A 115,343-nucleotide genomic window follows, 5' to 3' on the forward strand; every position below is an offset into this window, starting at 1 on the left:
AGGAATTAGAAAATCTTTTATTTCCGGATCTGAATTCGGGGAGAGTTGTTCTTTTATCTGAAGAGAATAGATCCTAGTAGCGTAGAACTGGCCTAATTTTGCCAACTCGTATGGCTTTTCTCCAGTCCCTTCTAAGGATTGGGGAGCTTGTCCTTCCCAATTTCCAGGAAGAAACACAACTGTCGTCGCTATTGCGTCGCTAGTCGCCAGAGTTAGCAGAACAAAAAGATAATTTCGGAAATTTTTTGACAATTGTGCGCTGCGAATAAATATTTTTTTACCAAAAAGTTGGCTGCTTTTAATTTTAAACGTATTCATTAAAAAATGGCTTGCGGAATCCGTTTAATGGATATATTCCTCAATTCCATCTGATCAAGGAGAAAATGATGATCAAGAAAGTAATCGTTATTGCGCTATCTGCTGCATTACTTACCTATTGCGGAGCGAATACCGCTCAAAAAGATGCTACTTCCGTCGGCGACGGAGGATGGTCTTTCGAAGGCTGGGGTGGACCACCTGAGCAAAGAAACGACGGTAAAACTCCAAGAGATACCAATCCGAAAGACTATTATTACATGAAGTTCGCTTCTCGCGCATCTGCTAAAGCTGTTGCGAAAAAAAGTCTCGCTATGATGCAGTCTACTTGCCGCGAAGCTTCTCGCTTACAAGGCGCTTCTGACGTAGTTAAAAAAATGGTCGGTGAGACTGTTGAATCTGCATCCGGAGTTTCCGACGGTGAAGCAACTGCTTCCGTTATCGTTGGTACTTCTGCAGGTATCGTTAAAGGAGTAGGAGTTTACGAGTGTAAAGCTACTGGTCCAGGATCTGATCCTAAAGACATCTCTAAAGACAACTGGGAAGAATGCCAGTGTGTTATTTACGCTAAATTCCCTGGTGGACGCGACGCTCTAGTTGCTAAAGCTCAAGAAGTTGGTAAATAATATTAAGTCAGTTTGAGTTTCTACTCTAACTGAAATGGAAACCCCGCCTTGTAAAAGGTGGGGTTTTTTATTTCTGAATAATGGAATGCATTGAAATTGAGTCGATTACTACAATTAAGTAAACAAATTTCAATAAAATGATGATCAAGAAAGTAATCGTTACTGCGGTGTCTGTTGTATTGCTTACATATTGCGGAGCAAATACCGCTATAAAAAAGACTACTTCTGTTACTAGTGGGCCTTGGTCTTTCGAAGGATGGGGTGGACCGCCTGAGCAAAGAAACGATGGTAAAACCCCTAAAGACACGAATCCGAAAGAATATTATTATACAAAAATTTCTTCGCATGCATCGATTAAATCAATAGCTAAGAAAAATCCGGTAATGATTCAATCAACCTGCAGAGAATCCGCCCGCCTAGAAGGCACTTCTGACTTAATTAAGAAAATGTACGACGGATTTCAACCTACTGGATGGTTCTCCTCTAACAAATCCCAGCAAGAGTTAACTACCGATTGTAATCCCACCTTATCTGCATCACTTGTTCAAAATATAAAAATTTACGAATGTAAAGCTACTGGTCCGGGTTCGGATCCCAATGATATCTCTCAAGACAACTGGGAAGAATGTTTGTGTATTATTTATGTAAAATTTCCTGGCGGACGTGATGCTCTAATCGAGAAAGTGAAATAGATTAGAAATAATAACTCAGTTCGAGTTTTTAATTTAACCGAAACCCCGCCTTGTTAAAGGTGGGGTTTTTTATTTTTAAATCTACTCTGTCGGCTGTTCGGAAAGAGTTAAGCCAAATTCAGTTGCAAGAGCGTTTGCTGATTCCAGATAAATATCCCCTTTTTCAGAAACAGTCTTTAAAGCAGTGATTGCAGCCTTCTTCAATTCTTCCTGTTTTGCTGGATCAGAAGTTTTATTCAGTTCTATCAATTTTAAGCTAGCTGCTTTTAGATTTCGAACACTATCACCCAAAAGAGGATCCCTAGAAATATTAGAAGAAATAGGTTGGATCCAAATATCATGCAGGTTATTTAGCTTTCCACCTTTTAGGATAGAGCCATTACAACGCACTTTGGAGAATTCTCCACTTGCTTCCGACTCAAAACAAGACATTCCTTTCTCTAATTTTCCTTTAGAAGGGGATGTAAGAGAATTTTTAGCGAATGCAGTGTCTCCATCGCCTACGATAAAAAGGACCGCATCATAAAAGTTTTTGAGAAGTGCAAAACCCTCTTTCCCATCCACTGTTTTAAGTTTGAGATAATCGGTTACTGTTTTGTTTCCCTTTGCATCCGTAACTTCGAAAGGAACAATTTCTAATCCATTAACTTCTTCGTTTTCATAAACTAGAGTAACTTGTTCTGATTTTTCTTTGGTCCCAGGTTTTTTATAAACATATTGGTCCCCACCGGAATATTTAGTTCCTACGATCTGGGCAACCGGGGTATTTTCTTTCTTTTTATCACATGCGAGTAATACAAGTATGGTAAATATGAGTGCGATGGCTCTCATCAAATTCCTCCTAGAAAGGAATTATCAGCTTACTTTAGAAATTCTTTGTCAATCTCAATCCTGAAGGATCAAGAAACGAGGCTCAAACTGTTTTGAGCTTCTTGAAGTATTTGGATCAATTTTTCAGGATCTTCCATTTTGAGAAGTTCCAGTCGTTTCGGTTCTACTTCTTTTCTGGATTGTATATAACGCACCAAGTGTTTTCGGAGAAGGATCAAACCATACTTATCTCCGAAAGTTTCTCTCATCAATTGCAAATGACTTAAGGTAGTGGATACAATTTCTTCGAAACTAAGATCTTCTTTTTTAATATTAGAGAATATCCATGGATTTCCGATGGAATTCCTACCTACGAGGACCCCATCTACTTTGGATTCTTCTTTTCTGCGGACAGCTTCTTCGTAACTGCTTACGTCTCCGTTTCCGAAAATAGGGACTTTTCTTTCGGATTTGATATCTGCGATAGCATCCCAATCTGCTTTGCCAGAGTATCCCATTTCGCGGGTCCTTCCGTGAACAGAGATTGCCATCACTCCGGATTCTTCTAAAATTTTGGATACTTCCATATAATTTCTGGAAGTATCATCCCAACCCAAGCGAATCTTAGCGGTCACCGGTATATCCAGTGCCTTTCTCATTTCTTCTATTATCTTTCCTGCATATATAGGTTTGCGGAGAAGTCCTACTCCAGATCCTCTCATAGAAACATTTCGAGCAGGGCAGCCCATATTCAGATCAATAATATCAGGATTTAATTCGCGAATTCTTTTTGCAGCATCTACTATGATCTCCAGTTTATTGCCGAAAATCTGGAAAGTAATAGGTCTTTCTTCTTCACGAAAACGTAATAGAGATAATGCTTTTTTAGATCCGACTGCGAGGCTGTCGGTGGAAACAAATTCAGTATAGGAGAATGCAGATCCGTATCTGCGAGCCATGGTTCTAGTCGGGCTATCACTGATCCCGGCCATCGGCGACATAGCCAACCAACCGGGAATTTCGACAGAACCGATGCGGATCATTTTTCTTTGCTTTCACGAATCACAGTACAATCTTGGACTCTATCATTGTCCTTAACGTCTACGACTCTGACTCCTACTGCAGTTCTTCCCATTTTAGAGATTTGGTTTGCTTCAGTTCGAATAACCATTCCTTGCTGGCTTACTAAGATGATCTCATCTTCTTCTGCCACGGAACTTACTGCAACTGCTGCACCGTTTTTCTCTCCAACTTTTAAGAAGGCCATTCCTTTGCCCCCTCTTCCTTTGGTTCCAAACTCTTCGAAGCCCAAACGTTTTCCGTAACCGTTTTCTGAGATTACAAAGATATCGTCACCTTCTACCACTTTAGAAAGTCCTACTATTGCGTCCTCTTTGGAAAGTCTCATCCCGGTCACACCTTGAGCAGTTCTTCCTTGAGCGCGGATTGTATCCATTTCAACTCTAAGTGCAAGTCCGTTTGCAGAGAAGATCATCACATTATCACCTTTGATCACAGAGATTACTTCAATAAGTTGGTCTCCATCTCTTAGGCCGATCGCGATAATACCTGATTTCTTAACATTACCGAACTCAGATAATTCTACTCGTTTGATAAATCCGTTTTTGGTTACGAGTAATAGATCTTTTCCTTTATCCTCTTCTTTGAATGTGAAAATCGCGGAAACTGTTTCGTTCTCGCCAAGTCCTATGATTGCTTTTAATGATTTCCCTCTGGCTTCTTTGGAAGCTTGAGGAAGTTCATAAGCCTTCATCATATAGACTTTTCCAATATTAGAGAAGAACATCACATTATCGTGAGTCATAGCGGTTTTCATGATCTTAATCACATCTTCTCGTTTTTGAGAAAGTCCCTGGATCCCTTTTCCGCCACGTCTTTGCCTTTTGAAAGTATCCAGAGGAAGTCTTTTTATGAATTGATCATAAGTAATTTGTAATACAACTTCTTCGTCAGCGATCAGATCTTCTGCATTGAAAGTAGAAGATTCTACACTTTCTAAACTAATATCTGTCTTTCTTTTGTTCCCGAATTTTTCAGAAACTTCAGCCAGTTCAGTACAAACTATATCAGATACTCTTTCAGGTTTTGCGAGAATATCTTTCAAATCCATGATCAAAGCACGAACTTCTGCCAACTCATCAATTACCTTTTGGACTTCCAAAGAAGTTAATCTTTGTAGTCTCATCTCCAGGATCGCGTCTGCTTGGACATCTGAAAGAACAAATCGAGCCATCAATTGTTCTTTTGCTTCGGCCGCATTTTTAGATGCACGGATTACTTTGATTACTTCTTCGATATTCTCAAGAGCGATCTTCAATCCTTCTAAGATATGAGCACGTTTTTCAGCCTTATCTAGATCGAACTGTGTTCTACGAACAATTACTTCTTTTCTGTGAAGAGAATAAGCAACCAGGATCTCTTTAATATTAAAGATCTTAGGTTTATTATCCAAAATCGCAAGCATTGTGATCCCATAACTTACTTGTAGTTGAGTAAGTTTCAGAAGTTGGTTCAGGATTACTTGTGCATTTGCATCTTTCTTAATATGAATTTCTACTCTGATCCCTTTTCTATCAGATAGATCTAAAATTTCGGAAATTCCTTCGACTTGTTTTTCGTTAACAAGCTCACCAATTCTTTCTAGAAGAGTCTTTTTATTTACTTGGTAAGGAATTTCAGTAACAACAATTACTTCTCTTCCTTTTTTGTTCTCTTCTATTTCTACTTTGGAACGGATCCGAATCGAACCTTTACCGGAATGATATGCAGATAATAAACCTTCTCCGCCAATAATCGTTCCGCCTGTAGGGAAATCCGGACCTGGCATTATTTTAAGAAGTTCTGATATACTTACATCAGGATTTTTGATTACTGTGATAACCGCTTCGATCGTTTCTCTCAAGTTATGAGGAGGAATGTTTGTAGCCATTCCCACCGCAATTCCAGAAGAACCATTTACTAATAAGTTAGGAAAATTAGCAGGAAGCACATCCGGCTGTTGTTTGGTATCATCGAAGTTAGGAGAGAAGTTTACAGTTTCCTTTTCGATATCTCTTAAAAGTTCTTCTGCAACTTTTGCAAGTCTTGCTTCTGTGTATCGATATGCTGCAGGATTATCTCCGTCGATAGATCCGTAGTTTCCTTGCCCGTCGATAAGAGGTACCCTAAGAGAAAACTCTTGGACCATACGAACTAAAGCATCGTATACGGAGCTATCTCCGTGTGGGTGATAATTACCTAATACTTCTCCGACGATTTTAGCACATTTAACATAAGGGCGGTCACTTCTCCAGGCCCTTTCATTCATTGCGTGTAGAATACGTCTGTGAACCGGTTTTAAACCGTCTCTGACGTCAGGCAAAGCTCTTCCTACAATTACGCTCATTGCGTAACCAAGGTAAGCTTCCTTCATTTGATCTTCGATTTCGACAGGAATTACCCTGACGCCATTCTTCAGTGCTTCACCAATATCAGGACGGGAAGAAAGGCTGAATCCTAAAGTTTTTGTCTCGTTCTCTAGCTCTTCGCTCATTTGTTTTTAGAATTTCCTATTACCAATATATTAAAGATCGAGGTTCGCAACTTTTGCAGCGTTGACCTCGATAAAGCGACGTCTTGGGTTTACCTCGTCGCCCATAAGTATATTAAATGTATCTTCTGCTTCTACATAGTCATCGAGTTTTACTTTTAGAACGACTCGTTTTTCAGGATCCATAGTTGTTTCCCAAAGTTGCTCAGGATTCATCTCACCCAAACCTTTATATCGCTGGATGACTGCTTTTTCTGTTCCTAAAGATTTTAAATACTCATCCTTTTCTTTATCAGAAAATAGATAGGTGGATGTTTTACCGTGTTTAATTAAATACAAAGGAGGTTGCGCAACATATAAAAACCCTTTTTCAATGATGGGTTTCATATAACGAAAGAAGAATGTAAGAAGAAGTGTGCGAATATGAGAACCGTCAATATCCGCATCCGTCATAATAAAAATTTTATGATAACGAGCTTTATCTACGTTAAACTCATCTTCTCCGATCCCGGTTCCTAATGCAGAAACCAAAGTACGAATTTCTTCATTACCTAGAATTTTATCTAAACGAGCTTTTTCCACATTTAGGATTTTTCCTTTTAGAGGAAGAATCGCTTGGTAATGTCTATCTCGTCCCTGCTTAGCGGAACCACCTGCAGAGTCTCCCTCAACAATATAAAGTTCAGAAGCAGCCGGATCTTTTTCAGAACAGTCCGCCAATTTTCCAGGAAGACCACCGCCTTCTAATACTGATTTACGACGAGTTAAATCACGAGCTTTACGTGCAGCCTCTCGAGCCTTAGCAGATAATATACATTTTTCTAATATCTTTTTAGTAATCGCTGGATTCTCTTCAAAGAAAAGGGAAAGACCTTCTCCAGTTAGAGTTTGCATGATACCTTTAATTTCTGCGTTTACTAATTTTTCTTTTGTCTGAGAGTTAAACTGAGGTTGCGGGATTTTTACTGAGATCACTGCAGTGATCCCTTCTTTTAAATCCTCTCCAGATAATGCAGTAGGTTGTTTTTTTACGAGCTGCTGATCTTTCTTTAAGAAATCATTAAGAGTTCTAGTTAATGCAGCACGAAAACCTTCTAAGTGAGTTCCACCTAGGTTATTGTTTATATTATTAGTGAAACAAAAAATATTTTCAGAATATGTATCAGAGTATTGGATCGCGATTTCTGCGATCACATCATCTTTATTTCTTTCGAAATGAATTGTTTTGTGAAGAGGATGTTTGTTCTCATTCAAATATTCAACAAAGGAAACAATCCCTCCATCGAATATGAACTCATGTTTTTCAGAGTCGGGTTTTCTTTTGTCCTGAACAATTAGTTTTAGACCCTTATTCAAAAATGCCAATTCTCTAAAACGAGAAGTAAGCACGTCATAATGGAATTCAGTTGTAGTAAAAATGGTCGCATCTGGCTTAAACCGAACCACTGTCCCTCTTTCGGTAGTGTCTCCAATTACGTTTACAGGACCCAGAGGCACGCCTCTGGAATACTTTTGCTGATGGATCTTTCCATTTTGGTAAACTTCCACTTCCAACGATTCGGAAAGTGCATTAACTACAGATACCCCAACACCATGGAGTCCACCGGAAACCTTATAAGCGTCGTTCTCAAACTTACCACCAGCATGTAGGATGGTCATAACAACTTCGATAGTGGAGATATTTTTTTCTGGGTGGATTGCTACTGGAATTCCACGCCCATTATCTTTTACTTCTATTATGTTATCAGGAAGAATGGAGATAGTGATCTCGGTACAATGGCCTGCCATTGCCTCGTCCACTGAGTTATCAACTACCTCGTAGACCATTTTATGAAGACCGGTCTCATCTTGGGTCCCGATATACATTCCGGGACGCTTACGTACAGCCTCTAATCCTTCTAGGATTTTGATCTGACCTGCGCTATAACTGCCTTCTGTTTGGCTCATTGGTCCTCCGGAATCTAGGAATAGTTTTCCTGAATTCGCTAAGGAGGCAAGGAAATTCGGTTTATTCTTTAGAAAGAATGTCCTTCTCAGAGGAATTCAATCAGCTCTAAAAGTCTTTTTTTCGCAATAGGATCTGTTTCTTTTTCAGCTAAAGAAACTAGGTTTTGTTTGCCCTCCAATCCGGTTTTATCTGCGGTATATGAGGGTGATTTTTGTCTTTTAGGAGTGAGATTTCCTATCCTAATTTCAATTTTTTTTACTACATCTCTTCCTAGATAACGAGCAGAATAACTTAAGATCCTTTTTCTCATAAAAAGGATCTCTTGTTTGTATGCAGAGTGAACTGTTATGATAACCAACACATCACCGTTTAACGCAAATGGTTCGGAATGATTTGCATATACTGGGCCTATTATGTCGACCCAACGTTTAGCTAAAGTTTGGACTGCAATTTTATCCGCTAAACTCTCTTCCGTTAATCCCAAATCTTGAAGAATGTTTTTGAACTCTTGAGGATCAATTTTTTGTATCTTAGATTCTTCTTTCATTGGTAAGGATTGACTAGTCCATTCTTGACTACAAAGATCTGTTTTTCATCTTCAAGTCTTCCCACATAGTCGGAGATACCTTCGAGGTCAGTGGTAGTAAAAAAAGCCTGTCCAGAATTCAAAACAAGATCCACAAAATATTCTCTTCTTTTTACATCCAATTCTCGGATTACGTCATCAATTAGAAGAATAGGGGTTCTACCCAATTTTCTGCGATAATACTCAAAAGCGGCTGCTTTAAGCGAAATCACAGTACTTCTTTTTTGACCCTGAGAAGCGAAATCCATAATATCTCGATTATCTTCACCGATATACAAATCGTCCCTATGAATTCCTACGGAAGTATAACCTAGTTTTCGATCTCTATTAATATTTCTTTGTAAGGTTTCTTTAAAATTTTCCAGATCGAAAAAACTGGGTTTGTATTCAAGTGTTAGATTGTCTCTTCCACCGCTTAACTTTTTTAGATTTTCTCTATAGATGGGATCAAATTCTAAAATGAATTCTTTTCTTTTATTAAAAATGCTGATGCCTTTTTCTATAAGTCTTTGATTCCAAATTTCGTAAAGACCAGGATCAGAAGAGCCACTTTTCAAAAGTGCATTTCTCTGTTTTAAGATACGATTATATTCTATTAGATCATTTAAGTAAGAAGGATCTAAAGAAGAAAGTAGACTGTCCAAAAACCTTCTTCTTTCAGAAGGTCCACCTTCCACTATCACTAGATCCAAAGGAGTCATTAGAACACTTAGGAACTTTCCAACTAAGTCGGATCTTTTTTTAACTTCTTCTTGATTGAATTTAAGTTTGCGGCGACTAACCGGTTTTTTAGAAAAACCTAATTCATAAATTTCTCTTTTATGATCTCTATCAACTTCGCCTTTAATATAATATCCGTCTGAGTTCCAACGGATCAGATTTCCTTCTTCTGATTCTCTAAAACTTTTTAGCCAAGAGATCATAGAGATTGCTTCGAGTAAGTTTGTTTTTCCCTCTCCGTTTTCTCCCACAAAGAAAATAAGCCTGGAATGAAACTCCAGGCTTATCTGTTCGTGATTTCTGAAATTGAGAAGCCTTAGGCTTCGTAAAAACACTGATCTTCTCTTTTAAATTTTCATCGGCATGATTACCGATATAAAATCAGGATCAGAAGGATCTTTGAACACAACAGGTGAACTTGAATCACTGAATTCTATTCTGAACTCATTATCATCAATAGATTTGAATACATCAGATAGATATTCACCTTTGAATGCAACAGTAACCTCATCTCCAGAATAATCGATTGGCATATTAATACTAACCTCATTCACTCCTTGTGTTTGAGCGTAGAAGTTAATATTATTTTTTGTGAATGTTAAACGTATCTGGCGTGTAGGTTCTTCAGCGGCAATCAGTGCTTGTCTAAGATAGATCTGGAATCCTTCTTTAGGAATTACTGCACTGAATTTAGAAGACTTAGGAATTACTTGCTCATAATTCGGGAAATTACCCTCGATCAATTTACAAAGTAATTCAATCTGATTTGCATTTACATAGATCTGATTGTCTATAATTCCAATCTTTCCTGTTTCTGCAGTCGCAATCATTTTAGAGATCTCTCTAATTGCTTTAGAGGGAATGATCACTGAATCTTTGAATTTCAAAGTAGTAGAAAGAGGTCTTTCAATTTTACATAACCTTCTACCATCAGTAACTGCAAATACAAGCTTATCTCCTTTAGGAACCATGAATAATCCGTTGAAGATATATCTTTGGTCTTCATGAGCGATAGCATAAGAAGTTTTACGGATCATCTCTGCAAACATCGCAGTTGGAAAATCAGAAATATTAGAAGAATCCACTTTAGGAATAGTCTTAATTTCTTCTGCATCCATTCCATTCAGTTTGTTTTTATAATCATTCTTCTTAGTAGCATCAGTGATATAAGTAATACTTGAATCAGCATCGCCGTCTTCAGTTGAGAGTAACGCCTCTTCAAAGTGAATGGTTTTAAAAATACTGGATAATTGTTTTGCAGGTAATGAAATATCTCCCGACTTCTCTACTTGAGCATTTAATGATGTTTTAATAGATATCTCTAAGTCAGTTGCAGAAATAGATACGGAAGAAGTTTCAGCTTCTAATTTTAAGTTGGAGAGAACAGAACGTATCTCTCTAGCAGAGATTACTCCCTCTACAGCGTGAATCGCTTTTAGGAACTCGGATGTGTTCACTTTGATCTTCAATTTGCATTCTCCATTTATATAGGTGATCTATATATAGATTCTTATATATGTACTGTTGTAGTACTTGTACCTGTGCATATGTAGATAAGAGTCATAACTCTTTAGATAAGGGAAATATGTCGCATATATATTGAAAAGTACAATTTCCAGGACCCGGAAAAAACTCCTGTGTATCTGCTATAATAATCTTCAAAACCAAAGTCTATAAGGGACAATAATTTTGTGTTATGTCTTATTTACTTGTTATGAATAAACTATTAACTAGTTATTTACAAGTTATCCATAGGTCTATGTCGCTTTCAGATAAGAGTTGAAACTAAGTTTTTTATTGGAAACGGAATCGATTTAGAACTTCTTCCACTTTAATGGAAAATTCTTTATCATCTTTTATCTTATTTTCGATGTTACGAACTGCATGGATTACAGTTGTGTGCTCTGCAGAAAACATTCTTCCAACCTGACTTTTATTCAGTCGGAAACCTTTGTGTAATACATACATACATAGATGTCGAGGGATTACATACTCAGGCTTTCTGCTCTTACCCATCACTTCATTCGGATCCAAGTTATAAAGAGAAGAGATATGTTCGATAACCTTATCTTGGCTAAGTTGGAAATTCTTTTTACGGAAGATACGGTTCTTAAGTATCTCTTCTATCATCGTTGTTGTGAAGAATAGATGAGAGAATGCTCTCTTATGAAGAGCAAGATCATTTAAAGCACCAAGAAGTGCACGAGTATCATCTTCGATCAGATCAGCAATGAATTGTATATGCTCATGAGAAAGACCCAAATTCAAAATTTGACAGTTCTTTTCTAAGATTCCGATACGAATATCTCTATCAGGTGGTTGGATATCTGCCTGAACACCTGTCACAAATCTAGATTTTAATCTTTCATGAAGAGGAAGTTCCGAACTAGGACGATCAGAGGCGATCACTATCTGTCTTTTTCTTTCGAAAAGAAAGTTAAAGATAGAGAAGAACTCTTCTTGTGTCTTCTCTGCTCCTGTGTTCAGAAGTTGAATATCATCGATCAATAAACAATTATAAGATTGGTATTTAATTTTGAAAGATTCGATAGAATCTCTAGACTGAAGAGCAAATAAAAACTCGCTCATGAAGGACTTTATATCTACGTAATGTACTGTTTTCCAAGGTTCTTTTTTGAGAATTTCGGAACCTATGGAATGTAGAAGATGGGTTTTACCTACCCCTACTTTTCCGAATAAGTATAATGGATTGATCTCTGCAGGATTTTTTACACATTCCATTGCCGCGCTAAAAGCGAGACGGTTCGTATTTCCTACGATAAAATTATCAAAAGAATAATCCGGATTAAAAGAATAAGACTTATCTTTGAATTTTTCCTGAAGAACTTCATTTAGATTAGAAACACTTTCAAGAACGATCTCAACTGGGACCCTGTTTCCACTAGCTCTGAAGATAGCTTCTTCTATATGGTTTTGGTATTTTTTCTCAACATGTGTCTTAATATTAGAAGATGGAGCTATGAGGATACAACGATCGTCTGTTAAACTCTCTAATTGTAAGGTATATATGAACTTATCAAAGTACGTAGGAGGAATTTCTTTGGAGACTTCCTCTAATACACGCTTCCAACTAGGGTCCAAAAAATGCTCCAAAGAAAAAAATCAATAACACACCGAAAACTTTCATGAATACGAAACTCGTATTTGTCTCGGAAAAGAAAAAACTGAATTAAGAAACGGTCCGAAGGACCATCCGACGAGATTACACTATTTTTCTTCTATCAGTCGCATACAAATGAAAATTCGGAAATCGAAAAGGAAACCTTAGGAAAAACACAGTGGATTAGTGATAGATAAATCATTATGTCACCTAGTGTAATTACTAGTATTTTGTTATATTTAACCGTTGTTATGCGAAGTGGAAGGTGAAGAATTTAAAGAAAATATAAAGGAATTTTTATTTTTGTTCTAATAGAGAGAGTTCATGTATAAGTAAGGACAACGCAATATTCTCTTGTCCATGTATTCTTTCGTGTAATTTTTCCTTAAAACGAAAGATTGCTTCCATACTAGGTAGATTAGAATCGAAATCTGATTTGGAAAATTCTTGTAATAATAATAATCCTATCAGATCTAAGAAGTCCTTGAAGGAAAAATCTTCTTTCCAATCAGAATGTTCTTCTTTGAATTCCAGTATCCATTCTTCTAATCTAAGATAATCTAATGGTTGTCTTAGATTTCCATTGATCCTTTGAGAAATTTGTTCGAGTACTGCAGGTGGACAATCAAAAGATACCATACTTCCCCCCTTTGCTGGAAAATATGGTATTGAATTTTTATTATGTAGTTCTTTGATCACTTGTTGAGGCAGATAACCGAAAGGAATACAAACCGCTCTACTCACGATCGTTTCTTTCAATTGTTCCAAGTCGTTTACTATAAATATAAAACGAGTGAAGAACGGAGCTTCTTCCAATGACTTTAAAAGTGCAGTTTCAGCCTCGTTACCTATCAAAGATGCGTCGGGTATGATGATAAATCTTGTTTTGGAAAGGTGAGGTCTATAATATAGTCTTGTACGGATCAACCATCGGATAGTGAACTCTTCTGGATTGTCTTCTTTACCAATTGCGATTTGTTTATTCTTCTCTAAAGGAAACCAAACAATATCAGGATGAGAATGGTGCATGAAGGCTCTGCAAGAAACGCAGTGTCCGCAGGATGTTCCTTCTAAACAAAGAACATGTCTGATAAATCTTTCAACTGCTGATTCTTTTCCGGTGCCTTCCGGTCCATGAAAGATAAGTAAAGGAGGAAGAAGGTCAGGCTGAGATGAGTATTTTTTTAAGAATACTAAAGCTCTTTCCTGACCTTGGATTTCCTCGATGCCGAATGCAGAAGACATGTTCCTTTTATTAAAGATTAATAAACGGGAGTCAACCAGTGTTTGTAGTTTTGGTTTTTTCCAACTACTAGATCAAAGAATGTGGATTGAAGTTTTTTAGTGATTGGTCCCATCTCTCCGGTTCCGATTTTTCTTTTATCAACTTCACTTACCCAAGCGATTTGCACTCCAGTTCCGGAGAAAAAAATCTCATCAGCGATGTAAAGTTCACTTCTTGTGATATCTCTTTCGATTACTTCGTAACCAGAGTCTTTCGCAAGTTGCAGAACAGAACGTCTTGTGATTCCTTCTAACAAAGAAGAAGAGATAGATGGAGTGATGATCTTTCCATCTCTCACTAAGAAGATATTCTCTGCAGAACCTTCGCTTACAAAACCTCTACTGTCTAAGAAGATCGCTTCGTCATATCCGTTTTGAACTGCCTCTGATTTTGCAAGAGCTGAGTTAACATATCCGCCGGAAACTTTGGAGAGAGTAGGGATGACTGTGTCATCAAACCTTCTCCAACTAGAAACCATAGTAGTAAGTCCACGCTTTGTATCTAAGTAATCATCCAACTCTAAAACATAAATTGCAAGTTCAGTCGGAACATCATGGAACCTAGGAGAAAGTTGCAGAGCAGAAGTGTAGATGAAAGGTCTAAGATATACATTCCTTCTGTAGCCAGATTGTTTAAGTAGATCTAAGGTTATGTCACGGAGTTCTTCTGGAGTTTTTGTGAATTGCAACTGCATGATCTTAGTAGAATTCACAAGACGTTTATAATGATCTAAGATCCTGAAAACGTATAAGTTATCAGAACTAGAATCATAATATCCTCGGATACCTCCGAAGACAGTGGTTCCATATTGTAAGGCGTGAGTTTTGATGTTTATATTTGCTTCTGACTCCGGGACTATTTTTCCTTCGAAGTAAGAGAGTTTCTTGATGGATTCGGGCATGTACAGGGAACCTGAAAGTGATACTATTGATTACATGATTCTAAGCATAGGCTCTACTGTCGACTAATGATCGATCTTGTGAAGTGCTAATGCAGGAGTGCTAGGTCTTAATGAATTCTTCTTTTTTTCCCAATCGATTTGATTGTGTTGTGGTCGGCGCAGGTCACGCAGGTTCCGAGGCTGCCTATGTCTCATCTCTTGGTGGTGCTAGAACTTTACTCATCACAATGAATTTAGATACAATCGGACAAATGTCTTGTAACCCAGCTATCGGTGGGATTGCAAAAGGACATATGGTTCGAGAAGTAGATGCACTTGGTGGCTTAATGGGAAAGGTCATCGATGCTACTGGTATTCAATTCAAGATGTTGAATACATCAAAAGGTCCTAGCGTCTGGGCACCGCGTGCTCAAGCGGAGAAGAAAGAATACCAACTCAAAGTAAAACATACACTTGAATCTATTCAGAACTTATCCATCAGACAAGATACAGTAGAAGATCTTTTGATAGAAGAAGATCGTATTATTGGAGTTCGAACAGGGAGAGGTTTCGAAATTTTTACCAATCATTTGATCTTAACTACCGGAACATTCTTATCTTCTATCGTTCATATAGGAACTTACCAAAAAGAGAACGGAAGATTCGGAGAACCTACAGTCAAAGGTCTTTCTCATTCACTCGCTAAGTATAATTTGAAATTAGGAAGATTGAAGACTGGAACTCCACCTAGAATTCATAAAAATTCGGTGAATCTTTCTGTGATGAGCTTGCAAGAAGGTGACCCGGATCCTTCTCCCTTTTCTTTCTCTACAACTAAGATCACTCGCAGACAGATCCCTTGTTATATCACATACACGAATGAAAAAACTCATCAGTTGATCAATGAGAACATTCATCTTTCTCCAATGTATTCAGGTCAGATCAAATCAACTGGGCCTAGATATTGTCCTTCGATTGAAGATAAGATTGTTCGTTTTGCTGATAGAGAAAGACACCAAATCTTTTTGGAACCAGAAGGATATGATACACAAGAGATCTATTTAAACGGAGTCTCCACTAGTCTTCCAGAAGAAGTGCAATGGAAACTTGTGCGTTCAATTGCTGGTCTAGAAGAAGCAGAAATCTTAAGACCTGGATATGCAATTGAGTATGATTATGTTGATCCTACTGAATTAAAACCAACATTAGAAACTAAAAAGATCAAAGGTCTTTATCATGCAGGACAAATAAACGGTACTACTGGTTATGAAGAAGCTGCAGCCCAAGGTTTAGTTGCTGCTTATAGTGTACTTTCTTCTTTAAGAGGGGAGGAGCCGATCTTATTTTCAAGAGGAGAATCTTATATCGGAGTTCTTGTAGATGATCTAGTTCATAAAGGTGTAGAAGACCCATATAGAATGTTTACATCTCGTGCGGAACATAGACTTCTTCTAAGACAAGACAATGCAGATCAAAGACTCATGAAGTACGGATACAAGATGGGCCTTGTGTCTGAAGAAACTTTCAACGAGATGACTAGTCGATATAAAAGGATCTCCGAAGTTAAGGAGAAGATACAATCTACTCCTCTCAAACCTTTACCTGAATTCGAAGCTTTATTAGAAAGAAAAGGAATCCAAAGTTTAAAATACGGTGCGAAGTTGGATTCGTTTTTAAAAAGACCAGAGATTGCTTTTGAAGATGTTAAGTTCCTTGTGCCTGAGTCGGAAGAGTTAAGTGCTCAAGACAGAAAGGTAATCGAGATGGAGATCAAGTACGAAGGTTATATTAAAAGAGAACAAGATACTATCGACTGGAAGAATAGATATCTTACTACTCCGATACCAGAGGCGATCGATTACTCTTTGGTTCCTGGTATTAAGAAAGAAGCAATCCAGAAACTTACTAAACATCGTCCTTTAAATTTGGAAAAAGCTGCTCAGATCTCTGGTGTGGATCCTAGTGATATTGATATGCTTCTTTTCTATATCAAAGGAAGAAAGCCTAGTCCTGTTTAAACTTCTTTAAAGACTACTGATGAAACGAAAACCCCGGGTTACCCTCGGGGTTTTTTATTCTCTTTTACAAATTGTTATATTTGGTATTTTCATCTGAAAGCGCGTGTTGGAACTCCAACGTTTCACGTGAAACGTTTTCCTTCATAAAGACTTTCCATCTTATATCCCGAAAGAGAAGGGGAGAGTTTTAGATCTTAGTGCTAGCGTTGGAAGAGATGCTTTTGTTTTCTCTGAAATGGGACACGCAGTCGTCGCAGTGGAACCACTTGAGTGAAGAACAAAGAAGATGTTACTTGGACTAGATTGGTCTTTCAAAAAAAGTAAGATTACTTCTTCCGGAGGATATAAAAAAGGGAGAACAGATTGCCCTCCCTTCTCTTCGTTTCACGTGAAACGCGAGGGTTATTTTCCGTAAACAAGCTCGTGAGTTTTTTCCACGGCCCATTTATCTCCCTGCTTGATTAAGAAAGTGAATTGTTGTAAACGATTCTCTTTATCCCAGATCAATCTATTCATTCTCTCAATCGTTCCTTGAACATTCATACGGCTCAAAAGTTTTCCGTTCGAATCGAAAGTCAGAACAGTAGATGCGGCTTGTTGTTTTTCTTCGTTGTAGATATTCTGTTGGAATAGTCCTGGCTTGTTTGGATCCTTAACGATAGCAAATCTTTCGGTGGTCTTTACGTCCGCCCATTCAGTTTGGGCTTCCTTTATTAAACCATTTTCACCCCAAGAGATGATTGTGCATGTAAGTATATTCTTTCCGTCTTTATCAACAAGTTCGATAGAAGAAAGAACTCCTGCCTTATTATATCCGAAGTTTTTAGCTTCGAGATTCACTCCGTCTTTATTATAGAGTTCTTCCTTTAAGATTTTTCCGTCTTTATATATGAACTTAGTGAAACCATCTGGCTTTCCGTCTTGTCCGATATAGTTTTCTTTAACTAATTTTCCGGAAGGATCATATTCATACTTCGCGGTATAGATTAAATTACCTTTGGAGTCTCTTACTAGCTCTTGGCTAGGGCCGCCCTTTTCAAAGCCTAAAATGATCCTATCAGTATGAGACCACTTTCCAGGTGTGAAAGAATAGATCGGGCTGATGCAGAAAATGAAAACGAAAGAGAAGAATACTCTTTTTAACATGGAGATTACCTCCTTCTAGACATCGACTATTTGCGTAAAATGTTAAGAGTCTTTTTAGGAAATTTGAATGGGTTTCTTCCGTAATGATACCGGATCAAGATCAGATATTCGGGTCTTTTCTTTTTGTAGTATCTGTAAGACTCTTGGAATCTCATTTTATTTTAGTAGGAGGTCCTACATAAAATTATAACATTCCATTCACGGAATCAAAGGAAAACTCCTTGCAGAGGTGCAATGACGTAATAATTTTTTACGGGCTTCTACATCTAAAACATTAGAAGCTAATAAAGAAAGATTAGTGGAGTGGAAATATGTCCCTCAAAAAAATCGGAATCACGATCCTTGCTCTTATCGCGATCTTTTTAGTTTATACGATCGCATTCACTGAAAAAGGGATCAAACCTATCCAGCCGGAAGCAACTGTTCCGAATTTAGACTACTCTGCTCTAAGTGAAGAGGCGGCAAAAGATCTACAGACTTATATAAGGATCGCAACTATCAGAGGTAGAGAGAAAGAAGGAGCGCTCTTTTTAAAATCTGTCTTAGACAAGAGAGGGATTCCTTCTCGCATCATTGAATATCCAGGTAAGCCGGATAGAGCATCCCTTCTTGCTGAGTTAAAAGGTAAAGATACAACTAAAGAAGGTTTAATACTTACAAGTCATATCGATGTTGTAGAAGCAGATGCGAAAGACTGGGATGTTCCACCATTCTCCGGAGTAAGAAAAGGAGATAGAATTCATGGAAGAGGAGCAGTGGATGTTAAGGGTCTTGGCATCATGCAACTATATGCATTCTTACTTATTCATGAGAAGAAGATACCACTAGAAAGAAACTTAATGTTCCTTGCGATCGCTGATGAAGAAAGTCGCTCAGAACATGGAGCTAGATTCTTAGTAGATAAACATAAAGAAATATTTAACGGATACGAATACGTTTGGAACGAAGGTGGAACCGGATCCAAAGACATAGCGATCAAAGGTTCTAAAGTGTTTAATATTCAACTCGCAGAAAAAGGCGCAGTGTGGTTGGACTTAAAAGCTAAATCAATTCCAGGACATGGAAGTACTCCTCCTGTATCTTATGCTGCAAAGTCCATGGTAGATTTTTTACAAGAAGTGCAGAACATCGGAAACAAAACGATGATCAAGGATGAGACTGCTGCATTCTTTTATTCACTTGGAGGAATCAGTAATTTTCCTGACTCGTTTGTGTTAAAAAGATCTAGGAACCCAGTACTTTTTATTATCTTAAAAGGTGTGATCAATTCCAACAGACATCTTAGAGCAATGACTAGGAACACTGTGAGCTTAACTGGTATAGATAGTCATCCAATCGGAATGAATGTGATCACTTCAGAGACAACTGGTTCTTTAGACATTCGTATTCTTCCAGGACAAGATGAGAAAAAGATCTTTGAAGAAGTAAAAGCACTAGGAGAGAAGTACGGAGTTGAAGTAAGTGCTCGTCACTTGGAGTCTGGAAGTATTTCTCCAATGGATGGATTATTATTTAGAGTTCTTGCTGGTACTGTGACTGCAGTTGAACCGGGATCAATCGCTACTCCATTCTTATCACCAGGAACAACTGACAGTTCTTATCTCAGACAAATTGGATTAAAATGTTACGGACTTATTCCCGCATTACTTTCCTCGGAAGAGATAGATGGTATTCATGGTAAGAATGAGAGCATGAGTGTTCCTCAGCTCAAGATGGGAATTGAAATTTTATTCAAGTCCATCATAGAATATAATCACCAAGTCGCAAAGTAGAATGACAGAAACAGAGACAAGCCATCCGGAATTCAATCATGATCCGGATGGGATCCAAGCCGCGGTAAAATATAGATTCCCAAAAGACGCAGAGCAGATTCTTCCCTTATTTGATTGGGAACTTGTCTCTTTATTCTTATCCTTCCTGAAAGAAAAGAACCAAGCAGGTGGCTTTTTTTCTAAAAGAGATACAAACGAGATCTTAGATCGTCATGTTCTTGAATCAATCTTTCATATTTATAAGATCCAAATTACGCTCGGATCGTTTAACAAGATGAAGGTGGGGGATGCGGGAACGGGTCCAGGCATACCAGGTTTCTTCTTTCGTTGTTTAGTAGAGAAGGAAAGGCCTAAGATAGTTCTATTAGATTCACAAAGAAGAAAACTCTCACACACCGAAACGTTTGTGAAAGAAAACAAGATTGCTGGTGTTGATTTCCTTTTTGCAAGAGCGGAGGACTGGAAAACTGACTGGAATTTGGGTGTTTCTAGGGGATTTGTGCCCTATCCTTGGAGTGCAGAAGTCTTAAGTAGATGTATTATAAAAGGAGGATATTATGTCCCCTTTATAGGGAAAGACGAGTTCGATGCAAAGAATGAAAAGAAGATCTTAACTGATAGTGGCTTTGAAGTTCAGAAGACTGTACTTTTACCAGAACTTGAATTTTTAGGCATGCGACATATTAAAGTCTTGAAAAAGGTCGGATCGGCAAGGCAAGGTATTCCTAGAGCTTGGAAGCTCCTCGAGAAGGAGAGCAAAGAATTCTATGGGAAAGATCGTATCCATCAGTAATCAAAAAGGCGGCGTAGGCAAGACTACTACCTCCATCAATCTTGCAGCAAATCTAGCTGAGATTGGTAAAAAAGTTTTAATCGTAGATTTTGATCCACAAGGTAACTCAGGATCCGGTTTAGGGTTCGAGATTAACACTCTCCAAAATACTTCTTATGAACTTTTGATCGGAGAATCTTCCGCAGCAGAATGTATCAAAAGAACTGATATTGAAAATCTTCATATCATTCCTTCCAATATTAATTTGTCAGGTGCAGAAGCTGATTTATTGGGAGAAGAAAATCGTGAGTATCGTTTAAAAGATGCGATTGGACATTTGAGAACTGAGTATGATTATATACTCATCGATTGTCCTCCTTCTCTCGGTGTTCTAACTCTTAATGCATTATCTGCGGCTGATAGCGTGATGATCACTCTCCAAACTGAATATTTCGCTTTGGAAGGATTAACTCAGTTAATGAAGATCATTTCTTTGGTTCAGGAAAAATTAAACCCTTCTCTCGAACTCGAGGGTGTGCTTCTGACAATGTTCGATAAGAGAACTAATCTCGCACAACAAGTGGCAGAAGACGTTAAGTCTTATTTTAAAGAAAAAGTATATACTACTGTTATTCCTAGAAACATTAAACTTTCCGAAGCTCCGTCTTTCGGTAAGTCCATTCTTTCTTATGATCCTGATGGGATCGGGGCACAAAGTTACAGAAGTCTAGCATTAGAAGTAGCTGGTAAAAATTAATGAGTGCTAGCGCAAAACCGAAAGCATTAGGAAGGGGACTCGGGAATTTAATTCCTGTGTCGGAGGAAAGATCTTTTAAGGAAGCAGGTGGAGAAGGTTCACTCAAAGAAGTAAAACTTTCTGAGATCCGTCCGAATCCTGATCAACCAAGAAGAACTTTTAATGAAGAATCTTTGCGCGAACTTGCTGAGACGATTAAGGCTCACGGAGTTATCCAACCGATCGTAGTTAAGGATACTGGTTCTGGATACGAGATCATCTCTGGTGAAAGAAGATACCGTGCATGTAAAATTGCAGGCTTCGTAAAAATCCCAGTAGTAGTTAAAAAAGCAAATGTCCAACAAACTTTGGAAATGGCTCTTATTGAAAATATCCAAAGAGAAAATCTAAATCCTATCGAAGAGGCTTTGGCTTACAAAACTCTTTCTGAAAAATCTGGATTAAAGATTACTGATATTGCATCTCGAGTTGGTAAGAACAGAGCGACTGTTTCTAATTTAATTCGTCTTTTACAATTGCCTGATTCGGTCATGGATTTGGTTAAGAATGGTAGAATATCTGAAGGTCATGCAAGGCCACTTCTATCGATTGCCGATCGTAAAAAATCAGAACAACTTGCGTACCAAATTGCAGAGAAAGGCCTAACAGTTCGTCAGGTCGAAGATATCGTTGCAAATCTAACCGAAGAAGCTCCAGTTAGAGAGAAGAAAAAATCCAAACGTAAAGAAGTAGATATTGTAGAACTTGAGAACAAGTTCCGTAAAAAATATTCTATGAAAGTGGATATCACTCATAATTCTTCTTCTGGAAAAGGAAAACTCAGTGTTGCTTATCCAAGTTTGGATGCTTTACAAAAAGTTTTAGATGCCCTAGGCTTATAAAGCCGTCGAAGAATATTGGTTATCAAAAATAGCCTATGAGCACAAACGATCAGGACTTCTATTATACTCTAAGAGTTCGTTATTCCGAGATAGATGCACAAGCAGTAGTATTCAACGCTCATTATCTTACGTACTTTGATACTGCTCTGAATGAGTACATGAGATTTCTAAAATATGATTATAAGGGCGAATTAGAGAAGAATGGACTAGACTTCGTAGTCACTCGCTCACTGATAGAATACAAATCACCTGCAAGATTCGACGAAGAACTAAAAGTTTATGTGAAAGCAAGAGAGATTAGACCTGTAAGTATCCTTTGGAATATTCAGATCAGAAAAGTATCTGACGATACATTAGTTTGTACTGGAGAATTGACTTGGGCGTTTTTGTTGCTGGAATCTAGAAAACCCGCAAAACTTCCCGATGTGTTTAAGAACTTAGGTTCTAAGGCACTATCTTAATTCATCAGGTCTACTAATAGACCTCGAATATCTTCCATTCTTTTCATCAGATCAAAAGTAGAATTTTCAGGATGAATGATAAAGTCTGCTAGAGTTTGGATCTTATCATCTACAACTTGAATTACTTGGTAAACTTTCTCAGAGCCGCCGCGGACTCTGGTGCGCAAAGTTTCTAAACTTGTATTTCTATCTAGGACTTCTTTCAAGATCCCTTGAACTATTCTTTTATAAACTTCTAGATTGGCATAAGTAGGAGATTTTAAAAAATTTCTCTCTGCGTCCGGAAGATCTCTCAGTAATGAATTTAGATCTCTTGTTCTTTCTTGGTTATAAGGAAGTAGATGTTCTACTAAATCAAAAAATTCACTTTTAGAATCAGGTATCTGAGAATCGGATACCGAACTAGGAACAGGTTGGTATATAGAAGCATTTAGAGAAAGACCGAAGTCTCTTTTTTTACGTGATTCTGTGCGAGGGTCTTTTTGCTGAGATTGGATCTTCAATGAGTGGTCGGGTTAATCTTACAATTTCCCTCGAATTGTACTCCCTCTTCCATAACTACCTTTGGAGTGATGATATCACCTTTCATACGGCAGCTTGCGAGCAGAGTCACTCGTTCCGACGCGAATATATTCCCATTAATTTCACCGCCGGCAACGACAATACGAGCTTTAATATCCGTATCGACGATTCCGGTCTTTCCGATTAGGACTTTTCCGTCGGTTTTTATGGTTCCCCTAAAAATACCGTCAATACGTAGAAGTCCGGAAAGTTTGAAGTCTCCGCTGAATTCGGCGCCTTCGCCGATGATACTATTTACTGCTAATTGCTCTTCTGTATGGGCCATCAGTCTTGGATCTGGTTCAAGAATGCAAAAGGATCGATCGCTCTGGTGCCCACATGAATTTCATAATGAAGACTATACTGAGGACTGTTTTCCGATTTTCCTACGAAGCCTAATACTTCGTTCTTGGAAATTTGCTGATTCGCTTTCACTTTTACACGATCAAGATTTGAGTAAATCGTTTTCCAACCGAATTTGTGAGCTACTTTTACAAAGTATCCAGTATTACGGGTGTATCCAATCTCGTAGACAGTTCCAGGAGCAGTTGCAACTACTTCTGAACCAGCGAAAGCACCAATATCTAAACCATTATTAAAGTCTCTACGAGCAGTAATTGGATTCAGATATTCTCCGTAAGGATAAAGAACATATCCTTTTACCGGCCAAATGGACGGGGTTTGACGGATTAGATTTTTACGTTTTTTTAATATACTTATGATTTCTTGAGTAAGTTCATTCGCTACTTTAAGATTGTGAACATCTTCTTTCAGTCTGAAAACTTCTGCACCTGGTGCTAAATTTTTATCGGAACCAAGAGCAAGTTTTTCTGCTCCGCCAATTCCTTTTGCAACCTTGGAATTATCTCCAGTTAATCTTCCGTAAAGTGCGCCCACGTGGTTGTGATAGTATTCAACGTGTTCATGAAGACTGTTGATCTCTTCCTTCATTTTTGCGGACTGACGAATGAAGTCTTGGTTAGATAAGTTTAACTCGGTAAGTTGGTGAATAGATCCTGAATGACTAAGAACGTTGATAGAGCTGATAAGAAGAAGAACCAAAATTGTTCCGATGAAGATAGTGATCGCTCTGTAAGAGATATGAAAATTGATCGTTTTTTGTTCGGAGTGAGGGATCACCATGACGGTGAGACGTTCTTTACCTTTCTTATTCCAATTTGCTATTTTGATATCTAGCTTAAGCTTCAGATCTTGGTATTTATATCTGAGCCTATAATAAAGTAGTGCAAGATAGGATTTTAGATTCAAGCTATTATGTCCCAAACCAACGAGTTTTCCCGTTCCGTAGTTATGCTGTAAGGATTCTAAAAAATTCTCTTTTCAGTCAATACAAATCATGAAAACTGCCTTTTAAAAGCCGTTTTCATATGTACACCATCATCGACACTCACTGCCACTTAGATATAATACAAGAGCAAGGGCAGGATATTGCAGAATCTCTAAAAAAAGCAAAAGAATCCGGTATAAAAAAGATCGTCCAGATCGGTATCGACCTTGAGAGTTCAATTAGAGCGAAAGGTTTATCTGAAAAATTTTCAGATGAAGAGATAGAGATATTTTATTCAATCGGTTGCCATCCAACTGAAACTCATGAATTTCCAAAAAAAGAAGAAATTTTGACACTAGTCAAAGAAAACGTGACGGATAAAAAGTTATCTGCTATTGGAGAGATCGGATTAGATTATTATCACGATGCTTCAACTAAGGCGTATCAGGCGGACGTGCTTCATTCTTTCTTAGAAGCTTCTGGTCAGTATTCCCTTCCTGTAGTAATCCATTCAAGAGATGCGGCAGAAGATACAGTATCTATTTTAAAAGAGCATAGAGACAAGGCATTTGGAGTGATCCATTGTTTTACTTATGATTATCCAACAGCAAAGAAGTTAGTAGATCTAGGATATTATATTTCCTTTTCGGGAATTGTTGCATTTAAGAATGCAAGAGATATCCAGGAAGCAGCCGAAAAACTTCCACTAGAAAGTATGTTGATAGAAACAGATGCACCGTTTCTTGCACCCCCACCTTTTCGTGGAAAAAGAAACGAACCATCTTATACTAAATTTGTTTTAGAAAAAATGTTTTCTCTTAGAAAAGAATCAAACTCAGAAGTAGAAAAAACTTTGTATAATAATTCCTTAAAATTCACGCAAAGGAAGGCGTATCATCATGATTGATCTGAAATATATTACCGATAACACAGAAGAATTAAAATCCAATCTGGAACTGAGAGGTTTTAAAGATCTCGCGGTTTTGGACCAACTTGCAGATATCATCCAAAAGAAAAAAGTTCTCCAAAAGGAAGCAGATGTATTCCGTGAAGAAAGGAATAAAGCAAGTAAAGAGATCGGAAAAGTAAAACAAGCAGGCGGAGATATTGCAGCTGCTTCTGCCGCAGTAAAAGAGATCGGAGATAAGATCAAAAAGATAGAAGATGATCTTGAATCTCTCGAATCTAAACTACTGGAAATCAATTTAGGTCTTCCTAATATTCTAGATAAAGACGTTCCTGTAGGAAAAAACGAACACGATAATAAAGTTTTGTACGAAGTAGGAGAAGTTCGAGACTATAAATTTACTCCTAAACCTCATTTCGAATTGGGAGAGGCATTAGGCTGGTTCAATTTTGAGAAGGGAACAAAACTCGCGGGTGCAAGAGCTTACACATATTTTGGCCTTGGTGCTAAATTAGAAAGAGCGCTTGCAAATCTTATGCTCGAAACTCATACCACCGAGCATGGTTATACAGAAGTTTGGGTGCCAGTCATGGTAAACGACGAATGTATGACTACTACAGGACAATATCCTAAATTTAAGGATGAGTATTATAGATTAGAAAGAGATGAGCTCAATCTAATTCCTACTGCAGAAGTTCCTTTAACGAATTTATATAGGGATGAAATCATTCCGGAAGCTTCTCTGCCTATTTCTATCACTGCTCATACTTCTTGTTTCAGAAGAGAAGCAGGTTCTTATGGAAAAGATACAAGAGGTCTGGTTCGAGTTCACCAATTCCAAAAAGTAGAACTTGTGAAATTTGCTCGTCCTGAAGACTCGGAAGAAGAGCATAAAAAGATGCTTTCTCATGCGGAGAATATCCTGAAAAAATTAGGGATCCGATACAGAGTGATGTTATTATGCAGCGGGGATATTTCGGCCGCTTCTTCTAAAACTTATGATTTAGAAGTTTGGATGCCTGGTTTGAATCGTTGGATGGAAATTTCTTCTGTTTCTAACTTCAAAGATTTTCAAGCAAGACGTGGTAAGATCCGCTACAAATCCAAAGAAGGCAAAAACCAATTGGTCCATACATTGAACGGTTCCGGTTTGGCGATAGGCAGGACCTTGGCTGCTGTTATAGAAACTTATCAAAAAGAAGATGGAACTATCGAGTTCCCAGAAGCTTTGAAAAAATATCTCTGATTTTTTCTCCGAAAAAGTATCAGGTTTTTCACTAAAAGACAGATAGTTAGAGTATGGCTTCAAAAACCCATACTCAATTTTCTCGTTCTTTCAAAATCGTTTCTGTATTACTTTGTTATTTTATATTTGCAGGATTTTCTGTATCGGGTGCAGAAGATTCTGCAGCAAAGGGTAAAGTCGCTCCTTTAAAAGGAGAGATTAACACTTCTTTAAACGAATTCGGTATTAGTCTTTCGGAAGATGGTAATACCCTTTATTATTATTCAAAGCGTAAGAATTCAAATTACTCTGATCTTTTCAAATCTGTAAAAACTAAAGATGGTTGGAGTAGCGGTGTAGAAGTTTCCCAACTAAATTCCCAATATGATGATCAAAGTCCTTTCATTATAGAAAATGAGAAGGCAATTATCTTCTCCTCAAATCGAGATGGAAGTATAGAATTTAAATTGAGTAGTGGAAAGATCGGAGTTTCCAGAGATCTGTACTTCTCAACTTTTAAAGATGGAAGCTGGGATAAAGCAACCAGGCTTCCCCAAGAAGTAAATACTCCTGCAATCGAAGAGAATCCATTTTTAGCGGGAAGTTATTTATTCTTCACACGTTATCCATTTGGGAAAGTTGCTGAATCTGATATTTATATTTCTGAATACAAAGATGGTTCTTGGGGAAAAGCAATCCGTATGGAAAGTCCTATCAATACGGAGCATGCAGAGATTGCAGCTACTCTTAGTAGAGACAGTAAGTATTTATATTTTTCTTCGAATCGTCCGGGCGGTTATGGTGGATTAGATATTTATAAAGTAGAGATCAAGGAAGATGGGACCTTCTCCCCTGCAGTTAACCTTGGGCCGGTCATCAATTCGCCTGGCGATGAAGCATTCTATATCGAAACTCCTGATGGCAAAAATGCGTACTTTTGTAGGCTCATAAAAGAAGGTGGGAACTACGACATTTACGAATTTTCTGTAAATGAATGGGAAGAACTGAAGAAGAATAAAAAAATCTCTTTAGAATCCATTCATTTCAGAACTGGTTCATTCGAGATCGAAGAAGAGTCTTTTGAAATTTTGGACAGATTGGTAGTTTTCTTAAATGAAAATCTTTCCATAAAACTGAAAATCACGGGACACACTGATTTACATGGGGATCCGAACGATAATTTGGAATTAAGTCGAAATCGGGCCGGAGCAGTGAAAGATTACTTAGTCAAAAAAGGAATTTCTACGGGTAGATTTTCCACGGACGGAAAGGGAAGTAAGGAGCCGATTTATCCTGAAAAAAACCCAGAAACGGACCGTAAAAATCGAAGGACCGAATTTCAAATTCTAGAATAGACTAAAAACTCCTTTAACAACCGGAAGATGCCGATAACCTAGGTATCATGAAAATGCGGAAGCAGTTTCAGTCGGCATTCCTTTCGGTTTTTGCCCTTTTAATCTCACTAGACTTATATTCCCAAACTAAAGTTATGCCTTCCAGATTGGACTTAGTCCTTTCTAAAAAGGAATTGGTAGTTGGGGTCAATCGTGTATACGAACCATTTTATGTCCAAGATCCGAAAGATGGTTTTCCAGGTTTCGATATGGAACTTGCGAAATTATACGCGGACTATTTGGGAGTAGCTCTCAAAGTAAAACCTCTCAAAACATTTCGTCAATTTTCGGATGAGATCGCAGCTGGCACGATTGATATAGCGATGGCGGGAATGTCCACGGATCTAAGCCGAGGAAAAACTATTACTTTTTCTGATCCTTATCTTCTTACAACTCCTGCTGGTCTTGTTAATAAACGTTCTCTTCCTCCTGAACCGGAAGGAAGTATAGTAACTACTAGAACTTTTAAATCTTTAGAGGACTTAGCTGTTTTAAATGCTCTTTCCTTTTCTGTTAGATCCAATACCACAAATCATAATTATCTTTTGAGAAGGTTTGGTAAAAACCAAATTTACAGCTATCTTTCAGATTCTATTGCGATAGATGCATTAACAAAAGGGAATGTGATTTGTTATGTTGCAGATAGTTTGTATATTCTATCTTTGCTTCAAAAACAACCAAGCCTAAAAGCAAACTATGTGGCTCTTATAAATCCTGTCATGGATGAATATATCAGCGCAGCGTTACCATTAAATGATCTAGTCTTTGCGGATAATTTTAATTTTTTTATCAAAGAATTAAAAAGAACGGGAGTGATAGAAGGTCTTCGTTCTAAATATTTTTTAGGAAGTGGTTGGGTAAAATAATTCGTGTTGGACTCTCCGATTAAAAAAATCCAAACTCTTGCTCTAGTAATATTTATCTTTGCTGGAGTTTCCATATCTGCTCAGGAAGTGGAAGAAAAGACAAAGATAGATTTTCAAGGGAACTATAGGGTCCGTGGTTTTAATTTAGGAAGGGATATTTATACTTCCAGACAAACGCCTGTAACTCCTTATAATCGTGCAGATTTTATACAACAATACAATCAGGACACTCTTACCAAATACCAAAACGAATTAACTGCAAGAGAGAAAGGAAATCCAAGCACTCTCAGTCCTCAGAAAGAAGATACAACTTATTATGATACAAGGATGACCCTGAACATGAACTTCCAAACTTCGAAATATTTCGAAGCGTTGGTGGGTGTTCAGATAGGTGACGTCATTTTCGGAGGAAGAGGAGTTAATCAGAGTTCTAATGTAGGACCCGGACAAGGTGGAGAAGCGACCTTCAGTTCAGCTGTGAATATGCAGACGAACTTTCTTTATCTAAACTTTAAATTACCTGAGAAAAGTTTTACTGCAAGAGTTGGGCTTCAACTTTTTACTTCTGCGCAAGGTAGAGTTGTGTTTGTCCCAGGAACAGGAGTGAATTTAACCAAGGATATCAGAGATTGGAATACTACAATAGAAGGTGGTTGGTTTGTAGCTAAACAAAATAATCTCACTGACTTGGATAAGAACACATTCGCTGATAAAAATTACCAAGGTTCTAACGTTTACTTTTATAAGATCAAGACTAGCTTCTTCAATAATGCTAAGCATGAATTGTATAGCTTTTACCTGGATGATAACCTAAGAGATATTCAGGATGTAAATGGTGTTTATGGTTTGGTTTCAAGGACAAGTGATACAAATCAATTGTTCTGGCACGGGCTATTCAACGAATTTAACTTTTCTGATTTTACATTAACAGTTCATGGAATTTATAACCATGGAACCGTAAAAGCATTGAATCCGTATAGAGATGCGGATGGCAACGAGATCCAACAAAAGTATGATCGTTACAAGATCAAGGGTGGATTCTTTGATATGCAGTTATCTTACAGATACGATGAATCTATAAGAATTACTGCGATGGGTTCAGGGTCTACAGGAAGACCTGGATATGAAAAAGACGGGACCAGATCCAATTTACATGGAAATGGTTATCGAACTTTGTTCCCAGGATATTCACTTTCTAACATCGCGAACGACTTTACGGGAGGTTACGCATTATTCTCCGGTAGAGATATGAGTGGTTTGTATGAGTATGGAATTTTTACAGATATAGTTCTATCTGGTCCTTTAGTTTTAACTCTAGGCTACTATCGATTGTATGGAACTAAGTCTCCTCTTATGGATAATAATAGATTTTATAATGAGGAAAACTTCTACCATACATCCGCATACTTTGGTCAGGAATATAACCTGAACTTAAGATGGAGTGCATTCAGAGATATGCAGATACTTTTACGTTCCGGTTATTTTATAGCAGGCAATGGTTTGAAAGCTTATTTGGATACAACACAAGGAACAATCTTAAGAGAATTGTTCGTAACTGCAGAACATAGATTCTAAAGTTTGAGTCTGGAGCGGATCGCTCTTCCTAAGGTGTATTGATCAGCAAGTTCAATAGAGCCACCCACCGTAATACCATAAGCTATCCTCGTAACAGTCACATTAAAATTCTTTAATTGATGGTTTAGATAATCCGCTGTTGCATCCCCTTCTAATGTAGGGTTTGTAGCGACTAAAACTTCTTTTAGATCTTCAGGTTCTATTCTGCTTAAAAGTTCTCTGATGCGTAGATCTTGAGGTCCTACACCTTCTAAAGGAGAGATCACTCCGTTGAGGACATGGTATCTTCCTTTAAATTCTCCAGTGTTCTCTATAAAAAATACATCTTCCGGTTGTTCAACAACGCAAACTGTATGACTGTCTCTTTTTTCAGAAAGGCAAAGATTGCAGATCTCTTCCTCTGAATAAGAACCACATCGAGAGCAGAAACGGATCCTTCCTTTTACTTCTGATAAACTTTGGATGAACCCATTAAAAACTGCAGGGTCCTGTCTTAATAAATGAAAACTGATACGGTACGCGCTTTTTCTTCCGATCCCAGGAAGAGAAGAAAGTGCATTTACCATTCCTTCGATTAAATGTTCAGCCAAGGTTGCCGCCGAATAATTTAGAAATTTCAGAAAGATCTAATCCGCCAGTGATCGATTTCAATTCGTATTCTGCGGCTTGTTTTGCTTTTTGGATGGCATCGTTTGTTGCTGCCATTACTAGATCTTCTAACATTTTATTATCTTCTGAATCAAATAATGCACGATTGATCTTTACGTCTACGATCGCTCCGTCTCCGGTAGATGTGACTTGTACCATTCCAGCGCCGGCGTCACCCATGACTCTTAAGTTGGAGATCCTTTTTTTGATCTCTTCCATTTTACCGCGCATTTCTCCCATCTTGGAAAAAATTTCAGATGCGTTCTTTAGATTTTCAAACATGGCTTATACCTAGGATCCCAGTTTGGGTACTTTGGACGGATCTATATCCGTTCCTAAAAATTCGTTTTTGAAAGATTTCTCCCATTCTGCATCTTCAGAAGAAACACCTTTGGCCAAATCTTCTAGAGAAGAAAGTGGTCCTGATTTTTGTTCCTGAGGAATTTCTTTCTTCTCATTAGACACAACCGGAGTCGGGGTTGGAACTGGAGTTTGTACTTCTTTGGCCGGAGAAGGAACTTGCTTTTTAGGAGTTTCGAATGCTATAGATGCTGTAACAGAATCCTGATCTTGGATCATCAATATGAGATGATTGATCCTGTCCACAAGCCCTGCAAGACTAGGTTTTGCTAGATCTTCCGAAAGTTTTTTGATTTGGATCTCTATAAAAATTTTAATCTCAAAAGAGTTTCTCAAACGAAGAGTTTTAACTTTTTCGAATAATTCAAAAAGACGGAAAGAAAGTTTGTTCAATGCGATCGGATCTACAGATTCGAAATCCTTTCTCATTTTGATTAGATCTTCTCTAGGATAATTTACCGATTCGGAATCAGCAGCAGAATCTTTCACTAAACATAAAGTGTGAGTGAATTCTATGGAATCCCAAAGGAATTTATATATATCCTGGCCTTCTTGGTATAAGTTCTCGATGATCTGTAATGACTTAGAAGAATTTTCAGAATCTACTAGACTTTTTATAAAATCGGATAAGAAATCGATCCCATGATAACCGATCATCTTTCGGATCTCAGAACCTAAGAGTCGATTGTCAGTAAATACGAGTGCTTGCTCCATAAAGGAAAGCATATCTCTCACAGAGCCATCACCCTTCTTCGCTACCCAAAACAATCCTTCTGAATCATACTTTGTGTTTTCTTCCTTACACAAATTTTCTGCATAGTCTTGAAGAACAGATAAAGGAACTTTTTTAAAGATAAAGTCCTGGCAACGGGATAGAATGGTCTCTGGAATTTTATGATACTCAGTGGTAGCTAAAACGAAAACCACATGAGAAGGAGGTTCTTCCAAAGTTTTTAAAAGTGCGTTGAAGGATTGATCGGTAAGCATGTGCACCTCATCTATGATGTACACTTTATACTTACCACCCATCGGAGTGAACTTTACGTTATCTCTAAGTTCTCTGATGTTCTCAATACCACGGTTACTCGCAGCATCTATTTCAAGAACATCTCCCGAAATCCCTTTAGTGATCTCTTGGCAAGAATCACATTGGTTACATGGCTCGTTATCGATTGGATTTTGACAATTTAGTCTTTTTGCGAAAATCCTAGCGATTGTAGTTTTTCCAACACCGCGAGGTCCGAAAAAAATATACGCATGACCTATCTTTCCGGACTTAACCGCGTTTTGTAATGCGCCTATTGCAAGATTCTGATGGATTACATCTTGGAATCTCTGGGGGCGATATTTGCGGGAGAGAACTTCGTGATTTCCAGCCATATGATTGTTATTTTACCAGATAGCATGGGGTAAGAAAGGAGGAAAAGCCTAAAAGTCCGTTTAATTTCTCTTATCTTTGAAGAAAGTTTTGAATAACTCTTTGGTCGTTTCTGACTTAATTAGTACGAGTTCTGGAAAAAAATTTCTGCTATAGATTGTTTCTAAAGGAAGAGAAGAAATCCCTTCTCCTAATTTTGCAGGAACCAGATATGCTACTTTAGGGATTCGAGAAAGTAGAATAGAACCTCCACACATCAAACAAGGCTCTAGAGTAGTAATGAGGATACAATCAGTGAGATATCTTTCCTTGCAGATCCGTTTTGCTTCTGAAATCGCAAGAACTTCACTATGTAAGGAAGAATCTTCCGAAATTTCTACCGAGTTGAAAGCTTCACAGACAAGACTTCCGTTTTTGTAAATTTGTGTGAAACTAGGTATCTCCTCCGAATTTTGAGTACGAATTTCCGCAAATCGGTCTAAAAAAACCTTAAGTAATGCCTCTATAATTTCTTGGCTCATTTTCGGTTTCTATTTCCGTTTCTCTTTTAAATTCTTCTTGCTCTTAGCGTGTGTAAATGGTTTTTTCAAGCGCATGATTCTTTCGGCCAAATTGATGAGACCGGCCGGTTCTTCCGCAAAGTCCAACACTCTACTTGTACGTTTAAATTCTCCTACAGGGCCTGCATCCGCTCAAAGGCAACCTTTAGTTTTGGGCTTAGCTTTGGACAGAAGCTGGTCCATGAAAGGAAGTAAAATGGATTCTGTAATCCAAGCTTCTGCTTCCTTGGTCAATTGGTTGACCCGACGAGATTTCTTAACCGCTGTCGCTTACGCAGAAGATGTTCAGGTCATCCAACCTTTAGTTCCTTTGGCCGAAAAAAATTCAGTCATTCACAGATTAAATTCTATCCAAGTGGGTACTTCTACCAACCTAAGCGGTGGATGGCTTCATGTTCTCAGAACGTTGGAATTACATCCGATTGCCGATGGTTATAAACGTGTTATTCTTCTTACTGACGGAAATCCAACATTAGGAATTAAGGATCCTGTTCAGTTAATCCAGATTGCAGCTGACGCTTATAAAAAAGGCATAAGCACAACTGTTATCGGTTTCGGCAATGACTTCAATGAAATACTTCTAAAAGAGATCGCAGAATCTGGAGGAGGGAATTTCTATTATGTAGAAACTCCTGAAGAGACTGGAGATATTTTCTTCAAAGAGTTTGGAGATATCGGAACCTTATATGCTCAATCCATAGAGCTCAAAGTTGATTTTCCGAAAGGAATTGATTATCTGGATTTAGTTTCAGAAGTTTCTTCTTACCAAGAACCTGATCCTGAGGAAACAGGACGTACTAAAACATTAGTTTTAGAAGTCGGTGATATGAGAGCGGACGATGTAAAAAGTCTAGTAGTTCAACTTCGCCCGACCAAAAAAGATACACCTCCAAATATTAATATTTCTGCAAGTTATTACGAACTGACAGACGGTGCTAAGTTAGAACAAAAAACTATAGATATTCCTTTAGATTGGAATGATGACTCCGCTAAGGAAGACGCGGACGTAGTTGTCGAGGCTACAATCGCTAAAACCGGAAAAGGTTTAAGAAAAGCTGGAACACTTTTAAAAGAAGGTTATACGGACGAGTCCATTTCTCTCTTAAACGATCTGATCAAAGAAATTAATGAGAAGGAAGAATTAGCTCCTGAAGTTTTACAAACTCTTGGCTTTAGGGTAAGTTCTCTAAAAAATCGGATCTTGGAAAATTCTCCTACTGCTGCAAAACATTTGGTGGCTTCTGCTTCTGAACTTCAGTACGGAGCAATGGAAAATTTCCCGGACGATGGAGTAGAATATCACGATCAGATCTATGCATATCGTACAAATGAGGATATAGATCTTTATAGATGTCCTGAGATCAAAACTGCGATCCAAGAAAAGATGAAAGAAGGTTACAGATACATTGTTTTCAATCTGGCTAAATCTTCTTACATAGATTCTTCTGCGATTGGTATGTTGATACAAGTCGCAGGTTGGCTCAGAAAAAGAGGCGGAGAATTGATTGTAAGTAATCTAAGATCTTCCGTTAAAAAAGTATTCTCGATTACTCGATTGGAATCTCATATTCGTGCTTCTGAAACAGAAGAAGAGGCCCAAAGTTTACTAAAGGCCTGGATAGAAAGTAAGGCGGTTTAGCTCAAAGAGTTTTCCGCCGCAAGTATTGCATCCTTTACTTCTGAGTATAATCCAACCGGAATTGCGATTCCTTTTTGGGTAGGCTTGTATTCACCTTCGCTGTCTGTGTACCAAACTCTTAAGTTCAGATATTTATTTCCTTTAAATTCTGAAATTTCGACTCGGATGATCTCACCTTTGCCTTTATCAATATCTCGGATTACGCTCATAGTTTTCCCTTCCTGACGGCAAAAGACTAAATTCCCGGTTTTGGATTTCCAGTCGTTTTCCATAAAAAAAGGCCCCCAGTTGGGAGCCTTTTACTTAGAAAAATTTTAGAAAATTGATCAGTAGGTTTCCACGAATAATTGGTGGGCGCCTTCCAGATGATGTTTATATTCTTCGTAAGTTCCGGAGTTTCCATCGATCTTTTGGATCTCTTCAATTACTCCTTTTTCCATTCCTTTTGGACCACCGCAGATATAGAAACGTCCTCCAGAAGAGAGAACTTTTTTCACTTCTGCTTCTAACATTTTAACTCTATGAGAGATATACATTCTTCCGCCATCGAAAGGATTGTTTTCTTCTCTGGAGATAGCAGTTACCAATTTGAAATTAGGGAATTTCTTCTCTAATCCTCTTAGATAATCCATCAATACTAACTCGTCTGAATAAGGAGCTCCGTATACAAGAGTTACATTGCCTGTGAAGTTAATAAGTTTGTGTTCAAGAAGTTCTTCGCTCATTCCAACAAATGGAGCAATACCAGTTCCAGTTGCGAGGAACATGATGTCTCCGGAAAAGTCAGTGTTTGGAAGAAGGAATTTTTTTCCAGAAGGTCCAGTCATTACTACTTCGTCACCTTCTTTCAGGTCACAAACGTAGTTAGAGCAAACTCCTTTGAATTGAACATTTCCATCTGCATCGTAGACATTATCTCTTTTGATAATGAATTCGATTGTGTCTTCTTTCATTCCGAAAGAATAACTAGGAGAAGCAATTGAATATAAACGAACTGTATAAGCTGCGTCCGCAAGTCCCTTCGCTTTTTTCTCAGGGTCTTCTCCAGGAGGAATGATACCACCGGATTGTCCGATTAGATAAGGATACTGGCTATGATCGATAGCTAAAGTAATTCTATGAATTAATGATTCGCCTTCCTTCTTAGGTCTTTTACCTTTTCCAGTTTCTGGAGTAAGAAGTACATTGCTGATAACCTTCGCTTTCAGCGGGTTTGATTTTTTGAATATATTGATTTGCGGCTCTCTAACGGGCTTCATAGGCGGGCTGGATCCTGGTGTCGATTTCTAATGTATTACAGAATTTTTTCGGAAGCTAATTCGTCAAACGGGATATTTATAAAGGAAGAAGCACCATTATTCCGTATTATGTCTTCTTTATCTTCAATCCTCAGATAAGCTCTTCTTTCAGATATTCATTAGCTTATGCAAGTAATTCATTCCGAAATTTGGGATAGATCCGAATACGATCTGCTAATACGTTGGCAGATACTAAAAGACTAGAAAAGAGGGTCTTAATGGCTAGATATACCTTGGAAGAACTGGCTTCCAAAATTTCCGGAGCAAAAATAGAAAATTGCGCGGACCCCAAAAAAATTCAGGTGGAATCAGTTTCTCCGGTTAACCCGGGAGTTACGAACAGCATTAGTTTTCTCGCAAGCAAGAAGATGTTAAATGAGGCAAAGAAGACCGCCTCTAGTATCGTATTAACTACTTCTGACTTCGCAAAAGAATTAGAAGTGCCTTGTCTGGTTGTAGATAAACCGGATTTGATACTCGCTCAGGTTTTAGATCTGATCTATCCTCCTCACAAGTTTGAAAACAAAGTAGAAGAAAATGCATATGTTCATCCTAAAGCAAAGATCGGTAAAAATTGTTATATAGGAAATTTTGCATCCGTTGCAGAATATGCTGAGATCGGAGATAACGTAATCTTAGAAGACGGAGTTCGTATCGGAAGAGGAGCGAAAGTCGGAGAAGGTTCTCATGTAGGGCCGAATAACGTGATCCACCACGGAGTTATCATAGGAAAAAGATTTAGATCTTTCGGAAATTGTACTGTAGGCGGAGATGGATTCAGATTCGTATTCGCAAATGGTAAACATAATAAGATCCCTCAAGTCGGAACGGTAATTGTGGGCGATGATGTGGAGATGGGCTCCAATAGCGCAATCGATAGAGGCGGCTTGGAAAATACGATCATTGGTGACGGATGTAAATTCGATAACCTTGTTCATATCGGCCATAATTGTGTATTAGGAAAAAATGTAGTAATTGCAGGTTATACTGGTGTTGCGGGTTCCACTACAATAGGAGATAATTGTACCATCGGTGGTGGTTGTGGTATTGCCGATCATATCGGTATTCCAAGCGGAACCATTGTGGGTGGAGGAACTTCTGTTCGAAACACTCTTCCTAAGCCGGACATCTATGTGGGCTGGGACTATGGATTGACTTTCCCTGAATTCCAAAAACTAAGAGTGAATATCAAAAACGTGGTCAATTTCCAAAAATGGGCTAGAAGAATAAAGGCTATTGAAGCTAAACTTGGTCTTACCACGGAAGAATAAGGTTCTAAAATCTTTCCGAATTATGTCCATTAGGCTTGACATGGTTCGGAGAAGGTTCAATTCTTCGCCTTATCCCAAAGGAGGCTAGCCTTGAATACCCGACCCAATACTGAGGTCTTGGACCATATTCCAAACTCCCAGATTTCCGGGCGGGACTTTCCTCAAATAAATAGATTAGGAAAGTTGTTGGATTCTTATGCGGATAATTTGCTGGAGCCCCGTTCTTCGAAAGTGGTGCTAATCAGCGAGTTAAGATATACCCGCAATTAAACAAAAAACAGATCTTTGATAAGACCCGAATTCTCGGGTCCTTCATTCCTTCTTCTTATTTCATCCTCAAAGAACATTAGAATTATTTAATTCTATTATGGGTTTTTCCAAGAAAGAATAAACAAGCCAAGGACATTACACCAGACATTGACATCACTGTAATCATTGGATAAGCGCTTCCGTCATGAAGAAGGCTGACTGCTGCAGTGGAAACAGCGCCAAATACCATCTGCAATGCTCCCATCAAAGCGGATGCACTTCCTGCATTTTTAGAAAAAGGAGCCATTGCAAGCGCAGAAGCATTTGGAACAATCAGCCCGAACGCACTCACTAAGAAGAAAATTAAAACAAGCATTGGAATAAATCCTAAGCCTAAAATTTCGAAGATAATAAGCAAAGAACAAAGTATTAGATACGAATATCCTACATACTTCACAATAGTTGCTGCTTCAAATTTTTTGAGAAGAATACGATTGATCTGACTAGAAAGGATCAAACCAAAAGCGTTAAATCCGAAAAGATAACTGTATTCAGTTTGAGAGAGTCCATTCAAAACCATAAATACGAATGGGGAACCGGCGATATATGCAAACATCACAGATGCAGAAAATCCGGAACTAAGCACATATGTTTTGAAGATTGGATTTGAGAATACTTCGACATATTCTTTGATCACTGGAGCTATTTTAAGAGAGATAGAAGAATCACCACCTTTGGTATCTTGGAAAACCAATAAAGATCCAAAAAGCATTATGGTAGAAATACCTGTCAGAGTGAAGAAGATCCAATTCCAACTAGCAAACTGAAGCAAAAGTCCGCCCACAGTAGGAGCAAGAATCGGCGCGATTCCCATTACTAATATGATCTGAGAAAAAACTTTAGCTCCTTCATGAGGAGAGAATACATCTCTTACAACTGCTCTTGGGATTACCATTCCGGCGCAAGCACCCAAAGATTGTAAAAAGCGGAAGAATATTAACGAATTAACTGAATTTGAAAATCCACAGGCTAAGGAACTTACTATGTATAACGTAAGACCTACGAGCAAAGGAGTTTTACGGCCGAAACGATCTACGATTGGTCCGTAAAATAATTGTCCGAAAGAAATTCCAAAAAAGAAACTAGTTAACGTTAGTTGCACATCTGAGATTGGAGTCCCAAGATCTTTTGCGATCTCATTCATACCAGGAAGGTACATATCGATCGAGAAAGGTGCAATTGCAGTCAATGCCCCAAGTATTAGGATTAAAGTGCCGTTAGATTTGCTCACACTCCTAGAATTGGATTCGAATACTAGAGGTCTATTCTTCTAATTCTTTTCTTAGAATTTTCTTATCGAACTTACCTACGCTTGTTTTTGGAATCGCAGAAACCGACCGAATATCATCTAGCTTAGGTAATTGCCAGTGAGCAAAGTTGTCTTTGAGTCGATCATGTATCTTTTTCGGATCTACTTGTTTACCCTCTACTGGAACAACAAATATAACTGGGGCCTCATCTCTGACTGGATCCTTTCTTCCTACAACTGCAGCTTCTAAAACATCCGGATCTGCCATGACTAGATTTTCCATATCAACAGAAGAGATCCATTCTCCTCTGGTTTTGATCAGATCCTTTTTACGATCTGTGATCTGCATGTAACCATACTCATCCAAGACCACAACGTCTCCAGTGCGGAACCAACCATCGGAGGTAAAAGATTCGGAAGATTCTCCACTTTTATAAGAAGCAGCGATCCAAGGTCCTCGAACTAAAAGTTCGCCAGGAGTTTTTCCGTCCTTTGGAACATCTTTGCCATTATCATCGATTGCTCTTATTTCTACACCTGGAACAGGCACTCCTTGTTTTGCTCTATAAGAATATCTTTTATTATCATCTAAATTTTTCATAAAACCGCGAAGATGAGAAACGGTTCCAACGGGAGAAGTTTCAGTCATTCCCCAAGCGTGAAGAATGGAGATCCCGAAATCTTTTTCAAAACCTTCGATCAAACCTCGAGGTGCGGCAGAACCACCAACTACCATTGTATGGAGTTTTAGATTATATTTAGTTTTCTTTAAGTGTTGGTATAGAACATTCCAAACTGTAGGAACTCCTGCAGTTAGTGTAACTTCTTCTGATTCTAATAATTCAGCGAGAGAAGCGCCCAAAAGATGTTTTCCAGGAAACACCAATTTGCATCCGGTCATCACTGAAGCGAAAGGAATTCCCCATGAATTTACATGGAACATTGGGACTACGGGAAGAACTGTTTCAGCTTCTCTTATACACAATGCATCTCCCATACATATGGACATTGAATGTAAATAAGTAGATCTATGAGAATAAACGACTCCCTTTGGATTTCCAGTTGTACCAGAAGTATAACAGATCCCTGCTGCTTCGAACTCATCTATAGGTTCGAAATTTTCTACCTCGTCTCCTGTTTTCAAAAAATCTTCATATGAAATTGCATTTGGAAGATTTGGAAAAGGAACATTCTCTTTATCATCAATGATGATAAATTTTTGCACACCATGAATTTGGCTTAGATTCTTTTCGATCGCAGGAGCTAAAGATTTATCTACAAAGATAAATTTGTCCTTAGCTTCGTTGATGATATATATTAGTTGTTCAGGAAATAATCGAATATTGATCGTGTGAAGAACTGCACGAATACTCGGGATCGCGAAATACAATTCCAAATGTACGGAATGATTTAAACAGAAAGTAGCGATTGCTTCTCCAGGTTTTACACCGGCCTTACGTAATGCGCTCATCAAACGGATGGTTCTTTTGTAAAATTCTCCGTAAGTCAGTCGTTGGATGGAACTATCATGCCATTTGGTTACGATTTCCTTATGAGGATGAACCTCTTTTGCTCTTTTTAAAATGGAAGGCAAAACCAATGGATAATCCATCATCGTGGAACGCATAAACTTCTCCGCATAAATTGTCGGGCCAAGATTATTGCACTGAATTAGTTACGGTCAAGAAGAATCAGAAGAATTCTAAATTGTTTTATCTCTAAACGAAGTTAGTTGATGTGATTACTTACAATAACCAGCCATCGTAAATCCTAACTCATATGCTGTAAAAATTTGGATATTGGCAGCCCAGGCAAGTTTCGAATCAGCGTCTGTTAAACCAGAAGTTGCGATCGTGATAGGATTTAGTATTTTTTGAGTGAATTCGCATGGAGAGACAGGAATGCCTTGGTCTCCTTTCATATATTTTCCAAGAGAGAAGAATAGAAAGTTTCTTATAATCTGAGATTTGCCCTGCACTGCATTTGCAAATTTAAGATAAGAGTCTAAATTTGTTTCGAGCTCTTGCCTTGCCTTTAAATCCAACGGATTCTTTTTTAATTTTGCAGAAGTAGCCTGAAATTTTTTTTCTAAATTAAATCTGACTTTTTCAGCACAAAAGAATTCTGTTCCTTCTTTTGCATTTAAGGTCTCGTACTTGATCCTATAATATTCTAGTTTTCCGTCTTTGTTTTGGTGGAGATGTTTTCCTTCCCCTGCTTCTGGAACATAAACAATTTGGCCGGTTCGATAGGCGTCCTTACCGGTATCGTGTTCGGAAATTTTTTTTAAAGTGTCGAACATGACTATATCTTCGCCAGAAAGATTAGAATTATCAGAGGCAAGGAAATGCAAACATGCATTTTCCAGATTTGGATAGTTTATATAAGACTGCTGTAGGTTTTTGGCTGAGGAAAGACAGGACAAGAAAGAAAATAGAAAGCTAAGCTGAGTTAGAGAATAAAGGATGTTTTTCATATTGCTAAGTACATATATAGTTATTAATAAATGCGATTTAAAGAGCAGTTATGATTCAGCGTATCTAACGTTCCTTGATTAGTAGATTTTTGTTTGACGTACAACTAAAAGAACCCTTACGATGAGACATAGTCCCTTTATAGATGTCTTATTTATTAAGATAGGAAAGGAGGTGATTCCATGGCTACAAATCCACCATCAGGTGACAATCATCGGGTCGGACAAGTAAAGGACCGATCTCAGGTCTATAATCCAAAGACTGAACATTGGGTTAAAAGAGACGCTGAGACCGGTAGGTTTATAGACCAAAAAACGTCTAGTGACCAACCCTTTAAAGGAGTTCGAAAAGAAAACCCCAATAAGTAGAAGCTTGGAACCTTAAGCTACTCTTTACTTTTGCCAAAGAGGGAAGTAGCAAGGGACGTACACTCAATGCGACCTTACGGTCGCACTTTTTTCATTTTACCAAATGTTTTAAAACTTGGGTACCATTTTTTAAATCATTTTATAAAGAATTATAATTAATTCAAAAACTTGTATTTCTTTAAAACAAACCGAATCTCCCTTATACTCGAATGTTCTTTTAACATTTATTCCGAAAAAGGGACTCGCCTCTACGCAGTTTACCATCGTGGTAAACTAAGCTCCAAGGCGTCTTTCTCGCGTCTTCGTCCATCCATGGACTCAGATCGCGTTTGCGACGTTCCCTATGGGTCACTGCAAACGCTTTCGCTTGAAAGCTTCGAGTCCCTTAGGTCTTGATTTAATATGAGCGAAATTTTTTGCCGAAGAAGGGACTCGAACCCCCACGGTGTTACCCGCTGGTACCTGAAACCAGTGCGTCTACCAATTCCGCCACTTCGACTTGTGGTTGGAGGGATGTTTCCCTACGGATAATTTTGCCTTTAAGGACTTTCCGTCAGCTTATTTTTGGAATTCATTGACACGATAATTAAGAGGAAAGTAGGGTCAGGATATAATGAAAGAAGAACGCAAAACTTCGGAGACGGACATCAAGCTCTCCCTGAATATTCGGGGTACAGGTAATTATAAATTCGATACTCAAATTCCGTTTTTCGAGCATATGCTTTCCCATGTTTCTAAACATGGTCTTCTGGATATTGATCTATGGTTGCGAGGTGACATAGAAATTGATTGTCACCATAGCGTTGAGGACACTGCAATTCTTCTCGGCGCGACCCTTCATAAGCAGTTGGGAGACAAAGCAGGTATCAGAAGATACGGTCATTACACCCTTCCAATGGACGAGGTTCTAACGACTGTCGCTGTGGATTTGGGTGGTAGATATTATTATAAATATACCGGTCCTGAACTTGTAGGTAAGTTTGGAATTTATGATGCTGAGCTGTCGTTAGAATTCCTACAGAAGTTTGCTTTGAATGCTAAAATGAATCTTCACGTTCATGTTCATTACGGAGAAAACCGCCACCATATTCATGAATCCATTTTTAAAGCTTTTGGTAAGGCCTTACGAATGGCGATTGAGATTGATCCTGCTGCAGGCGGAGCTATTCCTTCTACCAAAGGTGTTTTGGAATGATAGCCGTTCTTGATTATGGAATGGGAAATATTCACTCCTGCTTAAAAGCGATCTCACTTTTTACTAAAGATTTTTCTTATACAAAGGATCCATCCGTTTTGAAACAAGCGGATGCGATCATTCTTCCAGGTGATGGCCATTTTGATAAGGCTATGAGAAATCTGAATGAATCAGGTTTGAGAACTTATGTAGATGATCATGTGAAGGCAGAAAAACCTTTGTTCGGGATCTGTATCGGTTTTCAAATTTTATTCGAAGATTCGGATGAGGTTGTTTCAGGTAATAAGAATACAACTGTTCCAGGACTAGGTTATGTCAAAGGTAAGATCCGTAAGTTTAAGGGAAAAAACTACAAGGTCCCTCATATCGGATGGAATAAGTTATACCAAAGAAATCCTTCCAAAAGTAATTTATTGAAAAATTTAGAAGACGAATCCTTCGCATATTTTATACACTCCTACCGTCCCGTTGGAGTGGAGAATTCTGCGATCACTGGTTTCTGCGATTATTATGGGGAGAAGTTCCCAGCAGTGGTTGAGAAAGGAAATGTTTTCGGAACACAATTCCATCCTGAAAAATCCTATTCCTTCGGTCTAAAGATTCTGGAGAACTTTATTCAATCCTTATGATTTTAATTCCAGCCATTGATTTGTTGGATAATTGCGCTGTCAGATTATTCAAAGGCAATTACGACGAGAAAACAATCTACTCCACCGAGCCTTGGAAACTTGCCGAGGGTTTCGAAAGAAACGGTGCCACTCTTTTACATCTTGTAGATTTGAACGGTGCAAGAAATCAGATCGGGATCAATACTGAGTCTATTTCAAAAATTCGTAAATCTTCTAATCTGAAAATCCAACTAGGTGGTGGGATCAGAGATAAGGAGAAATTAGAATATTATGATTCAATCGGTATTGATCGTTTTATTCTAGGAACTGCTGCAGTAAATAATCCAGAACTTCTGGACTTCGCTTTAGAGAAGTACGGAGAAGATAGGATTGTCGTAGCAGTCGATGCAAGGGACGGGATAGTCAAAATTGCAGGTTGGGAAGTAGACTCCGGTGTGAAGTATCTGGACCTTCTCGAAAAAATGCAACAAGCAGGTATCCGTAATATTATCTTCACGGATATCGCCCAAGATGGAACTTTGGCGGGTCCAAACCTTAACGCATATAAGGAAATTCTAAGCAGATATAATTTTCAAGTAATTGCATCCGGCGGTATTTCTTCTTTGAAAGATATCATGGCGCTATCTGCATTGGGGACTTCTGTTCCGATGTACGGTGTGATTACTGGAAAAGCTTTATATGAAGGTAAAATAGATCTGGCCGAAGCTATTACAAGTCTGGGCTCCGATTAATTTTTAATTCCTTTTTATAAGTACAGATCTACATATTTTTTCTTTCCTTATGCCTTCCAGATACGTATAAAGGTATTTTGTAATCGGAGTCCCGAATGAAAAAACTGTCCCCTAGCTCTATTCTTGCCGTAATTTCCGGTATTGCAGCGTTTATCTCGTTCTTATTGATTCGAAAATATTTCGGCGGAGAAACTGCGGACGGACTTGCACAATCACTTTGTGATGCAGTCAGTGAATCAGGTTCTTGTTCCAAAGTTTCCGAGAGCAGCATCTCTGCGATCAGAAATATCCCTTGGATTGGAGATATTCCAATTGCACTTTTAGGATTCGCATTTTACGGATTCGTTACATACCTTTTCATCCGATCTGAAAAAAGTGCTGAAAATAAAGAAGGATACCTTCTTCTTTCCTTTTACATTTTGCTCTTAGCGCTGGTAGCCGATCTTGGGTTGTTCTCCGCTTCCGTATTTTATATAGATGCAATATGCGGACTTTGTGCAGTTACTTGGATCTCCACTTTGATCTTGGTTGCTGGGACCTTCTTCCAAATTAAAGACTATAAGGACAAATCTTTGAAAAAAGCATTCAGCATTTTCCAGATAGAAGGTTTAAATACTGCCATAGTAGTTTTATTATTTTTAGCAGCAGGTCAAATTGGTGGAAAATCTTTCCATGATTCTTTAGTAGATGGAGAACATACTGGTGTTGCTCAGATCCAAAAACAAATGGCTGAGTACGAAAAAGCTCAACCAGTTTCAATTGATCTGCAAGGTTCTTCTATACAAGGAGATCCTAATGCTCCAATTACAATCGTAAAATTTGCTGACTTCAATTGTGGTCACTGCATGGATACTTCTCATATCTTAAAAAGGGTTTTGAGAGATTATCCAGGTCTAGTTAAGATCGTTTATAAAAATTTCCCACTCGATGCAAATTGTAACCGATTGGTCCAATCTCCTCGTCCAGATGCAAGTTCTTGCGTGGCGGCTTCTGCTGCAATTTGTGCAGATAAGCAGAATAAATTTCCTGCGGTTTACGAAGGGCTTTATAGAAATACTGAAAATCGTATTGCTCATTCCCCTGCTTCTGTACTGAGCTTAGCACAACAAGAAGGATTGGATATGAACCAGTTCCGTGCTTGTTTGTCTTCTCCTGCGGTTCGTAATCAGATCAATAAAGAAGTAGATGATGCTGAAAAGGTAGAGATCCACAGCACACCTAGTTTATTTATTAATAATAAACCGATCCAAAGTGGAACTCCTAAGGAAGCTTTCTTAAGAGCTTTGATCGAAAGTTTAATTAAGAAGGTTTGAGGTTTTAAGTGTCGGAAGCAGCCGAAGTCTCTAAAAAGAATTTTTATTGTAGGAACTGCGGCTCTTCCATTCTTTCCGATTCGGAAAAATGTTTGTTTTGTGGTTCTTTTCAGTTACCTGGAAGAATTCCTTTTTTCAAATTTCTATCTGAAAGTAGATTATTCAGAACTGCTTTCTTTTTTCCTTTTTCTGCGCTGATTGCTTTTGCTCTTCCGATTATACACGCATTGAATCCAATTCCATTTTTAGATTGGTCTTGGGTGCTTCTAATTTCCTTTTTCTTTTTTACATTCTCCATATTTGGATTTGTTTCGGAATGGATCTTTTTGAATAAATTCAAAGGAGATGCAAAGGATTTTAGAGAAGGTTTCTTTGAATGGCAGAAGACCTTGTATCTTCGCAATCCTTATCTTTCCTATTTCGGAATGTTCTTATTTGTATGTGTTCCTTTGCTAAATTGGGAAAATCATTTTTCTTTTGCGGCATCTTCTTCCGCGATCTGGACATTATTACTAGTATTCTTATCTAAAATCCTCATCCCACTTTTCTAAACATCGGAGTACTTATCCATGCTGAAGAAGATCCTGATCATCTCTCTATCTGCTATTGCCATACTTGCCCTTTCTTTCGGAATTTTAATTTGGCATACGATCAATTTCCGGCCGATCACATTAGGTTTATATTATGAAAAGATCTTTTGGGAAAATGTTTTGGATGACCCGGAAACTTTAACTTCTCTTCGAATTTTGGATTCTTGGGGAATCACTTCTCATAATTATAAATGGACCGACTCTTCTCCAGAAAAAGAAATGGAAAGAGCGGATAAAGCAAAAAGAGATCTAGAAATTCTTAAAACATACGATTCTTCCAGACTAAGTGGAGAAGATAAGATCTATTATAAAGCTTTAGAATGGGATCTGGAACTTGCGGCGGATTACGAAAAATACATTTATAATTCTTATCCAGTAAACCAACTATTTGGTGTCCAAAATCATATCCCTTCCTTCTTAGCAACTTCACATATGATAGAAGATTACGAAGATGTAGGATCTTATATTGCAAGGCTAAAAGGAATTTCTGAAAAGCTGGATCAAGTGATCCGTGGTTTGGAAATCAGACAATCTAATGGTGTGATCCCACCTGATTTCATTTTAAAAAGGGTTTTGGATGAATTAAAAAATTTCAGGGTCAAAAATCCGGAAGATAATATTCTATATGTAAGTCTTCGCAAAAAAATAGAGAAAAATGATGAGATCCTTTCTGAGCAGAAAACTTCTTCCTTAGCAGAAGTAAAAAAGATCTTAGAAACTTCTGTTTATCCAGCCTATTCTAAACTTCAAAATTTTCTAGAACAACAACTTAAGTCAGCAGATAGTAAAGCAGGAGTTTGGAAACTTCCGAATGGGGAAAAGTTTTACGCACATACTTTAAAATATCATACTACGACCAATCTTTCTCCAGAAGAAGTCCATTCTATCGGTCTTTCAGAAGTGGCAAGAATACAAACTGAAATGAAATCCATTTTGGAAAATTCGGGGATCAAAGTTTCGAATCTACAAACTACGATAAGTCAGTTGAGAGAAAAACCTGAGTTTCAATTTCCAAATACACCAGAAGGAAAAGAGAAAGTTATCGAGGTTTATAAAGAGATCTTAAAAGAATCGATCGAAAAATCTAAACCTATCTTTCCATCTTGGCCAAAAGCAAAAGTACTTGTGGAAAGAATTCCTGAATTCAAAGAAGCAGGAGCACCTGGAGCTTATTATGAAGAGCCTAGTCTAGATGGGAAACGTCCAGGTGTATTCTATGCAAACCTTCGCGATTTAAAAGAAATTCCAAAATTTGGGATGAATACATTAACATATCATGAAACGATCCCAGGTCATCATTTACAAATTGCTTGGTCCCAAGAATTAACTTCTGCACCTAGAAAATTAAGAACCACACATTTCACTGCATTTGTAGAAGGTTGGGCATTATACGCGGAAAGACTCGCCAAAGATTATAACTTTTACTCTGACCCCTATGTGGATCTAGGAAGACTCCAAGCAGAATTGTTCAGAGCAGTTCGTTTGGTTGTAGATACCGGAATTCATTATAAACGTTGGAGTAGAGAAGACACAATTCGTTATATGTCTGACAATACTGGTATGGCTCCCAAAGAAGTCTCTGCAGAGATTGAAAGATATATTGTTTATCCTGGACAGGCATGCTCTTACAAGATCGGAATGATCTCTTTTTTAAAAATGAGAGAAGATTGGAAGTCTGTCAAAGGAGAAGCTTTCGATATCAAAGAATATCATGGCTTTGTTTTAGGAAAAGGTTCTCTTCCTTTAGAAATTTTAGAAAAAGCTTCTAAGGAAGAATTAGGACTAATTCCTAAAGACTAGATTACAGGATTATGATTTAATGTCTTGGTCTTTCCAGCTGGAAAAGATTGTAAGATGGCTGCATGTAGGAATTCTCTAGCCTTAGTTACTGAGTCAGAGAGAGAAGATCCTTGCGCTAAATAAGAGGCTATCGCAGAAGAATAAGTACAGCCTGTTCCGTGTGGATTAAAATCTTTTACAAAAGGTTTTGTATATTTAAATATTTCTCCATTCGGCATTCCTAATACATCCAGCGCCTCAGTTGAATTTTTGATATGACCACCTTTTAATAAAACAGGCACTCCTAGTTTTTTAGAAAGAGAAATCGCTTCTGTCTCCATGGATTCGATTTTGTAAATTTCTCCAGAACCTAAAATTTTTGCCTCGTCTAGATTCGGAGTAACTATACTTGCCATCGGAATTAATTCAGAGATTAAAGATTGGATTGCTTCATCTTGTAAAAGTTTGGCACCACTTGTTGCAACCATTACTGGATCCAAAACTAATTCGAAGTTTTGACCTTTCGTTTTATACTCTTTTAAGATTTTAGAAATTTTTCGGATCAGGCTTTCTGAGAATAACATTCCGGTTTTGATTGCCTTTACCGGAAAATAAGAGAGAACAGCTACGAGTTGTTTTTCAAGAAAATCAGGATCTACCTCTAGAATACCTGTGACACCATCTGGATTTTGAGCTGTTAAACAAGTGATTACGGAAGTTCCAAAAGATCCGGTGAAGTTGAAAGTTTTTAGATCTGCTTGGATGCCTGCCCCACCTCCGGAATCAGAACCTGCGATTGTTAATACTACCGGCTTTTGCATTAGGAACCTTACAGTAAATTAATCAGGCCAGCCGAATCGTTTCCAATCCACGACCTCTTCTCTAGAAAACTTGATACCTTCTGATTCTAAAAGTTTTTTTTGTATAATAGCTCTAGGAGTATCACCTCTATGAGAAATTTTTCCCATACTATTGATAACTCTTTGCCAAGGGATCTTCTGTTCTTGGTCTTTTTTTAGCGCGTTTAAAGCATAACCCACTGCTCTGGCGGCTCTTGGTTTTCCGATCAAGACTGCAATCCTGCCGTAACTTGTGACTTTTCCTTTTGGGACCTTTTTTACAATTTTATAAACTAGATCATAAAAGTTCTCTGACTTTGGTTCTTTCTTTTTCTTTTTAGGTTTTGCTGTCATACGGCAGGTTTTTCTAAACTTGTTTCTGCATTTGGTTGAGGAGGTCTAAGAGGCAATTCGACTTTGAAGACTGTTTTTCCAGGTATAGATTCAACAGTGATCTTTCCTTTATGTTTCTCCACGATACCTTTTACGATACCAAGGCCGAGTCCGGAACCTTCTCCCTGATCTTTAGTGGTGAAGAATGGATCCCAGATCCTATCCTTAATGGAAGAGTCAATCCCTGGACCATCGTCTTGAACTTCTATAGTAACTGTGTCGCCAGCGGAATACGCTGATAATTCAATTGTTCCCTGGCCTCTGATTGCCTGGTTTGCATTTTGGATTAGATTGGTCCAAACCTGATTTAATTCATCCGGATTACATACAACCTTAGGAATACTGGAGAAGTTCTTCTTCACTTCTACTCCATACTTCAGTTGGTTATTCATGATCACCAAAGTATTTTCGATACCTTCTATTAAATCTGCGCTAGTGAAAGATTTGCTTTGGTCTAGGTGAGAATAATATTTTAAGGCTTTTACGATCCGAACAATATTTTTAATAGAATATTTGATATTCTTAATATTTCGATTGGTGTTGGATGCATGTTTTAGCATCTCATATCCGGATTTTGCACCTTGTGCTAAAATCTCCATGATATATTTTCGGACTTCCATAACATCATTTTCGATAATAAAAGAAGACACTTCTCCGGCTAGGGAAACTTCGATCCCCATTTCGACCATTTCGTCTTTCAATTCTCTTTTGATCCGGAACTTGTCCTTGGATTCCATTGCCTGGCTTTTTTTCCGATCTCTTAAGATATGAAGAAGTGCAACTTCGAACGATTTTCGTAACTTTTTGTTCCTTGCGAATCTAACTATTTCGAATACGTTCTTTACGATATAATTCATATTCGATTCTAAATTGTCAGCAGAACCGTTGATAACTCCTGCAGGAGTATTGATCTCGTGTGCAATCCCCGCAACCATCGTTCCTAAAGACGCCATTTTTTCGGACATGATAAGTTGTGACTGTGCGCTCTCCAACTCTTGGGTTCTATGCCGGACTTTTTCTTCGAGAGTTTCTGTAAGCTCTATTAGTCTTTCGTAAAAAATAGAATTGGAAAGTGACATCACTGAAACGGAACGCATTTCGTTTAGTTTTTCCAGTTCGGAAGCATTGTACCTTCTTCCATCATTTTTGGGTCCTAAAACGAGCATCCCTAAAAGACTTTTGTTTAAGATAAAAGGAACAAGAAGATCCGCCTTTGTTTTTGAAGCGAATGAAAGTGCATGTTCTTTAATCTGCTGTAGTTTTACGTTTTCTACAAATTCTTCTGAATAAAAAATTTTATCATGTTCAGTGATCCATAAAAGGAAAGGATCAAAGATATAAAAATGATCTTCTCCTGATTCTCGAGGATACGGGGAGAATTTTCCAAGATCTTCTCTCCATAAGTAAATTTTAGCCCTGCTTGCGTTTATGATACTAGGAAGAAATTTCAGGATTTTATCGCAGACACTTTCCGTGATGTTGGTTGCAATCAGATCACTTTTGAATTTATCTAACGAAGAAAGGTATTTTACATATTCTTGGTCCGTCAGTTTAGAAAGAGCTGATGATAAATTCCATGCGGGTCCGAATTCATTGAACCAAATCCAGACAAAAACAGCGGCAAATGTGGTAAAAGGCAAACTGATGAGAAGCACGACTGTACGATCAGAATCCAAGGATCTGAAATCTAAACCGAATATGAGTGCCGATTGCAGAAGGAATGCGGCTAAAACAAGACCGAATATTGGTCCGAATTTGCGTATGATTTTCATCGCGTGCCTGTAAAATTAGGCTTAAGAATGTCTACTTCCACGATTCCAGTAAAGGAGTTTTTTACGATAGCAAGGGTCTTTGGGGCCTTCTATGATTTGTATTCACCTGAAAGAGGAAGAGTAAGAGCTGTACTTAGAGGAAGGCTCAGAAATATCGCCGCAAAAGAAAGACATCCCTTTGTTGTAGGCGACAGGGTTTGCGCTATGGAATCGGGTGGAGAATGGGCAATCGAAGAAAGATTGTCCCGTAAAAATGAACTTTTACGTAAAAGCAAAGAGGGAGATGCACAGGTACTTTGTGCTAATGTAGATCAAATTGCAGTACTCGCCTCTTTAAAAGATCCCGAAACCAAAGATGGATTTTTAGATCGATGTTTGGCGGCCGCATATCTATCTGAGGTCCCTCCCCTAATCATATTCACAAAATCAGATTTAGTAGATCAAGAAACTGCGATTAAACGCTCTTCCGTTTATAAAAATTTAGGCTATGATATAATTATTGTTTCTTGCCAGACCGGCCAAGGTCTAGAAGAACTATGCACCAAGTTTTCTTCCAAAACCACCTACTTGGTAGGAAATTCAGGAGTAGGAAAATCTAGCTTAGTAAACGTCTTATCCGATAGGGAATTGCAGAAAACTTCTCAGGTAAGTCTTTCCACTAAGAAAGGTAAACATACGACTACAAACTCAAACTTTCTGGTCTTGGAAGATAATATCGTATTAATCGATTCTCCAGGTATCAAAGAATGGGGGATTTTACATTTATCTAAAGGTGAGATCTTAGAAAGTTACCCGGAATTGAGAAAGTATAAAGAAGAATGTGATATTTCCGACTGTTGTGACGCGGGTCCTGGATGCAAAATGTTGATTTCTATGGGTGAAGCGACCGATATAAGTACGGAAAGAAGAAAGAGCTTGGAATCTATGCTTGCAAGCCTGGAAAACCCGTTTAGAATCACACGTAGAGATCACTTAAAGAATGAAAGTAAATCCTAAATCGGTAGAATACAGCTCGATCGACGAGGTTTTAAACTTCGTACGCGATTATAACGCCGGGAATATGTTACGTTTCCTAAATGCGATCGAGGACAATAGCGGTAATATTCTAGTAAAGGAAGAGGTCCAGGTAAAAGAATCTGCCCTTACCCGACTCAAGGAAATTAAGGGTCAGTACAATCCCGAATTTAAGATCAAATTAACCAAAGAATTAATCAGTCAGATCCAAGATAAACTTTCCGAAAAGATCGTTTTGCAACTTAAGAACACAGATAAGAAATTCTTAAAGTTCATGTACGAAGAGAATAAATTCAACTTTAAGGGAATTATTCGTAACGGGATCAATAATAAGAAACATTTACTAGCGCTCTTTAAAGTTTACGAAACAAATCCTCATTTTTTCAAACATATCTGTGAATTAGGTTTATTGGCTTTGGGAATTGTTCTGATCCCGGATGCACTCAAATATAAAATGTTACGTAGATATTCTTTTCTTGGCGGGATCTTTATGGATATCGCTCGTGTCACTGGAGACCAATGGAATAAACCATTTCCGGATGATACTGAAAAAACAAGGATCGCAAAACAATGCGCTAACTTCATGCAGAAGTTAGATCTTCCAGAATTTGTATGTTCTGCTGCTTCTAACCACGTTCCGCTAGGACTACAAGATAATGTAGAGGTCGCAGCTGCAGGTCCGAAAAAAGCTGAGAGAGAAAATCCAGACGAGACATTTTTCGCAGAGATGATGGTAGATGATGGAGAAAGTGATTCTACTCCTGACGACGAAGAAGATGCGGGACTCCCAGACAAATCAGAAGATTTACTACGAGAACTTCTCACTGATTCTTTAAAGATAGCTAGATATATTCATACAGTTAGTTCCTTCTCCCATGATAAAGAATATGTAATGGAAGAATTGGTATATTTCTTAGCTTATAATACTTCCAGAGGTTACTTCAACGAGGTGCTTGCAAATCCTCTGGTGAACTTATTCAAACAATTTGAAGAAAACGTAAAGCGTATGCGTAAGTTAGCAGAAGTGGAGATGCAATGTCTTCATCCTCCTGCTGCATGGGCTTATCCAAAACCTAAAGCAAGCCAGGTTCTATGTAAGAATAAAGTCTGGGATTGTCCTAATATAGTACAAGGTTGGGACATTCACGTGATCTCATCTCAAGAAGCATTCGGTTGGGTAGGCTCCAGTCTACCTGCAGATCATTATCCGAAGTGTAAATTAGAGGAAGAGCTGGACTCTTTGCCTGAAGTAGAGCCTAAAAAGGCAGAGAAGAAATAGAATTTGTTCTCAAATAGATAACCCTTAAGGGTTAGTTTTCAGACTTTCAAACATAATCTGCCAAAGGGACATTTTTTGGAAATTTTTTTCCAAACCAAATCTTTTGCTTTTTGTAAAATGGTTTAAACATAAGTATTGGTAAAAAGTCCTTGTTAGTTTGTTATAACTAGAGGATTCTTAAGCTTAAAAAGCGGGGGAGAATATATGTTAAAAAATAAAAACACCCTAATTCTAATGACTCTACTGGCATCAAGCTATCTGATTGCCTGTAGTCCTAAAACAAGCAGTGGCCAAGTAAAATCAGAAGCAGTATCTTCAACTGCTAAGATTGTTTGGTTGAACGGAGACGTAAAAGTTCAGTCCGCAGAAGGCGAGAAAAAAGCCGAATTCGGTCAGACTGTAACTGCTGCAGACACTATCTTTACTGGTAAAAACGGATCTGTAGAGATCATGGTTGCCGAAAGTGGTATCATTAAAGTTTCCAAAGAGACTGAAGTATCTATTGCCGCACTAGTCGGAGAAGAAGGAACTAATGTTAAGGTTAGTTTGAACTACGGAAGGATCGTAACTCTAGTTCGTAAAGAGAACAAAAACTCCGATTTCAGCGTAGTAACTCCTACTGCTCTTGCGGGAGTTCGCGGAACTACCTTCTTAACTTCTGTTGAAAATCCAACAGGTACAAAAGTGAATTGTGCAGAGTCTCATTGCGATGTTAAATTCGCAGTATTAGAAGGTTCTGTTGCAGTTTCTAAAGTTGGAGAAGAGTCCGAAGTCATCTTGGAAAGAAATAGAGAGATCACTCTGAAGAAAAACCAAAAGTTGACTGAAAAACTGATCCTTTCTTTAAGACCTGAATCAGTAAAAGAACTGAAAGGACTAATCGTTCTTAAGAAAAACGACGTTTTAGAATATAATAACCTGGTAGATGAGTTGAAAGCATCTAGCGAAGAACTTCGCATTTTAAGCCAGGCTTCCACAGTGGAAGAAGTTCGTACTCAATTGCAGAAACGTGAAGCTACTAGAGCCAATGCGGACGAAGTAGCAAGAACTGCTCAGCAAGTGAACGAAACAAAATACGTTCAACAAGACGTTCAAAAAGAAAAGTTGAAACTTAATCCGAAAGAAACTTTCTAATTTAGTTTCTGTCGTCTTTTCCGCTTTTCTAATTCTATAGAACCCCGCTATGCAGCGGGGTTTCTCTTCATATACGCATTCTCCCGTAAATAGTTCGTAATTTTGTAATGCTATAATCGGACCAACCAGGATCGGATATTTCTTTCTAAAAAAGCTCTCATTTTCTCCAGAACCCGGAAAAGATTTGCTAAATCAGTCCCTGGGAAATTTTTTTACGGGATGGGGAACAATTCATTTCGTAATCTTATTATATTCTCTCTTATTACGAGTTTTGGGCTTACTTGCTCCTCAGTACAGAAGTTAAACGAACCTTCTAAGCTGATACAAGAACCGTATTACAAGCCGATAGGCGACTCAGAGAGTGTATTCATTTTTAGAGAATCTGACACTGATTTTCGTGTTCGTAAAGCGGGGCACGAAGTCCCGATCTTAGCATTCTCTCCTATCGAATATCCTAAATCAGTGGATAAAAAATTAGCCTCTTACTTCGAACAGGAGATTAGTTTGATATGGAAGGATGTAAAATTTTCAAACGCCAAAATTTCTCCTGATGTTTGGAAAAACAAATCTGGACTAACCCAAGAATTAAAATCCAAAGATGTGGATGTTTTAGTTTTAGGTTCAATAACTGAATCAGATACAGGTTGGGCTTTCAAATTTGAATTAAAAGATTCTGTGGATGCAACATCTTATGGAGACTTTGAACTTTCTTTCAAACGTCCCGTTTCCACCGAAGAAGTAGGAGCTTGGAGCCAAGCTATCTTCTGGAAATCTTCAGATAGAGTTATTTCGTTAGAATCTAAACAAACTACTGTTCCAGTTTGGGATAGAAAACCTGACCTAACTAGAATTAAGGAAATCGTAAACTCTTCTATCAAAGGAACCTTAACAGTAAGAGCTTCTTCCGGCGATACAGAGATCCTCTGGAAAGGAAAGTCATTAGGAAATACTCCTCTGACTGAGATTCCAATCCAAGAAGGGATCCAAGATATTCAAGTTGTATTAAAAGGAAAAAAACCGATCACTAAGACCATCCAAGTAAGAGCGGGCAAAAAAAGTTTCCTTTTCCAAGAATGGGAAGAAGATCGTACATTAGGATCTGCTAAAGTAATTACAGTGCCTAACGGACTTTCCGTTTCATTGGATGGTTACAAACAGGGAGAAACTCCTTTCTTTCGCAGCAACTTAACTCCTGGCGCTTATCAGTTGGAGCTCCTTAAAGAAAGCGCAGATGGTGCTTATGTATATTACGAAGGTATCTTGGATGTAAAACCGGATCGTTTGGTAGAATTAGCACTTCCTTATTTCGGATATGGATTATTGTCCGAATTAGAATTCTGGAAACCATCCGGAGAATTTGGATTTTCTCCTTTCGGTCCGAATGGGCTTGAATTCGCGAAAAAGAAAAACTTAGCTAATGGATGGAACGGAGTGTATTCTCTTCCATTTATTCCAGAAGAGTTAGAGATTGAAGGTTACTTCTTACTTCCTGTAGATCATGGAGATGGTTCGGTAGCTGTGACATTCCACTTGAATGGTCTTTCTCTTGGGGTTGTAGCAGGAAAGGAGAAGGTTTCTATCTTCCAATTTCCTTCTGATGGAAAAACACTTAGCACATATAAATATCTGGATGTGGACAAAGATATTGGCCGCCCATTCTCATTCAAAACGGATTTAAAAAACAAAAAGCTGTTCCTATACTTAGGAAGAGACGTTGTTTGGCAGGGAGATTTGCCTGCGGGAGGGCTCTGGACTGTTTCCGTTTTAACCAGAGGAGAAGAGTTTAGGGAAAAAACTCCCATTAAAGATCTGAAGATTCTCTATAAGGGATATAAGTGATGAATCGTATATTTTCTCGTTTTATAATATTCTCTATCGTTTCGTTTTTTGCGGTACAATGTGCTTCTAAAGATTTCAGAAAATCGAATTCCCAAGATGCAATCTTAGAAAAAGATATTATCGCTGCTCAAAAATTAAAGCAAGCATCCAAACTGATTAACGAAGGAAACTCGGCTTTCCAAAAAGGTAAATTCGAAGTTTCCCTTTCTAAAGGTAGAGAAGCTGTAAAAGCGTACCCCACTGCAGAGGGTTATTACTTGATCGGTTCTTCTGAATATCGTTTAGGTAAAACGGAAGATTCTTTGAACTCTTTGAAAAAAGGAACGGAGTTAGATCCAGAGAATGAGCAAATTCTCTTAACTCTCGGTATCTTATATACTTCTCAGGGAGCAAATAAGGATGCTTTGGAAGTTTATTCTAAATTAGAAAAACTTCCTAAGGTAGATGGAAGCGCTTATACTTTCAAAAAAGCTGTTTTATTAAAAACAATCGGAAGATATGATGAGGCATATTCAGCTCTCAAGTCTATTCCAGAAGATAAGTTTAAATTTAAGGCTCAATTATACATGCAATTGGGAGATACCGCTGTCCAGGTAAAAGATTATGAGGCTGCAGAAGCATATTTTGAGAAGGCAAGAAGTGCAGATCCGGAGCTGGCATCAGCAAAACAATCTGCCTCTGCAACTAAAGTAGCCGGTCTATTAGAAAAAGGGAATGCTGCTCTAAAGGCAAAAAATTACAGAGAAGCAGTACAATTTTTTACCTCAGCGACTCAATTAGATCCTAAAAATCCTTCTCCTTTTGTGTTTTTAGGAAATGCTAAAATACTTTCTAATGATACTGATGGCGCCATCAAAGCATTCGAAACTTCTTTAAGATTAAAGGCAGACTATTTAGAGGGATACTCTGGACTTGCATCTGTTTATAGCAAATCTGGGAATAATCCAAAAGCAATTTCTGTTTTAGAAAAGGCCATTCCATTCTTCCCTAAAAACGCAAGTATCTACAACCAAATCGGTTTGAACCAAAAGTCTTTGGGCGAAAATGCAAAGGCGATGGTTTCTTTTAGTAAGGCACGCGAGTTAGATCCGAATTATAAGGAACCTGTTCTGAATTTAGTGTATCTTCTTGCTTCTGAACATAGATACAAAACTGCTAAAAACGAATTGGAAACTTTAAAGCCGGATGAAGAAACAAAGAAGGTCGCCGCTTTCTTAGAATCTTCAGAGTTGATCCATGAAGGAGATTTACGTCTTCGTAAGGGAGATACTAAATCCGCTAAAACTTATTTCGATCGTGCGAAAGCAAAAGATCAGGATGACCCTGGCGTTTATACTGCTTATGGCCGTCTGTATCAGATAAGCGGAGATGCAAAACTTTCAGAGCAAAATTATCTAAAAGCTCTTAGTCTTCAAAAAGGAAATCTTCCTGCACTTCAGGGTTTGATCCGTCTTTATTCTGCTCAGAAAAACCAATCTAAAGTAGCTCAGTACACTAAAGAATTGGAAGCGATCACTGGAAATGATCCTCTTTCTGGGATCGTACTCGCTAGAACTTACGAAGATAAAAAAGAATTCGATAAGGCAGAAAATACTTATAAAAGTTTAATGAAGAAGTATCCGGACAACGAATCCATTCAGTTCCGTCTGGCTTTTCTTTACTATAAGATCGCTTTAGAAGAAAACGAAAAAGCAAATTATGATTCTGCAAGTTCTTGGTTAGCAAAGGCTGAGAAATTGACGAAAGATCTTCCTGAGATCGCAGAAGCAAAACAGACGATAGATCAGAACAGAAAGTTCTCTGAAGTAGTTCCTACAATCCAAAAGGCAAATCGCCTATTCGATAATAAGTCTTACGAAAAAGCAGTTCCTCTTTACCAATCCGCGTATGATAAAACTAAAAAGTTAACTTTATATATTAAAGTAGCTGAATGTTATCTTGCAATGGGAATGGAAGAGAAAGGAATTTCTCTTTTAGAAAATTCTCCGGAAGCTTCTAAAAATCTTGCCGCTCAAGAAGCAATCTACGCCTTCTTACTTAGAAAAGGAGAAGTGGATAATGCGGAGAAAGGTTTCCAAAAGATCTTAGAGAAAAAACAGGATTCTTATTATAGCCATTATCAGCTTGGAATTATAGCTCTCCAGAAGAAAAAATTTGATACGGCAATCGAGTCTTTCAACCGTTCTTGGTTATTAAATCCTGAGTTTACTGCCTCTCGAATCGGTAAAGGGATCGCTTATTATAATCAGAACAAGAGCAAAGAAGCCAAAGAAGAATTCGAAAGCGCCATGAAGGCGGATTCTGAAAATGAATTGGCTCCTTACAATATCGGGATCGTTCTTTTTAATGATAATCTCCTGGAACAATCAGTGGAGATATTCAAAGAAATTATAAAAAAGAACCCCGATTTCCCAGATGCACATTTCCAACTTTCTTATATCTATTTTAAGAAAGGAGATTTGGAAGCAGCAGATTCAGAGATAGTAAAAGCTCTTGAACTCGAAAGAGATGAAAAGTTTTTACATGCACGTATCAGAATTCTTTCTGAATTAAAAACAAGAAATCCTGCAAATGCAGAATACAAAAGACTGGCTATAGAATTAGGAAGAGAACTCGCGGAAAAATATCCGAATTCTGCTTATTCAAGCCAAGCAGAAAGACTTGTTCTTTCTGATTCAGATACCCCTGTAATCTTACAACCATTCCCGAATCGTGGATCTTTGATCGGGGTTCCAGTTATCATCAACGATCTATTATTGATGAATTACGGAACTTCTATCGAAGCTCTAGATAAAAACAGGGCGATTCGTCTTTGGAGAATCACAAGTACTAAACCTTTCCGTAATGTTCTAGCGGATCGCAGGGTTTACGCATTTACAGATAGAAGTTTAGAAGTTAGAGATCAAAACTCCGGTTCTGTTTTCCAAACAATTAATCTTCCAGGAATGTTTAAGAAGGCAATGGTTTCTGGGGATCGAATTTTAGTAGAAACCGAAACCTCTGGAAAAAGAACCTTAACCAGTTATTCAGATACTTTCGAAGAAAATAAATCCATTCCTTTGGATTCTAAATCTTGGTCTGCATCTAAAAAAGGACAAGTGTTCTTAGTTCAATCTTCCTCCAAAGAAGATAAGATCCTATATTCAGATGCAAAACTAAGCAAAGATGTAGATTCTGCTTGGACTGGAACTACAAATCCAAGATTGCTCGGAGCTACTGAGGATGGAACATTCTTCCGAACTGATAAAGAGATCGTATATGTTTCCGGAAAAGGAAAAGCAACAAAGACTGAAATTTCAGACAAATCTGCTAATCTTTTTAGCGTAAGAGGAAATTCTCTTTGGTTTGCTGGTAACGATAAAATTTATCGTGTGGACGCTGATTCTTCCAGCCTGAAAGAGATTAAAATTTCAGATAAAGAAGTAGAAGGTCTATTACCAGGCAAAAAGAAAGATGTGATCGTATTATATAAAGATAATACTGCAGTCAGGTATGATGAAAAGGGAGAAGCAGTCTGGACTTATAAATTAGTTCAAGATTCGGACAATGTTTACTCTTTATTGTATCATTAAGATCAGCTAGAAACTTTGATCCGATCCAAATAATAAATCCGGGAGCCAGCCTCCCGTTTTTCTTGTTCAAAATGGGAGATTGGAAAGTTTGCTCTTTGGAGAGAAAACTCCGAATGGATCGCTTTAAATCTAGGATCATCTTTAAAAAAGCGAATTCCTTTGCGCGCATAAGGGCCGTAGTCCGTAGCGAAATGGAATTCTCCTCCAGTCTTCAATAGAATATGGATCGTATCTAAAAATCTTGGATTTAAGGTTCTATGTTTATGATGCCTACGTTTAGGCCAAGGATCCGGGAAATTTAAAAGTATCTCGTCGAAGATACCTTCTTCAAAAATTTCTTCTAAAAACCAATTGAAGTTCACTGAAAGAAGTTTAACGTTCTTGATATTATGTTCTTTCAGATCACGGATTGTTTTACGTAAACGATCCGCCTTCTTTTCCATAAGAATAAAACCGGTGTTTGGATTCGTTTTAGCTAAGGATACAGCGACTTCTCCCCAGCCTGAACCAAGCTCTAGATAATATGTCCCGAATTCTTCGGAAAACAAATCGTTTTTTTTTAATTTACTTCCGGGGTTTAATTTTAAGAAATAATCAGAGGTAAAGGGTATTCTAGTAGCGATCTTCCATTGTTTTTCACGAAAATTCGATGTCATCGCTGAATACCTGCAAATACCAAATCTCTTAGTTGTCTAATTTAATACAGTGAAAATAAAATTATACGGAGTAAGAGGATCTCTTCCTACTCCGCTTTCCGGTTCGGAATACAGAGAAAAGTTAGAAAAGATCCTAGAGTCCGCTCATAAGGAATTCAAACATAAGAACGGAACCTTCTCCGTATCTACGTTCTTACAATCTTTAAGCCCGGAACTGTTACATCCTGTGGGAGGAAACACCACTTGTGTATATGTTGAATCTACAAAACGCCAGAAATTAATTATAGATTGCGGTTCCGGAATGAGAGAACTGGGCAACGATCTTTTGAAAGAAGGTATAGCACAAGGTGGCACTATCAAAATTTTAGTGACACATACCCACTGGGATCATATACAAGGTTGGCCTTTTTTTAAACCTGGATACATTCCAAATGTCCAAGTAGATTTTTATTCTACGATTTCGAATCTAAAAGAAAGATTTGATCGCCAGCAAAATCCTGAAAACTTTCCGATCACTTTGGATGAGATGATGTCAAAGAAAACATTCACTCTTCTACAAAGACAACAAACAGTTCAAATTGGCGATTTTAGAGTAACTCCTTTCCTTTTAAAACACCCAGGCAATTGCACTGGGTATCATATAGAAGAAAATGGAAAAAGTTTCTTATTTTGCACAGATGTGGAAGTAAGAGAAGAAGACCTTTCTGAATTCGAACATTTACGTGCTAAATTCGGAAGTCCTGACATGTTGATCATAGATGCCCAATACAGTTCTGAAGAAGCAGACCGTAAGATCGGTTGGGGTCATACATCTGGTAGATTAGCAGTTCGTTGCGGAGAAGTTCTAGGTGTAAATAAACTGGTTTTAACTCATCATGAACCTGATCATCCGGACGAAGAAATCATACGAATGTTCAATCAAGAAAAACAATCCACTGCTCTTTCAGAGATCGTACTAGCTAGAGAAGCAGATATCTTTCATTTATAAGTTTATTTTTTAAAAGAATCTTAGCTTCAAAAGAAATCTTCTTTTAAATCTTTTCTTAGTACAGTATGCTCTCCCGGCTATGCAAAGAACAGAGATCGGGATGAATCCTTCTCAAAAGGTAACACCTGATTTGCCAGCGGATCAAAGATTTTATACAAGGTTCCGTAAAGACAGTCGGGTTAAACTATTTGAGGGAGGAAATTGGAGTGAAGGTGTTTTGGTAGATATATCGATGATAGGAGCTTCTATTCTTTCGGATGAAGATTGGAGTCCTGGTAAAAAAGTTACCATTATGTCACCTATGTTTACCTGTGAGATACCAGGAGAGGTTATTCGTAAAACTGTTAACGATATGGGACAAAGATATGCGATAGTATTTCACGATCTTTGTGACTCAAGCATACTTGAGATTCTCAATAAGATAGCTCATTGCAGATAACGTTTTTCTATTAAGTAAAGGGAATTTTTTTCCAAAGCTCTAAACTCAAGGCTTGCCAGGCCGACATTTATAATAGGATGAACCTGGGAGTTATACAATCTTCTTCCATGATGGAAAGACCGAAAGATACTTCGGTTAAGTACATTGGTCACGGGCAACTGGAAAGTGCGCCTCAGGCTAGTTCTGTACTCCATGTTATTTCTCATGAGCTTGCACACGTTGCAGAGTTTCGTAACGAAGCAATTCGAGATAATGCTGAGCTTCGATCGATAGACGTATCTATAGAATACGAACTTAGAGATGGGAAATTAGTGGCTGTTGCCGGAGAAACCAAAGCAACTACAGTCAAAAAGACCGAAGAAAAGAAATCCAATCTTTCAACTTTAAATGAAGAAGAAGGTGGGAATTCCAACAAACAAGCTGACTCTGCTAAGAAGAAGGAAGCGGCTTCTCATTCTGATCTTATATCTGATAAAGAATGGGAACTTATGTCCGAGCTAAGAGATATCGATCTAGAATTGAATCGATTAGATAAAAATCAGGTATCTTCTCATGAAGATCCTCAAAGAAAATCGGAAGACGAAGCTCGTCGCCACATGGAACTCATTGAAAGAAAACGTAAGTTGGAAATGGCATTAAGCCAAGAAAAACTAAAAGCTCTTCTGGAAGAGACTTTAAAGACAATCCAAGAACTAAATCAAAAACAGATACAATTTGCCGGACAAGTATATTACGGAGATGCAATTAACTCCGCCGGAAATCTCTTAGAAACTCACGCTTAATTCTTAACCTTGCTCGTTGATCTCTTGCGGGATCGTATCTTCTTCCATTGGAGGAATGATCAAAGATTTCATCATATTCTCTATAATCTTTCTGAGCTCTGGCAGCCCTTTTCCGTATTTAGGAGAAACAAAAACGATTTCTAACATAGGATATAATCCTTGGATGTTTTTCATTTTTTTTCTGAGTTTGGAAAGTTCGGACTGATTGAGTTTATCTACTTTAGTACGGATTAAAACAGGTTTAGTTCCTTTTTCGAAACAAGTACCGATCAATTCTAATTCTTCGTCAGGCAATTCTCTTTGAGCATCTGATAATAAGAATAAACATTTTAGATCTTTAGCTGAGTTCAGATAATTCATCAAAAGATCCATCATTTGCTCATGTTCTTTATGAGAATTTGCAGAATAACCGAAACCAGGCGTATCCACTAAAAATAAGGATTTAGAGACTAAAAAAAAGTTAAGAAGTTTAGTTTTCCCCGGAGTTGCAGAAACTTTAGCTAAGGATTTTCTTTCTACGATTGCGTTTAACAATCTGGACTTCCCTGAATTGGAACGGCCAGCAAATGCGATATGAGGAATACCTTTGGAAGGGACTTTAGAAGCATCTGCATAAGAAGAAAAAAATTTTACTTCTCTAAAGAATGGGTCCGGCTTTAATTCTTGGAGTTCTTCCATAAACCTCTGGACTCTCTAATCTTGTTGGAAATCATCCGATCGAATATCATCCAAACGGGCATCCCACATACGAAGACAAACCAATACAGTTTTCCCCTCCCGTTTTAGAATGGGTAGCATTTTTCTGACCGGAACCGGAATCTCTTTCTCTCTAAGGATTTCGGAAACGTCTCGATGGATTCCTCCAAGCAGGATTTTTTCTCCTTCTCCGTCGTTAGACGGCTCGCAATTTTTAGGGATCTTTTTTGTCTTACCATTCCATTTCAAAAAGAAAGAGTCAGAGTTATAGCTGAACGGTTTCAAATAAGAAGCGGTTTTGGGTAAGATGTACAAATCTGACGAAACACTTTTCCAAAACCAAACTTCTTTGTTTTCGAGAGAAAAAGAAACTTTTCTGTCCAGGTTATGAAGAAGGTCCGTAAGAAACTGAGAATTCAAAGGATGAAGGCCTAAACTTTTTAAATGTAAGTCCAAAACTTGTTTACAAATAGATGCTGGCTCTTCTTCCAAAATACGTCTGGATAATGTTCTAATCTCGTCTTCGTTTACTTTGTGGTTTGTAGTTCCGCTTCTAGGAGTATCAGAATCGTGAAAATTATGAAAAATTTTATCTGGGTCTGCTCCTTCTTTTAAAAGTACAGGAAGAAGTTCAGATCTGATCCTATTCCTAAGATAACGTGAAGAAGAATTGGATTCATCTTCGAATATAGGCCAATCCGCTTTAGCTAAAGCAATTTTACGAGCCTCTTCTCCGAATAATAATAATGGTCTGAATCTATTATTCTCTAAAACTCCTAAGGTGCGCAGAGAATTCCAGCCACCGCCTCGAATGAGTTGTAAAAGTACTGTTTCTAAATAATCTTCTGCATGATGGCCAGTTGTAATATAACCGCCTATCTTTTCGGATATTCTTTCTAGGTCCCTAAATCTAAGGACCCTTCCCGCTTCTTCTAAACTTAGTTTTGTCTTAATTGCAAACTTAGGAACGTTTTTTTTTTAAAGGTGGAAGTAGGAGCTATAGATTGAATGTATTTTAAGATATCAGATTCTTGTTCTGTATTATCACGGATAGAATGATCCAAATGGTAAATTGTAGGAAAATGGGAGATTAGATTTTTATTATGAAGCCAAATATAGAATTGAAGAAGTAAGGAAGAATCTTTTCCGCCAGAAAAAGCAATCACTGCAGGTTTACTTTTCATAAAGTCTTGGTAGTTCTTTAATTTCGACCAGGCAGACTGAAAAATGGATTCTAAGGTTTCGTTCATTTCTATTTTAAGCGCTTTGCGCCTATTAAAGTAATATCATCTGTCTGTTCCCTTTCCCCAGTAAAGTTTTTTATCCTTTTTAAGACGGTTTCTAAGAGAAGAGGAAGACTTTCTTTTCTAGCATCAAAAACACATTTATGAAGTCTTTCCATTTCGAAAAAGTCTTCGGAAGGATCCATCGCTTCCCAAACTCCATCTGTGAACATCAGGAAAAAATCCCCAGGTTCTAACTGAAATTCTCCACTATTCTCGAAATTGTCTATGTCGGGATCTATTCCTAAAACCACTCCACCCGTTGGAATTTCCTCTAATCGATTTTCCTTTTTACGATATACTAGGATATTTCCTTGGCCTCCTCCACTGAATACAAAACGGTTTTCATTTTGATCCCAATGAATGATGGTCAAAGACATGAAACGAGGAGATACTATATCCTTAAAATAATTTTGATATAGATAGGTATTAACTGTTTGTAAAATTTCCCAGGTACTTGGATTTTTTCTGACTAGAGAATGGATCACCGTTCTAACAGTTGCCATTACTATTCCGGCCGGAACTCCTTTGCCGCTTACATCACCGATACAAATATAAGTTTCTTTGTTTGTAGGGTGTGTTATAAAGTCATAATAGTCTCCACCTACTCCAATTGCAGGTACCATGATCCCTCCGAATTCATAATTCGGGTGATCTGGCATCTTTCTAGGAAGTAATGATCTTTGTAAGTCTCTAGCGATCTCTATTTCTTTATCTAATCTTTCTTTTTCCGCTCTTTGATGAAATAAGTGAAAGTTTTGGACTGAGATCCCTGCTTGGACCGCAAATGCATTTAATACATCTATTTCTTCAGGGCTCCAGTGTAGTTCTTCTTCTTTGGCGAGAAGTATCCAAATCTCTGAGTTGTCTGAACGTAATACAGGTAAAATTGCTAAATGTTTTTTCTTTCCGTTACTGCCTAGGGTTTTCCATTCTTTTAGATCTATAGAGTCCATTAAGATGGCGGATTCCGTAGGTTTTTTAAGTACGTTCCATTCTCCTTTCAATGGAACATTCAGTTTGATTTCTGGCGCTCTTGGACTTCCTGTGAGTATATGTCCTTCCGTTGAGATTGTTTTTCCTGACTCGTCTATTTTTCTTTCTAATAAAACGTAAAGATTACTTTCGGAAAATTCAGTTAAAGAAAGAAGGATAACTCTGAAAATTTCGGTTCTATATTTGAATCCTAAACTACTAAGTTTTAAAGCAGCAGAGTGAAGATTCCTAAAATTCCTTGATTGAGTTTGAGAGACTTCAAAAAGAATTCTGTTTTTTAGAGTGGTGGCAAACTGGCTTGCGATTAATTCTAGAAAGTAACGATCCTTCTCCGCTTGGACGGGATCGTCCTTTTCATAATCTACATTAATTAATCCTAATACTTCTTTTTTGAGATGGATTGGAACGGAAAGTTCCGATTCTACTTTGTTTACTCGACCGTATTGTCTGATCTGCTTATGAGGTTGTTCATCAAATCTATAATATACTGATTTGCAAGTCTCGATCGCCTGCCCTAATGGGCCGTTTTGTTCTCCTTTTTTGATCTCCATCCTAAAAGCTAACTTTTCTAGAGCAGGACCTTTTTTATTCTTACAAGATTTTACTAAGATACGATCCAATCTCGGTTCATACACCATGACTGATATCCCTGGAAGATTCAATTTTCTGAATGCTAGGTTGGTAAAATTTTGGAGAAGATCGTCCAGGTTCGGACTAGTATTAAAAAGAGAAAGAAATTCTAATAAGATCTCGTTGGACAATGCGTGAACTTCTGGAGGTTTGATCCTATTTCGTTTTCTTTTTTCTAAGATCCATTCCCTTCCACAGGTATTACAAAGAAATTTTCCATCTTTGAGTTTTCCGTCTGGAAGATAAAATTCTCCGCAAAATACGCAGGACATCCGGAGAAAAATAGTAAAGAAAATGTTTACTAGAGGAAAGACGTTTTCATCTAACTTCAAATAAAATCATCAGCTAACGAGAATTCGTTCTAAATTTTGAAAATTGACCTCTTCTAAAATTTGTAAGTATGTCGAGCATTCGTGATATTATGTTACTCGGAACGGCGAATCCAAATTGATTCTGATACAATTACTGTATTCTTTCCTGGAAATAAAGCGAGTTGCTTGGATTTTAAGGTTTTTTCCTTGACCGCAAAATCATCAATTAGCATCTTTTTTAAGCAGATGTCCGGTTACATAAAACCCAGCCCACTCCGCCATATACAAGAAGTGGCAACCGCTATGAATTCGACTTTGGATCCAGATCGCCTTCTGGATCTGATTTTGGAGAGATGTATTCAAATTTGTGAGGTTGGGTCCGGCTCCCTCATGCTGATCAGCAGGGGAGACGAGGTTTTAGATATCGTTACTTTCAGAGGAATGAACCCTTCTGTTCGTACAAAAGTTAAGCTTAGAGTTGGAGAAGGTATTACTGGTATTGTTGCGGCTTCCGGTGAAGGAATGATCGTTAACGATGTTACCCAAAACCCACATTATATCTCTATTAAGGACGATATTCTTTCCGAGCTTGCAGTTCCGATGATCGTAGAAGATGAGGTGATCGGAGTTATTTCTCTCGACTCTAGCAGAAAGCAAGCTTTCTCTGAAGAGTATCTTGAGCTCGTTTCCACTCTCGCCAATATGGCGGCTCAGATCTTTAAGAACCTCCAAACTTTCAGACAGTTGGAGCAGAAGAATAAGATCCAACAAGTATTAATAGATATTTCTAGAACCGTAACTTCTACCTTAGTTCTCCAAGAAATTTTTGATGATGTGATGGATAGATTGGATAAATCTCTTAACCTTGAAAGAGGTTCCATCGTTCTATATGATTCTGAGAAGAATATACTAAAACTCAGTGCGGCATCAGGACTCACCGCTGAGGAAATGGAGAAGGGAGTTTATCTTCCAGGAGAAGGAGTCACCGGAAAAGTTTATGAATCCGGAGAAGCTGTTATAGTTGAATCAATAGTAAGCGATGAAAACTTTCTGAATAGATTGGGAAATGCCAGCCATTTTAAAAACAATCCTGAGAACGTTAGTTTTCTTGCGGCACCTATCAAATCTGATACTGATGTATTGGGTGTTGTTAGCGTATTCTTCGTTCATAAAAAATACGTGGATCTTAAAACGTATTTAGACTTCCTTCAAGTAGTCGCCTCCATAATTTACCAAGCGATCCGCATTCAAAAACTGATCGATGAAGAAAAACGTGAAATCTCTAGAGAGAACATCTTATTAAAACGAGAACTTAAGAATAAATACAAATTCGGTTCTTTGATCGGAAAGTCCAAGTCTATGGAAAAACTTTTCGAAATGATCCAACTTGTTTCCGATTCCCGTGCGTCGGTTTTGATTACTGGAGAATCCGGAACTGGAAAAGAGATGATCGCATCAGCGATCCATTATAACTCTTCCAGAGGAGATAAACCTTTTATCAAGATCAACTGTGCCGCTATTCCTGAAAATCTTTTAGAGTCTGAATTATTCGGTCATAAAAAAGGATCATTCACTGGTGCAGTCGCTGATAAAAAAGGAAAGTTTGAGATGGCCGATACGGGTACCATCTTCTTGGATGAGATCGGAGAAATGGATCTCAATCTTCAATCCAAACTTTTGAGAGTTCTTCAAGAAAAAGAAATAGAAGCAGTAGGTTCAGTTAAGCCTAAAAAAATCGATGTTAGGATCATAGCTGCGACTAACGCTGATCTGGAAGAACTTATCTCACAAAAATTATTTAGAGCTGACTTATATTATCGTTTAAACGTAGTCAATATGTTGACTCCGCCTCTTCGTGAAAGACCGGAAGATATCCCTCTTCTGATCAATCACTTCATTTCCAAGTATACTTCTGAAAATGTTAAGAAGATCAAAGGTATCACTAGAGAAGCTCATAAACTTCTTATGAGTTATAGCTGGCCCGGTAACGTTCGTGAATTAGAGAACGTGATTGAAAGAGCAGTGGTTCTTTCTCAATTAGAAATGTTAGATATCCAAGACTTCTCAGAGATCAGCGGACGTATACTTTACGGCGACGAGGGAGAAGATGTGGAAGTTGGTGTGGACCCGGAAGCTACTTCCGAGGTTGCAAGTTCTAAGTTCTCTCCTGCTCATTTAGATGCATTAGATGGAAGAGCTATGGAAGTCGTGGTGGGAGAAGTTGAGGCAAGACTGATCAAGTATGCGATGAAAAAATTCAAATACACCAAGACCAGGGTTGCCAAGTTCTTAGGAATCAACAGAAATACTCTGGATAAGAAGATCAAAGATCTTAAGATAGATTATTAAGAAGGAAGTTTTTCCTTCCAATTCTGATCAAATTGTTTATAGTTACAGGTTAATTCTTCGTCCTTTAGGATCTTGCGGACAGCTCTATCCTTTCCTGCAGGGTTACTTGTTCCTTGGACTCCACTTTTATCTTCCAAAGTGTTTGCTTGATCGCTATGGTTCATGAAGCGGGAATTATCCACGCAGAAGTACCATTGTCCTTCGAACAAATAAGAATAAGTATAGATCAGATTCTGGAGTCTTTCCGGAAGAGCTTTGACTTCTTCTTCTGTTAGGGTCCAAACGGTTTTAGGATGGAACTCCCATACGAGTTCGCCTTCTTCAATATCTCTACCTGCAAAAACCCCAAGTCCTCCTATCGGAGACTCGGAAACGTAAGTCGGAACTTTCAGCATATTCCTATAATCCGATTGCGGCCGCGGAAAGTGAATCATTTTCCGGAGAAGGATAAGGTTCCAGACTTCCATTTTTTAAGACCACTACTTGGTCTGCGGCATGCAAACCGGTCAGTCTATGGGTCACGGAAACGATTGTTCTTCCTTCTCTCAATTTTTGGAGAGTTTTTAAGATCCTGGCTTCTGTGATTGGGTCTAGTGCAGAAGTTGCCTCATCCAAAAGAAGGATTTGAGGATTTCTTACTAAGGCTCTTGCAAGAGCTATCCTTTGTTTTTCTCCGCCTGAAAGTTTAGAACCCTTATCTCCTGCGATAGTTTCGTATCCATCAGGAAGTGCAGAAATGAATTCATGGATCTCTGCAAGTTTTGCTGCTTCGATTGCTTCTTCCGGAGTTGCATCCGGGCGTCCCATACGAATGTTTTCTAGAATGCTAGTATGGAATAAGAAAGTATCTTGGAATACAATTCCGATCATGGAATGAAGTGCATCCAAACGGATCTTCTCCATTGCGATTCCATCCAAAGAAACTTTTCCTTGGTTCGGCTCCATCATCCCTAAAATGAATTTTAGAATGGTACTTTTTCCGGAACCACTTTGGCCAAGGATTACAGTATAAGTTCCTTTTTTGATCTCTAGGTTCACACCGCTGAGATTCTTAGTTCTGCCTTTATAACGGAAATGTAAATCTTCCAGTTTGATAGAATTTTGTAATTCAGAAGGTGCAAATGGACGTTCTACTCCTTCTGATTCGAAAGTAGGAGTTCTTAAAATCTCTAATATTCTTCTAGCCGAACCACTTGCTTGGTTCATAGTAGGAAAATACTGAGACACATAAAGTAGAGAATAAGACAGATTCAAGAATGGAGGAAGAAAAGCCGCTAAAGCTCCCACACTCACCATTCCATGAAATGCAAACCATGCACCTGAAATCAAAAGTACTGCTTGTAAAAGTAGAATCCCACCTGAAGCAGAACGTTCCAAATATGAATTGGTCAGTCCTAATCTTAAGGAAACATGAAATAGTTTCTCGCAGTTTCCTTTAAATTTATCCCAGAAAGCTCCATCTAAATCGTAAACCCGGATCAGGTTTTGCGCAGAGATAGATTCCTCAACAGCGGTTAGGACCTTGGCTTCTTCTATCTTTCTTTCGTAACTTGCAGCAGTAGATCTAGTGGAGAAGAATACGGGTCCTAAAAAAGTGATTGGCCAGATCAAGGTAGCGATTGCACCTAACTTCCAATCTAGAGCGAATAATAATGCAGTTCCAAAAATTGCTTCGAGTAACGGAGAAATTCCCCAAGGGATAAGTGCGAGTACTGCATTTTCTAAAGCAGAAAGGTCGGTGGAGAATCTTGAGAGAACATCTCCCAAACGAGTATTTGCATAAAAGTCCAGATTCACTCTTTGTAAGTGAATGAATAACTCTTCTCTCATGTCTCTTATGGCGCGAGCGGAGACCCAATTATATAGATAATCGCGGACAGTTCCGGCAGCAGTGATTAAGATCGTGCCTCCAACTAGAAGAGCTCCAGTAATATAGAGAACTGTTTCATTTTTCCCGATTAAAGCTTCGTCGATTAAAAACTTAAAAGAGAAAGGAATCGCAGAATAAACGATGATTTCAGTAAAAAGAAGGCCTAAAACGATTCCGAGTCGTACTTTATAATTTTTAAAATATCTACCTAGTCCAAGTAGAATTAGTAAAGGAGATTCAGAAGAAGGTTCACTTCCTGTAAAGCTTGGCCCTAAAGAAGAAGAATAAGAGCCTCTAGCAGCCTGACTTCCTTGCGGAACCTTAGGTCCGGCAGCTTTTGAGTTAGAATACGTCGCTTGCGCTTTTCCGAATTTAAATCCTTCGGTAAATTTCTGTTTATTTGTCATATATGTATCCCCAGCGGGAAGAAGGGCATATCGGTTAGTAAAAAAATTTCTCCGATTTCCCCAGTATATTCGGGAGGGCTTTCCGCGTATATCCGGTAGCAGCAGATTTTCCTCCAACTTCTGTCTCATTGATGAAAAATTTTAGGAGACAGAATATTGAAAAAGGAGCTACTACTCATTTAGACTTCGAAAACATTCCTTAAAAACTCGGGTTTTTGAGTGTTATTTTTCAGAGAATATGCAGGCTTTGTAGGAAAGCGGAAACTATGATAGAATTTAACTACAAAGAAGAATATGGAGTCTACAGAGTTACTCTCAAGACTTCTGAAACTGCCCCAGGAACACTTCATAAAATGGTGAAGGCAATGTTCTTTATGGGATTCGAGATCCTTTCCGGAGATATTCGCACGATCAAAGACGGCGACTCCATGATCAGCTACGACGAATTTCTTCTTAGATCTCCCGAAACAGATTCTAAAATCAAGGCATCCAAACTTGGCATATTAATGTCTTCTGTCTTTTCCGATGATAATGCGTTGGAAGAGATGATCCAAACCTCAAGTGAAATAGATATTCGAAATACATTTTATCTAGGACAAGATTCTCAATTGGAGTTTGAAGACGTACCTGGCAATTCTGCTACAAAGTTCTACTTAGAAGCGCCGGATAGAAAAGGATTATTATACTTTGTGACCGGAGTTTTGAAGGATCTGGGGATTAATATTCTTTCGGGCGAAGTTAGAACTGACGGCAAATCCTTAAAAGCGCAGGACACATTCATACTAACCGACTCTCGTACAGACCTTGGGTTCGCTGGCAGCTCCACAGAAGAAAGGATCCGTAGATATATTCTACAAAGCAGCTTAAATCAAGTTTGATTGGGCATATTTGAAACGTCCAAACTATTAAACCCATAAAGAGACGTATTATGGTATCGGAATGATTCGATTCATTGGATCGATTTGCCGATATTATTATCCAGGAGTTCCTTCCACCTAACGATGGACGCAGCCAGAGATTTACAAAAGTTCGATTTTACGGAAGAAGTGATCCAACACTTTCGCGAAAATAGAATTATACCTGTCGATTTTTATAATAAACACGGACAGATCCTAATTCACAAAAAGGATATGGCCACCGGAGACGATATCAGTCGTCTTCAAAAATTCGAAAAACAAGGGATCTATTTTTTAACTGCTGAGATTGCTAAGATCCATCCAGGCTCTGCTAAAAAAGGTTCTTTAGATCCTTCTTTCGATAAACTTATTAACCCTACACTCACTTTGGATATGTCCAAAGGAGCGACTGATCTTTTATCCGATATCAAAAAGTTTCCGCTAAACGGAGATCATGTTAAAGAGATAAATAAATCCATTAACGCAGTCCTAGACGATTTTAAATCCTCTCCAAATATGGAGACAGGCCTAGTTAATATTATAGAAGTAATGAAGAACGCGGGAATGCCCGTGGACTCAGAAGTTCTCACTAAAAGAACTGTGATTGCAATGGCTTTGAAAGTAAGGGCCGCAAAGGTTTTTACCAAAGTAGATATGGATCAGAAGAAGACAGAGCAGATGAATCTGATGATGGCTTCTTATCTTGCGGATATCGGTTATACTCAGATGAAGATTCCGACTCATGCAAATCTAAAACCGGAAGAGTTGGAATATATTAAGAACCATCCAATCATCAGTTATTTGATGATCGCTAATCTTCCAGAGATCGAAGATCCGGTCAAATCAGTAGTTCTGAATCACCATCGACCTCATCGCGGAGAAGGGATGAATAATAATTATCCCCAAACCAAACCTTTGGTCCAAAAACTCCAAGGTTATAGAGAAAAGTATAAAGACGATTTTCGTAAAAACCTTTTAGCGACTGATATCCAAAGACAAGTAAAGTCTATTCTTACTAACGCAATCTCTTACGAAGATATCGGGATACTTTCTATTGCGGGTGAATTTGCTTCCTTAACTACTCCTCAGCCTTGGAGAGAACCGATGGACGGTCTCAAGGCTATGAAACTTATCTTGAATAATAGTTTTTTTGCTTATAATGAAAAAACTCTCAAAGACTTTTTCGATCATGTAGGTTTATCCTTATGTGATAACCAACCATTCGTAAAAATCGGAGATTACGTTATCGTAGCTTCCCAGGATTCAAATCGTAAGGTGTTCTTCGAGATCTGTATTATCAAAGATTCTCATAAAAATTCAATCCGGCCGATGTTGGAAAGGGTAGGAACCATCCGACCGAAGTTTGCAAATAACGGAAAAGTCAGGATCTCAGGCTTCGAAATGGGCAGCTTAGCTGTGGATAGAAGAAGAGCAATTTTCAACTTGGAACGTAATGCTGACCCTAGAAGGATCATTTATCTAGTAGATCCGGAAATCGATCCTGAGTTTTTTGACTCGCTGGATCGGAAAGTTAGAGAAACGTATCCCTCTAGGACTTCTTCTGATTCGGATTCTGCCTCTAAAGCGCCTGTTTCTTAAGCGATTGACACAATTTCGGAAATTTATTCTTGCCTACTAGCAAGGTTAAATCATTTTTTTGTTACTAAACATATATCTTACTTAAACGTTATATACTTCGGGTTTATTTTTTTGGCCCTCCGGTAATGCGTATGGATTTTTATTATGACTCAATTTCAAAGTGGTCCAATCGATCCTCTCAGACTTGAAAGATTTGAGTTCAATGCGGAAGTAATCAGACAGTTTAAAGAAAGTCAATCCATCCCGGTTGATTTTTATAATAAGAACGGCCAGATCTTAATTCATCGCAAAGACAGCGCTTCCGAAGCGGATATTAATAAACTACAAAAGTTCGAGTTACAAGGGATCTATTACCTTCTATCCGAAAGACATAAAGTAGGTATCCAGGTAGAACAACCGGATGCAGTAAACGGCAAAAAAGTCTCTTTCATTAAGTTAGTGAATCCTGATCTTACCTTGCAGATGGCAAGACAGGCTTCCGATCTTCTCAAAGACCTGAGAGATTATCCTTTAAATGGAAATCATGTGAAGAATGTTGCGAAGGCGATCGATGGGATCTTAGATGATTTTGCGAATAGCCAAGACGTTGAATTAGGTTTAGTCAACGTAATCGAAGTTATGAAATCTGCCGGGGTCGAAACTGATTCTGAGGTTCTAACCAAAAGAACAGTCATCTCTATGGCGATGAAGCTGAGAAGTTTGAAAGCGATCTCTATTAAGGATAGCGAAAATTCAAAAGCACAACAATTGAATTTGATGATGGCAGCTTATATGGTTGATATAGGCAAGGTCAGAATGAAATTCCCTGTGCATGGAAATCTAAGCACTGAAGAATTCGAATATGTAAAAAATCACCCTATCATCAGTTACTTAATGATCGGGAACATGGCTTCTATCCAAAGCCCTGTAAAAACTGCAGTATTAAACAGTCATAGACCGTACAGAGGAGAAGGATTGAACAATAACTATCCTTCTACAACATTCCTGCAGAAAAGACTGGGAGAATATTACGAAAAGTATAAGAACGATCCTTCTAGAAGTGTACTTGTAGAAGATATGCAGAGACAATTATATATTCTGCAAAACAATTCTTATAGTGAGGATGATCCTGCTATTATTTCTATCGCGGGAGAGTTCGCATCTCTCAGTAGCGAACAACATTGGAGATCTGCATATTCTCCTATTACTGCTATGAAGTTGATCTTGAATAACAGCTTTTTCTCATATAATGAAAGAGTGGTAAAAGAATTTTTCGATTTTATGGCTCTGAGTTTATGTGAGAATAAAAGTGTTCTAAACGTAGGAGACTATGTAATCGTAGTTTCTACAGATTCTCAACATAAGATCCACTTCGAGACCTGCGTCATTAAAGAGATTAACAAAAATCAAACTCGCCCTCTCTTAGAAAGAGTCGGAACAATCAGACCTGTTTTCTCTAATAAGGGAAAACTAAAGATTGTAGGTTACGATCGTAAAACTTTCCAGCCTGATATTAGAAAGGCGGTCTTCAATCTTGCAAACGCAGTGGACCCAAGAAGGGTGATTTATTCAATCGATCCTGAATTGGATCCACCTTTGTTCGATCTGATTGATAGAAGTTATCGCAAAACAGCACCGAAATCTGTCGCGTAAACGATTCTCTTTTCCCCTCAGTAATGGAATCCTACTTTCTTCCGTTGGTGGTCTCCTGTTTTCTGGTACTGTATGCCTTCCAGTTGGGGTAAAATATTCAAAGTTAGTACGTTCGGAGAATCTCATGGCGAGGCCGTGGGAGTTGTTGTTGAAGGAGTTCCTGCAGGAATTCCGATCCGATTGGATGAGATCCAAAAGGATTTAAACAGAAGAAGACCCGGACAAAGTAAACTCACCACTCCTAGGGACGAATCGGATACTGTTCGAGTTCTCTCTGGTGTTTTTGAAGGGAAAACGATCGGAAGTCCGATCGCATTGATCGTAAACAATCAGAACACGATCTCCAAAGATTACGAAAATCTAAGGGAAACTTTCCGTCCTTCTCATGCAGATTATACCTACCAAACAAAATACGGATTTCGTGCTCACGTAGGAGGAGGAAGATCCTCTGTTCGTGAAACAATTGCAAGAGTGGCCGCAGGCGCGATTGCCAGAATGATCTTAGAAGATGATCTTGGGGTCAAGACGGTTGCTTGGGTTGATACAATTGGCACCATCTCTTCTGAAATTGCAGAAAACAAATATCCGGGGACTAGAGAAGAAGTAGATGTAAACGAAGTCCGTTGTCCTGATATTCAGGCTGCAGACAAAATGCGTTCTCTTATTCTAGAAATGAAAGAAGCTGGAGACAGCGTAGGCGGAATTATCCGCTCTGCTTCTTATAATCTTCCTCCAGGTCTCGGAGATCCAGTATACGATAAACTGGATGGTGACATAGCAAAAGCAATTCTATCTATTCCCGCCTGCAAAGGTTTCGAAGTAGGTTCCGGATTTTCTGGAACACTTCTAACTGGAAGCACTCATAACGACGAGTTTTATGTGGAAGAAGGAACTGGAAGAGTCCGTACTCGCACAAATAATTCCGGAGGACTCCAAGGTGGGATCTCCAACGGCGAAACTTTGGTGGTTCGAGCAGCGTTTAAACCTACTTCTACCATTTTCAAAAAACAAAATACTGTAAATATCGACGGAAAAGAAACAACACTGGAAGCGAAAGGCAGGCACGATCCATGCGTTCTACCTAGAGCGGTTCCAATTGTGGAAGCTGCGATAAACCTGGTTCTAGTGGACGCATATCTCTACCAAAGAGCTATGAATCCGCAGTGGTTCCAAAAATGGGCCAGAGTTCCGGATTATTACAAGGATTTAAAACTCTGAATTTGTCTCTTAGTCTGCTACACGGGCTTCAAGAATCTGAGACAGGCTCTCACGTCCACGTGATCTAGAAACGGGTTGCCAACTTTGAATAGTACCTTTCAAATGAAATTTGGCGCCCTGGTTTGTTTAGAAAAACGGAGGTTCGAGTGGTCAAGATAAAGATAGACGGGATCGAATACGAGGTCGACGAGAAAAAAAATCTGATTTCAGCGGCGAAAGATGCCGGAGTGGATATTCCGTTTTTCTGTTATCATCCTAAATTATCTGTGGTTGGCATGTGCCGCATGTGTCTCATCGAGATAGAAGGCATTCCCCGTTTACAAGTTGCCTGCAATACTAAAGTTACCGAAGGTCTTTCGATCGTCACAAAGAGTGATAGAGTGAAAGAAGCAAGAGAAGGAACGATGGAATTCCTACTTGCGAACCACCCATTAGACTGCCCCGTCTGCGATAAGGCTGGAGAATGCCAGCTCCAAGATAATTCCTTTAAAGAAGGAAAAGGAAATTCCAGATTCACATTAGAAAAAAGGAATATTCCTCAAGAAGAGATCGGCTCTAACCTGATCATTAACCATAATCGTTGTATCGTATGTTATCGTTGCGTTCGTTTCGAAGAAGAAATGGTAGGAGAATCCAACCTTGGGCTCTTTGAAAGAGGATATCACTCTATTATTGGTCTCGCAAAAGAAGAACCTATCAATCATAATTATCAAGGCGCGCTTGCAGATATCTGCCCGGTTGGTGCATTATTAAATCATAAAACATTATTCAAGTCCCGGGTTTGGTGGTACAAATCCGAAGAATCCGTATGTCCTGGATGTAGTACTGGTTGTAAAACTTATACAAACGTAAGAGACAACAAAATGTTCCGCTATATGCCTCGAATAGATGAGGAGAAGGACCAGTATTTCCTTTGTGATAAAGGAAGATTTGATGTTGATTGGCTGAATACGAACAGACTTTTCTCTTTCTATAAAGATGGAGAAGCAAGTAAGAGTGCTACTGTTCTAGATGAGATTTCCGAAAAAATTTCCAGATCCAAAAAGATCGCGGTGATTGGTGGAGCTCATGAATCGGATCAGAACTTAAAATCTATTAAAGAATCTTTATCCAAGCTTGGAGTTGCATTCGTAACGGAAGCAAGAGTAAGTTCTGAACAATACAAAGAACCTGAACAAGTGGATTTCTTATACACTAGTGATAAAAGACCGAATACAAAAGGTGCAGTAGATGCAGGTTTTGTTTCTGCGGAAGGGATCGATTCCATTCGTTCTGCAGCATCTAAAGGTGAATTTGATCTGGTCTTTGTAATTAAAGAAAAGTCTTCCGAAATCTTAGCTGGTGTTCCTTCTGAATCTATAGTAATCTTAGAAACGAACCTAACTGAAGATGCAACTAAGGCAAAATATTCAGTACCGATCAAAGCGTATTCAGAACAAACCGGAAGTTTTACGAATAAGAAGGGATGGTCTCAGAACTTTAATAAATCTATGGAAGCACCAAAAGGTTTATCAAGCTCCGCGGAAATTTTCTCCTTATTAGAAAAGAAAACGTTAGAATTACGTTCTAACCCTAGAGAGGCAGCCGTTGGGAACCGTTAATGTAATTAATGTAGCGGCAAAACATAAGCCCGCTTGGTATCAAAGATTATATTCCTATTCGATAGCGAATGGGCTTTGGATCACTCTTAAACATTTTATCAAAGCTGCCTTTCTAAAAGGCGCAGTCACATTAGAATTCCCGGAAAAGAAAAGAAAATTTTCTAATCGTTTCCGCGGAATGCACACCATGAAACGAGACGAGATCGGTAGAGAGAGATGTACTAGCTGTTTCTGTTGTATGTGGATTTGTCCTGCAGATGCGATCAAGATAGAAGCTGGGCATGTAACTCCTGAAATCCAACATCTTCATCCGGAAGATAAGTTTGCAAAGAAGTTTGAGATAGATCTATTACGTTGTATATTTTGCGGAATGTGTGAAGAGGCGTGTCCTAAAGGCGCGATCTATTTAGATGGTCCTGCAGAGATGGCCGCAGACAATAGAGAAGATCTAATTCTAACCAAAGAAAGAATGATGCAAAAAGTCGGAGGACCAATCTTAGGAGAAAGGCTCTAATCCTCCGAGCTTTCACTTTTCATAGTACGCTTTGCGGGCTTCAAAACTATCCCCGGATTTTTAAGAAACTCTCCGTTCTGCGTCTCTTAGTTCCGAAGCAAATTCTCTCGGAAGTTCTCGATTCGCTTTATCTAATATCGGAGAATGTAATCTTTTAGAAGCATATTCCAAACAGGCTTCGATATCCAAAACCTTAATATTCGGATATTCATTCAAGATTTCACGGTATCCGAATCCTAAAAAAATCATATCTAATATTTCTAAAACTCGGATAGAGGTTCCCCGGATAACTGGTTTACCTCCGCAGATGGAAGGATGAGAGATAATACGGTCTAGTGTTTTTGTATCTGTTTCCATTCTAATTATACAACAAAGCCCCAAACCAAATTTTGAATCTTTAATTCTGGAGTCTGAAATTTTTCCTAGGAAAGAAATAATCCCTAAGATTTAGGGAATGAACGATATTCTAAAAAACTCTAAAAGTAATATATAGAATAAAATATATAAAAAAGTAACAAAAATACTCTTAGAATAAAAAATTCAGGGTAAATCGAGCTAAGTTATCCAAAGAAAAAGAATTCGATTCGAAGCAGAGCCGCTTCGCAGATCATATTCTATTCTTAACGTTTTTAAGACGTTCAAAATATGGAAAACGGCTCCATCGAATCAATTTATGTAAAAATAGGCGACGTCTTCCGATATTGCCGGATGGAGAAAGGTCTCTCTTTAAAGGAACTTGCTGATTCTCTTAAAAAAGAATATGGAGTCCCATTTAATCCTAACCTTTTAGGAAAAATTGAGAGAGGAGAATCCAGATTACTCACTCACGATTTTATTAATCTTTGCTTATTCTTTCGTTTGGAGCTAAAAGCATTTCTAGACAAAGATAAGAAGAATGTTCATGAAACTGCATTAGGTGATCTAACGGAAGATCCTGCAATTCGTAGGATATTGATCTTCATAAGCGAGAACAGAGGTTCTAAGGGATTTGTTAGCTTCTTAGAAGAGTTCCTAAAATTTATGGGACCACAATTGATCCGAATGAGCAAAGATACAGATCCTAAAAATTTAAAAGCTGCTTCTCCAAAGAAGAAGGGCCGCAAGCAGTAATACATCCCTTTAGTAATTCTATCCTTCTTCTATAGTAAATATAGAACAAACTTTACTTATTAAAATCGAACGAGTCTTAGAAATAAAAATTTTATTTATTTCAGAAATTATATTATCTCGTTTCGAAAATAAGTGAGAATTAAGACGCTTATATTACCCTGTCGTTTAAATACATAAAACCTCCACATTAAAACTAAAGAGGGATCATAATGAAGAGAATCATCATCCGGGGTGTATATACTCTGGTTATCATAGGACTTCTCGGCGGGTCATTCATGGCTTGTAACGATAAGTCTTCGTCGAACGGAGCAGAGTTAGGAGTTCTTTCTAGCCTTCTACCTTCTAAAAGCGGAAATGGATCTAAGTTATTTGCAGCTAGCACTTATTTTCATAACGAGATTTTTCCACCACATTGGTTGAATTGGACTACTGATGGTGCGAACCCAATTGAAACTGGACCTACTTTCTTAACTCGCGGTTTGAAGTGTAGTGGTCGTTATTGCGATGATGTTAATCTTCTCGCAAGCGAATCCGGATACACTCAAACCAATAGCTGGTGGACAGATTGGTTTTCTGAAGAAGGTACCAACTACCGTGTTTGCGATAATAATGCATTCGTAACTGGTATTAAATGTTCAGGAAGTTATTGTGATAACGTTTCCTTAAAATGTTCTCAATTGAACAATAATGGTGTAAGAACAGGATGTTATTGGACTTCCGGTATTTCTGAAGAAGACGGTGGAAAATTCGTAGCTCCTGAATCCATGTATATCGCTGGCGCAAGCTGTAATGGTCGCTATTGCGATAGCATGAGCTTATATCTTTGCCAAGCTGATAACGGTGGACCGAATGTTGATCAAGATGCACTTGCGCAACAATTTGCACCTCGTTTGAGATTCGATCAAGAGACTACTACAGGTTCCGGAGATTCTGGAAAATGTTTTACTAGCGATCCTCAAACTTATTACACTCAAAGAGCTGCTGGAGTTGCTCCACAAGATCTTTGTAATAAAGATTATTCTACAATTTCAAACAACCAAGTTCCTATTTTCTATGACACTTCTCTAGTTGGAACGAATGCAGTTCTGATTAGATACTGGTTCTTCTATGCTTGGCAAAGTACTTGTTTCTTAAGTTTCGGAAGTCACGCTGCTGACTGGGAAGGAATGAGCGTCCTAGTAGTAAACGGACAAATGAAACGAGTTGCTTGGTCTCAACACTCTGGATGGTATTCCAAAGAAGCTGGTAACTTCGAAGTAGCAAATGGTACTCACCCAGTTGCATATGTTGGTAAAAACGCACATGGATCTTTCCATGATGGCGGTGGATCTGGCGGATGTTTATATTTCGAAGATTTCAGAAACCCAGGTGGCAACGATTATCACCAAGATACTTGGAACAACCTTGTTCGATTGAGAAGAGGTGGAGATGCTCCTAGCTGGATGAATTGCCAAGGAAGCGGATGTTTTGATGGAATCGGTCACCCAATGGAAAGAGGAGACTGGCGTTCTAACGCAGGTTGCGGATCTGACGGTTGTGGTAAATCTTCCGTGGGAGGAGCCATTCCTTTCGTGAACGATCCGACAGGTTTGGAGTATTCAGCGATCTCGGCAAAACATAGCGGTAAGGTATTAGATGTCTCTGGTGTAAGCACAAGCGACAATGTTAATATTTGGCAATGGACGAACGTAGGCCAAGACAACCAAAGATGGGCGCTTGAATCTACAGGTGATGGATATTTCAGATTTATCGCAAAACATAGCGGCAAATGTATGAATGTGAAGGGTGGATCGACTGCGGCAGGAATGAATGTAATTCAATATTCTTGCGGTGGAGGAAACAATGAAAGATTCCAATTACTTTCTTACGGAGATGGATTCTTCGCTCTTCAAGCAAAACATAGCAGCCAGTGTTTGGATATTGCGGGCGGTGCGACTGGGGACGGAGGTCTTTTGATCCAATGGCCTTGTGCTTGGACTGATAACGAAAAGTTCCAGTTCTTGCGCTAAAATTGCGGGGCGGGCAAACCGCCACGTTATCTAAAAAAGGTAAGGCTCTCGATTTTCGGGGGCCTTATTTTTTCTGCTTCCGCAGAATCGGAATATCCCAAAAATTAGCAGAAATCCTTTTTTTCGGTCCAACTGAACTAAAAATGCAAGGTCTTTCCCAACAGGAATTCATCAATCTATACGAGTCTTGCAAGAATACAGTGTATCATTTCCTGCTTAAACTTTCAGGAAATCCCGAAATTGCCGAAGATTTGACCCAAGAGACATTCTTAAAAGCCTTTGAGGTCATGGATCGTTTTGACCCAGATAGGGGAAGCTTCTCCTCTTGGTCTTGTACGATCGCGAAAAACCTTTATTTTAAACATTTCAATCGTACAAAGAAGGAAACGGGAAACGTCTCAATTAATATAGAGAACTTTCCTGAGCTTTCAGGTGGGAATCATGAAGATCCTCTGGATTTGGAGAAAAATTCTCTCAATTTAGCTTTAAAAGATGGAGTTTCCCGTCTTCCCGAGCCTGAAAAGAGTATAGTACTACTGAAGGAAATCCAAAAGAAAACTCTCAAGGAGACTGCGGATGCTCTTGGAATATCTGAGAGGACCGTTAGTCGTCGTTTGCTTAGTGCGTTTAGATTATTAAGAACGCATTTGGAAGCAGAAGGGATCGGACTATAAGATGGCGTCACATATCCAACAGTCAAATAGTTTCGAAGACCTACTAGAGTTATATCTTTCTGGTGAGCTTGACGCAGCTGGAAAAAAACAACTTTTGGAGATCGTATTAAACGATCCTGAAAGAGCGGCCGAATATCGAAAAATTACTCAGATCCAATCGCAACTTAGAACTTCTAGTGCATCCCAAGAGTTAAAAAATCTTTCTCCTCAAACTTCTTATAAAAAAGTCCTTCCTTTCCCTAAGCCAACGATCTATCTCGCAGCTGCAGCTTTGGTATTTGCATCTTTTGGAATATACTTCTATCAAAACTCTTCAGTCAAAAAGGGGGAAGCTACTTTAGACAAATTCACTTATTCATATGGTGATTGTTCTATCGAAGGTAAAACTTCAGAAGCTGGGCAAGATGTTTCCGGAAAAAGGATCGTATCTGGAAAATCTTCTATTTGTGATGTTCAGCTAGAAGGTGAGAAGAGTGTATCTGTTAGAGCACTACCTAATACAGACTTTACTGCGGAACGTAAAGAAAATGCAATTCATGTATCTCTTGGATATGGAACCATTCTTCTGGACAGCCAAGGTCCTAAAGATGCAGAAAATATCTCTATAGGTTCAAATGATTTCAAATTGATCTTAGAAGGAACTAAGGTCTCGGTCAACAAAGGAAAATCTGATTCTTCCCTTTCTGTAAAAGTATTGGAAGGAAAAGTCAGATTAGAATCTGGAGATACTATCTTCTTGGAATCGGTCTCAAGCTGGCTGACCAAAGAAGAAGTTGCACTACTCGCAAAAGAATATCCTATCTTATTTGATAAACAACAACTAACGATCGAATCAGGACAACAACTTGCATGGAAAGGATTGTCTCCTGCAAGAATGAAAGGTCTTAAAAAGATCGAAGATTCAATCAAGGCTAGTAAAAAATCTCAATCTAACGCTCAACTAGATGAAACTTTAATTAAGAGCCTAAAACCTCATGTAGATTCTCTACCTAAAGATCCATTCCTGATCTCTCCTAAAGAGCTTAAAAATTCTCTTAAAAAAATACTTCCGGATGAAAAAGCTGATCTGGAAAGAAAGTTTGCGAGTATGGTTCGTTTCCCTCCAAAGGACCTGAAAGAAAGAGAACAACTTATGGAGTTAGTGAAGAAGGTGGATAAGGCATCCATTATGGATATCTTAAATAGTAAAGGTCCAGGTGCTCCGCAGGGAATGTCTCAAGAAGTTAGAATTCTTTATCTGAAAGACGGATCGATGGAAAGAGGGATTATCTATCAGCAAGATAGTTTCTATGTAGTTTTAAGACCTGACGGAAACTTGATCATTCCTGTAGATGCAGTAGAAAGAATAGAATCCGAGTAAGCTACATCCGCTTGGGTGGTCAAAGCTCCCGCCCAAGTGAGGTCCACAATATTCTTCTTTAATTTTTCGCTTCTACATTCTTCTTCCAGAAAGGAAGATACAAGATAGTAAATAAGATCATTCCTAAGACCTGCATCCAAATAATATAAATCGGCCAGGGGCCCAAATAATCCATTAGAGAACCAGCTGCGGATCTTTCTCTCATATATCCGTAATTTGCGTCTAAAGCAAAATCTATAACCAAAGCAACGACAACATAGATCTGGCTGTAAAGAACGGATCTAAGTACTGCTCCTTTTCTCGGAGTTAATTCTAAACCGAATACAACGTAAAGAGCAGAAATTACCAAGCCGGAATGTGCGATAAAAAATATAAAAAAATAGATATGTGGAAAAGTAACAGAAAGGTCTGGAGTGATCACTCCTTGCATAGAACCTGCAATTACCCAAAAATAAGAAAGTTCAGCAAGAGTCCTATTTCGAGTAAAGAGTGCTAAAGAAGTTACAATTGCTGACCAATTACAAAACTCCATAGGTAGATCATAACGTATTTGCCAGTATCCCGAATTAATTCTGTATATTACATAAACCAGATAGTTTAAAAGTAGAATGGTCCCGAGTGAATATCCGATCGTATTTTTGATTTTAGAAGAAGCGAATTTTCTACCGAAATAAGGCAGCCCGAATCCGAGAAATGAAGTAAGAAAGAGTATAATAAAATGGAGAGGGCTCCAATGTTCGAATCGCATCGAAGATACCCTCTCCTTACGTTAGTGAAATTTCAAATCATAAATTCAATCAAAGAGTGATTTATTTTTCACACTAAAGATCATTTTCATTTCTTCTTCGGTGAATTGGTGAGGTCTTTTTCTTTTTAGATCCATAAAGAGCCCATGTACTACAGAAGTTAGTATTAACTTTTTGGTCTTTTTGGAGAACACATCATGGCGAAATGCCAATCTATTCTTCTCCGCTTTTTGATAAACGGTAACGACTACAAAATCGTCCGGAAAACCCATAGTGTCGAAGTAATTCAAATCGGCTTTATAAACTACTGGGCCGATCCCCCTCGCCTGTAAGGAATGTAAATCCAATCCGCATTGATAAGAAGAACGGATTCTCGCATCATCCAAATAATATTGGATTGTTTCTAGATTTACTTTACCTTCCGGATCCATCTCTGCCCAACCAACGCTGATCGGATGATAGAATGCATAAGGATAATTTTCTTCGGAATAAAAGACTTCTTCTGCATCATCAAAAAGACTTAAGACAAATCTTGCCTTACATACTAATACAGAATCGGAGGCACGAAAGATTTCCTGCATGATCTCTGTGGATTCTGGATCGGAGTGAAGAATGTCTGTAGTTACAACTGCATCCTCGGGATATTTTAACTCTGCTTTATATTCTATCTCGCATTGGCGGACTACTAAGCGGTCTGAACTTAGGATTGCCTCACCTTCTTCTTTTAAAAGTTGGAAGGTTTTGATCCTTGCTTCTTCAAAATAACTTTGGTAGGTTCCGTTGTTTACATGTCCGTTTACGTCTATATCCGATTTACGCACGGGAATAGAGAAGGATGTGATAATCTTATCCGTTTTTTCCATGAGCCTCATAAAAAGCCTCCGGTAGACAAAGTGGTCTACTCTATGAAGTCCAGTATAAATTATGGTAGACAGATCAGTCTACCATAATTATAATAAGGGTAGAAAAAAGATGAAAATCCAAAAGGAATTAATTCGGTCAGAAGACCCGGCCAAGGAAAGGATCTTAAAGGCGGCTTTCAAATTATTCTATTCCAAGGGTTATCCCAATACAGGAATAAACGAAATTTTGGAAGAAGCAGGTGCGTTTAAGAAAAGTTTGTACATCCATTTTCCTTCTAAAAAGGATCTGGGTAAGGCATACCTTTTGGAACAAGAAGAAGCTATATTAGGTTTTGTTAAAAGGATCGCGAAGAGGGAAAAAAAATATTCAGACTTTATCAAATCTTGGATGAAGATGTTGAGAAGAGGGCTGAAAAATACTTACGTTTATGGTTGCCCTTATGCGAATTTATCCAACCAAACACATGATGAACCTGAGATCTCAGATTTTGTAAAGGTTGCATTGAATCGTTGGGTCCAGGATTTCGAAAATTGTTTAAAGGAAATTGCTTGGAATTCTAAAAAGGCAAAAACTGAATCTGAGTTAAAAGATATCTCGGAAAGTATTCTTTTTTATTACCAGGGTGCTTTACAATTATATGGAATGTCAGGAGATTTCAAACATATCCATCGATTAGAAAAGGCACTTTTATCTTTGGATAAATAATATTATATTTTTAGTATATATTAATCCCAAATAGAGTTCCCACATTCTACCAGATCGCCTGCAAAATAATGGGGGAAAGAATAGGCCAATTTTCCTGTGATCGGGCTCAAATCTTTATAAGAAACAGAATCTATTCTTAAGGTGTCAGTTTCGTCCCTGTAAATTTTGAATTTTAAATGAAGTTTGAATTTATCTTTTCCAAATTTAAAACTCGTATTGTTTCTGCATGATTTAAAACAACTATCGTATACTTCTTCAGTGTTTCGGTTTGCGCGAAGAGCAAGTGATTGTTCCTTACAACTGAAGGAACATTCGTCAGGATCGGCAGGTTCGTACGGAAATTCGACCAGTACTTCTTTATTTCCTTCTGTCTTATAAGACCCATGTATGATCGGCACTAATTCTCCAGGTCTTCTGCTTCTCATTATAGCAACTGTAGGAGGACTAAGGATCAATTCTAAGCCACTGATCTCTAAATATAGTTTGGAATCTATTTTGGGAAAATTCTTTTCCCAATTTAAACATATTGTCTTACTTTCCGATTGAGCTCCTAAGAAAAAAGGGAAACTAAGAGCGAGACAGAGTAAGATGGAGAATGAGAACAACTTAACTTTCATTTGCCTGAAAGATATTTTATAATGAGTTAGGATAGTCTACCAGCAGAAAAACCTGCATTTCATTACAGATTTAGCATTACTTATTGCTCTTAGCCTCCAATTTTTGGATGTCTTTTGCAAATTCTTCCAAAAGTGAAGTATCGAATTTTTTACTACCGACCCTATCTCGAACCTTCCCCCATAAAAATGCAGCTATATCAGTTTATTTTTAAGCGGAGAAGTTTTCGGATCAGAATGGAAATCTTTTACGAAACGATTCCATCTTAGAACACGATCGTCTGGCCTTTCCTCTTTGGGAGGATTTTCATATACCTTCAAAAGATCCTGGACTGAGAGTTTTAAATTCCCGACCTTCTCCGCATCTCGAACTGCTTCTGCCATTGCCTTGGTAAAACTGAATTTTTTGAGATTATAATACTCTCTGCAGAATTCTCTGAATTTAGAATCAAATCGAATTCCTTCTGGAATAATTTTCGATTTTAGAGTGATCTCTTTTTCACTTTTGGTTTTTCTTCGAACCGATATTGGACGTTTAGCAGAATTTTCCTTTTTGAGAAACTTGTCTCTGCCTAATGTAATATACGATTTTAATCTTTCTTCCAGTTCTGCTTTCGCACCTTTAGAAGAGATTTTTAAGTTTAGGCAGACGTCTTGTAATTCTTCTCTGTACCAATAATGAGATTCGAATTCGGATATAGTTTTGATCTTTTCGAAAGAGGGGCGGGATTTCATTTTATATAATAGATCTATTTTTTCTTTTTAGAATTCCAAACAGGCTTAGACTTTAACGCCTTTTTATAGATGGGACAGCCTGGACCGTGAGCTCCTTCTAAATATCCGGTGCTCATTAAAAATTCATTCACTATTTCTCCACCTACAAATACGAAAGTTTTCTTGAATAGTTTAGTCCATTCTTCTAATGATTTGGGATGATGAGAAGATAACCAATCTTGAAAACTTCCGAATTCCTTTTGGAGACCGACGATCACATTTGCATTATGAATAGCAGCGTTTATTTTAAGCCTGTTTCGAATGATCCCCGCATCATTCATGAGCCGATCAAAATCCTTTTCAGAAAACTTAGAGATCTTTTTTATAGAAAAGTTTTTGTAAGCCTTGCGGAAGTTTTCTTTTTTTCGTAAGATTGTGGTCCAGGAAAGACCGGCTTGGTTGATCTCTAAAATAAGCCTGCCGAATAGCTCATCATCTGATTTTAAGGTAAAGCCATACTCTGTATCGTGATATATTTTGTTTTCGGGATCTTGGTCCTTTTCTAGTGAAAGAACGTAATGGCAATATTTTGTAAGCGAATTCATATGATAAAAGGAAGATAATCTTAAGAATTAAGTCGCTTCTTTCAAAAGAACAGGCAAGAAATTTTTTGGATACTTCTCTTACCTGTTCGTAAAACTATCGATTGAGTATTCGGTCTAAAAACCGATCAACATTCCCCCATCGACCCTAAGAGTTGCTCCAGTAATCCAATCCGCTTCTTCTGAAGATAGGAACGCAACAGCAGAGGCAACCGCTTCTTCCGGGTTTCTTTTGATCTTTAAGGGAATAGAATCCAAGATAGAATTTCTAATTTCTTCCGGAACATTTTTAGCGAATTGATTATTAATAAAGCCGGAAGCAACACAATTCACAGTGATATTTCTGGAGGCGAGTTCTCTGGCTGCAGATTTAGTGAGAGCAAACAATCCTGCTTTCGCCGAAGAGTAATTTGCCTGTCCTGCATTTCCGTAAAAACCAGAAACGGATCCAATGTTTACTATTCTACCTGAACTTTTCTTTAACATAAACTTTGCAGCCGTCTGTATTCCGAAGAAGGCAGCTTTCAAATTTACTGAATGTACCTTCTCCCATTTTTCTTCAGACATTCTCAAAAGAAGATCGTCTTGAACTACTCCTGCATTGTTGATCCAAATATCTAAGGATCCGGTTTTCTCAATTGCAAATTCTGCCAATTCCTTATTTTGGCTTTTAGATGTTACATCGCAGATTTTCCAAAAGACTCTTTCTGAATTGTATTTTGCTAATTCCTCTGCTGTTTCCTTACAATTAGAATCTTCTAGATCTGAAAGAATGACCTTGGAACCTCTTTCTAAAAACATTTTTGCGATCTCTTTACCTATTCCTCTGGCTGATCCGGTTATTACCGCAGTTTTACCTTCTAACATAATCGTTCTCCTATTTATTTCGATGTCGAAATATTTATGCAAAAAAATTTTACATCATAATTCGAAATTCGAATGGATTTTAGTTAAAATTCGCATGAATTCTTCTTTTTCTCGCTGCTCTAAATTCTGGCTAAGTTTTGCAAGTGTGGCTTTGGAAGCTCTTTGTACTTTCTCTAAGGTTTGTTTTCCTTTATCAGTTAGTTCCGCAGATGTAATTCTTTCGTCTTCGTAAGGTTTAGATCTTTTAACATAGCCGAATTCTTCCATCTTGTCCAAAAGAGCGGTAACAGTAGAATTGGTTCGGTCCAATAATGCCGCCAATTCGCTCATGGTAAGAGGACCTTCTTTACCCAAAATAAAAAGTACACCTCCATGAGCTGGAACCAGATCTTGAATTCCTTGTTTTAGGAATTCTTCGGATAAATGTTTTTGGATCCGATCTCTAGTTCTGGACAATAAATGAATTACATACTCAGGCTTCATTTATTTAGACATCGAAATAGTTTGAAAGTTTTGTCAAGTCAGAAAAATTGGAGGGATTTTTAAATATTGAGGTCAAATTTTCTATACCCTAAGGGTTAGAATTTTGTCTCTTTGGAAATTGAGAAATTTCTTTCCAAAATTATTTTTCTTTCGAAATTCTGAAAAAATTTCTGACCCTTCATGTTATAATTATACGTATAATAAAATATGGGACTTTCGTTTAGACATTTCGCTTATTCTCTACTGTTCGTGATCTCTTTTATAATGAGTTCGAATTGTGAGGGTGATCTGTACGAAATCCAAGATCCTTCCTTAGGTATGGTAAAAGATGCCGCCTATTACGTGGAGACTCACAAGTTAGCAGATACTCGCGATTTGAGAATTTTTGCTGAACCTTCAGATCATAATGTTTATGCACATTTTAATTTGAAAGTTTCTCCTGAACTTTTTTTGAAAGAAGGTTGGAAGAAAGGCAATCAGGTCGATGAAAGTTTTTGGAAAGAAGAACTTGCTTGGGATATTCTTCATTTCGGATTAGAAGCTCCAGTAGAACTTGGGGATGCTAAAGTTTATATTAGAGAAGATGCGTCTGGAAATTTTGCAGGCAATATAGAGGTGCTTGTTTTAACTGGAAACGGAAGTGAAGGTTATCTAGTTTGCAGACAATTCACCTCGGATGATTCTAAATCTTATTTAAGCAATTTTAGTTTTTAGGTTTTTCTTGGGAGCCTGCAGGTTCCCTAAAATTGATCTCGAATATATCGTAATGTGAATCTCTGGCTCCGGTTACGAATGCAACAGAGACACCCATATAATATTTGCCAGTATATTTCATCGCCTTCCAGGCATATTCGGCCATTTCTTCAGAAGTGATTGAGAATGGATGTATTCTTCCCCTAGACTCATCCATATAAAGACCTTCGTAGGTTCCTATAATTGTACCTTTATATTCTAAACTTAGAATCCTTCCCATCACAGAAAAATTTCTTTTTCCTCCAGTCTTTCGACTTACCATCTTATCAATCGGATGAGATGTATCGTGGGCTTGGACCCAAACAGTAATTCTTCCGCTTGGATCTTTTACTGGGGTGGTATGAGGTATTAGGTTTTCTTGATGTTGTGCTTGGATAACTTCTATACTACTAGAAAGCGCTACCGGCTGGATCCTGTGGATATTGAACTGAACCAGGATCGTCTGATTCATATTTTTCATCAGAAAATTTACTACATCTGCGTTTTCAGGGCGAACACTGAAATTCGCCTTTTTGCGCATTGGCATATAACATTCGTCCCTGGTTTCGTCACATTCTTCTACAGGATCGAAAGTTATGACCTCTATTACGCCTTCATAGGATTCGAATACGATCCCTCGGCTCTCAAATTGGATTAATTTTGCGACCGTCCAGCCTTCCGAATAAGTTCCCAGGGCAAAAGCTGGGGTTTGGAAGAATAAAACCGAAATATAAACAAAGACGGAATATTTTCTGAGGATCATAAATCTCTATTGGACGAGGTTTTTGGGCTCTTACTACCTATCGGCATCCTCTTATCCTGAGGTATAAGTATTTTCCCTTTATAAGCCGATTCAAAGCAAAATATCAAAATTTTTTCTTTCTAAATTATCACAATCTGGTTTCAAAACACCTTCTATTTAAGGTTTTCGAGAGAAGTTTTCTTGGATGGGAATGGATTTTCTGACCTCCCGAATACCTAAGATAGGGTAATTTTATCTTTGAATGATTCTTATTCTCTCGAATACGTTATCCGACACGCGTAGAGTAATTATCCTATTTGAGATATAATCTTTTGAGAAAAATCATTCAATGACGGGATAACTTTTCGCATACTAAGCGTTTTTCGGAAAAAAATTTAATAAAACAAGTTCAGTTGTAGATTCTTGCTAATTTTTTGGGAACTTTTGTCTGAGTTGTATACAATTTTGGCTAACGTAGGAAGAAGGCATTCCTATCCCATCTGGGAATTGGTGCTTAATAAAATTGGAAACAGAGAGGTCGAAAAGTTCCGATATGAAACGGTCTACGACATTTTTTCTCAAGAGTATCCTAACTCTTGTTATTCTTTTCTCCTTCGTAAATTGTCCGAAGGGTGGAGGAAAGGGGCCTTTGCTTTTGCCACCTGGTGAAACTGCAGAAACTCCTAGTCCTGATCCTACCATTCGAGTTTATAAAGGAAGCGGTACGGTAACTTCGGTTCCGGATAGCTCTACCGAAAGTTTGGGAAGTGTAAAAATTACGGAAAGTAGTACTGCACGAGTTTTCACGATCCAAAATAATGGTGAGTTGGCTTTAAATCTTACAAGTACTCCTATCATCGCAAAAACAGGAGCAGAAGCTGCACAGTTTACTGTGGATCAATCAAGTACTGATAATGTTTTGGATCCTGGAGAAACTACTGAGTTCACGGTAACTTTTTCTCCATCTGGATCAACCGGTACTAAATCAGCTCAGTTACAAATCGCATCTAACGATCCGAACACTCCTATATTTATTTTGAATTTGAGTGGCACTGCAAATCCTGCACCTGCTCCTGATATCCAAGTAAAAAGAGGATCTACTACTTTTACTAGTGGATCAAGCGTTCATACTTTCACAAGTGTTCAAGAGAATACTAGTGGAACTGCAGTATCCTTTACGATCAATAATATCGGAGATGCTAGTTTAAATTTAGGTACTATCAATCTAACCGGAGCAAATTCTAACCAGTATAGTTTAGATGTAAGCGGAACGAGCAGCACTGTTGCAGCTTCGGGTTCGACAACATTCTCAGTAACATTCTCTCCAACCTCTACCGGAACAAAAACTGCTACGATTACTATCCCAAGTGATGATGCAGGAACTCCGAATTATACTTTCGGTCTTTCCGGAGTAGGAAATCCGACTCCTGTTCCTGAAATGAACGTCCAAAGAGTTACAGGTTCTGTAAATATCGCAGACGGAAGTGGTTCTTTCGATTTTGGAAGTCAGGTGGAGAATGTTACTGGTTCTGCGATCCAATTCCGGATACAGAACTTAGGAACTGCCTCTCTAAGCTTAACCGGATCTCCAGTTGTAGAAATTACAGGCACGAATTCGGATCAGTTTGAAGTTACTGTTCAGCCTAGTAGTACAAGTATTGCTAGTTCTGGGAATACTACATTCTCTGTTAGATTTGTTCCTACTTCTACCGGTGCAAAAACTGCATCTATTTCAATAGCGAACAATGACTCAGACGAAAATCCATATAATTTCACGATTACGGGTACTGGAACTCCAACACCTGTTCCTGAAATTAACGTGAAGCAAGCTTCTACAAGTATAGCAAGTTCAGGAACTTATTCTGGCATTGCTGATACAAGGATTGGTACTACCAGCGGGACGACTACATTCACAGTAGAAAATACTGGAACTGCAACCTTGAGCCTGAGCGGAAGCCCTCGTGTGGTTGTGGGTGGAACAGATTCGTCTATGTTTAGTGTTGCCTCTCAACCTTCTGCTACCGTTGCTGCGAGTGGAACATCAACATTCACAGTTACGTTCTCGCCTACTTCTACCGGAGCAAAAGCTGCAACCTTAACGATTGCAAATAATGACTCCGATGAAAGTAGTTATGTGATCAATTTGTCCGCAAACGGAACGGAACCAAGCGCTCCTTGTTTCGATATTAGTACTGGAACAAAATCCGCGAACGATGCGATCTTCGGAAGTACTTACGAAAGTTCCAATATTTCCCTAACTACAGGAACTGCTTTCCCGACAGCTTTATTCTATGCTGATCAAGCAAGTGCGGGATCCAGTAGTTTGATGTATGCATACTACTATGCAACTGCTGCAGAAAGCACTGGTTTTTATGGTAGAGATGGAATTGGAACTACAGTAATCACTGGTATGTGGCCTTATGGTAGAAATACTTCTGAATTCTTATATAAAGATTTCGGGACAGGTTCTCTGTCATTCACGCCAAGCACTAGTGTTACAGCGTTAGTTGCTTTGGACTCGTTTACAAGTTTTGCGACTGCAAACGCGAGTTATAGAGTAGTTCGTAGCTGTAGTCCTTCTCTATTGGAAGAGCAATCATTCACTTCCACTACAGGAACTACGAGCACAAGTGGACTTTCTAAAGTTTGGACATATCGTAAGAAGATGAAGGTAAACTTGATCTTCGTGCAAGGAACTTACCCAACTTATACAGTTGCGGGAGTCCAAGAGGCTGTTGACAGAGTGACTTCTATATACGGACAGAATTCAGTTAAGATCGATCTTCAATTCTCTGCAACTTCTATTAGCGCAGCTGAATTCCAAGATATATCTGATCTGAGTGATGATACCGGAACAGTATCTGGATCTCTCACCAAACTTTATGTTTCTAATCCTGGAAGTGCGCAAGCAGCTGACAGTTTAAATATCTATATCACTGCAAGCGAAAGTGAAGTAGGTGGAGTATTAGGTATTGCATCTGGAATCCCTGGTCTTCCTGGTGTAACAGGAACGAAGAAGGCGGGTATGATCGTGTTCTTGGAAGCGCATAGAACTTCTGGAACAGCAGGATCAGCCCTTTCTGCGGGAGATCTAACGTTTATGGGAGATACTATTGCTCATGAAGCTGGGCATTTCCTTGGGTTGTTCCACACAAACGAGAGAGGTGGATATGATAGTTCTGTTGTTTCTTCGGTAGCCAATTGGCCGTTCGGAGTTTACAATAAGGACGCTATGTCTGACACTCCATTCTGCAATAAGTCGAATGATTCAAATACAGATGGAATGGTATCTATCAGTGAGTGTAGCGGTACTGGTTTCACTAATTCTGGAGCATCAAATCTAATGTTCTGGGCAGGGGACGGAGTTACATCTCAGACACAACTTACAGGCGAACAAGGTTGGCTATTAAGACTTAACCCGTTGGCTTATTAATAGAGGAAAAAGAGATGAAGTTAAAATCATTATTCATGATCGGATTGGTAGCCATAGGGCTACCAATCTCTGCGCAAAACTTGGATACCAATGTATATTCTAAAATTAAGGAATCCTTAACTTTAACCAGGCATTCAAGCAGTGTAGATTTGAGAGCGAGTATAAACCGTATTTCGAGTAATCCTGTTCCTTACTTGGTAGCGATCTCACAAGAATCTGGAGTTAGAATTTACGTTAAAGAAAAGGCAATCTACCTTTTGAAAGATTATCAAACAGATGAGTCTGCTAATTTTTTAAGAAGTAGGATAGAACAGGATAATATACATCCATCTTTGCGTAAATTTGCTGTGAAAGGTTATACCGACGGGTTTTATACGAATGATCCGTTAAAAGTAGAAACATTCCTAAAAAAGTTTCAATCTGATAAGAAGATAGGAACTACTGTTGTTAAATCTTTGCAAAAAGTCCGTTTTGAAAATTTTAGAAAGACTAGCCAACCTACAGAGGTTGATCTAGAAAATCTAAGAAAGAATAAACCGATCAAAAAGTAAGATTCGTTTCGAATGAAAAGGGCCGCGCAATGCGGCTCTTTTTTTATTAAGAGCCATAATCAGTCTGATTTTTCCCTTATAAGTTCCCTTTTTTCGCTGTTTTTTAGAATTATTCTGCCAATTCTTCCTGATTTTAAGATCGTATTATTCTGGACGTACCTTTTCGAACAATTGCCAATAGAATGGGAGAAACGTAGTCTCCAGTTGTTTATAATATCATTACGTGTATTGGATTCTTGTAGGAATTCCAACATATTAAGGATCAGAGATTGAGTTCAGGTTATTATCGTTTTATTTTTATCATAAGTGCTTTGATGGGAATCCTTCCTCAATTAAATTGTGGAGGAGGTCATGGAACAACACTGCTTCCAATTTTCCCTTCTCCTTCCGGTATCAAGGGATTGCATGTTTCCGATTCGGCAGGGAATAGATATTCTTCCGGTTCTACACTTTCTTTAGGTTCTGTTTTAGTTAGTTCTTCTTCTTCAAATACTTTGAAGATTGAGAATGACGGAAGTTTTACAGTTACTCTGACAGGAAGTCCTGATTCAGTTTCTAAAAGTGGGATCCACTCTTCTCAGTATGTGATCGATTCACAACCTTCGAGTACTAGTTTAGCGGATGGAGATTCTAGTTCGTTCCAAATTAGTTTTCAGCCTAGTTCGGTCGGTGTAAAATCTGCATATTTGATCATCAATTCGGATGATCCAAATATAGGTACATACATTCTATATTTGAAAGGAACAGGTACAGAGGCTCCTGCTCCAGCTATTCAGATTTCGGAAGGTAGTTTTAATTTTATCCCGAATGCGCAGACGAACTTTTATGCTCCATCTGGTGGGACTTCTTCTAAAACGATTACTATCAAAAATGGCGGACAACAAAATTTAGTAATTTCTAATATTTCTCTCGGCGGGACGGATGCTGGTTTGTTCAGTCAGAACGGTTCTACTGTTACCATCTCTCCTAAAAAAACGTATACATTTACAATTTCTTTTAGCCCGCCTTCTGTTTCTTCATTCTCTGCTTTTATCTCAATCGATAGTAATGATCCGAATATTGCAAGTTATACAATTGGTTTGTCCGGAGTAGGAACTTCTGGAAATGTTCCTCAGATCTCGGTAACGTATTCTGATAATAATAATATTTCCAGAGATATTTCAAGCAGCACTGGATTCTCTTATTCTTTCGGAAGTGTTTTTCCTGGAGTTGTGTCATCTAGTAAAACAATTACGATCCGTAATTTAGGAAGTTCTAATTTAGATCTGTCTGGAACTCCTGTAACATTAAGTGGAACAGATCCAGGAGAATTTACTGTAACTCAACCTTCTGTTTCTAGTCTTGCTCCAAATGCCTCTGCCACGTTCTTGATCAAATTCAGTCCTACAAGCGTGGGCTCCAAATCTGCTACTGTTACTTTGAGTACCACCAATGGAAAAGGTGGAAATTCTTCCAGTTCTGTTTTGGCTGTTTCCGGTGCAGGGGGAAGAAGGGACATTATTGTAACTTGGGCACATTCTAAAGAGCACGCAGTCCATATGGCATCTGGCGCTTACAGAGTTTGTTATAAAAAAGGTTCAGACTTTACTGCACAAGGGGATTCTGGTGTGACCTGCGATGCAGATGTAGTGTATGCGGGTGATCCATACACCCCAAATTATAAAACGATTACAGTAAGTTCCGCCGGGACTTGGTTTATTCGAGTGAAATCATTTTCTCAATTTAATGCAACGGGGTCTTCATTTTCCAAGTCGATCCAGGCAACAGTAAGTTCTCCAGGGTATTAAATAAATCTTATGAAGAATAAATATATAATAATTGCTCTCCTTCTTTCGACAGTATCTATCGGTTATCTTTTTGCCGAAAAAGAAACGAATATCGTTCCAACCTTATCTAAACTTTTGGATCCTGTGGGAAATACTGATAATAAAAAGTATTATAAAAGAGATTCAAAAATAAAATTCAAATCTTCTGAAGTTTTGGTTAAGTTCAGAGATACTGCAGGCGACTCGGTAAAATCTTATGCAGTTAGTTCTTTTAATGGAAAAGTCCTGAACGATTTAGGTGAGACCGGAATTTCTCAAGTAGAATTGAGAGAAGGTCAAACTGTGGAAGAGGCAGTTGCTGAATATTCTACTCATCCTGATGTAGAATATGTGCAGCCAAATTATATTTATCATGCAAGCACATCTCCGAACGACCCGATCTACAATCAGTTGTGGGGAATGAATAATACAGGGCAGAGTGTTTTAACTGCGACGTATGCTACGAATAATCCTGGCACCAGCACCAATGATATGAGAATGGAAAGTGCTTGGGATGTGAACACAGATTGTACAAATACCGTTGTAGCTGTTGTAGATTCCGGTGTGAATTATAATCACCAAGATCTAAGTGCAAATATGTGGAGTTCCGGTTCTTGCGTTTCAGATAAGGGAGTTTCTTTAGGTTCTTGTTCCAATGGTTGGGATTATGCAGATAACGATTCCAATCCAATGGATTTAAATGGTCATGGAACGCATGTTGCAGGTACGATTGGAGCTAGAGGTGATAATGGAACTGGGGTTGCAGGAGTTTGCTGGACTGCGAAAATTATGGCAGTTCGAGTTTTAGATCAATCTGGTTCTGGAGATACTGCAACTATTATTAAAGGAATTAACTTCGCTGTTCGTAACGGAGCAAAGATCCTGAACTTAAGTTTGGGTGGTCCTGATTATGATTCAGCAATGCGTTCTGCAATCTCAAATGCAGGAAGCAAATATGATGCGTTGTTCGTTGTTGCTGCTGGTAATGAGAGCAATGATTTAAAATCAGATAATTCTTATCCTTGTGAATATGATGAAGCTAATATTCTTTGTGTGGCTGCCTTAGATCAAAAGTTTCAGTTAGCGAGTTTTTCTAATTTTGATTCTTCTAAAAAGAATGTGGATATAGGAGCCCCAGGCACAAATATTAGAAGCTCTTGGGCGGGCGCAGAAGCTACTTCATCTTTAGCGTTTGCAAGTTGGAGTACAATAAATGTCGATGGAACTGCATGGAATTGGGCGAATTGTCCTCCTACTGTTCTGTATTTATCAACTAGTTGTTCTACTGCAATTATAGGTAGCTCTAATTTCGGATATGCGTCTAATACATATTCAGTTGTATATGCTCCAATCTCAATTACTTCAGGTGCGGAAGCAGTCACTGCTAGAATGAATTTATACTTGGATACAGAATCTGGTTATGATGGGATCAATATGTACGCTTCCACTTCTTCTGTTCCAGCAACTATATTCAGTTCTCCTAATAAAGTTGGGAGTCTCTCTGGGGAAACAAATGGTTCATTGATCGCAAATTTTGAAGTTGCAGCTAAGAATTGTGTGGGATCTTCCACTTGTTATTTCGGTTATGAATTCGTCTCAGATTCTTCTGTTAACAGGGCCGGGGTTGCTATTACCTCATTTAATTTGATCACTTTAGATAATAATGATATTACTCAATATAATACGATCAACGGAACTTCGATGGCCACGCCTCATGTGGCAGGTCTTGCTACTTTATTGAGATCATTTAATCCTAAATTTACATATGCAGATACAATTACAGCAATCGTTGCAGGTGGTACCGCTACTAGTTCTATTCAAAACATTACTAAATATGGTAAGGCTGCTAATGGAAATGGTGCGATCCGAAATTTAGAAGCTCCTAAGGATCTAAATGTAGATGTTCCTTAAATTTTTTTTGAGAACGATCTCAATCTTTGTGTTTATATCGATATCAGGATTTTCTACATTCGCACAAGGATTTCCCAAAAATCTTCCGGCTGAAAAAGGTAAATATGTGAAGCCTGGACGGATCGTTCCGAACGAGTATATTTTTAAATTAGTTTCTGGAACAAGTTTGGAAAGGATAAAGGAATTAACTCCTAATTCTACAATTCTAAATGTAGAATTGATTATGGAAGATACTTACAAGGTTACGTATAAATCCGATCCAGGTTTCGATATTCTTAAAAATATTTCTTCCAAGTCTGGTTTTGTAGAATCAGTCCAACATAATTTAGTATACAGGGCATTTTAAAAAATAGCCTTATAATACACTTTATAGAAAACTAATATTATTTTCCTGAAAACCCGGCTTGTATCCACTTTGCAATTTGGTCCAAGGCATTTTTGGCTTCAGGGACACTTCTTCCTAAATTAAAAAATCCATGGATCAAAGTTTCGTAAGTTTTAATCTCCAGTTTTACTTTTGCTTTTCGGAGAAGGTCTGCATATGCGACTCCCTCGTCCTGTAGCGGATCAAACCCTGCTATCAAAATGTATGTTTTAGGCGTATGGGAAAAATTAGTCTGTTGAAAAGGTGTGACTCTTGGGTCTTTCCAATCTTTTGAATTTGGCACACTATGATATTTGAAGTAGCGAAGTAGATCTCGAGTGAGAGCGTATCCGTTCGCATATTCTTCTACACTTTTTCTTTCTTGGATTAGATCGATCCACGGATAGATAAGTATTTGGAATTGAGGAAGAGTGAGTTTTTCTTTTTTAGCAAGGGTAGAAATGGAAATCGCTAAATTTCCACCAGCAGAATCCCCAGCTACAGCGATCTTTTTAGGATCAATTCCAATCGATTTTCCATTTTCTTTGATCCATTTATAGGCAGAATAAGCATCTTCCCAAGAAGAAGGATAAAGATGCTCAGGTCCCAATCTATAATCGACTGCGAGTATTGCTCTGCCCGAAATTTTTGCTAAATATCTTAGAGGTAAATCGTGAGACTCTAGATCTCCGATTACGAATCCTCCCCCATGAAAATAAAGCAAACAGGGTTCCAGGTTTTTTGTTATATTAGAAGAATATAATCTAACCTTAATCCTCGGGCCGGTTCCTGGAATGGAAAAATTTTCGACTCTGGGAATATCTTCTTTTTCCAGATCGAAAGAAGCCATTATCTTTTTGACAAGTTCCCTCGCTTTAGGCGGAGGAAGATTTTCAGGTTTCGGTTTTATTCTAGCTAGAACTAATGCTGCACGGATCCTTTGGTCTAAGGTCCTTCCTCTTTTGATATCTTTTCCAAAAATTCTAAGAATCGAATCTGGTAAGGAAAGTAAAGCTCTTGCCGCTAAGGTCTCAAACTTTTGCCAGAGCATTCTTTTTCCTTGGTTCTGTTTTTCCATTAGAAGAGCTTTGTTTTCCAGATTGTTTATATTTTGCTTTGGATGGCACAGGTAATGTTTGTAAACTTTTAGAAGCTCTCTTTTTACCTGCTTTTAATTCCTTCTGCATATAATATAAAAAGTCTTCGTAATCTACCTGCATTGTATGTCTTGCAGATGTTACATATCTTTTCTTCATTTTCTTTTCGTAATCTTGGATCTGATTTTGCATTTCTGGAATTGTAGGTAAGCTATAATTTCCGGTTAAATATTCTGCTAACCATTTTCCTTGGAACTCTGCAAGAGGCATGATTGCACCTAAGGGTTGGTACAATCCTACAAAGAATAAATTATTCAGATCTGGTTTGAAAGTCCTATGAAATAAAGGAAGATGATTATCAGGAGCTGAGATAAACTCAGGTTTGAAGAATGGAAACTTGACGTTATATCCAGTGCAATAGATAATCGCGTCTATTTCTTCTTCGGAACCATCCGCAAACTTTACCTTGTTACCATTATATTCTTGGATTACAGGTTTGTATTTGATATCCCCTCTTCCAAGTCTGACTAAAATATCTTGAGAGATAGTAGGATGCGCTTCTCCAGGTTTATGATCCGGTTTAGGAAGACCAAAATCTTCCATCTTACCAACTCCGATCTTTAACATTGTTCCAAACAGAAGTTGTTTTAACCAGAAAGGTGTTCCAGGAGGAAGTAGTTCAGTTTGTTTATCTAAAGGTTTTCCAAAAAGATAATTTGGAATTACCCAAGCGCCTCTTCTGGAACTTAAGAAAACTTTTTTTGCAACTCCAGGACGGCTCAATTCTACGGAAATATCCATAGCGCTATTTCCCATACCGAGTACTACAACTCTCTTGCCAGTTAATTGGATCGGATGTTCGGGATCTACATAGTCATGAGAATGTATTATCTTTCCGTTAAATTTACCTGGAAAATCAGGTTCTGGCCAGCGTGGGGACCAATGATGTCCATTCGCAACTATGACTGCATCATAAAATATTTTTTCTCCCTTCTCACTAGTAACTAGATAAGTTCCGTCGTCTTGGGGTTCTATTTTTGCGACACCATTCTTAAATTTCATATTTTTGCGAAGGCCAAAGTGCTCCACATAATCTACGAAATATTTTTGGATAGGTTCATGATTTGGGTAATCCGCATACCAATCAGGCATAGGATAATCCCTATATTCCATTCTATCTCTATGAGTATTGATATGTAATGATTTATAAATATTACTTATACCGTTGTCGTTTTTAAATCTCCAGTTACCTCCTACATCGCTTCCTTTTTCGTAACAGTCGTAAGGGATTCCTTTGTCCTGCAATGATTTACAAACAGTGATTCCACTAGAGCCGGCGCCAATAACGCAGACTTTCGGCAACTCTTGCATATAGTTCTCCGATCTTTTTATGAGGTTGATAAAACGATTTAGTAGTAGAAGTTTTTCGAACGCATAGTCAAGTCCGAAAATGGATTGAGTTAATAAATCGATATGTTTAGGTCGGACGTATGAAGACAGAAGAGAAAACAAATGTTCATTTTGATTACGATTATATCGTAGTAGGTTCAGGCTTTGGCGGAAGTGTTTCCGCAATGAGATTAAGCCAAAAAGGGTATTCTGTCTTAGTAATCGAGTCCGGTAAAAGATGGACTGCAAAAGAATTTCCTAAAACGAATTGGTCTGTTCACAAATATTTATGGATGCCTAGATTAGGTTTTTACGGGATCCAAAGATTAAATCTTTTGAAAGATTTTTTTCTAGTCAGCGGCGCCGGTGTTGGCGGGGGTTCTTTAGTATATGCAAACACACTTTACGTTCCTTCTGAAAAAACATTAAACCATCCTACATATAAAAAGATTGGAGGAAAGGATGGAATGCTTCCTTTCTATAAAGTCGCTTCTAAAATGTTGGGAGTCGTTCAAAATCCGCACTTGGATAAATCGGATGCAATTTTAAAAGAGATCGCTCAAGAAATGGGAAGAGGAGAAACTTTTTCAGCAACTCCTGTTGGAGTATTCTTCGGTGAAAAACAAGGACAGACAGTAAAAGATCCTTACTTCTTGGGCGAAGGTCCTGAAAGAACTACATGTAATCTTTGCGGAGGTTGTATGGTAGGATGCCGTTTTAATTCTAAAAACACATTAGATAAAAATTATCTATTTTTTGCAGAGAAATTAGGGACTAAAGTCCTTCCTGAAACAAAAGTAACTGATCTAGTTCCATTAAATGAATATGGGGATCCCGATCCGAATGCGAGTGGAGAATTTGGTTATCAACTTTCTACTAGGTCTACTACAGGTTGGTTCGGCTCTCCTAAAAGAAAATTTAAAGCTAGGTCTGTTGTACTTTCTGCCGCAGTAATGGGAACTGTAGGTTTACTTTTGCGTTCCAGAGAAGCTGGACATATGAATCGTCTTTCTGCTCGTTTAGGAGATGATGTTCGTACAAATAGTGAAACAGTTTTGGGAGTTACTAAGTTTGGAAAGGATGTGGACTTTTCTAGAGGAGTTGCGATCACTTCTTCCATTCATCCTGATGAACATACTCATATAGAGCCGGTTCGTTATTCTAAGGGTTCTGACTTTTTTGGAGCTCTTGCGAGTGTTCTTACTGATGGTGGAGGTTTCTTTCCTAGGCCTCTTAAATATTTTTTCACAATGTTCACTCAGCCTATTTATTTTTTAAAAGCTTCTTGGCCCTTTGGATTTGCTAAAAATTCTCTCATTCTTCTAGTCATGCAGACCTTAGATAATAAAGTAAAGTTAGTAAGAAAAAGAAGAATGTCCTGGCCTTTCGAAAAGTCCATGACCTCTGCAATTAGTTCAGGGGAGAAGGTGCCATCTTATATTCCAATTGCAAATCAAACAGCAAGAAAGGTTGCCAAGAAGATAGGAGGAATTCCTAGAAGTTCTTTAAATGATGTTCTTTTGAATGCGCCCATCACTGGGCATATCATGGGTGGATGTGTAATGGGTTCTGATCCGGAAGAAGGTGTGATCGATTTTGAGAATAAAGTTTACGGTTATAAAAATCTAAGAGTTTGTGATAGTTCTATGATCCCAGTGAATCTTGGAGTAAACCCTTCTCTTTCCATCACAGCGATGACTGAAAGAGCGATGTCTATGATCCCTCCCAAAGACAATAAGTCTGTATCTAGTTTTGAATTCGAAAAAGAATTTGGGATCACATCTGTGGTCTTTCCTAAAATCTGATCTGAAAACGATAGACCTAGGTTTCGCTAAAATAAATTCTCTCCGTATCGGGTATCGCCGGTTCGGAGAAGGATTTTGGGCTTATTAAAAGAAAGTTTAAAGGATTTTTTTCAAACCAAAAGGGATTGGATCTCTTTTGCAGGAGTGTTTCTCCTATTTTTAATATTCTGGTCTTATAATTATTCCTTTCGATTTGCTCCACTTTTTACTCAGGCTTTAAAAGATAACCAGATCGGTTTAAGTCTATTTTACTTTTTATTTTTTGCAGCGGGTGCTTTGGTTATCTATCCAATCGTTCTTGCATTTTACGGAAAATTAAACGAATTCAAACCTTCGATTCCTTTAATCTTAGGTTTCGTAGTAGTTCTTGCAATTGTATGTTCCGCAAGGATTAGAGATTCAGAGTTATTCAACTGGGCTGGTTCTTCTTCGGTAGAAATTGCAATGCTTACTATTAACTATGTGGGAACCATTCTTGCATATATTGCGTTGCCAATAGCTTGGATCCTTCTACGTAAAAATTCTCCAGACAGGTTTTTAGGTTTAAGTAAATCTCCAAAATTCGGAGAAGTATTATTCTTACTGGGACTGATGCTGCCTATAATCGCAATTGCGTCCTTCTCCCTTTCTTTTCTTTCCGTATATCCAAGATTCGCTGGTAGAATGTCAGACGGTTATTTGATTTATCCGCCCGCTTTATGGATCATTTTATTCGAAATTTCTTATGCAGCAGATTTTGCAGTTTTGGAAACTTTCTTTAGAGGATTTATGGTCTTTCCTTTGGCTTCTCGAGTAGGAAGTAAGCCCGTAGTTTTAGGCATGGCATTCATGTATGGTCTATTACATTTTACAAAACCTCAATTCGAAGCATTAGGTTCTTTTTTTGGAGGTTTTATTCTTGGAATGATCTCCTATAGGACCAAATCAGTATATGCGGGAATTTTAATACATATAGGGGTAGCTCTTGCAATGGAGCTTGCTGCTACTTTACAGTTTTTGTATTTTATGGAGTAATTCTCCGGCTCAGCTAGAACCGGAGAAATTGAAATTTCAGATACGGATCGTGTATCCTATATTATAGAAGAAGATCACATGAACTATATGTTGCTGCTGGTAATGGTCCACCAAGGCCCTTTTTACAGCAGGATCGCTTGATAAGGAAGAGATAGAGTTGATGATGAACTCATTCTTATATCCGTAAGCTTTAGCAGGATCGATAGTCAATCCATCATTAGAATTGCTATCAGGATACGCGCCGATATTCGGAGTGTAAGTTCCATTATCCACTAAAGCAGGTGTTGCTCTATACATCATATTCGCAGCGAAGAAAAATTTTCCGTAATCGAATTGGAGTCTAGGGCTAACGTCGCTAATTCCTTTTTTCCGATCTGTGTTATCGTTCACTTCTGCGTAACCTACTACTAAACTAGGAGTGATCCTGAAAGTTTCTCCTTTAAAAAATTCGTGAGAAAGAGTCAGGCGGTAGTTATGAGTTCCTTGGAAAGTCCCGCCGTAATCGTTTAACATTTTATTATTAATCGAGAACTGAGGATTTAACCATTCCCAAAAAGGAGCCTTCCATCCGATCACCCAATATCCTCTCATTACATAACTAGGATCGTTTTGGTTGATGAATAAAAATCCAGCCGAGAATGTACCAAGCTTGGTTTCATGATCGTACATCGCTCTCGTGAATATATAATCAAAGAGTCCATTTTTTTCTTTTCTGGTTTTTACTTCATTTGGATCGAATTGCAAAGTTCCTGTAGCAAAAGACTTATCTAAAAGATAAGTTTGATCAGGGCCGCCTGGTGTGGATTGTAATCTTAGATCCGAATCAGTGTTACTTCTGTCCACCAATGGGTTCATAACGATAAGCCCAAGTTTAAATTGTTTAGGCAAACCTAATATTTCTACACTAGTAGTTAGGAAATAAGCTTCGTAAAAATCTTTGTAAGAAGTTCCGTTTCTTCTCGCTTGTCTTTCTCCGAATAGATCGGAACCTTGGAAGGCACCGTCATTGGATAAAGATTGAGAAAGCAAGATAGAATGTTCCGGAAGTGAATCTTTAGGAGAAGATGTCTTGACCGCTCCCGTTGGAACACTTTCGTCGGAGGCAAATTCAGGAATAGTATCCGGAGCATCTTCCGAGATTTGTTTAATTTTATCCTTTCGGATTCTATATATGACTCCGTCTGGATCGACCACCTCTATCTCGGTTTCCGATTCTTTTTGAATGGAAACTTTTTTGAAAATACGACCCGCATTCATTTGGATCGTTACTGCTAAAATTGTTTCGAGAGGGAGAGTGAGGATCAGTAGGAGGATTGAGGAAATACCAAAAATTCTTCCCATACAACCATTGTCCAAAATTGGGGGAGTTTCTTCAATACACATACATCTGTAATCATTTATTTACTTATCCCTTTACTGATGTATAACATTCCTTATTTTTCCAAATGACATGAACTTTTCCTTATCCTAAGAGTCCCACGAAGATTTGGCCCTTAAACTATTTTGTATTTTTAGCCTATAGAAATTCGGTTTTCAGTATCATAACAAAGATGTATCTTTGGAGAAAGCACTTCTTTCAGGCAAAAATATGATCCAACTCAATCGACCTTCTTTATTCAAAAATTCTAATTTTTATTCAGGAGAATGGAGAACCTTCTCCAAAACAATTCAGGTATTTGATCCTGCAACGGGTGATAAAATTGGAGAAGTGCCTGATCTTCCCAGAGAAGAAGTAAGAAAAGCTTTGGAGTTTGCTGAGAAGTCACAAAAAGATTGGGCCAAAACAATTCCTAAACAAAGAGCCAGATTTCTCAGGAACTGGGCAGATCTAATGATCCATAATAAAGAAGATTTAGCAAAAATTATGACCTGGGAACAAGGAAAACCTTTGGCAGAATCCAGAGGTGAAATTGATTACGCGGCATCTTATCTTGAATGGTTTTCAGAAGAAGCAAAACGTGCTTATGGAGATTTGATTCCCACTCATAGAAAAGAACTTAGATTGATGGCTTGGAAAGAGCCAGTGGGTGTTACTGGAATTTTAACACCTTGGAATTTTCCTTCTTCCATGATCACTCGAAAGATTGGACCGGCGCTTGCGGCTGGATGTGTCGTTATCTCTAAGCCTTCTGAACTTACTCCGTATTCTGCAATCGCGTTAGCTGTTCTTGCGGAGGAGGCTGGAATTCCTGCCGGAGTTTTTCAAATAGTTACTGGGCAGCCTGAACCGATCGCAAATGAATTTTTAGAAAATAAAATTGTTCGTAAGATCAGTTTTACAGGTTCCACAAGAGTTGGAAAAATACTTTTAGAAAAATCAGCAAACCAAGTGAAAAGAATTTCTTTAGAGTTAGGAGGTAATGCTCCTTTTATAGTATTCGCAGATTCAAATATTAAAGAAGCGATACGCGGAGGAATTATTTCAAAATTTCGTAATGCAGGACAAACCTGCGTTTGTACAAACAGATTTTTGGTAGAGGAAAAGATCGCAGAAGAATTCGCTCATGGTTTAGCGGAAGAAGTTTCCAAATTCAAAGTAGGGAATGGTTTTGAAGAAGGAGTCAATATTGGTCCTTTGATCCATTCGGCAGCCGTCAAAAAAGTGGATTCACATTTAAAAGACGCCATTGAAAAAGGAGGGAAACTTCTGATCGGAGGCAAACCTCATTCTCTCGGTGGGAACTTTTACGAACCGAGCGTTCTCTCGGGAATCTCCGAAAAATCATTATGTTTCCAAGAAGAAACATTTGGTCCTCTTGCACCTATAAAAAGTTTCAAAACAGAAGAAGAAGCATTACAAATTGCAAACGCAAGCGACGTTGGTTTAGCATCTTACGTATATACAAACGACCCTGCTAGGATTTGGAGAATTTCAGAAGCCTTGGAAGCAGGAATGGTTTCCGTAAACGAAGGCATTTTATCAACAGAACAGGTTCCTTTTGGAGGAGTAAAAGAGTCCGGCATGGGCAGAGAAGGCTCTAAGTACGGAATAGAAGAGTATCAGGAAATAAAATATATCTGCTGGGGTGGGCAAGGTTAATCGTAAAAACTTCGAATTCTCGCTGTTAGTTTTGTAAAAAAATTTTCGTCTCTTGAGTCCGGACTTCTTTTCGCATTTTCCTTGACGAAGTCGTCCTTCGGATCAATTTCTTAGGCTGCCCTTTTTATGGACCCATTTTATTTTAACTTTTACTTCTTCGGATCCTTACTCGCTTCCTTATTTTCTTTGTATGTTTCCTTTTTCTTTCTGACCATCAAAGAAAGAAGTAAGGCGGCATTTCACTTAGGCCTTTCGAGTTTATCCACTACCATTTTTCATTTTGGCTATTTGGTGGCCTTCTGCTCTCCGGAAGACTGGACGATCTTTCATAGATGGATCGTAATTCCATTTCCGATGGTGGGCTATACTCAGCTTTTTATATTCTTCTTCTATTTCCCAACACCTAAGAGAGAAAAATTAGGACTTACTTTGTATGCAGTCTTGTATGCAGGAGTTATAACCCTCGCGATTTTCTATATTATGCTTTCCTTAAAGTCTACTAGAAGTTTCGTGATGGGAAGTCATTATTGGGATTTTGAAACTCATTTATTTTATAAAATTTTCTCTCTTATAGTTTTCCTTTATAATTTCATTTTTTTGATCGCTGCTATCTGGAGAGCGATCGTTGAAAAAGGAGCAGAGAGAAGGTCCGTAATTTATATCACTCTGGCTTACCTGACCATTACACTTTTACCAGGCATTACAAATGCTTTAAGTAGAGAAGGTACCGTATCTAGGGCGGTCTATCAGCAAACTGCAGACATTCTTCTTGTAGCTGGATTATTTTTAATACTAATCGTTTATGTAAACGCAACCAAAGAAAGAACCACAATCTTAAGTAGGATTGTAGGAGTCAGTATGGCTACCTTTCTTCTCGCATTTCAGTTGGTGGGATTTGCAATATTAAATGGATATGATTCTTCTTTCGATCTAATCAAAAAAGAAGAAGCTAAATTGGTCGTTTTGCAGGGAGAAACTCCGAACGGATTTGCATACTTAACTTCCTATGATCCGAACGAAAATCGTTTTCAAACGGAAAAAGGTTTTAAGGATCTAAGATTCGATTCGGAAGATAGATTAGAAATTCGATTCTTTTATATTTCTAAAAATCTTGCGAGTTTCGGAAATCTTCCTGCTAACACAAGATGGGAAAGATCCAAAACAATTTTAGAAAATTCTCCCAAAGAATTCTATGCTTACCAAGAAGGACTGAAAGAATTTTTAGAATCTAAGGGGACTAACATTGTTTCAGATGAAGATGTACGCGAATTTTTCAGACATCTGAATAAACGACTAAAAGTAGTACGAAGTAAATATTCTCATCTGCCTTCTAAATCAGATGCTCCTGCAATTTATAAACTTTTAAAATCAGAAGAAGTTGGCCTTTCAGCAATTTTAGAAAAAGTGAAGGTAAAAGCAGAGGCTGATCTTAAGGCAGATATATCTGAATCAGACTTGGACAAAACGGTCCTTCTACCCTTAACTCCGATTAGAGAAGTGGGAGAAAGGATCTATAGGGGAACGAAATATTATAAGGTAGGAGATGAGAAACCTCAGTATTATGTTTCGTACTTGGTTGTACACCCTACAAATGGAAATGTATACGAAGTAGGTTTCACTTATATATCTTTCCGTACATTCATACATGAACCTGCATTGATCTTAGTTGTATGTTTACTCGCGATCATGTTAGTGATCAGTGTTGGATTCAGATTTTTCTTCCAAAATGCTCTTATCAAACCTATGGACGAAGTAGTTGTTGGTTTAACGGAGGTAAATTCAGGAAACTTGGATTATCGCCTCGAACCAAGAGTAGAAGATGAGATCGGATTTATCGCAAGATCATTTAACAGAATGGCAAGGTCCATCCAGTCTGCTCGAAAAAGATTAGAACAATACGCTAACGAGTTAGAAGAAAAAGTAAAAGAACGTACCAAGGAATTGGAACAAACCTTAGGAGAAGTACAAGAGCTCAAACAACAACAAGACGGAGACTATTTCTTAACTTCTCTTTTGATCAAACCTTTAGGTGCAAACAAAGCAGTTCATGAGAACGTAAAGGTGGATTTTTTACTAGAACAAAAGAAAAAATTTACCTTCAGAAGATATCATGATGAGATAGGTGGAGACTTAAACATCTCTAATCATATAGATTTAATTGGTAGGTCGTATACAGTATTCTTAAATGCGGATGCAATGGGAAAATCAATGCAGGGCGCAGGCGGCGCTCTCGTTTTAGGATCCGTTTTTGAATCTATAATAGAAAGAACTAGACTTGTCGATATTATGAAAAATCAGTCTCCGGAACGTTGGTTGAAGAATGCGTTTACGGAACTTCATAAAGTATTCGAAAGTTTTGACGGCTCCATGCTGGTTTCTTCTGTGATGGGACTTGTAGACGACGAAGTTGGTATTTTATATTTTATTAATGCAGAACATCCTTGGACGGTTTTGTACAGAGATGGAATTGCAAGTTTTATTGAAGATGAGTTGATGTTCCGTAAGTTAGGAACTACCGGAATGGAGGGTCGAATTTATATTAAAACATTCCAATTAGAACCTGGAGATGTGATCATTGCTGGTTCTGACGGTAGGGATGATATTCTGATTGGAACAGACGCAGATGGGGGAAGGATCATCAATGATGACGAAAAACTTTTCCTTAGACTCGTGGAAGAAGGTAGGGGTGATCTTGATGGAATTTACAATTGTATCACTGGAAAAGGACCTTTAACCGACGACCTTTCTCTTATTAGGCTTTCTTTCAAAGAAGCTGATTCAGATCAGAAACTTCATGATGAACAAAAGCAGAAGATAAAAGAACTCCTAAATAGAGCGAAGGAAACTTCTCAGAACAAAGACGTGGCAGAAGCCATTACTTATTTGGAAGAAGCAGAGAACCTAGACAGTCGCATCCCTGAAGTGAAGAAAAATTTTGTAAAATTATTCTTAAAACTCAAAGACTATTCCAAAGCAGCACATTACGCAGAAGACTATCTAAATATCAAGCCTGTAGATAAGGAAATTTTATATGTCGCTTCCTTTGCGGCAAGGAAAGCAGGGCAGTTGAAAAAGGCTTTGGACTTTGGGGAAAGGTTAAGACTGAGAGAACCGGATCATTTTAAAAACCTAATGAATCTGGCCCAAGTATATATCGCTTTAAAAAATTATGAAAGAGCAATGTATATGGTCCAATCCGCTCTACATATAGAGCCTGAAAATGAAGCGGTGCTTAGGATCAGGGACGTTCTAAGGAAAAATTGGCGTCAGTAGACACTTATACTTCTGACTAATATCAACTTTTAAAGATATAGTCCTTAGAGTATGGAATTAAAATGTGAGTTTTTGCTCACTTTATAAAAAATAAGATCGATTCTATGCGCCTCCGGTTTCAATTTAGAGTATTCTTTAGATAAAACCAAACATTATTGGGGGCGCCAATGAATGATGAACGAACCACGGAAAAGATCGCGGCGTTAGGCCCTTTGACAATCAATCGGATCCGCATCGGACTAGTTTTTTTGATCCTAGCCTCCCTTGCTGCTTCTTGGGAACAAAGTTCCTTTGCGCAAAATATGGCTTACCTAGGCGGAACGATCTCAATGGCGATCGTCTCCTTGATAAATTTATTTTTTTCCTATCGGAATGGAAGGATCCCGAAATCGTTCGGAATGATTTCAGTCATTTTAGATATATTAATACTTGCGAGTGTTATGTTTTTTGCCGCTTCTACGGACAAAAACATGTCTTCCGGTATTATTAGGCAGATCATATTATATGCGATTAATGTAATACTTATTGTGTATTCAGGATTACTACTAACACCAAAATTTGTGGTTATTGCAGGAGTTGTATCGGCGATTGCTCAAGGTGCAGTAATCTTAAATTGTTATCTCCATGGAGTGGTATTCTCCGAGGAACCTTTAGAAGTACTTTCTCCAGGATTTGCTTCTACTTCCGAACAAATTTTAAAATTAATTTTTCTAATCGTTATAGCCTTTATAGTGAGAAGTGTGATCAATATATTTGGGCTCATGCGTGACGCAGAAGAGGAAAAACTAAACACGATCATAACCTCTGAAAACGAATTGAAAAATAGTAAGGAGAGGATGGATTCAGCTGCATTTTCCTTGAAGGAAAAATCCAGATCTTTAAGGAACTTCTCCAATGAATTTTTTGATGTGATCAATAATCATGCTGCTTCTTTTGATGAGATAGGAAGTACCTTAACCGAATTTTTATCTCAGATTGAAAGTGCTGCTTCTAGTGTTAAAGATCAATTTGGAAGAATAGAATTACTTGTAAAAGAAAGCCAAAATTTAAGATCTTTGATCGATAAAATTTCAGGTTATTCTTCTGAGTTAAATGGTCGGATCCATTCTGTTTTGAATACAGGTAAAGAAGTGACCGAATTTGTTTCAGGCCTTTCTGAATCTTTGGAATCTCTTGGAGAATCATTTCGTTCTGTGGGAGAAGTTACGGTAATAATGGCCGATGTTGCAGATCGTACTAATCTACTTTCTTTAAATGCGTCTATAGAAGCTGCAAGAGCCGGAGTTGCAGGAAGAGGTTTCGCAGTAGTTGCTACAGAAGTTTCTAAACTTGCTGAGAGCAGTGGGCAAAATGCTGCAAGGATCTCTAAAATAATCGGTGAATCTAATGATTATGTAGACAAGGGCAGAAATAGAGCCTCGGCAACTTCGGAGAAGGTTAGAAATCAAGAAGATCAGTTTGCTACGTTCTTGGGTAGATTTAATGAATTGAATGGACTACTTGAGGATCAGATGAAAATAAATGATCAGTTTCTGGCTAGTTTATCAGAATTACGTAAACTTTCGGCCGGGATAGAAACTTCTTCAAACGAACAGAATACTGGTGCCTCCATGATTATGGGAGCGATATCTGAATTACAGGGTTCGATGGATTCTTTATTGAGAAAGAGCGAACTTTTATCAGACACAATCAGGGTTTTAGAAGAAGAAGCAGAACTTTTAGGAAAGGAAAATTGATCTATATCAGTTAAATGATCGGATATATTAGGGACTCCTTAATAAAGGGCAACGTTAACGTTCTTTTGCAATAAATTTTCCACGAATAAAATACGAAAAAGGATCGATTTATTGGCCCTTTTGCCGTCTTGGATATTAGTTAATAAAAATGTTCCTAAGGCGGGTTTTTCTAATATGGTAGCACGTTCCGAAACGGAAAAAATTCTCGCTCAAGGTCCGATCACGATCAATCGAATCAGATTCGGACTGACCTTGCTCTACTTCGCATCTATTGCAATGGGTTACAAAAGAAGTACCCTATTCCAAAACTCGCTCTATATTCTCGGGACCTCAGCTATGGTGATATACGTCACCTACTCTTTTCTTAAAACTAGATTCGGAAGCGGAGTATCGCCTTTTTTAGGAAAAGTTTTTATAGTAACTGATGTTATCGTACTTTGTTTGGTCATGATTGGCGCTACCACTGAAGATGCAAAGCTTGCTTCGAATGTTATCAAACAAGTTGTACTATATACAATTAACGTTATATATATAGTGTACGCTGGTCTTTTGCTCTCTCCTAGATTCGTATACTTGACTGGTTTCTTAACTATTTTATGCCAAAGTTTAGTAACAGTGAATGCGGCTTATACCGGAGTTATTTTTACAGAAGATAGTATAACTTCTATCACTCCTGGCTATGCAGCTATGTCAGAACAAATTACTAAGATGTTATTCTTAATGACAACTGCATTCATAGTAGTTGCTGTTATTAAGATCTTCTTGCAGTTAAAAAGTATAGAAGAAGAAAAATCGCAAGCCATCGAAAAATCCAAAGAGGATTTGGAATATGGTAGGATCAGAATGACTGAGTCTGCCATTTCTTTAAAAGAGAATTCCAAAAAGTTAAAAGACTTCTCAGACGATTTTTCGGAAGTGATAAGCAATCATGCTGCTTCTTTCGAAGAGATCAGTTCCACAATGGAAGAATTTTTAGCTCAAACGGAACAATCTACAGAAACAGTAAAAGATCAATTCACAAAGATTGAAGGACTATTGGGAGAAAGTAGGAATCTTAATACTCTAATTGATCGTATCTCAGGACATTCCAACGACTTGAATCGTAATATGGATATAGTCTTAGATGCAGGAAAAGCAGTAAGCCAATTCGTAGATGGTCTCAGAACTTCATTAGAATCTCTGGGAAGTTCTTTCAGATCGGTGGGGGAAGTGAACCAGATCATGTCTGATGTTGCTGATAGAACTAACCTTCTATCCTTGAACGCATCTATCGAAGCCGCAAGAGCCGGGGCCGCAGGAAGAGGATTTGCAGTTGTTGCAACTGAGGTTTCTAAACTTGCAGAGAGCAGTTCTGAGAACGCAGATCGTATTTCTAAAATTATAAATGAAAGTACTAAGTATGTACAAGACGGACAAAAATCCGCTCATACTGCGAATGAAAAAGTGAAAGAGCAAGATGCTTTGTTCACAAACTTTTTAGATAGTTTTAAACAATTGAATCAATTATTGAGCGAGCAGAAAATTGTGAACGAGCGTTTTTTGAACAGCCTTTCAGTTTTAAGAAATTTATCTTCTGATATTGAATCTGGTTCGAAAGAACAGTCGCTTGGAGCTAATGCAATCATGACGTCTGTATCTTCTTTGCAAAGTTCTATGGATTCTTTGTTAAGAAAGAGCGAAATGTTGGCCGAAACCATCAAAATTTTGGAAACTGAAGCCCAAACACTAGCTTCCAAAGGTTAGTTATTCTTCTGCGAAAATTTCCGAACTAGTTTGTGTAGAAAAATCTTGAATTCTAAACACTAGGGATTAGAAAAGTCGCTCCATGGTTTATTTTAACTCATGGGCGATCTCTTCGCTCATCTGTTCCATCTTTACCTTTATCATTTTTGCTTTTTTAGCTGCGCTAAAGAAGAAGGCGAATTATACAAGCGCGTTCTCTCTTCTTTTCTTTTTCGTATTTTTGATCAACTTTGGGTTCTTTTTCTCGGCGATTCTTCCGTTTCCAGGAGCGTCTTATCACAGACTAGTTACAGGACCGGCAGCCGTATTTGGTACGATTTTCCTTTGTATATTTGCGTACTTATATCCTAGAAATGATCATCCTAAAGAAGCAAAGTATGTGATTGGATCATTACTTGGGGTCTCTTTAATTACGATCTCTTACTCATATTATCAGATATTTACGAATAAGCCGTTATTCGATTTTACAGGGCAGATATATAATTACCAACAAAAGGTGGGCAATCTACTCGCGGTTTCTTTACTTGCGTTCCTTCTGGTCATGATACTTATTCAGGTCAGAAAAATTATCAGAGCGGATAAGGAAGAAAGAAAAGCTTTAGTGCAGATGTCTTTGGGAATGGACGTAACCTATTTAGTCCCTGTGGTCTCGAATCTTTTGTTTAGATCTGGTGTGATCACATTTAACGCGTTCCAGCAATTATATGTTGGTTTTATGATCCTGGGATATTTTACCCTGACTATATTATTCATTAATAATACAGTAGATAAAACTTCCTTTATGACAAAGATCATTGGGATTACGGTGGCGACCTGTCTAGTTTTTGCTCAGGCGTTTTCTACGGTAGTGAACTTAAAAAATGAGTCCTTATTTGATGAGATCAGTATTAAAGAAGCCCAAACATTTTTGAATACAGGTAAATCAGAAGGTTCTTCGATCGCATATGCTATTTCTTTGGGAGATTCTTCGACTAAGCCTAAAATTTTAATAAAATCTGTAGGTATAGAACCGAATCTAAATCTTGCCCAAAAAGAAATTTTAGAAAATAGAAAATCGGGAAATTTCCTAAAAAGAACTCCGATCACTAATCTCCCTAAAACAATTCCAGGAGATTACGTACCTTCTCCTAATGACCTATTTTATTCTTATTATGTAAGAGATGAAGAAGGCGAAAGAACTCTCCTGGTCGCATTTCCTTATCTACATTACAGAAAGTTTTTAGATGAAACGAATAGTTGGTTAGTATTCTTAACTCTTTCTCTCGTATTTGTGATCTTGGTTTTGTTTCCATTCTTCTTTAATC

The 115,343-nt window shown here is 38.2% G+C and carries 98 protein-coding genes, 1 tRNA gene and 1 pseudogene (2 of these 100 running past the window's edge); 54 read left to right on the top strand and 46 right to left on the bottom strand.

The window, feature by feature from the left end:
• Positions 1-252, bottom strand: the 5' portion of a protein-coding gene (locus CH362_RS01900; protein ID WP_100709230.1) for an LIC10012 family protein. Its footprint begins 1,323 nt before the window's first position; the window shows 252 of its 1,575 coding nt (coding positions 1-252); it begins with the start codon at positions 250-252; its stop codon lies off the left edge, out of view.
• A 134-nt stretch (positions 253-386) separates the two neighbouring features.
• Here CH362_RS01900 and CH362_RS01905 point away from each other — a divergent pair, with 134 nt between their 5' ends.
• Complete coding sequence (locus tag CH362_RS01905) at positions 387-941, top strand: lipoprotein LipL21 (protein ID WP_100709231.1); 555 nt, start codon at positions 387-389, stop codon at positions 939-941.
• A 140-nt stretch (positions 942-1,081) separates the two neighbouring features.
• A complete protein-coding gene (locus CH362_RS01910) occupies positions 1,082-1,633 on the top strand; it encodes a lipoprotein LipL21 (protein ID WP_100709232.1) in 552 nt (183 codons plus the stop codon).
• An 81-nt stretch (positions 1,634-1,714) separates the two neighbouring features.
• Here CH362_RS01910 and lenA read toward each other — a convergent pair whose 3' ends face one another.
• The 10 genes from lenA to CH362_RS01960 all read right to left on the bottom strand — a co-directional run bounded on the left by lenA (position 1,715) and on the right by CH362_RS01960 (position 14,554).
• A complete protein-coding gene (lenA, locus tag CH362_RS01915; RefSeq protein ID WP_100708661.1) occupies positions 1,715-2,464 on the bottom strand; it encodes a lipoprotein LenA in 750 nt (249 codons plus the stop codon).
• Between the two features lie 68 nt (positions 2,465-2,532).
• A complete protein-coding gene (locus CH362_RS01920; protein ID WP_100708662.1) occupies positions 2,533-3,486 on the bottom strand; it encodes a tRNA dihydrouridine synthase in 954 nt (317 codons plus the stop codon).
• Positions 3,483-5,996 carry a DNA gyrase subunit A gene (gene gyrA, locus CH362_RS01925; protein WP_100708663.1) on the bottom strand — a complete coding sequence of 838 codons (2,514 nt, stop codon included), beginning with the start codon at positions 5,994-5,996 and terminating at the stop codon, positions 3,483-3,485. Before gyrA ends, CH362_RS01920 begins: the two co-directional genes overlap by 4 nt.
• A gap of 30 nt (positions 5,997-6,026) precedes the next feature.
• On the bottom strand, positions 6,027-7,940 hold the full coding sequence (gene gyrB, locus CH362_RS01930) for a DNA topoisomerase (ATP-hydrolyzing) subunit B (RefSeq protein WP_100708664.1): 1,914 nt from the start codon (positions 7,938-7,940) through the stop codon (positions 6,027-6,029).
• An 86-nt stretch (positions 7,941-8,026) separates the two neighbouring features.
• Entirely contained in the window at positions 8,027-8,488 is a 462-nt protein-coding gene (locus CH362_RS01935; RefSeq protein WP_100708665.1) for a DciA family protein, read from the bottom strand.
• Positions 8,485-9,582, bottom strand: coding sequence for a DNA replication/repair protein RecF (gene recF, locus CH362_RS01940; protein WP_100708666.1), 1,098 nt, complete (start codon positions 9,580-9,582; stop codon positions 8,485-8,487). The genes CH362_RS01935 and recF overlap by 4 nt, the downstream gene beginning before the upstream one ends.
• Positions 9,583-9,594: 12 nt before the next feature.
• On the bottom strand, positions 9,595-10,716 hold the full coding sequence (dnaN, locus tag CH362_RS01945; RefSeq protein WP_100708667.1) for a DNA polymerase III subunit beta: 1,122 nt from the start codon (positions 10,714-10,716) through the stop codon (positions 9,595-9,597).
• A gap of 325 nt (positions 10,717-11,041) precedes the next feature.
• On the bottom strand, positions 11,042-12,349 hold the full coding sequence (gene dnaA / locus CH362_RS01950; protein WP_100708668.1) for a chromosomal replication initiator protein DnaA: 1,308 nt from the start codon (positions 12,347-12,349) through the stop codon (positions 11,042-11,044).
• 316 nt (positions 12,350-12,665) lie between these two features.
• Positions 12,666-13,613, bottom strand: coding sequence for a hypothetical protein (locus tag CH362_RS01955; RefSeq protein WP_100708669.1), 948 nt, complete (start codon positions 13,611-13,613; stop codon positions 12,666-12,668).
• 17 nt (positions 13,614-13,630) lie between these two features.
• Complete coding sequence (locus CH362_RS01960; RefSeq protein WP_100708670.1) at positions 13,631-14,554, bottom strand: branched-chain amino acid transaminase; 924 nt, start codon at positions 14,552-14,554, stop codon at positions 13,631-13,633.
• A gap of 110 nt (positions 14,555-14,664) precedes the next feature.
• Between CH362_RS01960 and mnmG the strand changes: the two genes are divergently transcribed.
• On the top strand, positions 14,665-16,551 hold the full coding sequence (gene mnmG, locus CH362_RS01965) for a tRNA uridine-5-carboxymethylaminomethyl(34) synthesis enzyme MnmG (RefSeq protein WP_100708671.1): 1,887 nt from the start codon (positions 14,665-14,667) through the stop codon (positions 16,549-16,551).
• Between the two features lie 402 nt (positions 16,552-16,953).
• On the opposite strand, the gene CH362_RS01970 is transcribed toward mnmG, so the two are convergent.
• Positions 16,954-17,697: a hypothetical protein gene (locus CH362_RS01970; RefSeq protein ID WP_100708672.1), complete on the bottom strand. Its 744-nt coding sequence runs from the start codon at positions 17,695-17,697 to the stop codon at positions 16,954-16,956.
• Positions 17,698-18,008: 311 nt separating this feature from the next.
• Between CH362_RS01970 and CH362_RS01975 the strand changes: the two genes are divergently transcribed.
• The 5 genes from CH362_RS01975 to CH362_RS01995 are packed head-to-tail and all read left to right on the top strand — an operon-like array spanning position 18,009 to position 22,340.
• Entirely contained in the window at positions 18,009-19,469 is a 1,461-nt protein-coding gene (locus tag CH362_RS01975; RefSeq protein ID WP_100708673.1) for a M20/M25/M40 family metallo-hydrolase, read from the top strand.
• Position 19,470: 1 nt separating this feature from the next.
• Positions 19,471-20,262 (top strand): RsmG family class I SAM-dependent methyltransferase, encoded by a 792-nt coding sequence (locus CH362_RS01980; protein ID WP_100708674.1) that lies wholly within the window; start codon positions 19,471-19,473, stop codon positions 20,260-20,262.
• On the top strand, positions 20,237-20,998 hold the full coding sequence (locus CH362_RS01985; RefSeq protein WP_100708675.1) for a ParA family protein: 762 nt from the start codon (positions 20,237-20,239) through the stop codon (positions 20,996-20,998). Before CH362_RS01980 ends, CH362_RS01985 begins: the two co-directional genes overlap by 26 nt.
• Positions 20,998-21,879: a ParB/RepB/Spo0J family partition protein gene (locus tag CH362_RS01990; protein ID WP_100708676.1), complete on the top strand. Its 882-nt coding sequence runs from the start codon at positions 20,998-21,000 to the stop codon at positions 21,877-21,879. The genes CH362_RS01985 and CH362_RS01990 overlap by 1 nt, the downstream gene beginning before the upstream one ends.
• Before the next feature lie 35 nt (positions 21,880-21,914).
• Positions 21,915-22,340 (top strand): acyl-CoA thioesterase, encoded by a 426-nt coding sequence (locus CH362_RS01995; RefSeq protein WP_100708677.1) that lies wholly within the window; start codon positions 21,915-21,917, stop codon positions 22,338-22,340.
• Here CH362_RS01995 and CH362_RS02000 read toward each other — a convergent pair.
• Genes CH362_RS02000 through CH362_RS02010 form a run of 3 tightly spaced genes read right to left on the bottom strand, consistent with a single transcriptional unit; the run spans position 22,337 to position 24,170 of the window.
• Positions 22,337-22,843, bottom strand: coding sequence for a YaaR family protein (locus tag CH362_RS02000; protein WP_100708678.1), 507 nt, complete (start codon positions 22,841-22,843; stop codon positions 22,337-22,339). The two genes, CH362_RS01995 and CH362_RS02000, sit on opposite strands and share 4 nt — an antisense overlap.
• Positions 22,840-23,187, bottom strand: coding sequence for a bactofilin family protein (locus tag CH362_RS02005; protein WP_008589609.1), 348 nt, complete (start codon positions 23,185-23,187; stop codon positions 22,840-22,842). Before CH362_RS02005 ends, CH362_RS02000 begins: the two co-directional genes overlap by 4 nt.
• Positions 23,187-24,170 carry a M23 family metallopeptidase gene (locus CH362_RS02010; RefSeq protein ID WP_100708679.1) on the bottom strand — a complete coding sequence of 328 codons (984 nt, stop codon included), beginning with the start codon at positions 24,168-24,170 and terminating at the stop codon, positions 23,187-23,189. The genes CH362_RS02005 and CH362_RS02010 overlap by 1 nt, the downstream gene beginning before the upstream one ends.
• 119 nt (positions 24,171-24,289) lie before the next feature.
• Between CH362_RS02010 and CH362_RS02015 the strand changes: the two genes are divergently transcribed.
• The 5 genes from CH362_RS02015 to CH362_RS02035 are packed head-to-tail and all read left to right on the top strand — an operon-like array spanning position 24,290 to position 30,156.
• Positions 24,290-25,096, top strand: a complete 807-nt coding sequence (locus CH362_RS02015) for a TatD family hydrolase (RefSeq protein WP_100708680.1) — start codon at positions 24,290-24,292, stop codon at positions 25,094-25,096.
• Positions 25,089-26,342 carry a serine--tRNA ligase gene (serS, locus tag CH362_RS02020; RefSeq protein ID WP_100708681.1) on the top strand — a complete coding sequence of 418 codons (1,254 nt, stop codon included), beginning with the start codon at positions 25,089-25,091 and terminating at the stop codon, positions 26,340-26,342. Before CH362_RS02015 ends, serS begins: the two co-directional genes overlap by 8 nt.
• 53 nt (positions 26,343-26,395) lie before the next feature.
• Positions 26,396-27,676, top strand: a complete 1,281-nt coding sequence (locus CH362_RS02025; protein ID WP_100708682.1) for an OmpA family protein — start codon at positions 26,396-26,398, stop codon at positions 27,674-27,676.
• A 47-nt stretch (positions 27,677-27,723) separates the two neighbouring features.
• Positions 27,724-28,581 (top strand): substrate-binding periplasmic protein, encoded by an 858-nt coding sequence (locus tag CH362_RS02030; RefSeq protein WP_425269006.1) that lies wholly within the window; start codon positions 27,724-27,726, stop codon positions 28,579-28,581.
• A gap of 3 nt (positions 28,582-28,584) precedes the next feature.
• On the top strand, positions 28,585-30,156 hold the full coding sequence (locus CH362_RS02035; protein ID WP_100708683.1) for a hypothetical protein: 1,572 nt from the start codon (positions 28,585-28,587) through the stop codon (positions 30,154-30,156).
• On the opposite strand, the gene recR is transcribed toward CH362_RS02035, so the two are convergent.
• Genes recR through CH362_RS02055 form a run of 4 tightly spaced genes read right to left on the bottom strand, consistent with a single transcriptional unit; the run spans position 30,153 to position 33,063 of the window.
• Positions 30,153-30,746: a recombination mediator RecR gene (gene recR / locus CH362_RS02040; RefSeq protein WP_100708684.1), complete on the bottom strand. Its 594-nt coding sequence runs from the start codon at positions 30,744-30,746 to the stop codon at positions 30,153-30,155. The genes CH362_RS02035 and recR overlap by 4 nt on opposite strands.
• Positions 30,739-31,086: a YbaB/EbfC family nucleoid-associated protein gene (locus CH362_RS02045; RefSeq protein ID WP_086447627.1), complete on the bottom strand. Its 348-nt coding sequence runs from the start codon at positions 31,084-31,086 to the stop codon at positions 30,739-30,741. The genes recR and CH362_RS02045 overlap by 8 nt, the downstream gene beginning before the upstream one ends.
• Before the next feature lie 9 nt (positions 31,087-31,095).
• Complete coding sequence (dnaX, locus tag CH362_RS02050; RefSeq protein WP_100708685.1) at positions 31,096-32,544, bottom strand: DNA polymerase III subunit gamma/tau; 1,449 nt, start codon at positions 32,542-32,544, stop codon at positions 31,096-31,098.
• Positions 32,545-32,604: 60 nt separating this feature from the next.
• Positions 32,605-33,063 carry a nucleoside deaminase gene (locus CH362_RS02055; RefSeq protein ID WP_100708686.1) on the bottom strand — a complete coding sequence of 153 codons (459 nt, stop codon included), beginning with the start codon at positions 33,061-33,063 and terminating at the stop codon, positions 32,605-32,607.
• A gap of 73 nt (positions 33,064-33,136) precedes the next feature.
• Between CH362_RS02055 and CH362_RS02060 the strand changes: the two genes are divergently transcribed.
• Positions 33,137-34,741 (top strand): anti-sigma factor antagonist, encoded by a 1,605-nt coding sequence (locus CH362_RS02060; RefSeq protein WP_100708687.1) that lies wholly within the window; start codon positions 33,137-33,139, stop codon positions 34,739-34,741.
• On the opposite strand, the gene CH362_RS02065 is transcribed toward CH362_RS02060, so the two are convergent.
• Positions 34,738-34,950 (bottom strand): transcriptional coactivator p15/PC4 family protein, encoded by a 213-nt coding sequence (locus tag CH362_RS02065; protein WP_165780218.1) that lies wholly within the window; start codon positions 34,948-34,950, stop codon positions 34,738-34,740. The two genes, CH362_RS02060 and CH362_RS02065, sit on opposite strands and share 4 nt — an antisense overlap.
• A 117-nt stretch (positions 34,951-35,067) precedes the next feature.
• The gene (locus CH362_RS02070; RefSeq protein WP_100708689.1) at positions 35,068-36,000 is read right to left on the bottom strand and encodes a ferredoxin reductase domain-containing protein; all 933 of its coding nucleotides are present in this window, start codon (positions 35,998-36,000) and stop codon (positions 35,068-35,070) included.
• Between the two features lie 257 nt (positions 36,001-36,257).
• Here CH362_RS02070 and lpxD point away from each other — a divergent pair, with 257 nt between their 5' ends.
• Positions 36,258-37,310 (top strand): UDP-3-O-(3-hydroxymyristoyl)glucosamine N-acyltransferase, encoded by a 1,053-nt coding sequence (gene lpxD, locus CH362_RS02075; RefSeq protein WP_100709234.1) that lies wholly within the window; start codon positions 36,258-36,260, stop codon positions 37,308-37,310.
• A 352-nt stretch (positions 37,311-37,662) separates the two neighbouring features.
• Here the strand turns inward: lpxD and CH362_RS02080 are convergent, their stop codons facing one another.
• The 4 genes from CH362_RS02080 to CH362_RS02100 all read right to left on the bottom strand — a co-directional run bounded on the left by CH362_RS02080 (position 37,663) and on the right by CH362_RS02100 (position 42,209).
• Positions 37,663-38,850, bottom strand: a complete 1,188-nt coding sequence (locus CH362_RS02080; protein ID WP_279628955.1) for a multidrug effflux MFS transporter — start codon at positions 38,848-38,850, stop codon at positions 37,663-37,665.
• A gap of 31 nt (positions 38,851-38,881) precedes the next feature.
• Positions 38,882-40,495: a long-chain fatty acid--CoA ligase gene (locus CH362_RS02085; RefSeq protein ID WP_100708690.1), complete on the bottom strand. Its 1,614-nt coding sequence runs from the start codon at positions 40,493-40,495 to the stop codon at positions 38,882-38,884.
• Between the two features lie 114 nt (positions 40,496-40,609).
• Positions 40,610-41,344: a hypothetical protein gene (locus tag CH362_RS02090; RefSeq protein WP_244280452.1), complete on the bottom strand. Its 735-nt coding sequence runs from the start codon at positions 41,342-41,344 to the stop codon at positions 40,610-40,612.
• A 783-nt stretch (positions 41,345-42,127) separates the two neighbouring features.
• A tRNA-Leu gene (locus CH362_RS02100) sits at positions 42,128-42,209 on the bottom strand.
• A gap of 114 nt (positions 42,210-42,323) precedes the next feature.
• Here CH362_RS02100 and hisB point away from each other — a divergent pair.
• From hisB to CH362_RS02130, 6 genes are all read left to right on the top strand, one after another.
• Positions 42,324-42,905 (top strand): imidazoleglycerol-phosphate dehydratase HisB, encoded by a 582-nt coding sequence (gene hisB / locus CH362_RS02105; protein WP_100704931.1) that lies wholly within the window; start codon positions 42,324-42,326, stop codon positions 42,903-42,905.
• Complete coding sequence (gene hisH, locus CH362_RS02110) at positions 42,902-43,534, top strand: imidazole glycerol phosphate synthase subunit HisH (RefSeq protein WP_100708692.1); 633 nt, start codon at positions 42,902-42,904, stop codon at positions 43,532-43,534. The genes hisB and hisH overlap by 4 nt, the downstream gene beginning before the upstream one ends.
• On the top strand, positions 43,531-44,265 hold the full coding sequence (gene hisA, locus CH362_RS02115) for a 1-(5-phosphoribosyl)-5-[(5-phosphoribosylamino)methylideneamino]imidazole-4-carboxamide isomerase (RefSeq protein WP_100708693.1): 735 nt from the start codon (positions 43,531-43,533) through the stop codon (positions 44,263-44,265). The genes hisH and hisA overlap by 4 nt, the downstream gene beginning before the upstream one ends.
• 95 nt (positions 44,266-44,360) lie before the next feature.
• Positions 44,361-45,578: a vitamin K epoxide reductase/DsbA family protein gene (locus CH362_RS02120; protein ID WP_100708694.1), complete on the top strand. Its 1,218-nt coding sequence runs from the start codon at positions 44,361-44,363 to the stop codon at positions 45,576-45,578.
• Between the two features lie 8 nt (positions 45,579-45,586).
• On the top strand, positions 45,587-46,129 hold the full coding sequence (locus CH362_RS02125) for a hypothetical protein (protein WP_100708695.1): 543 nt from the start codon (positions 45,587-45,589) through the stop codon (positions 46,127-46,129).
• 18 nt (positions 46,130-46,147) lie between these two features.
• Complete coding sequence (locus tag CH362_RS02130; RefSeq protein ID WP_100708696.1) at positions 46,148-47,968, top strand: DUF885 domain-containing protein; 1,821 nt, start codon at positions 46,148-46,150, stop codon at positions 47,966-47,968.
• Here the strand turns inward: CH362_RS02130 and thiD are convergent.
• Genes thiD through CH362_RS02145 form a run of 3 tightly spaced genes read right to left on the bottom strand, consistent with a single transcriptional unit; the run spans position 47,965 to position 50,951 of the window.
• Positions 47,965-48,768: a bifunctional hydroxymethylpyrimidine kinase/phosphomethylpyrimidine kinase gene (thiD, locus tag CH362_RS02135; RefSeq protein WP_100708697.1), complete on the bottom strand. Its 804-nt coding sequence runs from the start codon at positions 48,766-48,768 to the stop codon at positions 47,965-47,967. The two genes, CH362_RS02130 and thiD, sit on opposite strands and share 4 nt — an antisense overlap.
• An 18-nt stretch (positions 48,769-48,786) precedes the next feature.
• Entirely contained in the window at positions 48,787-49,140 is a 354-nt protein-coding gene (locus tag CH362_RS02140; RefSeq protein ID WP_100708698.1) for an MGMT family protein, read from the bottom strand.
• Entirely contained in the window at positions 49,137-50,951 is a 1,815-nt protein-coding gene (locus CH362_RS02145; protein ID WP_100708699.1) for a GAF domain-containing sensor histidine kinase, read from the bottom strand. The genes CH362_RS02140 and CH362_RS02145 overlap by 4 nt, the downstream gene beginning before the upstream one ends.
• Positions 50,952-50,978: 27 nt before the next feature.
• On the opposite strand from CH362_RS02145, the gene rsgA reads away from it, so the two are divergent.
• From rsgA to CH362_RS02170, 5 genes are all read left to right on the top strand, one after another.
• On the top strand, positions 50,979-51,947 hold the full coding sequence (gene rsgA / locus CH362_RS02150; RefSeq protein WP_100709237.1) for a ribosome small subunit-dependent GTPase A: 969 nt from the start codon (positions 50,979-50,981) through the stop codon (positions 51,945-51,947).
• On the top strand, positions 51,931-53,244 hold the full coding sequence (locus CH362_RS02155; RefSeq protein ID WP_100708700.1) for a hypothetical protein: 1,314 nt from the start codon (positions 51,931-51,933) through the stop codon (positions 53,242-53,244). Before rsgA ends, CH362_RS02155 begins: the two co-directional genes overlap by 17 nt.
• Positions 53,245-53,448: 204 nt before the next feature.
• A complete protein-coding gene (locus CH362_RS02160; RefSeq protein WP_100708701.1) occupies positions 53,449-54,378 on the top strand; it encodes a FecR family protein in 930 nt (309 codons plus the stop codon).
• Positions 54,379-54,597: 219 nt separating this feature from the next.
• On the top strand, positions 54,598-56,217 hold the full coding sequence (locus tag CH362_RS02165) for an LIC10124 family lipoprotein (protein ID WP_244280453.1): 1,620 nt from the start codon (positions 54,598-54,600) through the stop codon (positions 56,215-56,217).
• Complete coding sequence (locus CH362_RS02170; protein WP_100708702.1) at positions 56,217-59,789, top strand: tetratricopeptide repeat protein; 3,573 nt, start codon at positions 56,217-56,219, stop codon at positions 59,787-59,789. The genes CH362_RS02165 and CH362_RS02170 overlap by 1 nt, the downstream gene beginning before the upstream one ends.
• Before the next feature lie 2 nt (positions 59,790-59,791).
• Here CH362_RS02170 and trmB read toward each other — a convergent pair whose 3' ends face one another.
• Complete coding sequence (trmB, locus tag CH362_RS02175; RefSeq protein WP_100708703.1) at positions 59,792-60,445, bottom strand: tRNA (guanosine(46)-N7)-methyltransferase TrmB; 654 nt, start codon at positions 60,443-60,445, stop codon at positions 59,792-59,794.
• A 49-nt stretch (positions 60,446-60,494) separates the two neighbouring features.
• Between trmB and CH362_RS02180 the strand changes: the two genes are divergently transcribed.
• The 3 genes from CH362_RS02180 (at position 60,495) to CH362_RS02190 (ending at position 62,654) form a co-directional block, all read left to right on the top strand.
• Positions 60,495-61,433, top strand: a complete 939-nt coding sequence (locus CH362_RS02180; protein WP_100708704.1) for an MBL fold metallo-hydrolase — start codon at positions 60,495-60,497, stop codon at positions 61,431-61,433.
• 79 nt (positions 61,434-61,512) lie between these two features.
• A complete protein-coding gene (locus CH362_RS02185; RefSeq protein WP_208859514.1) occupies positions 61,513-61,872 on the top strand; it encodes a PilZ domain-containing protein in 360 nt (119 codons plus the stop codon).
• Between the two features lie 77 nt (positions 61,873-61,949).
• A complete protein-coding gene (locus tag CH362_RS02190; RefSeq protein ID WP_100708706.1) occupies positions 61,950-62,654 on the top strand; it encodes a hypothetical protein in 705 nt (234 codons plus the stop codon).
• Between the two features lie 3 nt (positions 62,655-62,657).
• On the opposite strand, the gene yihA is transcribed toward CH362_RS02190, so the two are convergent.
• From yihA to CH362_RS02210, 3 genes and pseudogenes are all read right to left on the bottom strand, one after another.
• Complete coding sequence (yihA, locus tag CH362_RS02195) at positions 62,658-63,332, bottom strand: ribosome biogenesis GTP-binding protein YihA/YsxC (RefSeq protein WP_100708707.1); 675 nt, start codon at positions 63,330-63,332, stop codon at positions 62,658-62,660.
• Positions 63,333-63,347: 15 nt separating this feature from the next.
• Positions 63,348-64,600 (bottom strand): annotated as a pseudogene (gene tilS / locus CH362_RS19520) (tRNA lysidine(34) synthetase TilS).
• Positions 64,601-64,602: 2 nt separating this feature from the next.
• On the bottom strand, positions 64,603-66,531 hold the full coding sequence (locus CH362_RS02210; protein WP_100709239.1) for a GAF domain-containing SpoIIE family protein phosphatase: 1,929 nt from the start codon (positions 66,529-66,531) through the stop codon (positions 64,603-64,605).
• Between the two features lie 342 nt (positions 66,532-66,873).
• On the opposite strand from CH362_RS02210, the gene CH362_RS02215 reads away from it, so the two are divergent.
• Positions 66,874-68,919, top strand: coding sequence for a sigma-54-dependent Fis family transcriptional regulator (locus CH362_RS02215; protein ID WP_100708710.1), 2,046 nt, complete (start codon positions 66,874-66,876; stop codon positions 68,917-68,919).
• Here the strand turns inward: CH362_RS02215 and CH362_RS02220 are convergent.
• Positions 68,916-69,314, bottom strand: a complete 399-nt coding sequence (locus CH362_RS02220) for an SET domain-containing protein (protein WP_100708711.1) — start codon at positions 69,312-69,314, stop codon at positions 68,916-68,918. The two genes, CH362_RS02215 and CH362_RS02220, sit on opposite strands and share 4 nt — an antisense overlap.
• A gap of 4 nt (positions 69,315-69,318) precedes the next feature.
• On the bottom strand, positions 69,319-71,196 hold the full coding sequence (locus CH362_RS02225) for an ABC transporter ATP-binding protein (protein ID WP_100708712.1): 1,878 nt from the start codon (positions 71,194-71,196) through the stop codon (positions 69,319-69,321).
• Positions 71,197-71,462: 266 nt separating this feature from the next.
• Here CH362_RS02225 and CH362_RS02230 point away from each other — a divergent pair, with 266 nt between their 5' ends.
• The 6 genes from CH362_RS02230 to CH362_RS02255 all read left to right on the top strand — a co-directional run bounded on the left by CH362_RS02230 (position 71,463) and on the right by CH362_RS02255 (position 78,656).
• Positions 71,463-72,074 (top strand): ACT domain-containing protein, encoded by a 612-nt coding sequence (locus tag CH362_RS02230; protein WP_100708713.1) that lies wholly within the window; start codon positions 71,463-71,465, stop codon positions 72,072-72,074.
• A 123-nt stretch (positions 72,075-72,197) separates the two neighbouring features.
• Entirely contained in the window at positions 72,198-73,691 is a 1,494-nt protein-coding gene (locus tag CH362_RS02235; RefSeq protein WP_100708714.1) for an HD-GYP domain-containing protein, read from the top strand.
• 144 nt (positions 73,692-73,835) lie between these two features.
• A complete protein-coding gene (locus CH362_RS02240; protein ID WP_100708715.1) occupies positions 73,836-75,323 on the top strand; it encodes an HD-GYP domain-containing protein in 1,488 nt (495 codons plus the stop codon).
• Between the two features lie 72 nt (positions 75,324-75,395).
• The gene (gene aroC / locus CH362_RS02245; protein WP_100708716.1) at positions 75,396-76,541 is read left to right on the top strand and encodes a chorismate synthase; all 1,146 of its coding nucleotides are present in this window, start codon (positions 75,396-75,398) and stop codon (positions 76,539-76,541) included.
• Positions 76,542-76,687: 146 nt separating this feature from the next.
• A complete protein-coding gene (locus CH362_RS02250) occupies positions 76,688-78,142 on the top strand; it encodes an NADH-quinone oxidoreductase subunit G (protein ID WP_100708717.1) in 1,455 nt (484 codons plus the stop codon).
• Positions 78,129-78,656, top strand: coding sequence for a NuoI/complex I 23 kDa subunit family protein (locus CH362_RS02255; protein WP_100708718.1), 528 nt, complete (start codon positions 78,129-78,131; stop codon positions 78,654-78,656). The genes CH362_RS02250 and CH362_RS02255 overlap by 14 nt, the downstream gene beginning before the upstream one ends.
• A gap of 60 nt (positions 78,657-78,716) precedes the next feature.
• On the opposite strand, the gene CH362_RS02260 is transcribed toward CH362_RS02255, so the two are convergent.
• Positions 78,717-79,013, bottom strand: a complete 297-nt coding sequence (locus CH362_RS02260) for a DUF433 domain-containing protein (RefSeq protein ID WP_008590196.1) — start codon at positions 79,011-79,013, stop codon at positions 78,717-78,719.
• Between the two features lie 351 nt (positions 79,014-79,364).
• On the opposite strand from CH362_RS02260, the gene CH362_RS02265 reads away from it, so the two are divergent.
• From CH362_RS02265 to rsx, 4 genes are all read left to right on the top strand, one after another.
• Positions 79,365-79,766 (top strand): hypothetical protein, encoded by a 402-nt coding sequence (locus CH362_RS02265; protein ID WP_100709240.1) that lies wholly within the window; start codon positions 79,365-79,367, stop codon positions 79,764-79,766.
• Between the two features lie 209 nt (positions 79,767-79,975).
• Complete coding sequence (locus tag CH362_RS02270; RefSeq protein ID WP_244280454.1) at positions 79,976-81,775, top strand: RICIN domain-containing protein; 1,800 nt, start codon at positions 79,976-79,978, stop codon at positions 81,773-81,775.
• 143 nt (positions 81,776-81,918) lie between these two features.
• Positions 81,919-82,449 carry an RNA polymerase sigma factor gene (locus tag CH362_RS02275; protein ID WP_100709243.1) on the top strand — a complete coding sequence of 177 codons (531 nt, stop codon included), beginning with the start codon at positions 81,919-81,921 and terminating at the stop codon, positions 82,447-82,449.
• Position 82,450: 1 nt separating this feature from the next.
• Complete coding sequence (gene rsx, locus CH362_RS02280) at positions 82,451-83,809, top strand: LIMLP_03685 family anti-sigma factor (RefSeq protein ID WP_100708719.1); 1,359 nt, start codon at positions 82,451-82,453, stop codon at positions 83,807-83,809.
• A 58-nt stretch (positions 83,810-83,867) separates the two neighbouring features.
• Here rsx and CH362_RS02285 read toward each other — a convergent pair whose 3' ends face one another.
• Together CH362_RS02285 and CH362_RS02290 are read right to left on the bottom strand one after the other, a co-directional pair.
• Positions 83,868-84,557: a YwaF family protein gene (locus tag CH362_RS02285; RefSeq protein ID WP_100708720.1), complete on the bottom strand. Its 690-nt coding sequence runs from the start codon at positions 84,555-84,557 to the stop codon at positions 83,868-83,870.
• A 45-nt stretch (positions 84,558-84,602) separates the two neighbouring features.
• The gene (locus CH362_RS02290) at positions 84,603-85,427 is read right to left on the bottom strand and encodes an acyl-CoA thioesterase (protein WP_100708721.1); all 825 of its coding nucleotides are present in this window, start codon (positions 85,425-85,427) and stop codon (positions 84,603-84,605) included.
• A gap of 100 nt (positions 85,428-85,527) precedes the next feature.
• Between CH362_RS02290 and CH362_RS02295 the strand changes: the two genes are divergently transcribed.
• The gene (locus tag CH362_RS02295; protein ID WP_100708722.1) at positions 85,528-86,124 is read left to right on the top strand and encodes a TetR/AcrR family transcriptional regulator; all 597 of its coding nucleotides are present in this window, start codon (positions 85,528-85,530) and stop codon (positions 86,122-86,124) included.
• 20 nt (positions 86,125-86,144) lie between these two features.
• Here the strand turns inward: CH362_RS02295 and CH362_RS02300 are convergent, their stop codons facing one another.
• The 5 genes from CH362_RS02300 to CH362_RS02320 all read right to left on the bottom strand — a co-directional run bounded on the left by CH362_RS02300 (position 86,145) and on the right by CH362_RS02320 (position 89,404).
• Positions 86,145-86,741 carry a hypothetical protein gene (locus CH362_RS02300; protein ID WP_100708723.1) on the bottom strand — a complete coding sequence of 199 codons (597 nt, stop codon included), beginning with the start codon at positions 86,739-86,741 and terminating at the stop codon, positions 86,145-86,147.
• A 192-nt stretch (positions 86,742-86,933) separates the two neighbouring features.
• Positions 86,934-87,473, bottom strand: coding sequence for an SAP domain-containing protein (locus tag CH362_RS02305; RefSeq protein WP_244280455.1), 540 nt, complete (start codon positions 87,471-87,473; stop codon positions 86,934-86,936).
• 14 nt (positions 87,474-87,487) lie between these two features.
• Positions 87,488-88,057: a DNA-3-methyladenine glycosylase I gene (locus tag CH362_RS02310; RefSeq protein ID WP_100708724.1), complete on the bottom strand. Its 570-nt coding sequence runs from the start codon at positions 88,055-88,057 to the stop codon at positions 87,488-87,490.
• A 114-nt stretch (positions 88,058-88,171) separates the two neighbouring features.
• Positions 88,172-88,921: a glucose 1-dehydrogenase gene (locus CH362_RS02315; protein ID WP_100708725.1), complete on the bottom strand. Its 750-nt coding sequence runs from the start codon at positions 88,919-88,921 to the stop codon at positions 88,172-88,174.
• Between the two features lie 54 nt (positions 88,922-88,975).
• Positions 88,976-89,404 (bottom strand): MarR family winged helix-turn-helix transcriptional regulator, encoded by a 429-nt coding sequence (locus CH362_RS02320; RefSeq protein WP_100708726.1) that lies wholly within the window; start codon positions 89,402-89,404, stop codon positions 88,976-88,978.
• Positions 89,405-89,611: 207 nt separating this feature from the next.
• Between CH362_RS02320 and CH362_RS02325 the strand changes: the two genes are divergently transcribed.
• Entirely contained in the window at positions 89,612-90,118 is a 507-nt protein-coding gene (locus CH362_RS02325; RefSeq protein WP_100708727.1) for a hypothetical protein, read from the top strand.
• Here the strand turns inward: CH362_RS02325 and lsa26 are convergent.
• Positions 90,108-90,899 carry a surface adhesion protein Lsa26 gene (lsa26, locus tag CH362_RS02330; RefSeq protein WP_100708728.1) on the bottom strand — a complete coding sequence of 264 codons (792 nt, stop codon included), beginning with the start codon at positions 90,897-90,899 and terminating at the stop codon, positions 90,108-90,110. The genes CH362_RS02325 and lsa26 overlap by 11 nt on opposite strands.
• A 532-nt stretch (positions 90,900-91,431) precedes the next feature.
• Here lsa26 and CH362_RS02335 point away from each other — a divergent pair.
• The 5 genes from CH362_RS02335 to CH362_RS02355 all read left to right on the top strand — a co-directional run bounded on the left by CH362_RS02335 (position 91,432) and on the right by CH362_RS02355 (position 98,924).
• Entirely contained in the window at positions 91,432-94,311 is a 2,880-nt protein-coding gene (locus CH362_RS02335) for a choice-of-anchor D domain-containing protein (RefSeq protein ID WP_100708729.1), read from the top strand.
• A 14-nt stretch (positions 94,312-94,325) separates the two neighbouring features.
• Positions 94,326-94,862 (top strand): hypothetical protein, encoded by a 537-nt coding sequence (locus CH362_RS02340; RefSeq protein ID WP_100708730.1) that lies wholly within the window; start codon positions 94,326-94,328, stop codon positions 94,860-94,862.
• 269 nt (positions 94,863-95,131) lie between these two features.
• Positions 95,132-96,649 (top strand): choice-of-anchor D domain-containing protein, encoded by a 1,518-nt coding sequence (locus CH362_RS02345; RefSeq protein ID WP_100708731.1) that lies wholly within the window; start codon positions 95,132-95,134, stop codon positions 96,647-96,649.
• 9 nt (positions 96,650-96,658) lie between these two features.
• The gene (locus CH362_RS02350; protein ID WP_100708732.1) at positions 96,659-98,578 is read left to right on the top strand and encodes a S8 family serine peptidase; all 1,920 of its coding nucleotides are present in this window, start codon (positions 96,659-96,661) and stop codon (positions 98,576-98,578) included.
• Positions 98,568-98,924, top strand: coding sequence for a hypothetical protein (locus CH362_RS02355; protein ID WP_100708733.1), 357 nt, complete (start codon positions 98,568-98,570; stop codon positions 98,922-98,924). Before CH362_RS02350 ends, CH362_RS02355 begins: the two co-directional genes overlap by 11 nt.
• A gap of 37 nt (positions 98,925-98,961) precedes the next feature.
• Here CH362_RS02355 and CH362_RS02360 read toward each other — a convergent pair whose 3' ends face one another.
• Positions 98,962-99,993: an alpha/beta hydrolase gene (locus CH362_RS02360; RefSeq protein WP_100709245.1), complete on the bottom strand. Its 1,032-nt coding sequence runs from the start codon at positions 99,991-99,993 to the stop codon at positions 98,962-98,964.
• Positions 99,974-101,410: a flavin-containing monooxygenase gene (locus CH362_RS02365; RefSeq protein ID WP_100708734.1), complete on the bottom strand. Its 1,437-nt coding sequence runs from the start codon at positions 101,408-101,410 to the stop codon at positions 99,974-99,976. Before CH362_RS02365 ends, CH362_RS02360 begins: the two co-directional genes overlap by 20 nt.
• 119 nt (positions 101,411-101,529) lie before the next feature.
• Here CH362_RS02365 and CH362_RS02370 point away from each other — a divergent pair, with 119 nt between their 5' ends.
• Positions 101,530-103,233, top strand: a complete 1,704-nt coding sequence (locus CH362_RS02370; RefSeq protein WP_100708735.1) for a GMC family oxidoreductase — start codon at positions 101,530-101,532, stop codon at positions 103,231-103,233.
• A gap of 75 nt (positions 103,234-103,308) precedes the next feature.
• Positions 103,309-104,247, top strand: coding sequence for a CPBP family intramembrane glutamic endopeptidase (locus CH362_RS02375; RefSeq protein WP_100708736.1), 939 nt, complete (start codon positions 103,309-103,311; stop codon positions 104,245-104,247).
• 36 nt (positions 104,248-104,283) lie between these two features.
• On the opposite strand, the gene CH362_RS02380 is transcribed toward CH362_RS02375, so the two are convergent.
• The gene (locus CH362_RS02380; RefSeq protein ID WP_100708737.1) at positions 104,284-105,588 is read right to left on the bottom strand and encodes a hypothetical protein; all 1,305 of its coding nucleotides are present in this window, start codon (positions 105,586-105,588) and stop codon (positions 104,284-104,286) included.
• Between the two features lie 247 nt (positions 105,589-105,835).
• Here CH362_RS02380 and CH362_RS02385 point away from each other — a divergent pair, with 247 nt between their 5' ends.
• From CH362_RS02385 to CH362_RS02405, 5 genes are all read left to right on the top strand, one after another.
• Positions 105,836-107,287 (top strand): NAD-dependent succinate-semialdehyde dehydrogenase, encoded by a 1,452-nt coding sequence (locus CH362_RS02385; protein WP_208859533.1) that lies wholly within the window; start codon positions 105,836-105,838, stop codon positions 107,285-107,287.
• A gap of 126 nt (positions 107,288-107,413) precedes the next feature.
• A complete protein-coding gene (locus CH362_RS02390; protein WP_100708739.1) occupies positions 107,414-110,560 on the top strand; it encodes a SpoIIE family protein phosphatase in 3,147 nt (1,048 codons plus the stop codon).
• A gap of 167 nt (positions 110,561-110,727) precedes the next feature.
• Positions 110,728-112,296 carry a methyl-accepting chemotaxis protein gene (locus CH362_RS02395; protein ID WP_100708740.1) on the top strand — a complete coding sequence of 523 codons (1,569 nt, stop codon included), beginning with the start codon at positions 110,728-110,730 and terminating at the stop codon, positions 112,294-112,296.
• Positions 112,297-112,470: 174 nt separating this feature from the next.
• Entirely contained in the window at positions 112,471-114,039 is a 1,569-nt protein-coding gene (locus CH362_RS02400; protein ID WP_100709247.1) for a methyl-accepting chemotaxis protein, read from the top strand.
• 82 nt (positions 114,040-114,121) lie between these two features.
• Positions 114,122-115,343, top strand: the start of a protein-coding gene (locus tag CH362_RS02405) for a SpoIIE family protein phosphatase (protein WP_100708741.1). It continues 1,550 nt past the right edge of the window; only the first 1,222 of its 2,772 coding nucleotides appear in the window; the start codon lies at positions 114,122-114,124; its stop codon lies off the right edge, out of view.

Source organism: Leptospira saintgironsiae (genome assembly GCF_002811765.1).
In the GTDB taxonomy this organism is placed as follows: domain Bacteria; phylum Spirochaetota; class Leptospiria; order Leptospirales; family Leptospiraceae; genus Leptospira_B; species Leptospira_B saintgironsiae.

Excerpts from the sequence above, each read along its gene's own strand:
- CH362_RS02140 (WP_100708698.1), bottom strand. The coding sequence starts at position 49,140 with ATGACAGCAAAACCTAAAAAGAAAAAGAAAGAACCAAAGTCAGAGAAC.
- CH362_RS01955 (WP_100708669.1), bottom strand. The coding sequence starts at position 13,613 with ATGTCTTCTGCATTCGGCATCGAGGAAATCCAAGGTCAGGAAAGAGCT.
- CH362_RS02310 (WP_100708724.1), bottom strand. The coding sequence starts at position 88,057 with ATGAATTCGCTTACAAAATATTGCCATTACGTTCTTTCACTAGAAAAG.
- CH362_RS02290 (WP_100708721.1), bottom strand. The coding sequence starts at position 85,427 with ATGAGGCTCATGGAAAAAACGGATAAGATTATCACATCCTTCTCTATT.
- CH362_RS02025 (WP_100708682.1), top strand. The coding sequence starts at position 26,396 with ATGGCTTCAAAAACCCATACTCAATTTTCTCGTTCTTTCAAAATCGTT.
- CH362_RS02145 (WP_100708699.1), bottom strand. The coding sequence starts at position 50,951 with ATGAAAATCATACGCAAATTCGGACCAATATTCGGTCTTGTTTTAGCC.
- CH362_RS02120 (WP_100708694.1), top strand. The coding sequence starts at position 44,361 with ATGAAAAAACTGTCCCCTAGCTCTATTCTTGCCGTAATTTCCGGTATT.
- CH362_RS02265 (WP_100709240.1), top strand. The coding sequence starts at position 79,365 with ATGGAGAAAGGTCTCTCTTTAAAGGAACTTGCTGATTCTCTTAAAAAA.
- CH362_RS02275 (WP_100709243.1), top strand. The coding sequence starts at position 81,919 with ATGCAAGGTCTTTCCCAACAGGAATTCATCAATCTATACGAGTCTTGC.
- CH362_RS01975 (WP_100708673.1), top strand. The coding sequence starts at position 18,009 with ATGTCCCTCAAAAAAATCGGAATCACGATCCTTGCTCTTATCGCGATC.
- CH362_RS02185 (WP_208859514.1), top strand. The coding sequence starts at position 61,513 with ATGCAAAGAACAGAGATCGGGATGAATCCTTCTCAAAAGGTAACACCT.
- CH362_RS02070 (WP_100708689.1), bottom strand. The coding sequence starts at position 36,000 with ATGAAGCCCGTTAGAGAGCCGCAAATCAATATATTCAAAAAATCAAAC.
- CH362_RS01960 (WP_100708670.1), bottom strand. The coding sequence starts at position 14,554 with ATGCCCGAATCCATCAAGAAACTCTCTTACTTCGAAGGAAAAATAGTC.
- lenA (WP_100708661.1), bottom strand. The coding sequence starts at position 2,464 with ATGAGAGCCATCGCACTCATATTTACCATACTTGTATTACTCGCATGT.
- CH362_RS02060 (WP_100708687.1), top strand. The coding sequence starts at position 33,137 with ATGATTCTTTCGGCCAAATTGATGAGACCGGCCGGTTCTTCCGCAAAG.
- trmB (WP_100708703.1), bottom strand. The coding sequence starts at position 60,445 with ATGACATCGAATTTTCGTGAAAAACAATGGAAGATCGCTACTAGAATA.
- CH362_RS02305 (WP_244280455.1), bottom strand. The coding sequence starts at position 87,473 with ATGAAATCCCGCCCCTCTTTCGAAAAGATCAAAACTATATCCGAATTC.
- CH362_RS02030 (WP_425269006.1), top strand. The coding sequence starts at position 27,724 with ATGAAAATGCGGAAGCAGTTTCAGTCGGCATTCCTTTCGGTTTTTGCC.
- gyrB (WP_100708664.1), bottom strand. The coding sequence starts at position 7,940 with ATGAGCCAAACAGAAGGCAGTTATAGCGCAGGTCAGATCAAAATCCTA.
- CH362_RS02295 (WP_100708722.1), top strand. The coding sequence starts at position 85,528 with ATGAAAATCCAAAAGGAATTAATTCGGTCAGAAGACCCGGCCAAGGAA.
- CH362_RS01905 (WP_100709231.1), top strand. The coding sequence starts at position 387 with ATGATCAAGAAAGTAATCGTTATTGCGCTATCTGCTGCATTACTTACC.
- CH362_RS02390 (WP_100708739.1), top strand. The coding sequence starts at position 107,414 with ATGGACCCATTTTATTTTAACTTTTACTTCTTCGGATCCTTACTCGCT.
- CH362_RS01995 (WP_100708677.1), top strand. The coding sequence starts at position 21,915 with ATGAGCACAAACGATCAGGACTTCTATTATACTCTAAGAGTTCGTTAT.
- CH362_RS02015 (WP_100708680.1), top strand. The coding sequence starts at position 24,290 with ATGTACACCATCATCGACACTCACTGCCACTTAGATATAATACAAGAG.
- CH362_RS02215 (WP_100708710.1), top strand. The coding sequence starts at position 66,874 with ATGAATTCGACTTTGGATCCAGATCGCCTTCTGGATCTGATTTTGGAG.
- CH362_RS02065 (WP_165780218.1), bottom strand. The coding sequence starts at position 34,950 with ATGAGCGTAATCCGAGATATTGATAAAGGCAAAGGTGAGATCATCCGA.
- CH362_RS02165 (WP_244280453.1), top strand. The coding sequence starts at position 54,598 with ATGGGGAACAATTCATTTCGTAATCTTATTATATTCTCTCTTATTACG.
- lsa26 (WP_100708728.1), bottom strand. The coding sequence starts at position 90,899 with ATGATCCTCAGAAAATATTCCGTCTTTGTTTATATTTCGGTTTTATTC.
- CH362_RS01920 (WP_100708662.1), bottom strand. The coding sequence starts at position 3,486 with ATGATCCGCATCGGTTCTGTCGAAATTCCCGGTTGGTTGGCTATGTCG.
- CH362_RS02320 (WP_100708726.1), bottom strand. The coding sequence starts at position 89,404 with ATGAAGCCTGAGTATGTAATTCATTTATTGTCCAGAACTAGAGATCGG.
- CH362_RS02370 (WP_100708735.1), top strand. The coding sequence starts at position 101,530 with ATGAAGACAGAAGAGAAAACAAATGTTCATTTTGATTACGATTATATC.
- hisB (WP_100704931.1), top strand. The coding sequence starts at position 42,324 with ATGAAAGAAGAACGCAAAACTTCGGAGACGGACATCAAGCTCTCCCTG.
- CH362_RS01980 (WP_100708674.1), top strand. The coding sequence starts at position 19,471 with ATGACAGAAACAGAGACAAGCCATCCGGAATTCAATCATGATCCGGAT.
- CH362_RS02225 (WP_100708712.1), bottom strand. The coding sequence starts at position 71,196 with ATGACAAATAAACAGAAATTTACCGAAGGATTTAAATTCGGAAAAGCG.
- CH362_RS02395 (WP_100708740.1), top strand. The coding sequence starts at position 110,728 with ATGAATGATGAACGAACCACGGAAAAGATCGCGGCGTTAGGCCCTTTG.
- aroC (WP_100708716.1), top strand. The coding sequence starts at position 75,396 with ATGCCTTCCAGTTGGGGTAAAATATTCAAAGTTAGTACGTTCGGAGAA.
- CH362_RS02155 (WP_100708700.1), top strand. The coding sequence starts at position 51,931 with ATGAAAGTAAATCCTAAATCGGTAGAATACAGCTCGATCGACGAGGTT.
- CH362_RS01985 (WP_100708675.1), top strand. The coding sequence starts at position 20,237 with ATGGGAAAGATCGTATCCATCAGTAATCAAAAAGGCGGCGTAGGCAAG.
- gyrA (WP_100708663.1), bottom strand. The coding sequence starts at position 5,996 with ATGAGCGAAGAGCTAGAGAACGAGACAAAAACTTTAGGATTCAGCCTT.
- dnaX (WP_100708685.1), bottom strand. The coding sequence starts at position 32,544 with ATGGCTGGAAATCACGAAGTTCTCTCCCGCAAATATCGCCCCCAGAGA.
- CH362_RS02170 (WP_100708702.1), top strand. The coding sequence starts at position 56,217 with ATGAATCGTATATTTTCTCGTTTTATAATATTCTCTATCGTTTCGTTT.
- CH362_RS02230 (WP_100708713.1), top strand. The coding sequence starts at position 71,463 with ATGATAGAATTTAACTACAAAGAAGAATATGGAGTCTACAGAGTTACT.
- CH362_RS02190 (WP_100708706.1), top strand. The coding sequence starts at position 61,950 with ATGAACCTGGGAGTTATACAATCTTCTTCCATGATGGAAAGACCGAAA.
- CH362_RS02130 (WP_100708696.1), top strand. The coding sequence starts at position 46,148 with ATGCTGAAGAAGATCCTGATCATCTCTCTATCTGCTATTGCCATACTT.
- serS (WP_100708681.1), top strand. The coding sequence starts at position 25,089 with ATGATTGATCTGAAATATATTACCGATAACACAGAAGAATTAAAATCC.
- CH362_RS02090 (WP_244280452.1), bottom strand. The coding sequence starts at position 41,344 with ATGAAAAACATCCTTTATTCTCTAACTCAGCTTAGCTTTCTATTTTCT.
- CH362_RS01935 (WP_100708665.1), bottom strand. The coding sequence starts at position 8,488 with ATGAAAGAAGAATCTAAGATACAAAAAATTGATCCTCAAGAGTTCAAA.
- thiD (WP_100708697.1), bottom strand. The coding sequence starts at position 48,768 with ATGCAAAAGCCGGTAGTATTAACAATCGCAGGTTCTGATTCCGGAGGT.
- CH362_RS02235 (WP_100708714.1), top strand. The coding sequence starts at position 72,198 with ATGGACGCAGCCAGAGATTTACAAAAGTTCGATTTTACGGAAGAAGTG.
- CH362_RS02260 (WP_008590196.1), bottom strand. The coding sequence starts at position 79,013 with ATGGAAACAGATACAAAAACACTAGACCGTATTATCTCTCATCCTTCC.
- CH362_RS02350 (WP_100708732.1), top strand. The coding sequence starts at position 96,659 with ATGAAGAATAAATATATAATAATTGCTCTCCTTCTTTCGACAGTATCT.
- CH362_RS02005 (WP_008589609.1), bottom strand. The coding sequence starts at position 23,187 with ATGGCCCATACAGAAGAGCAATTAGCAGTAAATAGTATCATCGGCGAA.
- CH362_RS02045 (WP_086447627.1), bottom strand. The coding sequence starts at position 31,086 with ATGTTTGAAAATCTAAAGAACGCATCTGAAATTTTTTCCAAGATGGGA.
- yihA (WP_100708707.1), bottom strand. The coding sequence starts at position 63,332 with ATGGAAGAACTCCAAGAATTAAAGCCGGACCCATTCTTTAGAGAAGTA.
- CH362_RS02270 (WP_244280454.1), top strand. The coding sequence starts at position 79,976 with ATGAAGAGAATCATCATCCGGGGTGTATATACTCTGGTTATCATAGGA.
- CH362_RS02365 (WP_100708734.1), bottom strand. The coding sequence starts at position 101,410 with ATGCAAGAGTTGCCGAAAGTCTGCGTTATTGGCGCCGGCTCTAGTGGA.
- CH362_RS02160 (WP_100708701.1), top strand. The coding sequence starts at position 53,449 with ATGTTAAAAAATAAAAACACCCTAATTCTAATGACTCTACTGGCATCA.
- hisH (WP_100708692.1), top strand. The coding sequence starts at position 42,902 with ATGATAGCCGTTCTTGATTATGGAATGGGAAATATTCACTCCTGCTTA.
- CH362_RS02325 (WP_100708727.1), top strand. The coding sequence starts at position 89,612 with ATGGGACTTTCGTTTAGACATTTCGCTTATTCTCTACTGTTCGTGATC.
- CH362_RS02085 (WP_100708690.1), bottom strand. The coding sequence starts at position 40,495 with ATGCGTTCCACGATGATGGATTATCCATTGGTTTTGCCTTCCATTTTA.
- rsx (WP_100708719.1), top strand. The coding sequence starts at position 82,451 with ATGGCGTCACATATCCAACAGTCAAATAGTTTCGAAGACCTACTAGAG.
- CH362_RS02300 (WP_100708723.1), bottom strand. The coding sequence starts at position 86,741 with ATGAAAGTTAAGTTGTTCTCATTCTCCATCTTACTCTGTCTCGCTCTT.
- CH362_RS02400 (WP_100709247.1), top strand. The coding sequence starts at position 112,471 with ATGGTAGCACGTTCCGAAACGGAAAAAATTCTCGCTCAAGGTCCGATC.
- mnmG (WP_100708671.1), top strand. The coding sequence starts at position 14,665 with ATGAATTCTTCTTTTTTTCCCAATCGATTTGATTGTGTTGTGGTCGGC.
- lpxD (WP_100709234.1), top strand. The coding sequence starts at position 36,258 with ATGGCTAGATATACCTTGGAAGAACTGGCTTCCAAAATTTCCGGAGCA.
- CH362_RS02335 (WP_100708729.1), top strand. The coding sequence starts at position 91,432 with ATGAAACGGTCTACGACATTTTTTCTCAAGAGTATCCTAACTCTTGTT.
- CH362_RS02210 (WP_100709239.1), bottom strand. The coding sequence starts at position 66,531 with ATGTCCTGCGTATTTTGCGGAGAATTTTATCTTCCAGACGGAAAACTC.
- CH362_RS02360 (WP_100709245.1), bottom strand. The coding sequence starts at position 99,993 with ATGCTCTGGCAAAAGTTTGAGACCTTAGCGGCAAGAGCTTTACTTTCC.
- CH362_RS02240 (WP_100708715.1), top strand. The coding sequence starts at position 73,836 with ATGACTCAATTTCAAAGTGGTCCAATCGATCCTCTCAGACTTGAAAGA.
- hisA (WP_100708693.1), top strand. The coding sequence starts at position 43,531 with ATGATTTTAATTCCAGCCATTGATTTGTTGGATAATTGCGCTGTCAGA.
- CH362_RS02315 (WP_100708725.1), bottom strand. The coding sequence starts at position 88,921 with ATGTTAGAAGGTAAAACTGCGGTAATAACCGGATCAGCCAGAGGAATA.
- CH362_RS01910 (WP_100709232.1), top strand. The coding sequence starts at position 1,082 with ATGATCAAGAAAGTAATCGTTACTGCGGTGTCTGTTGTATTGCTTACA.
- CH362_RS02340 (WP_100708730.1), top strand. The coding sequence starts at position 94,326 with ATGAAGTTAAAATCATTATTCATGATCGGATTGGTAGCCATAGGGCTA.
- CH362_RS02385 (WP_208859533.1), top strand. The coding sequence starts at position 105,836 with ATGATCCAACTCAATCGACCTTCTTTATTCAAAAATTCTAATTTTTAT.
- CH362_RS01990 (WP_100708676.1), top strand. The coding sequence starts at position 20,998 with ATGAGTGCTAGCGCAAAACCGAAAGCATTAGGAAGGGGACTCGGGAAT.
- CH362_RS01970 (WP_100708672.1), bottom strand. The coding sequence starts at position 17,697 with ATGTTAAAAAGAGTATTCTTCTCTTTCGTTTTCATTTTCTGCATCAGC.
- CH362_RS02380 (WP_100708737.1), bottom strand. The coding sequence starts at position 105,588 with ATGGGAAGAATTTTTGGTATTTCCTCAATCCTCCTACTGATCCTCACT.
- rsgA (WP_100709237.1), top strand. The coding sequence starts at position 50,979 with ATGTCTACTTCCACGATTCCAGTAAAGGAGTTTTTTACGATAGCAAGG.
- CH362_RS02285 (WP_100708720.1), bottom strand. The coding sequence starts at position 84,557 with ATGCGATTCGAACATTGGAGCCCTCTCCATTTTATTATACTCTTTCTT.
- CH362_RS02220 (WP_100708711.1), bottom strand. The coding sequence starts at position 69,314 with ATGCTGAAAGTTCCGACTTACGTTTCCGAGTCTCCGATAGGAGGACTT.
- CH362_RS02355 (WP_100708733.1), top strand. The coding sequence starts at position 98,568 with ATGTTCCTTAAATTTTTTTTGAGAACGATCTCAATCTTTGTGTTTATA.
- CH362_RS02055 (WP_100708686.1), bottom strand. The coding sequence starts at position 33,063 with ATGAGCCAAGAAATTATAGAGGCATTACTTAAGGTTTTTTTAGACCGA.